This window comes from Bacillus sp. 16GRE42 (genome assembly GCF_019837435.1).
GTDB lineage: Bacteria > Bacillota > Bacilli > Bacillales > Bacillaceae_G > Bacillus_A > Bacillus_A wiedmannii.
In genome coordinates, this window is sequence record NZ_JADAXF010000001.1 from 115,343 (window position 1) to 230,685 (window position 115,343).

Here is a 115,343-nt window from a genome sequence, read left to right on the forward strand (position 1 = left end):
GCCTTTTAATAACAGCGGTGGTTAGCGTGTCAGTCGTGGGTGGTGCAGCGTTATTTAATTCATTTGAAAAGCTTATCAGCGAGAACGAACAATTAAAGCAAGAAAATAAACAGTTACGGAAGGTGAAAAGAATATGAGCATTACAGCACCAGTTCTACCAAAAGACATGCAAAAGAAACAAGTACTAGATGAGTTCTTACAACATTGCAATCAAAAGCAAATTGAAGCACTAAGAAAACATGATGCACATTCATTATGTGAATGGATTAAGGAAGCACGTCTGGCAAGGAGAGAGCTTGCAGCACTGTATCGAGCGAAAGAAAAATATGATGAAGAACATGAAAGAGATCGTAAAAACATTTTAGGGATCATTCAGCGGTTAAGAAGTCAAGGTGTTGATGCAAGTGCGGTGGTAAGAGCTCATTACATTACGCTTTGCGAGGAGGTGAGCTAAGTGAGAAATAAGTATGAAGGCTACTGTTATCGATGTGGAAAGAAAGTCGGAGTAAGAGAAGGTCACTTCGAACGATTCCAAGGCAGATGGAGAACACAACATGCAACGTGTGCCATTGAACATCGGAAGTTGAGAGAAAACATTAAAAAACGTTCTTCTTTAGAAGGAGGTGAACAAGATGTTAGATAACCCGATGTCGATGCACAACGGCTACGGTAAAGCGGATCCACAAGAACAGATGATAGACCATCCAGTTGAAGATGCATTAGGTAATGAAATTCTACCAGGTGACGAGTTTTTAATCGCACCAGATGGTGAAGTGGTTTTAAAGGATAACATCATGGATTACATGATTACACAGCTTGGATTTGAGAAGAAAACCGCAGGGGAATAAAAAAGAACCCACGGCAATGGGTTCCCTTTAAAAGATAAGTTATAGCTAGTATATCACGGAAAGCGAGTGAATAGAACATGCAAGCAAAAGTATTGGTAAACACACTCAATATGGACCACGATCAGTGGTTGCAAGCACGTACACAAGGTATTGGCGGCTCAGATGTTTCTGCAATTGCAGGTTTAAATAAATGGAAATCAGCGGTTCAAGTGTTCCTTGAAAAAACACAAGCGATTGAAAAAGAAGATATACAAAGTGAAGCGGCATACTTCGGTAATGTTCTGGAAGAAGTAGTTGCAAAGGAATTTTCTAAGCGTACGGATTTGAAAGTACAACGTAGAAATGCAATCCTTCAACATCCTGAATATCCTTGGATGTTAGCAAACGTAGACCGTTTAATTATTGGTGAGAAGATTGGACTCGAATGCAAAACAGCGTCGGAATATTTGAAAAAAGAGTGGGAAGACGAAGAAGTTCCAGCTGCTTATCTCTTACAGTGTCAACATTATATGGCCGTAACTGGCTATGAAGCATGGTGGATTGCGGTACTCATCGGTGGTAACAAATTTGTTCATAAAAAAATTGAACGTGATGAGGAACTGATTCAATACCTTATCGATATTGAAAAAGACTTTTGGCTCAACAACGTTGAGAAGAACGAGCCACCGATGTTTGACGGTTCGGATGCATCAACAGAATTACTTAAACATTTATATCCAGAATCCATTACAGATAGCTTTGTAAGTTTAGGCAAGCAAGAAGAAATTCTCATTGAAGCTCGTGATCAAGTGGATAGAGAGATTAAAGTGCTGCAAGAGCAAAAGGCAGAGTACGAAAACAAAATTAAAGCAAAACTCGGTACCAATGAAGCTGGCGGAACTGAGAACTACAAAGTTTTTTGGAAGTCATACATTACAAATCGTTTTGATAGCAAGCGGTTTAAAGCGGAACACCCTGATTTGTTTGAACAATATGTTAAAGACTCTAAATCAAGAAAATTCACGGTTAAATAAGGGAGGAAATAAATAATGGCAACTAATGAAAAAGTTAAAAATCAATTAGCAGGTCGTAAAGCAAGCGCTCCAGTAACGCCTGAACAAACAGTAGAAGCGTACATGAAAAAGATGGCTCCACGTTTTGCGGAAGTATTACCAAAGCATATGAGTATGGATCGTATGAGCCGAATTGCATTAACAACGATTCGAACAAATCCAAAGTTACTTGAATGCAAAGTACCATCGCTTATGGGAGCTGTTATGCAAGCCGTACAGTTAGGACTTGAACCTGGGTTACTAGGACATTGCTACATCTTACCGTATAAGAGTGAAGCGACTTTCATTATCGGATATAAAGGAATGATTGATTTAGCAAGACGTTCAGGCCATATTCAAAGCATTTACGCTCATGCAGTGTACGAAAATGATGAGTTTGAATACGAGTTAGGTTTGCACCCTCAACTGAAGCACAAACCATCATTTTGTGATCGTGGTGAGTTTATCGGGGCGTATGCAGTCGCACATTTCAAAGATGGTGGGCATCAAATGGAATTTATGCCAAAGAGTGAAATTGAAAAACGTAGAGGGCGTTCAGCTTCAGTGAATTCCAACTATAGCCCTTGGAAAACAGATTATGAGGAAATGGCAAAGAAAACAGTGGTTCGTTACATGTTTAAATACTTACCAATTAGCATTGAAGTTCAGTCACAAGCGCAGCATGATGAAGTTGTTCGTAAAGATATTACAGAAGAACCAGAATTCATCGAAGCTGATTCAATTGAAGCAGATCAATCAGCCGAAGGGAATGGCCAGGCAGAATTCGTGATTGAAGGTGAATAACAAGTCAAAGGTGCTACTCTCTCGCAAATTGTGGGAGAGGGCACAATCAAAAGATGATTTAAAACAGTCTATTGCACGCTATATACAAACTGGATATCCAGGTTATCGAATAGAGAAAGTTATTAAGGAAAATGGGTGTTACATCGCGATTTGCACAAGGGGGTAAGTGAATGAGTAAGCTTCTGTTAGATGATGAACCTTTAGTTATTTTACCGAAGTTAGCTGCAGCTATTGGTTTAAATGAAGCGATCATTCTTCAGCAACTTCATTATTGGCTTGAAAAAAGTAAAAACGTGAGAGATGGGTTTCGGTGGGTCTATAACACTTATGAAGAGTGGCAAAAGCAATTTCCGTTTTGGTCTGAAAGTACGATAAAAAGAACGATAAAAAAGCTAGAAGGTCAGCACTTAATTATAGTTGGGAAATACAACAAGCTTAAAATCGATAACACCAAATGGTATCGCATTGATTATGAAGTGCTTCAAAATATCGAAAATAACACGACAGGTCAAAATGACCAGACGTGTGATCATTTTGACCAGACCACCAGAGCAAAATGGTCTGGTGGACGGGGCAATATGGACAGGCCATTACCAGAGATTACTACAGAGACTACTACAGATAAAAATGATGATGTAGATAAGCATCCTTTGATTGATGAAGAATTTCAAAAAAGTTACAACTACCTTTTACAGAACAACATTCCATTAAGTGAAACGGCAATGCAGGATTTGGGAGAGTTTAGTGATGTATTAGGTAGCCAAATCATTATGGAAGCTGTTGATAGAGCAGTTGATCAGAACGCAAAACGATGGAAATACATTAGCGGTATTTTATTCAACTGGCAAAAAAGTAACGTGAAAACATTGGCAGATGTAATCAAGCTTGATGAGGATTATAAAAACCAAAGAGGTGGTGTAGGAAATGCGACACGTCGGAAACGAACTGGCAGCGGTTATGGTACGAGCAGAAGCTATGAGGAAGAAAATGCAAGCCGAGAGCGCAACATGCCAAGCTTCATTAAACGAGTATAGATGTGTAAAGTGTCAGGATTCAGAAGTAGTTTTTTACGAAGAAGTGAATGAATTCGGTATGCGAGTATCTATGCAAAAAGATTGTGAGTGCAAAGCGCAACGAGTAATGGAACGCAGGTTGAAGAACGCGATGATTCCAGAAGAATTTACAGATGCTCGGTTTGATTCGTACAAAAGAGAAACAGAAGAACAAAAGCTTTTGTATAGCACGATGGGTAAATACCTACAGAACTTCAAAGAGATCAAGGATACAAAACAAAATAGCCTGGGCTTCATCGCAACATTTGGAGAGTTACGAATTAAGCAATTAGAAGCAGCAAAGCGAGCGCAAGCGAAGAGAGAACATAATAGTTTTGGACTCGGTAAAACACATCTTCAAGTAGCGGCAGCAAAGTATCTTATGAAGCGAGGGTATAGCGTACTACTTATATCAGACGGAACTTTCATGGATGATCTGATTGCAGCGAAGATGATGAACGATGACAAAAAGGAATCTAATCGATTGTTAAACCACGCAAAAAAAGTAGAGGTTCTCATCTGGGATGACTTAGGAAAATCGAAATGGTCGGAAGCGAAGGAGAACCTCTACTATCAAATCATTGATTATCGGTATCGTCATAATTTAGCGATTTTATACAGCTCGAATGAAGATGATGAAACATTACCTGAAAAGATTGGTTATGCAGCAAAGAGTCGATTGTTTGGAATGAGTAAACATTATTTAATCGCTGTAGAAGGCGAAGATTATCGTGAGAAGGAGTGAAGAAAATGTGCATGTCATGCAGTAACACTGGCGTAGTTCAAAAAGAAATTTATCCTGGGATGATAACGATTGAAGGTTGTACTTGTGAGGTAGCAGAGCAACAAGCAGCAAAGCAAAAAGAAAATTGGGATGCTTGGATAGAAAAATTTGAAGGATGGAAAAGGGGGTTACTGCATGAGCAGCGTGTCGGTTGAGAAAAAGCGTGAGTTTATTGAATGGTTTAAAGAGCATTACAAAATGAAATGGAGAGAGTGCCTTTGGATTCTGGAGTATTTACTGAAAAATGAAGGGGCATTAAAAAGAGTGCATTTTGTAGAACGGGTTAAATTCGATAAACCGATTTCGTTGTTTATGTCTACACAATGCACAAAAACAGTACCATTTAAATTTTATAAAAACAATTTAGTTTCTGATGATCCAGACAAAGCTTTTGATCAGATCCGTTTTAATCTAAAAGAAGCAATTTTTATTGAATTAAACTTCGCTGATAAATTCAGATATCCGTTATTCATTGAGGTATTAGAAGGTGAAGTATCTGATGAAACAGATCTACCTTTTACTGAAAGATTGGAACTAGCACAGGTAGTTAATGATTTAGAAAAACTCGCTAAAGCACAACTTATTGATCATGCACTGGACACAAGAAACGAAGAACTTTTCCGTAAGTTGATTGCAAATTAAGGGGGAGGTGGAAGAATGGTGGTTCTATACAAATTCAAACTCACAACCATTTTCGAACATTGGCCAAACGAAGAGTTTGTAGTAGCAGAAACCGAGGGAAAGGCAAGATTCCTGTACTGGCAGAAGTTCAGAACAAAGTTTCTAACGATGCCGATGGTTGAATTCATGAAGTTTGTAAAGTGCGAGAACGAAGGTGTTTTTGATATTAGGCGTATGTATAGCGCAGCGAAAGCGTTTAAGAAAATGCAGAATTACCGCAATCTCCATTTCGCTTACATAGGTATGCGAGTAAACGTAGCTGGCATGTGGGGTACGATCGTTGGAAACTGGAAAACTAATTTGTTCGTTTTGTTCGATGGGGAAATTGAGAAGCATAACTGCCACCCCTATTGGGAAATTGCTTACTACGATGATGAGGGAAATGTGGTTCGAAACTACCAGAAGGGAGAGTATGCGGTATAAGTAAAAAAGGACGAGCAGTCGTACCTGCCGTCCTTTATAGGAGAAAAATTATTCTGGATTAGAACTACGAATAACCAGAAAACGCGCTTTAAAACAGTGTTGTCAAAGATGTAATAATCTATGCAACAAAAAAGCTTAGTCGGAATTCAAAACACCAAATGGCTTACATTGGTAACAGGCTCAAAAGTAGTATATGTAAAATAAAAAATTCCATACAAAAAGCAGACAACATTTTCGTTTGTCTGCCAGTTAGTCGAATGAGTTAGCTAATTGTGATATATTGCATTCCCATTACGAGAAGAGTGAAGCTGCTAGTTCAAACAGCTTGTTGGTATTATTTTCGATATTTTTAAAAATATACAGTAAGAATTAGAAAAGTTATGAACCAATCTGCCTCTTACTGTAAAGAGAAGGAAGTACCAGCCGTGGATTAAGCGGCTTGAAAATAGTATGTATTGATTTTTGAAAAATATTCAAGGGGTGAAGAAACATGGAATGTTTGATAAATGTTGTTTATGAAATCACTTTACTGATCAGTGAAGCGAAAGAGAAAAACAATGAGTAAATATAACAACAAGAAAGTTAAACTAGACGGCCATGTATTCGATAGTAAAGCAGAAGCCGATTATTACTCTGGATTAAAAATACGTCAAGCTGCAGGTGAAATTACAAGCTTTGAATTACAACCAAGATTTACATTGCAACCAGCATTTACAAAGAACGGTAAAAAGTTTGTGGCAATTACATATATCGCTGACTTCATGATCTATTTGCCAAATGGTGAAGTGGAAGTTGTAGACATAAAGGGTATGGTTACGGAAACATTCGCGGTGAAAAAGAAGATGTTTGAATATAAATACCCACATTTACAACTCATTCTTTTAAAGCATGTTATCAAATATGGCGGATTCATCACACTAGATGAGTACAACAAATTAAAACGTGAAGAGAAAAAACTTAAAAAAGCGAAATAAAGGGAGCGGATCATATGTCATATATCGAATTCAAACCAACTGTAAAGAAAGTAAACCTAAAAGCTGATGGTAAAAAGGAAATCGTTTTGGAAGTAGTAGGGCAGCCAAAGGCAGAAGAGAAACCGAAGGAAGATAATGCTGAAGAATAAGATGAGCTTAGCACGACTCTGCTAAGCTCATAAAAGAATTAGGATGCTTTGTCATAGGTCCTTTTCTTAGAAGAGGAATCGTCTGCAAATTGTGATAATGCCATTATGCCGAAGAATGATACGCAAAATCCCATGTAATAACTAATTGAAGCTTTAAAGAATAGAAGTTTGTAGAAAAATACTATTAGTGCTGCGAACATTGCAAGAAATGCTATTACAAAGCTAGCAATAATTACTACAAGATGTAGAACTAGTTTAAGCAAAAAATTGGTATTAAGCATGGATACGTATAAGCGTAAGGAATCATATAAATCCCAACCACCTACAAATAGACTCTTAATAGATTTACCCCATAAGGTAGTTCCATTTTGAAGGCCATCGACGAAGCTTAGGTTATCTTTTATTATGACATCCTTGGAATCTTCAAATTTGTATTCTACCCAAAAAATTTTGTAGCTTTCGTCAGTATTAGGGCTCAAATGGTATTCGGAAAAAAACATGCCATAAATAATTATTACGCCTACAAATAAAGAAATGAAATTTTTCATAAAGTTATACCTCCTTAAATTTAAATATAACTATTTTTGGATGTTATTACTAGTTTTTTATTAGGTTGGTAGTATGACAATTGCGTTGTACTACCTGCCTTTCAATCTCATATGGGGTGATGGATTGAGCAAAGCTGAGAAACGTCAAATCCGACTCAAGATTCTAAATTTACAAGATGAACATTGCAAAGGGTGTAAAACCGTTCCGAAATCGATTGGGAACAATTATGCACTAGCACGGTGGTGTTCAGAGAACTGTGAAGTTGGTAAAAATATAAAAAGCTTAGGTGAAAGCCTACTCGAGGGGAGAACGGAACATATGGCTGAACAAAGAAATTGGGATCAAATTTGTACAACGGCAAATAAATTACGTGAATCAGATTCAGTAAAGTGGACTTGGGTAAAAATCGCTAGTTATCTTGGGGTAAGCGAAAAAAACTTGTATTATCATATTTCAAAAAGACGTGAAGCAAACGGAACACCTAGTAAGCGTGTAGGAGAATCAAAGAAACCTCAGAACACAAAACCATCACCACAACCTCAAAACGTTGAGAAAACGAAATCTGAACCGTCAGAATTAAAATCTGTAGCTACTGAACATGTCGAGAAAACAGAATCGTTAGATGCTTTCTGGAAAGGCCGATTAAATGGGATTCTCGATGAAAAAGATGCGATGCAAAAAGAATTACGTGAAGTATCGAAACTGTATGAGGACCTCAAAAAAGCAAATGACATACTAGCAAAAGAACATATCGCAGAAACAAAATTACGCTTGAAAGCGGAAGATGCACTCAAACTCATGCAAGATCAGTTACAATCTCGTGATGAGGATTACAACACATTACTTAACGAATTCAATGCAATTACGGAAAAGAATCATGAAATAGAGCATGACCTACGGAAAATGCATATCCAAGTTGGCGCTGCAAATGAAACGGCTGCGAAAGAACGTGAGCATCGTTTAGAACTACAAGGTAGAGCGCAAGCGCTTGGTTTGGCGCTCAAAGTAGTCTTGTAGGTGGATGGTATGAAACTGACAAAGGAAGAACGAAAAGAGCTCACATACCAAATTGGTGACATTATCGAACAGAAATGCAGACGTTGTTATTACAATCGTACATCAAACGAATGTTTCAGTGTCAATGAATGTAAAGCATGCCCGACTGGTGAAGAATTACGCCAGTTGGGTAGATATTTGGATACACAGCCTAAAAAGAATGGTGGGCCAAGAAGGGAAGCGCCGAGTGGTTTAACACCTGAGGTTGTTAGGAATTTAAATATACAAGGTATACCGGATAAGGATATTGGTATTATGTATGATCTTAGCCCCTCGTATGTCGAAAAAAAGAAAAAACAATGGAAACAACTAGGTCTTTGGAAAGGGCCCACTGATATGAGAGAAATCAAAAAAGGCTAGGATTTCTCCTAGCAAAAGAGTTATGTCGTACAGAAAGGTACTTATGTGCAAACCAGGTGTTTGCAAATTCATTATATAACGTTTCTGGGGTGGATAGGCTGAGTCATAGCAATCTTTACGAAAATTTTACATGTGTTGAAGATTTTGATAAATATCAAATTTGAATTTTATAAAAATAAATATTGAGGATAAACCTTATAAATAAAGGCTCCACTCTCAAAAGGGTGAGAGTGGAGCCTTTGGATGAAATTACTGAGTTCTTGGGATGGTGAACACCAGCACATAAATAATAGCATGAGTATTCAGAAAAAACATTGAGTAAATGTTTCCGATTTTTCAAATTATAGTTAATTGGTTTTTATTAAACAAAAGCGTTATTTTATAGAAATGTGAAAAGAGCACACAGAAAATGTGTACTCATAACAATCTAAATTATTTTAAGCACCATGATATATCATCAAGGGCTTTATAAATATAGCTATACATGCGGTAAAAGAGATACTTTGGATTGTATTTTTGTTTCCAGTTCATAATAATCACCTCTCATACAAATAGTTTAATTATATTATACAGTCATTAATTCGAATGTTAAGAAAACTCAATGTGAATTAAGGTAAATTTAAACAAAATAGTTATTTGAAACTATTCATGAAAAAAGAGCACTAACGAAAGTGCTCTTAGAAAATACATTTTATATTCTGTTTTGAGCGACGATCTTAATATTCTCTGGTGGAATGATATCTTGAATTTTTTCTTTTAAATCTACTTGAACCATTTCTTCAAGGTGTTCAAGTGAAACTTCAAAGTTTATGCATTCCATAGTTTCGATGTTTAATAAAGAATAATTTTCATTCTTCTTAACAACAAGATATTGCGATTGATCTGTTATAACTATACATCCTTGTTGAATTCCTAATTGACGGTTATCTTCAAAAGTCATAAGTAAATCTCCTAACATTTTTCTGATAGGAATTGTACTACATAAAAATGTTAGTGTCTAGTCGGTCTTATGTAAGACCTGAAGTCAAATAAAATCCTTATTTACTAATAAATAAAAGAGCACATATAAAAATGCGCTCTCAATAAGGTAGGTGAATATCTCATGAAAAAGAAAAATCTAAAAAATTGTAATCAGATTTTTTATGTGTAAATTTTTAATATTGTATGCCTTACTTGGAGTTATGGAGCATGTCATTAAAGAAAAGAGGCAAGTGGGGATTTTAATAAAATCGTTATTTGAAAAGAGATCAGCCCCTAACGGTACGCGTCTAGGGGCTGAAAGTTGAGAACTCTTCTTTAAATAGATAAATATGATTATCGATCTCTATCATTATAACACTAAGTTATTCAAATTTAAAACTATTCATTCGAATTTTATGATGAAAAGAAATTGCGAAAATGGGATATCAAACACATCTTTTTGAAGATGATGGAACGGTTAAGATTAAAGAAACAAGTGAAGTTGTTACAGTAGTGGTATGCAATTGGGGAATTTAAAAAAGGAGGAGTACTGTATAATATCGTGGAGCATCCTAGCACATTATATGCGGAATATGAGTTGAAAAATTCAATAAAATAGTTATTTGGGATAGATTAGTAGCTGAAATGCTAGATATCTAGCATTTCAGCGGGATGTTTATCCATTTTTATTACGGAAGTTTTTCAACTTGCTATTAGAAGAAATAACTCCGCAAAATATAGCAATAAAAATTGCAGCCCAAGTTCCCATGGACATAGAGATCCCTCCTAGTAATAAAATGAACTACTTCTATATTTTAACATTATTAAATGTCCTATTGTTAATAAATTGAAATATTACGCAAGTGAGATGTTATAAAACTAAACAAAATCCTTATTTAAAAACAAAAAGACCCTAGAGTTAGGGCTCTAGGGCTTCTTGTTTTGGTATTCTCACATGGTTCTTCAAAAAGAATAGAACATAATGAAGATAACATGTGAATGTTTCATAAATGTATCGAAAAAGTGAACAAAATTGCTGTTGCAGAAGATGCAGATATGAAGTTTCTAATACGTAAGTACGTGAAAGGTATTATTTCCAATGGATAAAATGCGAATGGGACACCTAATCATTATTTTATCGGAGGAAAAGAATATGTTATGAACTCGGTTGAATGAAAAAATGACAATTTACTTCTAGAGTGAAACTGAACAAAATTCTTATTTTGCTGAATAAAAAATAGAATCTCTCAAAGAGAGATTCATGGGAATATTTATATTTTTAACTACTCTAAAAATCTTTTTTTGATATCCGGATTAGGGATAAGACATTGTTTTTGTTTGCCAAACCAGTTGTATCTATTTTCTGCAATTTTTTTGTAATAAAGGTTCCGAATAGGTTTTGGGATTATAAAAAGGATGAAAAATAATTTGCAACTTCCTTTTAAGTGCCTACAAATATTCAGTATGGCATCTGATTCTGTATAAGCTTTATTATTATCAATTAATACCACGCTATCTATTGTTTCGCTAATGTTGTATTGATTTAATAACTGAATACCTATGTTACTTTGGCGTGATGCAAATTTAAAATATCCTTTAGAATCTCTTTTAATAATAAATTGAACACTTTGATTACATAAGTTGCAGTCTCCGTCAAAGAGTATAATTTGTGTCATTTATAATCCTTTCTAAAACGTTTATTTGAATGCTTTTTATTTTAACTGAAAAGAGAATATAAATACACTCATTGTGAATTATTGAACTACGAAGAGTTTTTAATAAAAACGCTATTTGAGTAGAAAACATAAAAAAAGCCCCGATTAGAGGTGCGGGTCCTCTTAATGGAACAATAGAACTTTACGAGATTACCAAAAAGAGCACTAAATAAAGTGCTCTTTAAGGGAAAAGTGAGATGTTAAAAAGAAAATTAGGGTTTTTGCTTCGAGATAATATATGAACATTTCATCATAATGTGACGATGAATCACAAAAGAGCAGCTAGCAAAGGCTAACTGCTCTAATCATGGAATATGGATCGAAATGGGTTGTCTACAGTATTGAAGTAATATTGAGTTTTATTCAGAAGGAGATTTAAAGGTTTTCATTTGAACTTATTCTATATGCCACAAACAAAATAAGTGCTAAAAACAAAGACAATGAAAAATGCTAGTAGGATCATCGCTTTCCAATTATTTATCTTAGAGAATCTTACCAAAATAACAAAAAAAGTTCCTATTGTTAAGGCTAGTAAAGTAAATAAAAGAGGAAAAGATACTGAATTTATAGGTATATTCATTTTAGGTGACCATACTTCAAGATATAAAAAGAATAAGCCGATACAAATGAGTGAAAAAATAAAGTACCGTAGAGTTATATTATGCTTCATAGGTTGCTCCTTTGTTATCGAAATATTTCTATTAAATTTTAATGGTAAATAGAAGAAAAAGCTAGTGTTTATAAATTAGAATGGATTTTTTAACAAAATAATCCTTCTAATAGAAAGCGAGGTTAGGAGAATGGAGAACAACATAAAGCTTTTAGGCGATGATGGGATGTTAGGTATAGAGTTAAAGGAAAGAACGATCCGTATATATAACACAGAAGGAAATGTGATGGAATTACTTTCAACGAGAGCACAGACTCAAGAAGTAATCGATTTTCTTGAAGAATGTAAAAAGGAAATGAAGTAAAAGTTTAGCAGAGTAGATCGAACGGAGGGGAACCGTATCGTATGAATCAATTGTCTTTTTTTGAAGACATCGATGAAAAGGAGATGCGTAGACTTGTGGTGAAGGAGCTGAAAAACTACAAAGCATTGTGCGTCCGGATGAAAAATCAAGAAGAACAGAAGCAAGCTGGATACGTTGTTCTTTTTCCTAAAATGAAAGGTGATGATAAGAATCATGAGATACGCTTTAAACAAATGGAACGGACGTTAAAATATGCTCTTGATAATGATCAACGTCAGATAATTGAATTGAAGTATTTGGGGAATGAGAAAGTGAAAGATTCATATGTTTATAACGAGTTAATGATGAGACGCGATAATTTTTATCAGAATAAAAAAGTAGCTATCCGTTTGATAGCTACTGCTTTAGGGATTATATAAACGCGGTTTTATTCTAGTGAAAATGAAGTTATGGCTTTTTGTGCTGTTGAGATAGATTGTTATATGATACATGTAAACCATCTTACTCGCTCTGCCTAATGGCAGGGCTTATTTGTTAAGGATAAATAATTTTGTTTGTTTTTGCACATTTAAGACAGTATTTATATTTTAGCGAAATAACACCAAAATTTGATTTGGTCCTGTACGTTTCATTACTCTGTATCCATTATTTGCAACTGTTGCAACTCCTTCGTTATTTGGATGACAATATCCATTTACTTGACATGTACCATCATCTCTTACTAGAATCTTTCCAATTAATCCTATTGGCACCCATTCAGGTCGTTTTTTTCTTGGGATGTACTCATGTTTTGAATTCCATTCTGGGTTTATAACCGGTTGTATTTCCGAGTGCTCAGGGGTAATTTCAGTCCCATCCTGATTTTTTTTTGCTGGGATTGTCACTTCATGATAGATTCTACGTCCCCATTCATCAAGTATATAACGACCATGCCAGCTTAAACCCGCACTATTCCCAAGTAAGCTAGGAGTTGCACTGCTTATTCCTAAAATAAAGTCATCTGTTGAAGTAGCTACTCTAATTTTCTCTCCTTCTAATGTGACAAAGTAACCGACATCTATGATATTTCCATCGATTGTTTCAAACATCTCGGCAACATCTGCTCCACCTGTGTTATAAGTAGCACCGTCAATATACATCTCACCATCGCTTGCCAACCATTTGGCTCCTAAACCTCTTAAAATACTCGTTGTGCCGTTTCCGATAAACCATGAATTGGGCTCTGTCGCATCACCAAAGCGTCCCATTATATGGGCATTTTGAAATCCTGCAGTGGTAGTATTTTCTCCTTCTGCATGCGAGCTAGTGCCACTAGCAGTTGTTTGAATTCCTTCTGCATGCGAGAAAAATCCCGTTGCATTTGTACCGCCTCCTTCTGAATGGGAAGCAAAGCCACTGGCAGTTGTTTGACTTCCTTCCGCATGTGAGATATGCCCAATTGCTACGGTATTCTGACCTTCTGCATGAGAAGCGATTCCACTAGCAGTTGTAACATTTCCTTCCGCATGTGAAAGGGCCCCGCTAGCAGTTGTAGCACTTCCTTCTGCATGAGAACCACCTCCACTTGCTATTGTAGAAAATCCTTCTGCATGAGAACCATCTCCACTTGCTATTGTATTCTGACCTTGGGCATGAGAACCATTTCCACTGGCAGCTGTAAAGATACCTTCTGCATGAGAAGCACTTCCACTAGCAGTTGTACCATTTCCTTGGGCATGAGAACCATTTCCATTGGCAGTTGTTTGAATTCCCTCTGCATGTGAGAAAAATCCCGTTGCATTTGTATTAATCCCTTCCGCATGCGAGCTAGTGCCACTAGCAGTTGTAGCATTTCCTTCCGCATGTGAGAAATTTCCACTTGCTATTGTATTTTGACCTTCTGCATGAGAAGTAGTGCCACTAGCAGTTGTAGCATTTCCTTCCGCATGTGAAAAATCTCCACTAGCATTTGTAAGAACACCTTCTGAATGGGAAGCAAATCCACCGGCAATTGTGTTTATCCCTTCCGCATGTGATACAACCCCACTAGCAATTGTATCTTGACCTTGGGCATGAGAACCCTGCCCACTGGCAGTTGTTTGAATTCCTTCTGCATGGGAAGCAAATACACTAGCAGTTGTGTTTACACCTTCCGCATGCGAATCATCTCCACTGGCAGTTGTGTGGAATCCTTCCGCATGGGAAACAAATCCACTGGCTATTGTACTTACACCTTCTGCATGAGAGAAATCTCCTAATGCTTGTGAACCTGGCATGATAGTAATATCAGAGGTTCCACCTTCAGCATGAGAAGCAAATCCACTGGCTATTGTTCCAACTCCTTCAGCATGAGCACTAGAACCACTAGCTAGATTGGGAGCATCGTTACCAGCTGGATCTTGAGCGCCACCCTCTACATGAGAAGCAGTTCCGCTTGCTATATTTCCAAAACCTTCTGCATGAGAAGCCTCTCCGTTTGCTTGAGTGAGTAAACCTTCAGCATGCGCTGCGACAGAACTTGCTAGAGTGCCACGTCCTTCTGCATGCGAGGCAACACCATTTGCTCTAGTTAATTGTCCTTCCGAGTGAGAGGCATCGCCAGTTGCTACAGTTTCACCTCCTTCAGCGTGAGAGCAATCTCCATTAGCAATCGAGCAACAACCTTCCGCATGAGAACAAACTCCGTTTGCTTCAGTACCACATCCTTCCGCGTGAGAGCAATCTCCATTAGCAGTCGTACCACATCCTTCTGCGAATGAACAATCACCATTCTCTACAGGGCTTCCTTCAAAGTTGCATTCTCCAATGCTGCCAGCTACATCACAAATTAGTGGTGGAGCGGTCGGTCCGGTTGGTCCAGTAATACCAGTCGGCCCAGTATCACCAGTCGGCCCAGTATCACCAGTCGGCCCAGTATCACCAGTCGACCCAGTATCACCAGTTGGCCCAGTATCACCAGTCGGTCCGGTATCACCAGTCGACCCAGTATCACCAGTCGGCCCAGTATCACCAGTCGGCCCAGTATCACCAATCGGCCCAGTATCACCAGTCGGCCCAGTATTACCAATCGGCCCAGTATCACCAGTCGGTCCGATATCACCAGTCGGCCCAGTATCACCAGTCGGTCCGATATCACCAGTCGGCCCAGTATCACCAGTCGGTCCGATATCACCAGTCGGCCCGGTATCACCAGTCGGTCCGATATCACCAGTCGGCCCGGTATCACCAGTCGGTCCGATATCACCAGTCGGTCCGATATCACCAGTCGGTCCATCGGGTGGACCAGTGGGTCCGGTCGGCCCAGTGACACCAGTCGGTCCAGTATTTCCGGTCGGCCCAGTTGGAAATGTGAATGGTGGGACAGCTGGTAACGTGGGTCCAATTAAACTTGGGTCTAGTGCAGCTCCTTGTAAGCTTTCATGCGAATTAAATGGACTTTCATTTGACATAATCCACCTCCAATATTTCAACCCTTTACTAATAAATGTGAATTGTGAATGGAATATGAAAATACAAGGTTAATAGAGCTTGTAGTATTTTTGTTAATAAAATTAAATAAAAACGCTATTTTATTAGTAAGCAGTTCGAAAGGAAGGGTATAAGAAGTGGTGATCTCCGATAAAAAAGGGATATTATTGGGGGTTTTTCAAAACAGAATCAATATTACGCTATACCTATACAGTTCTTTGAAAAAAGAATAGTGCGGGGATAACGTATCTATGCGCTCATAATCAATGATCATAGCCCCTTTATCAAAACGTTACCGGAGAACGGGCGAGGGCGGTAAGAATCCGCGAAAAGGACGAAAAGACCAATTATATTATAGATTCAGCCGCGATGCGTTAGTATCGTGGCTTTTGTGTTTCTTATTGAGCATGGTATTTTTATAGTTGGTTCAATAAGAAATATAAACACCTCTCATTTAATAATTATTTAGTACTATATAATGATTTCGTGATGCGTTATAATTATGTGTATCAAAAACAATGAAGGATGAGAGGAAGCATGGATATACAATCAAGTATAGAAGTTATTAGTAAAATTATAGAGATTGTTAGTGAAATTCAAAAGATTTTAAGTGGAATTGATGTTAAATTATGGGTAGGTGTTCTTTCTTTAGTAGGCGTTTTATATACTGTCCATAATACACGTAAAAATGTGAATAATACTAATGATTTAAAAAAAGAAATGGATGAACAAACACGTAAACTTACAAAAGAATTAGGCGAGAAAAATCTTAAAGCTTTAGAGCAAAGAAGGTATATAGATGCCATTAGCACCGAGAGAGTAAAATGGATAAATACAATGAGGGATAAATTTAGCGAGTACGTCAAGATTTCAAACATTCAAATGAACGATATGAACAAATTGAAACATGGTAAAGGTGATGTTGATGATAGCTTAATGAGAGAGAGATATTACGAACTTACATATATAGGTAATAATGTTTATTTTTTATTAAATCCAACAGAACCTGTTAGTAAAGAAATAAGGAAATTGCAGGGAACAATTAATCGTCAATTACGTAGAGGTAATATTTCTGAGTTTAATTCTGTTCAGATGAAAGAATTAGCTCAAGACTTAGGTTATTTATTTCAAGTAGTACTTAAGTCAGAATGGAAAAGAGTAAAAGAAGAGAATAAAAAAGGTGAAGAGATTGATGATGAGAAAATGGAGCAAATTTACAAAAAAGCAGCTCAAAAGATAGATAATAAAAAATATAATAAATACTTTAATAAGTAAGAAAGGTAAAGTGCTCATTTAGAGTGCTTTTTCTTTTGCGCAAAACAAATTCGAACGTGAGGTGGTATTATTGGAGGACGGATGTATGGAAGAATTTCAAACTACAAACTAATAACCTTTGTAAAATAATTTTAATAGGTATTAACAATCTGAACTTGTATATGATATTATATTTATAATCAGATATAAGAGAAGGATGATTAGATGTATGTTAGAAAAGATCCTAAATTCACAAATGTTACTCATTATATGGATGGGAAATTAAAAGAATATTGTGGTGAAAAGAGTACTGTTAAAAACATTACTTTTAAACAATGTGAAGAATTTATTGAAAAAGCAACGCAAGATCATTCGGAAGAAGAGTTATTTCTTTTAGAGGATAGTCTAGAAATAGAGACAGATATGTATAAGCAATCTGGCTTTAAACAAACGACATTGAGTATATGGAGTTCAATTCTTGTGGGTACAACAGTAGCTATTTTTACTTTCTATAATACATATGTTCAGACTTTGTTTAATGTATTTGGGAAATCTGTTATTGATATTAGTGAGAACAAAGAAAATGCAATTAATGAAATGCAAAAGGTATATAATGAATCCTTTGATATTTCATTAAATCAGGTTGCAACATTTATTTTTTACCCATTGTTGTTTGTTATTAGTGCTATGTGTATGTATACCGTTTGGAGCCATAATAGAGCCATGAAAAAAAGATTTTTTTATTACAAAATAATCAAAAGATGTATAGAATTAAAGAAAAAACAGGATATAGGACAGGAAATTAAAGAAGTGAATAATAATGTTGTAAGCGCCTAAAAATAGGTGCTTTTTATTTTGTACAAAACAAACGAACTCAGTGAACGAAAAAACTGTGATGTATGAGATTTGTATTTTATTACATTTAATTTTAAATAAAATATGAAACTTTTCAAAAGTAGCTTTTTTATTCTATATTATAGATAAAAAGTGAATTGAAAAGGGGGATGTTGATGTGAGAAAAATAGAAGAGTCAAAAAGACCTTTTTTTGAAACGCATGGAGAAAGTGGGACAACTTACTTTGTAAATGGCTATGCGGTAGGAATAAATCAAAAAACATACTTTGGAGAATTTAACTCATTAAAAGAAGCTAGACAATTTATTTACCGCTATGTCCACAGAAATAAAGAATGGTTCAATAGTAATGGCGATGTCAATGAATACAATAACAAAACATCAAGACCAGATACGAAAGATGATTGGCATGAAGATGTTATTAGGAAAGAGTATAGTAAATACCCTGATTTTAAAGATTGGAACAAATAAAAGTAGCGAATTCGCTGCTTTTTATTTTATAAAGAAAAAAGCCCGATTCGGGGCTAGATACTTTTCTTCATGCCGCATTTACGGCATTCTCTTAAATAGATGAAATCTTTAATGGGTGAAAGGTGGGGAGAAGATAATGAATAAGATTATTTATAGTGATGAGAATCTAACGGTTTGTGAGTACCCTAGATTAGGGAGTTATGACGCAATTAGCTTCACTAAAGATAAAGAATTGATTCTTGTGTTAGGAGTATCAACTACTGCACAAGTTGCTGCAGATTGTGGTTTGATAGGCGTTGATATTAACCAATGGCTATTGGATATAGGAAATGATTTTATTCATGAAATTAGTGAAGAGCAAAAGTTGATGATTGTTTCCGATGATGTATCTAACGGGAAACTAAATACCCATTGGTTACAGTTAAAGAAAATGGAAGAAAGTTATTTATAGTAGTAGAGAAAACATCCTGAATGGATGTTTTTTTTATTTTATAAAAGAGATTATCGTGAGGTGGGTGAATGGCAAAAGAATACGCAAAGAAATTCTATAAGTCTACAGCATGGGAGAAGTGCAGAGAATCATACATTGCTACAACGTTAGCTGGTTTGTGTGAGCATTGTAAAGAAGGACCTGGATATATCGTTGACCATATTGTTGAGATAACACCTGACAGTATAGACAATCCAAATATCACATTGAACCATGAGAACCTACAATACTTATGCTTACCTTGCCATAACACTAAGACGTTTGGTAAAGCTGTATTAATTAGAGAAGATGTAATGTTTGATCAGCATGGTGATTTGATTAGGAGGGAATAGGATACAGTGTAATGGCAAACCGTTAACTAAAGGATAAATAGTAGAAAAGAATCAAAAACAAAAAGAACCAATCCCCCCTTTTCAAAAATAAACAAAGGGTTCATAGGGGGACCGAATGGGGAGATTCGTGTAACACACAGGTTATTTCACGTGACCCCCCTACCCAAAAACAAAAAAGTGAGGTGTAGTCGATGGCGATAAAGAAGGAGCTAAAAAAAGAAGAACGAGTTAAAAAAGAAGTAAACAGACTTAAAAGGATTTATAAAGAGATGCCAAAAGATACTCTCATGGTTGTAGAAGGGTTAATTGTTGAAGCGGCAGATTTACGTGTTCGACTAGAAGATATCCGTAAAGATCTTGATGAGAATGGGTATGATGAAATGTTCTCGCAATCTGAAAATCAAGAACCTTATGAAAGAGAAAGACCAGTAGCAAGAAGATACATAGCGATGAACAAAAGTTATCAAACTATCATGAAACAATTAGGCGATTATATTCCTAAAAAAATACCTGAACCCAAAGAACAAGATGACGGATTTGATGGGTTTGTAAATAAGTGTGATTGAGTATCCTTTATCGTATAATCCAATTCTAGATTACTGGTACAAAATAAAAACAGGACAGGAAATTGTGTCGGATAAAGTTAGACGAGTTTATAAAAAACTCGTCACAGATATTAGCAGTACAAAAATTGAATGGGAATATAACGCCAAACGTGCAAATCATGCAATTGAATTTGTTGAGAACTTTTGCAAACACAGTAAAGGTAAAATGGGTGGCAAACCATTCTTATTAGAACTGTGGCAAAAAGCTATGACGGCTGCTTTATTTGGGTTTGTTCATAAAATAGATGGTATAAGAAAATACCGTGAGTTTATGTTAATTGTTGCCCGCAAAAACGGAAAATCAGCTTGGGGCTCTGCAATTGCTCTTTATTTAATGGTTGCTGATAATGAACCAGGACCCGAAATTGTATCGGCAGCAACTAAAAAAGACCAGGCTAAAATTATTTGGTCTGAAGCAAAGAGAATGGTGAAAAAATCACCGGTTCTTTCTAAAAGAATTCGTACGTTAGTAGCTGAAATGATTTCAGATTTTAACGATGGTTCTTTCAAACCTCTTTCAAGTGATTCAAATACACTTGATGGACTTAACGTGCATTGTTCATTAATAGATGAACTACATGCTATTGAAGATAAGAATCTTTATGATGTTATTGTTGACGGTATGACGGCTCGTGAACAACCGATATCAATTATTACAACAACTGCTGGTACAGTTCGAGAAGGTATTTTTGATATTAAGTATGAAGAAGCTGAACGCATTATCAACGGTTATGATGATCCTGATGGCTATAAAGATGAACGAGTTCTTCCTATTATTTATGAATTAGATAAACGTGAAGAATGGACAGAAGAGTCATGTTGGAAGAAAGCGAATCCGGGACTTGGTACAATCAAAAACTTAGATCAATTAAGAAGTAAAGTAGAAAAAGCGAAAGCAAATGCTATGCTTGTTAAAAACTTACTCACAAAAGATTTTAATATTAGAGAAACTTCAACAGAAGCATGGTTAACATTCGAACAATTAAATAACACTGCAACGTTTGATATTGCAGAATTAAAACCTTCCTATGGAATTGGTGGTTCCGACTTATCTTCAACTACCGATTTAACAGCAGCGAAGGTTATTTTTATGGTTCCAGATGATCCTCATATTTATGTTAAGCAGATGTACTGGCTCCCTGAAGATTTATTAGAACAAAGAAGTAAAGAAGATAAAATACCTTATGATTTATGGTATGAACAAGGGTTGTTAAGAACTACGCCAGGTAATTCAGTTCATTATAAATATGTGACAGAATGGTTCTTAGAAATCAGGGATGAATACAGAATTTATCTTCCTTGGATTGGCTATGATAGATGGTCAGCAAAATATTGGGTTGAAGAAATGGAAGGATATTTCGGTAAAGAAGCTATGGTTCCAGTTGCACAAGGTAAACAAACTTTATCTAGCCCTATGAAATTATTAGGAGCTGATTTGGAATCGAAATTAGTGAATTACAACAATAATCCAATTGATAAATGGTGTCTTTCTAATACAGCAATTGATATTGATAAGAACTTAAACATACAACCGAATAAAACAAAGAATCAGCGCCGCCGTATTGATGGAACAGCAGCACTTTTAAACGCTTATGTAATCCTTCAAGAAAAGAGAAATGATTATCTCAACATGATTTAAGAAGGAGGTGAGAAATTGGGGTTATTCGATAAGATATTTGGAAAAAAAACAACTTCAGCTACGAAAAGTTATAATCGTTATGAAATGATTAGTGATAATGGCGGTGGTTTCTTTTCTTGGAATGGAGATATTTTTCAGAGTGACATTATTAGAGCTTGTATACGACCTAAGGCAAAAGCTGTTGGGAAGTTAGTTGCCAAGCACATCAGGGATAGTAAAACAGAGTTTAAAGTTAATCCAGATCCATACATTAGATTTTTATTAGAAGAACCTAACCCATTGATGACAGGTCAAATGTTCCAAGAAAAAATGACAAATCAATTAGAACTGAATCATAATGCTTTTGCTTATATTAAACGAGATGACTTAGGTTATGCTTCTGAGATATATCCAATACCTTGCACGACAGTTGAAGTTGTTGAAGGGACATATGGAGATATCTTTTTGAAGTTTTACTTTAAAAATGGAAAACAAATGACTGTTCCATATACTGATGTAATTCATTTGCGTAAAGATTTTAATGAAAATGATTTTTTTGGAGAACATCCTGGTAAAGCTTTGTCACAATTGATGGAGATTGTAACGACTACTGATCAAGGTATTGTTAAAGCGATTAAAAACAGCGCTGTAGTAAAGTGGATTTTAAAATTCAAATCAGTATTGAAGCAAGAAGATATCGACATGCAGGTTAAAAACTTTGTTAATAACTATTTAAATATCGCAAATGATGGCGGTGCGGCTTCTTCTGATCCACGTTATGATTTAGAACAAGTAAAACCGGAAGCGTTTGTCCCAGATTCAAAGCAAATGCAAGAAACTGTACAGCGTATTTATAATTTCTTCAATACAAACGATAAGATTATACAAAGTAAATACAATGAAGACGAGTGGAATGCCTATTATGAATCAGAAATAGAACCATTTGCGATGCAGCTTGCTGGAGAATACACCAGGAAGCTTTTTTCACGTAAAGAAAGAGGATTTGGGAACAAAATCATCTTTGAATCTTCTTCTCTTCAATACGCTTCTATGAGTACAAAAATGAATCTTGTTCAAATGGTAGACAGAGGTTCGTTAACGCCGAACGAATGGAGAGCGATTCTTTCACTTGGCCCAATTGAGGGTGGAGATAAACCAATCAGAAGGTTAGATACAGCCTTAGTTAAGGAAGGTAAGGTCACCGATGAAGGAGGTGATAATAATGAACCAAACGGAAAAGAGGGAACTACTGAGTAGTGAAATGGAAATCAGAGAAATTGAAGGGGGGCTTCGAACAATAATTGGTTATGCAGTTAAATGGGAAATGAAGTCTGTGACAATGGGTTATTGGAGAAGATTTAAAGAACAATTCAAGCGCGGATCTTTTACAGATTCTTTAACACAAGATGACCAATTAGCGTTATGGAGCCATGATTACTCTCAAGTTTTAGGTAGAACTAAGAATGGAACTCTTCGATTGTTTGAAGATGAAATTGGACTTCGATTTGAATTAGATTTGGCAGATACAACACTTGGTGATGATACGTATAAAACGATTAAACGCGGTGATGTTGACGGCGTTTCTTTCGGCTTCCAAATGGTGAAAGAAGAGTGGGATGAGTCTAATCCGGATAATATTGTGCGTAGTGTTACGAAAGCGAAATTAGTTGAAATTAGCCCTGTTGCATTTCCGGCCTATCCAGACTCACAAGTAATAGTTAGAAGTCATGATCCATATAAACAATTTGTAGATGCACGTAATCAAAAAGACTTACGACAAAAACTAATTTTAAAAACTTACTTATAAGGGAGAGATTCATTTGAAAACATTACAAGAAATTTTAACTAGAAAAACAGAAATTCGCACTTTACTACAAAGTGATCAAGAGGTAGATTTAGCAGCATTGGAAACTGAATTACGTGAACTTGACGAAGCGCAAAAACAAATTGAAACTCGTCAGCGCTTATTGAAAGAAGCAGAGGTTATTAATAACAATGCTGATTCAGAAACACGTACAGTAGTTGAAACGTTTAACAATGAGCCACCACAACAAGATTTAGAGTTAGAAACATCAGAAAAACGCGGACAAGCATTGATGGAAAATCGTGCTGTTACTGTAGGGAGTGGAAATGTAGTACTTCCGAAACATACAGCTTCAGATATCCGACCTACTTTCAATGAAGTTTCTACACTGATTGATCGTGTATCTACAAAAACATTAAAAGGCGGAGAAAGCTACCAACAACCGTATCTTGAAAGCTATGGTGAAGGTGATTATACAACTGAAGGAAATGATTACGCTAATGCTGAGACGAAGTTTGGATATGCTGATATTACTAAAGCGAAAATCACTGCTTATTCCGAAGACACTGAAGAACTTCAAAAATTACCTGCAGCTGATTATGATGGTGAAGTAATGAAAGGTATCATAGTTGCGACACGCAAGAAAATCACTCGTGAAATCCTAATCGGAACAGGTGCAACGAATCGACTTATTGGTATTTTCTCGACTGCGGCAAAAGCAATCGACCCAACAACAGACTTAGAAATTTCTAAAATTGATGCTTCTACATTAGACGACATCATCTATAGCTATGGTGGCGATGAAGATGTTGAAGATGCAGCCGTATTAATTTTGAATAAAAAGGATTTAAAATCGTTTGCTAAACTTCGTACATCTGATGGTAAAAAGGTATATAACGTTGTATCAAGCGGTAACTCCGGAACAATTGATGGTGTACCATTTATTATCAATAGTGCATGTAAAGCAGTATCCGATGCAGCAACAACAGCTGGTCAGTTCAACATGGCTTATGGTCCGTTATCAAACTACCAACTTACTATCTTTTCTGATATGGATGTACAACGTTCAACTGACTTCAAATTCAAGCAAGGTATGATTGCTCATAGAGGTTCAGTATTTGCAGGTGGTAACGTAATTTCTAAAAATGGATTCTTACGTGTTAAGAAAGCGGCGACTGTTTAATAGCCGCTTTTTCATTTGAAATAAGGAGGTATTTTTTATGTCTGAAAAGAAAATGCAAGAATTCAAAGTAATTATAGCATTTCGTGATAAGTTCTCCTATGTGCATTATAGTGTTGGAGAATCATATAAAACGGATGATCAAGAAAGAGTAGAGTTCTTACAGAAAGAAGGGTTCTTAGAAACTGAACCAGTTGGTGACTATAAACCAGTTGTTCCTGAAATTGTCCATGTTGGCGGAGGATATTACGAACTCCCTAATGGAGGAAAGGTTAAAGGGAAAGAAGCAGCACTTAAAGCGTTAGAAGAACTTGAACCAGTTGGTGAATAATCATGATGCTTAAAGTAGTAAAAAAGGCATTACGTGTTTCGCATAATGCTTTAGATGATGAAATTGATGATTTGATTGAAGCGGCCCGAACTGATTTAAAGTTATCTGGTGTTTCTGGTTTCAAAACAAATGATGATACAGATCCGTTAATCAAACGAGCAATAATCATGTATGCAAAAGCTAATTTTATTCCAGATGCTAAGGAAGCAGAGCGATTTCGATTATCATATAACATGCTTAAGAATCATCTTACTTTAGCGGGTGATTATAAATGAACGATATTTTATATTTTCCAATTGTAATAACTAACAAAGATGAGTTGAACCAGGTAGAGGTTTCAGAAGATTTTACGAGACAAGTATTTTGCGAGAAAAAAAGTATTTCTCAAGATGAGTTTTTCAAGGCTGGTCAAAATGGGTTTAAGCCAAAATGTCTATTAATTGTTTATACATTGGATTACCGTGAGGAACAAAAAGTGAAGTATTGTGAAAAAGAGTATAGCATTTACCGCACATATGAACGGGATGACGAAAGGATCGAACTATATTGCGAGGTGAGATCTGGTGGCTAGTGTAGATGATTGGGCGAGTGAAATCGCTAGAGAATTACAAAGATATGCCCATATTGTAGAAGAAGATATGGAAGAAGCAAAAGAAAAAGTAGCTAATGATCTAGTAAGTGAACTGAAACAGAAAAGTCCTAAAAGTACACGTAAAGATACACGTAAATATGCCAAAGGATGGAGAAAAAAGAAGGAAGGCAATGCAATTATTGTTCATAATGCATTGAAACCGCAATTAACACACCTATTAGAAAAAGGGCATGCGAAGGTTGGTGGTGGACGGGTACCAGCTAAAGTTCATATCGCTCCAGCAGAAGAAAAAGCGATAAATGAATTTACAGAACTTGTTGAAAGGGCGATCCAACAATGACATTAGGTGAATTAACAAAGATTCTTGAAGCTACAGGTTATCCTGTGGCTTATTCGAATTTCACAGTAACGCCAGGTAATCCTATACCAAGTCCGCCGTATATTTGTTTTCTTGCGGATGGCTCAGCAAACCTAATGGCAGATAACAAGGTATATCACAAAATAAATGATGTAAATATTGAACTTTACACAACTAGAAAAAATTTAGTTGCAGAAGCCAAACTTGAAAAAGTCCTAGACAATCATGAGATTCCTTATGACACACCGATTGAAGGGATTATTGAATCTGAAAATATGTATCAGAAAATATATGAAACGAGGTTGATATAAATGACTAAAGAAAATAAAGTGACGTTTGGTTTGAAGAATGTACATTATGTCCCAATTGATATTCAAGATTTTTTAGTGAAGTTTGGTACGCCAATCCCATTACCTGGTGGGGTGGAACTAACATTTGAGCCGCGCGGTGATTTAATTGAATTCTATGCGGATGACATGCTTTATTACGCAGCAAGTAATAACCAAGGCTACGATGGAACATTGAACATCGCTACTATCCCAGAACAATTCGCTATTGATGCATTAGGAGAGCAATTAGATGAAACTGACGGTGTATTAAATGAATTAGCTGATGCTAAAGGGAAACCATTTGCATTACTATTTGAATTCGATGGCGATGTAAATGCGACTCGACATGTTATGTATAACTGTGCAGCGAGTCGTCCAACAATTGCATCTAAAACAAAGACAAATTCTGCTGAACCAAATACAAATGAATTGAAGTTTGTTTCTAGTCCAATGGTGTTAGCACCTGGTGGAAGACCAATGGTTAAAACAAAAACAACTTCTAAAACAACTCAAGAAATTTATAACAACTGGTACAAAGAAGTGTATGTAAAAAAAGCAGCAGCACCAAAAGGAGCGTAATAGTAAATGGAAAAGACAATTACAATAGACGGGAAACAAGTCAGATTAAAAAGTACAGCGGCAACGGTTAAAAAGTATAAAGCACAATTTAGACGTGATTTATTTGCGGATATGCTCAAATTAGGTGTTATTGCTCCTTCAAATCCTCAAGCTGGCGCCACTATTAATTTAGCGAATGCAGATTTAAGTAAAGTAGATTTTGAGGTTGTTTATGATCTAGTTTGGTTATACGCGAAAGCAGCAAACTCAGAAATTGCTGATCCAATTACGTGGTTAGATGGTTTTGACGAGTTCCCTATTTCTGAGATTCTTCCGGAAATTATGGACATGATTCAAAGTACGATGGGTGCAAAAAAAAAATAAGGAAAAGTAATGGAGAGCAAGGAGCTTTCAGTGATGAAGAATTAACCACTGATACGTTCCTTGCTCTTTGTTATAAAGCGAAACTAACAAGTTGGGATTTAGAAGATATGACAATCGGTGATTGTTTTGATTACATTGCTGAATTTGCTGAAATGGAGAATCCAGACAAAGAAAAAGTTAGAAAAGCAAATCAAAAAGACTTCGATTCATTCTAAGAAAGGGGTGAGAAAATGGCAGGGAAAATTAAAGGAATTACGATTGAAATTGGCGGAGAAACCACAGGAATTCAGAATGCTTTAAAAGATGTAAATAAACGAAGTAATGATTTAACAAAAGAATTGAAAGATGTTGAACGTTTACTAAAGTTTGACCCTGGGAATATTGAGGCACTTTCTCAAAAACAACAGTTACTTACACAACAAATAGAAAATACAACCCAGAAATTAGATAAATTAAAAGCAGCTGAACAACAAGTCCAAGCTCAATTTCAAAACGGTAAAATTTCTGAAGAACAATATCGTGCTTTTAGGCGTGAGATTGAATTTACAGAAGGGTCTCTTAATGGTCTGAAAAATAAGCTCGGAAATATGAAGGCTGAACAAGATAATGTAGCGAGTTCCACAAGACAATTAGAAACATTGTTTAGCGCAACTGGGAAAAGTGTTGATGATTTTGCAGGAGCATTAGGGAATCGTCTTGTGAATGCAATTCGAAATGGAACGGCTACAAGTAAGCAGTTAGAGCAAGCGATTGGGATTATCGGACGAGAAGCATTAGGAACAGAAGCAGATATTGAAAAATTGCAACGTGCGCTTCGATCTGTGGATGCTGGTAATTCAATTCAACAAGTACAAAATGAACTAAGGGAATTACAACAAGAAGCTGGAAGAACTGAGAAGAAATTTGAAGGGTTAAAAATAGGATTAGAAAATGTTATTGGCGGATTAGCAGCAGGTGGGGGAATTGCAACCGCAATTGAAAAAGCGATGGATATGTCAAAGTTACAAACAAAAATTGATATATCTTTTGATGTCCCTGAATCCTCGAAAAAATCAGTAGAAGAAGCTGTAAGAGGAATTTCAGCTTATGGAGTGGATGCCGAAGCATCTTTAGAAGGTGTACGCCGACAATGGGCTTTAAATAAAGGCGTAAGTGATGAAGCAAATGCAGCTATCGTAAAAGGAGCGGCGGCAGTTGCACAATCCTATGAAGGTATAGATTTTACTGAGTTAATTCAAGAAGTGAACGAAATAGGTAATGAATTAGGGATTTCGCAAGAAGGCGCCCTTGGTATGACAGACGCGTTACTTAAAATAGGATTTCCACCTGAACAATTAGATATCATTGCAGAATATGGAGGACAGCTAACGCGAGCGGGATACAGTGCTGAAGAAGTCCAAGCAATAATGGAAGCTGGGGTTGAAACAGGAACCTGGAATTAGATTATAGTTCCCTTGTATGGCGACATACAATGAAAAACTCCTTTAATTCAGTGAAACTCTCAAATGAGACAATACTGAGCGAAGCCTTTTAATTAAGGAACGTGCAACGACTAGTCGAAAGACGTAGGGTGTAAGCAAATGACACTCGAAACGGGGAGCAACTCAAGTAGTTGAAGATATAGTCTAATCTATGCGGTGACGTATAGCAGTTCATGAGAGAACGGGCGTGATGTTGCGAGTCGCGTTGAATATAAATGATCGATAATCTCTTAGATGGTTTAAAAGAAGGACGTATCAAAGCAGCTGAGTTTGGTCAAGGTGTCGATAAAGCTATGAAAGAATCCCTTGAAGGCACAAAAATTTCAGCGGAACAAGTTGAAAAATGGGGTCAGGCAGTAGCTAAAGGTGGTAAAGATGGATCGGCAGCTATGACTGAAATTGCACAGGCTTTATCAGAAGTTGAGGATGAAACAAAGCGTAATGAATTAGGTGTTAAATTTTTCGGTAGATGATAAATTGTGCCGAAGTAAAATTGCGGTATTAAGCAAGAAGGGTGAGATTCCTAACTTGAACCGAAGGCTATGCAAAGTGTAGTCAGGGGCAGAGCATAGAGGGTGAAAAGATATAATCCCTCCACGAGACCGCGACACTTTAATAGTGAAAACCTATGCCGAGCTTACACTAATATGAAGTGTAAGAGGTAAGGGATAAAAAGCCTTTACGATAACAAAATGACAATGTATGAAGATCAAGGGCAAAACATTATTAATACTTTACTAGGTGCGAAAGAAAAGACTATTGATTTTAAAAAGAATCAAGATCAATTAAATGATTCTGTTAAGAAAATGGATGCAAATCCAGCAGTTAAGTTTCAAAAAGCAATGCAAGATTTACAAATGGCTCTCAAACCTGTTCTCAGTGTTATAGCTGATGTTGTTGCTAAAATAGCTGATTGGATTTCTAATAATCCGAAATTAGCAGCTACTTTGGCAGCTATCGCAGTAGCTATTGGAGTAATAGCAGGGGCGTTTTTGGCTTTAGCGCCAATAGTTGTCGTCATATCGGGTATAGGGGCTGTAATGATGGCATGGGTCGCACTAATTGCCGTAGTTTTAGCCGCTGTAGTAGCTTTGGGCGTTCTAATTTATCAAAATTGGGATTCTATAAGGCAATGGACCATTGATGCTTGGAATGCAATTGGAGAGTTCTTAGTAGGAATATGGGACGGGATTGTACAATGGGCAAGTGATACTTGGAATAGTATTAGTGAAACTACATCGGAAGTCTGGAACTCAATTAAGGAGTTCTTATTAGGCTTATGGAATGGAATAGTTGAGTTTGTCGTAACCTGGGGAACCGCTATTTTAGAAGCATACATTGGTATTTGGACTTCTATTTTTAATTTCTGTATGGAAATTTGGAATGGAATTGTGGAATACCTTACTTCTGTCTTACAGGGAATAGCAACCTTCTTCACTGAGGTATGGACTTCAATTTCAACGTTCTTCCAAGAGACATGGAATGGATTAGTTGCCTTTCTAACACCAATTTTACAAGGGATTGCTGATTTCTTCTCTATGATTTGGAATGGTATTTCCACAGTGATTCAAACTGTATGGAATTTCATTACCCAATATTTACAAGCGATTTGGACAGCGATTTTATATTTTGCTACACCAATATTTGAAGGTATAAAGAATTTCATTTCTGAGTGCTGGAATACTATTAGTTCTACTACAAGTTTTGTATGGGAAACAATTAAGAATTTCTTAGTTTCCTGTTGGAATGGGCTTGTAGCATTCGTTATGCCGATTTTTGAGCAAATCAAGTCTTGGATCATTACCGTGTGGGATACAATTAGTTCAGCAACAATGACTGTATGGAATGCTGTTAAGAATTTCTTACAATCATGTTGGAACGGTTTAGTTACTTTTGTAACGCCAATATATAATTCAATAAAAGACTGGATTGTAAACACCTGGAACACAATTAGTTCCACTACAAGTGCGGTATGGAATACGATCAAAAACTATCTTACTAGTTTATGGAACTCAATTGTTTCCACAGCAAGTTCGGTATTTAATAACATCAAGCAAGCTATCTCTACTGTTTGGAATATGATCAGTAGTACAAGTAGTAGTATCTGGAATGGTATTAAATCAACGCTTTCAAACATTTGGGAAGGTATTAAATCGACCGCATCTTCTGTATGGAATGGATTGAAAGACGCTATTATGACTCCTGTTCGTTGGGTCACAAATGCAGTTAGCGGAGCATTTGAAGGTATGCAATCAGCAGTATTAGGCGTTTGGGATGGTATTAAAAGCGGCATTCGTACAGCTATCAATGGAATTATTCATATCATTAATAAATTCATAGATGGATTTAATACACCAGCGGAATTATTAAATAATATACCAGGTGTTAGTGCTCCAACTATTCCACATGTTCCAATGCTCGCTAAAGGCGGGAAACCTGTAGGTGATGGTTCATTCATTACAGGTGAAGCTGGACCAGAGTTATTTACAAAGAAGGGTAATTCAATCATAGTTACACCTTTATCATCAAAAGAAAAATCACTAGGTATCACCGGAACTATGAATCAATTAATGGGTGATATGAGCCGTATGATGGCTAGTTCTATGAATCAATTATCAGGCTTGAAAACTGTTATGAGTGGTGTCTATGGAAATATGTCGAATAGCAGACAAGCCATGACAAACAGTGTATCGAATCAAGTATTTAATCAAACGTCCGGATCATCTGGTGGTGGAGTAATTCCGATGCTTGGTGGCGATTTAGTTGTTGAAGTTCCTGTAATTTTAGAGGGACGAGATGTGGCGCGCGGTACTTATCGATATACGAAAGAGTATCAAGAAAGAGAAGACCAAAGAAACTCAGCCTTTTAGGTTCGGTCTTTTTTATTTTAAAAGAAATGAGGTGTCAGCATGAGTTCTTTTACATTTAATAACGAACGAAAAGACCTTGTTCAAATCGCAAAAGGGTGGAAAAGACCGACTTGGGCACCATTGAAACGTAATTTTCTAAATGTTCCAGGATATCCAGGTGCAAGGCTATTAAACACCCAAACGGAAATGCGTGTTTTATCTATACCTGTAGGAATCATTGTTCCTGATGGTGGGAACTTAGAGTTATTAAAAGAAGAAATTGCAAGTTGGTTAATTACCGATCAACCAGCCGAGCTTATTTTCGATGTAGAGCCAGATAGAACATATTTAGCAGTTGTGGATGATAGCTTTGATCCAGATGAATTTGTAACACTCGGAATCGGTACAATTAAATTTGTCTGCCCAACACCTTATAAACTAGGGAAAGTACAGACTCACACTTTCACACAAAGTTGGTCAACTGAGATTACTTCTTATTTCACTAATAAAGGAAGCGTAGAAGCTCCAGCATTAATTGAAATGACTGTAAAAAAACCAAGCCCTTTTTTAGATGTATGGTTTGGTAAATATCCTTTAGAACGAAACTATTTCCGTATCGGTTATCCCCTAACTGTGGAGGAATCAACGGTACAAGAGCGTGAGCGTGTGTTATGGGATGAAATGGCTTCACCTATAGGTTGGACTCCTGTTACTGGGCAATTTGATGACATGAAAGGGACAGGTACTTTTAAATCAAGGGGCGGTTACGCACTATATTGTGAAGAATATGGAGAAGGAAAAGGGTTTTACGGCGCGATAGCTAAGAAGAGCATTCCAGGCGGTCCATTACAAGATTTTGAAATAGAGGCATGGATGACTTTAAAGTCCAAAAATATTGAGGAAATGGGGCGTTGTGAAGTCCTCTTATTGGATGAGGCAAGTAATTTGGTAGCTCGTATTAACATGAATGATTTATACGTAACGGCAGAAATTACAAAAGCACATATGAAAATCGGGAATAGCGGAACACCTAGTAGCATTCGTAAATTAGTAGATACAAGTGGCTATTACTTATCTACTTTCAATCAATTTCGGGGACGCCTGCGTATTGCTAGAAGAGGGACAAAATGGTCTGTATATGTAGCTAAATTTATAGATGGTAAAGAGATAGACGGAGCTTCCCTAGTTGAACAATGGAACGATGTTGACAACAGTAATCCAATGACAAACCGAAAAATCGCACAAGTTATGATTGCGCTTTGTAAGTGGGATAATCACCAGCCTGTTAACGAAATGCAATTTGATGATTTGAAAATTTGGAAGGTAAACAAAGTCCCTTCTAATACAAAACCTTATATTTTCGATGCAGGAGACAAAGTGATTATTGATACAGAAAAAAGTCTTGTTACGATTAACGGGAAAGATGCTATGAATATTAAAGATATTTTTAGTGAGTTTCCTAAGATCATACGTGGAGAGAATCGGATTGATATTATGCCGCCAGACGTTACAGCGACAATCAGTTACAGGGAGAGATACAGATGAGAACGCCAAGTGGTGAATTGCATGTTGTTGATTTTAAAACAGAACAAATTGTAGCATCTATTCAGCCTGCAGATTATTGGGATGATAAAAGACATTGGGAAATCAAAAATAACATTGATACATTAGAGTTTCATGTATTTGATAATACAAGGCATTCATCCACACTTATGCAGCAAAATTTAGTATTAAAAGAGGTGCGCGATGGTCGTATTGTTCCTTATGTAATTACTGAAATTGAAAAGGATTCTGAGGATAGATCAGTAACCGCTTATGCATCTGGTGAATGGATTCAGCTTGCCAAAGCTGGAATAATTCCACCGCAAAAACTAGAAGGTAAGACAGTAATTGAAATGGTTGATATCGCTCTTGCAGGTACGAAGTGGCAAAAAGGAAATTTAGAATATGCTAGTTTCCGTTCCATAACTATCGATGAATTTATTGATCCACTGTCTTTTCTTAAAAAGATTGCTTCTTTATTTGAGTTAGAAATTCAATATCGCGCTGAAGTTGTAGGTTCTCAAGTCGTTGGGCGTTATGTGGATATGGTAAAGAAGCGTGGTCGAGAAACAGGAAAAGAAATAACCCTTGGTAAAGATTTAATGGGGATTAAACGTATTGAAAACTCCCAAAACATTTGTACAGCCTTATTAGGTTTCGTAAAAAAAGAAGGCGGAGAATTCATAACCATTACAGAAATAAATAAAGGTGTTCCTTATCTTGTGGACAATGATGCTTTCAAAAGATGGAACGAAAAAGGACAACATAAATTTGGTTTTTACAGTCCAGAAACAGAAAACGATGACATGGATGCCAAACGTTTAATGACTCTTATGAATACAGAGTTAAAAAAACGTGTGAATTCTTCTGTTTCTTATGAAGTTGAAGCACAATCAATTGGTCGTGTGTTTGGATTAGCTCACGAATTAATTAATGATGGAGATACAATCCGAATAAAAGATACAGGGTTTACACCTAAATTGTATCTAGAAGCAAGGGCGATTGCTGGTGATGAATCATTTGAAAATCCATTACAAGATAAATATTTATTTGGAGATTACCATGAAATTGTTGATCCAAATGAAGAATTACGAAAGATTTATAATCGTATCCTTAGTTCGCTTGGCAATAAACAAGAAATGATAGATCAACTTGATAAATTAGTAAAAGAAGCTAATGAAACGGCTAGTGATGCAAAGAAAGAATCAGAAGCAGCGAAAACACTTGCTGAAAAGGTACAAGAAAATATTAAAAATAATACCATTGAAATCATAGAATGGAAGAATCCACCGACAACAGGACTTAAACCTTATAAAACGCTTTGGCGTGATATTAGTAACGGAAAGCCCGGTATTTTAAAAATATGGACAGGTACAGCGTTTGAATCGGTTGTACCCGATGTTGAATCTGTAAAAAAAGAAACATTAGATCAGGTTAATAAAGATATTGAAACCACAAAAACAGAGTTAAATCAAAAGGTTCAAGAGGCACAGAATCAAGCTACAGGACAATTTAACAAAGCTCAGGAAGGGTTACAAGGTGTCAGCCGTACAATTTCTGATGTACAAAACGAACAAGGTAATATTAATAAAAAAGTGACTCAAATAGAGCAAACTTCAGATGGATTTAAAACTTCTATTGAATCGTTAACGAAAAAAGATACTGAAATCGGCAGTAAATTAAATACAGTCGAACAAACTGTAGAAGGTACAAAAAAGACTATTTCTGAGGTGCAGCAAACAACGAATGATCTAAAGAAAACAACTACTGATATCACAGAAAAAGCTGGGGGAATTAGTGAGAAGTTAGAGAGCATAGAACAGAAAAATAATGATGCTAAGGTGGCGGAGCGGAATGTAATTACCAACTCAAATTTTTATACAGGTAATACGTCAGGATGGACAGTTTGGGATCAACAGAGTGGCAATGGAATTGTAGAGAAAGCAGTAGATATACCAGAGTTTGAATACATGGCAAAATTAACAAGAAAAAATAACGTAGCTGACCTTTGGTTTTTGCGAGATATTAAAGTTAGTCCTGGTAAGTATATTTTATCAGCATTCTTAAAATCGAGTAATGTAACAATGGCGCTAGGAGTTCGTGATGGTAGCACTTCACCTACTTATAAGATTGTTGATTTACCGAAAAGTTTATCCGATGGGAAATGGCACCATTTTAAACTAGAAGTAGAATTTAAAACTAATGAAGCTCGTATTTATTTTGGAACTGCAAAAAAGAAAGAGAATGAAGGAGAAGTATTCATTACAGGTACGAAATTAGCTGAAGGTACTGTATTTTCTACTTGGTCACCAGCGCCAGAAGACCAAGTTTCCACTGTAGATTTCACTAAGAAAACAACCGATATTGAAAAAAGTGTGGATGGTGTAAAAACCACTGTAACAAATGTCCAAAATAGCCAAGCTGGATTTGAAAAACGCATGAGCAATGCGGAGCAAACAGCAGATGGGTTATCTTCCACAGTTAGTAATTTAAACAATGTAGTATCAGATCAAGGAAAGAAACTAACTGAAGCAAATACAAAACTTGAACAACAAGCAACCGCAATCGGAGCAAAAGTTGAACTTAAACAAGTAGAGGATTATGTTGCTGGGTTTAAGATTCCTGAGTTGAAGCAAACAGTTAATCAGAATAAACAAGATTTATTAGATGAATTAGCTAATAAGCTTGCAACTGAACAATTTAACCAGAAGATGACTCTGATTGATAACCGTTTCACTATTAATGAACAGGGTATCAATGCCGCAGCAAAAAAGACAGAAGTATATACAAAGACACAAGCAGATGGACAATTTGCTACAGATTCTTATGTAAGAGATATGGAGTCACGCCTCCAGTTAACAGAAAAGGGCGTTAGTATATCTGTAAAAGAAAACGATGTAATAGCAGCCATTAACATGAGTAAAGAAACCATTAAATTAAATGCTGCACGAATAGACTTAGTTGGCAAAGTTAATGCTGAGTGGATTAAAGCTGGATTGCTGAGCGGTTGCCAAATTAGAACATCGAATTCGGATAACTACGTTAGCTTAGATGATCAATTTATACGTCTCTATGAAAAGGGTGTTGCTAGAGCGTTTCTGGGGCATTACAGAAGAGCAGATGGTGCAGTGCAACCAACTTTTATTTTAGGGTCAGATGAAAAGACTAGCGCTCCAGCAGGCGCTTTATTTATGTCTCAAGCAGGTGCTGGATGGTCTGGGGCTTACGCGAGCATTGGTATTGGCGATGGCATAGAAAATGGTGAAATCAAAAAATCTGTGTATTGGGAATTGCAAAGAAACGGATTAAGTGTTCTGAACGCTAATGATTACCATGTTTTTTATGCAGGAAATGGGAGTTGGTATTTTAGACGAGGAAAAACTGGATTATATCAAACTTCGTTAGTCGTTGAAGATAATAGTACAGATTCTGATTTAAGATTACCTAATATCACTTTACGTAATAGCCGTGCAGCAGGATATACAGGAATTATCCAACTAAAATCCGCTGTTACTCAAAATGGTTGGGGTGCTATTCAAGGGAATTTTATGACGCCTTCACTACGGGCATATAAATCCAATATTCGTGATGTTTCTTTTTCTGCTTTAGAAAAAATTAGAAACGTTAGAATCAGACAGTTTAATTATAAGAATGCTGTAAACGAACTTTATCGGATGAGAGAAGAGAAAGCTCCTAACGATCCACCCTTAACAACAGAAGATATTAAAACATACTACGGTTTAATTGTAGATGAATCTGATGAAGCGTTTATTGATGAAAGTGGTAAAGGAATTCACTTATATTCATACGCATCCATTGCAATTAAAGCTTTACAGGAAGTTGATACAACAGTACAGGAACAGGAGATAGAAATAGTTAGTCTAAAATCACAAGTAGCTAGTCAAGAAGATCGGATAGCCAGATTGGAAAAATTATTACTACAACAATTAATTGATAAGAAACCAGAGCAGTTATAAACTGGTCTTTTTATTTTGGACAAAATACGGCTTTTATAACAAAGAAAAGCGTCTAAATCTGATGGAGTATATAGACGCTTGTTTGGAATAGAAAGGATTCCACTGCTTATAGTTTTTGGTATATAGCTAAATTAGCGGAATTCTTTTTCAAAAACTTCACCTGTGATTTTAAATCATTTAAATTTTTTTCTATTTTTTGGTAAAATAATCTTCCTGTTGAGATACGACTACCAGGTTTGAAATTATTCCATTCGTTATCGGTAAATAAGCTCGGCAAAGTAAATTCTTCCCCAGGTTTTAAAGAAGTTAATCGATCCAATACCATCTCTACAGTAAGTAAATCATCTAGATAATCTGGAATTGAATTGGATAACAAATAGTCAGTTAATGTTAAATTCTTAGATTTAGCTTCATCGTTTAGTTTTTTATAAATTTTTTCAGATACTCGCATAGTAATTTGCGGCATAATTATACCTCCTAATAGTTATAAATGAATGCGCATAGTATGTAAAGTCATATTATGTACATTTATAATATTATTTTTCTGACCTCGAGTCAAGTGATTACGTATATTTTTGTTTTTCGAGAGGAAAACGTCGCCTCTCTTTTTATTTTGAAAGGAGCTGAACCAATGCAAGAAATTCAAGATTTAAAGCAAGAGATCCAACAAATTAAATCAGACCAAAAAGATATGCAGCGAGACATTCGTAATCTAGAAACACGTACCACTGTCAATGAAAAGGATATTGTAAATATAAATAAACTTCTTGATAAAATTAATGCCAATACCACATGGATCTTGCGTCTTATTGTAGGTGGTCTAATAGGAGCAGCTATTACTTTTTTATTGAAGGGAGGTGGCATGTAATATGCCAAAAGAGAATATCAAAAAACGATTCCGCAACTGGAAAACATGGGTTGCGGTTTTTTCTTTGCTTGGATTTTTGTTTACAAAGTTTGGTGTTCCAGAAGCGAAAAGTTTTTTGGATGAATTAGCACCTTATTTGCTTTCAGTTGGTATCGCATTAGGTATTTGGTCTGATCATGAAGTAAATAGCGAAGGGGACGATAAATAATGGGACATATTATTGATATTTCAAAATGGAACGGAAATATTAACTGGCCAGTAGCAAAACAGTATTTGGATTTCGTAATTGCTCGTGTGCAGGATGGCTCAAATTACGTTGATCCATTATACAAAGGGTATATACAAGAAATGAAGCAGCATAACATCCCTTTTGGCAATTATGCATTTTGCCGCTTTGTTTCCATTGTTGATGCAAAGAAAGAAGCACAAGACTTCTGGAGCCGTGGTGACAAGAGCGCAACTGTATGGGTTGCTGATGTAGAAGTAAAAACAATGAATGATATGAGAGCAGGAACACAGGCGTTTATCGATGAATTATACCGTTTAGGAGCAAAGAAAGTTGGTTTATATGTTGGCCATCATATGTATGCATCTTTCGGTATGGCGAACGTGAAAAGTGATTTTGTATGGATTCCGCGTTATGGCGGCAATAAACCAGCGTATCCTTGTGATATTTGGCAGTACACGGAAACAGGAAATGTACCTGGTATCGGTAAGTGTGACCTGAATTCACTTATTGGAAGCAAGTCATTATCTTGGTTTACCAGATTGGCACAGGAACAAGTACAAGCAATTAAACAAAATATCATTCAATCAGGAGCTTTTGGAAGAGAGCATACAGCTGATGTTATGGGAGCATTAACGTCACTAAATATGACAGCCAAATTTATTTTACAACCAGATGGATTAGCATACTTCATTTCTGAGCCAACATCGGATACACAATTAAATGCAATGAAGGAATGGCTTGATCGTAAAGAATGGTGGTATGAAGAGAAATAAAAAAGAGCCGTCCTGTTGGACGGCTTTTTTAATATCTATCAATTATTTTCTTTTAATACCTATGAATAATGAATCATAGCCTTTTGTTTGAGGACTTGTGCCTAACTGGATTTGGTATTTACCTTTATCTAAGTAAGTGTGATAATCTCGCCCCCTCCCTTTTTGGGAAGGCATTGCTATAATATCATTAATTTCTTTATCTAGATTAAGATCTGAATTTATTAAAGTAATCCAATTTTTTGCTAATTCAACAGTTGCGTTATCAATTATGAACATAATATAGAAATCATGTTCATTTTCACCTTCTACAAAGAACTGTCCTTGTCCTAAATCATAAATCCTTCCCAAATTAGGGTTAGAAGTACGTAACTGTACACTTTCAGGAAGGCCCATATTGCTGACAGATGCGCTTTCATATTTATAATCTTCATTATATTTCTTGTTTATTTTTGTAATTAGATTTTGCGCTTCATTAGATACAGATTTTTTTAGCACCGGTGAAGCATTTTTCCAATTGTTACTGTTGTAATAAAAATCATTTGTAATCATAGAGCTAGGTATACCGAAAGGTGTTAATTCAGGTTTAACTTCTACCTTATTCATTGCATTGTATAGAAATTGTGCATACTGCTCACGAGTTACAATATTCTTAGGTTCAAATAGATTATCCCCTGTGCCAGCAGCAATTTTATTTTCTTGTAATGCACTAATAGCATTTGTCGCCCAGTAATTTTTATCTACATCTTTGAAAGTGGTAGTAGATGTCGCTTTGAAGTTAAAAGCCTTTGTTAATACAACAGCTAATTGTTCACGTGTTAAAACATTATCTGGACCAAATTTTCCATCGCCAAAACCATTCATAATACCTGCTTTACTAAGACTTAAAATTTCTTTTTCAAACATATGTCCTTTGACATCAGTGAAAGGATTTGGTGCATTATGTTCTTCTGCTGGTTTCAAGTAGGCATATATCAGTCTAGCTACTTGACCTCGTGTGATATTATCCCCAAAACCAAACATTCCGTTTCCATAGCCAGCCACAATATTTTTCTCTTTTAAATCCATAATTGCATTATAAGACCAATGATCTGAAGGAACATCGCGAAATCCAGTCTCAGCTTGTGCATTTGTTAAAGAGGTAAACGTTGATGTAGCAAGAACAGCGCCTGCTAAAATAATTTGTTTGAATTTCATTAGTGAGCTCCTTTTAATTATTAAATTTAAATATAATAATTAATAGTATATTAGTGTTTGTAAATTAAATCAATATTTAGTTGTAAATGGATATTGAGATAGATTACAAAAATTTTCGATTACTATCCATAACTACTAGAAAAGGCATACTATGTAAGTTTGATTAAGTGCAGAAACTTGAATGAAATCAGTGTCAGCATTACGGAATAAAGGACCTGATGTTAACGTTCGGTAGCGAGGTTCACAATGACAATCACAGTCGCATTTTTTATGTTTCTTCCGGTAGCATTTATGTGAACGGTCGTAATAATAGTTTGACATAAAAATCACGTACCTCCTTTTTAGTACATGTTATGCGAAGAGTGAGAGGGAGGTTTGGACAAAAGAGTATAGTTGTTTAAGTGTAAGGTAAGACGTAAATAGAAAAAACATCCCATTTAGGGACGGTCTCTTTAATTTATATTCACTAATTCATCAAACTTAAAATTAGCACTCAAATCGAATCTAGTCGTACAAAACACCAAATGAATTAACAATAAACCTTGCAAGCTCTCAACTTGAAATTTTATTAGATGGTTAGATGTGCATAAGTGATACTATAAATATTTGAATTGAAACAAAAAAACAAGGTCTCCAATGAGAACCTTGTTTTTTATCTATTAATTATTTTCTTTTAACATTTATAGATATTGATTCATAACCATTTGATGCAGGCATTGTGCTTAACTCCATTTTGTAGTTACCCTTATCTAAGTTTGTGTGATAATCTCGCTCGCCTGAATTTTTGAAAGGTAATGCAACAATATCGTTAATTTCTTTATCTAGATTTAAATCTGGATTTATTAAAGTAATCCAATTTTTTGCTAACTCTACAGTAGCTTTATCAATTATAAATGTAATCATGAAATCATTTTCATTCTCACCTACTAAATAGAGTTGCCCTTGTCCATAATCATAAATCTTTCCTAAATTAGGATTAGAGGAAAGTATTTCTACCCTTTCACCATCGCCCATCTGGCCGCCGCTGATATATACACTTTCGTATTTGAAATCTTCATTATAATTCTTGTTTATTTTAGTAATTAGATTTTGAGCTTCTTTAGATACAGATTTTAGTAGCAACGGTGAACTGTTTATCCAGCTACTACTGTCGTAATGAAATTCACTTGTAATCATAGAGCTTGGGAGATCAAACGGTGGTAATTCAGGTTTTGCTTCTACAAAATTAATTGCATTATATAGAAACTGTGCATATTGCTCACGAGTTACAATTTTTTTAGGTTCAAACATATTATTTCCTGTTCCAACTACAATTTTATTTTCTTGAAGTGCACTGATTGCGTCAGTAGCCCAATAATTTTTTTCAACATCTTCAAATGTAGTTATAGATGATGTTCTTAATCTGAAAGCCTTTTTTAATACAGCAGCCAACTGTTCACGAGTTAAAGTATCATCTGGGCCAAATTTACCATTACCATATCCATTCATAATTCCAGCTCTAGCAATCGCTAAAATTTCTTTTTCAAACATAGTACCTTTCACATCATTGAATGGATTTTTGAAAGGAGGGGCAGTAGGATCAGTCACTGGTTGTATATAATTATATAACAATCTAGCAACTTGACCTCGTGTGATGGGATCACCAAAACCAAATATACCATTTCCATAACCAGCAAAGATCTGTTTCTCTTTTAAATCCATAATTGCATTATAAGACCAGTGATCTGAAGGAACATCGCGAAATCCAGTCTCAGCTTGTGCATTTGTTAAAGAGGTAAATGTTGATGTAGCAAGAACAGCGCCTGCTAAAATAATTTGTTTGAATTTCATTAGTAAGCTCCTTTTAATTAATTTTTAACAAATTAATTAACTTATTTTATTAATAAATAAAAATATAACAATTAACATTATAGTTAGGTGTGTAAATTAAATCAATATTTAGTTGTAAATGGATATTGAGATAGATTACAAATAAATTTCGATAACTATCCATAACTACTAGGAAAGGCATACTATGTAAGTTTGATTAAATGCAGAAACTTGAATAAAGTCCATGTCCGCATTACGGAGTAAAGGGCCTAACGTTAATGTTTGATAGCGAGGTTCACAATGACAATCGCAGTCGCACTTTTTACGCTTCTTACGATAGCGCTTATACGAACGGTCGTAATAATAGTTTGACATATTTAAGCACGTACCTCCTTTTTAGTACATGCTATGCGCAGAGTAGGAGGAAAGCTTGGACCAAATAGTATGGTTGTTTAAGTTTAAGGTAAGACATAAATAGAAAAAATCATCCCATGTAGAGACGTTCTTTATAATTTATATTCACTAGATCAATAAACTTTAATTCGATATTCAAACAAAATACATCTCTAAAACATAGAATATATCAAAATAACAGAAAATAAATATAATATTATCTTTTAAAATATTGATATAATGTTAATAGAATACAAAATGCATATAGCTATAAATTAGGAGGAGTGTTCAATGTCAACATCAACAAGTGAATCCGTTCAAACATCACTAAGTGAATCTGAGAAGTATACAGTTAATAGTATATTGAATTATATAGAAAGTGATAAAACAGATTATGCCATTTTATTAAATGGCAAATGGGGGAGTGGTAAAACTTATTTTTGGAAGAATGTTTTAAAAAAGGAGATTAAGGATAGGGAGAAAAATATAATTTATGTATCGTTATATGGTGTTAGCAGTATAGAAGAAATTGATAAAAAAATTGTATTAGGAAAGTTGGAATTTGTTGAAAAGATTTCTGATAGCAAAATAGGAGGAGGAATTACTGAGATAGGAAAAGCGGTTTTTGGTGTGGTGAAAAAATTTGATATTACGGGTTTGAGTGATGAACTTAGTAATATTAATTTTAAGGACTTTTTTAATTACTCTGATACAGTTTTATGTTTTGATGATTTAGAAAGAGTAAACATGAGTGTTGACGAGGTATTAGGTTATATAAATAACTTTGTAGAACATGATGGGATAAAAGTTATAATTATTGGGAATGAAGATGAAATAGCCGATAAATTAAATGAGAAAAATCGTGAACTTAAGATGTTGACTACATATTTTTACTTGAAAAATACAGAAGATGGTAATCGTACTACTTCAAAAACACAAGGAGAGAAAATATTAGAAAATGATTTAATTAAAAATAAATTAAATGATTTATTTCATAAACAAAATGAATATAAAAGAATTAAAGAAAAGTTAATAGGTAAAACATTAACAATTCAATTGGATGAAGAGAATCTTATAGGGAATATCATTAACCAAACTTCGAATACAAAACTACATAGTTTTCTCGAACATAATATAGAAATAATTGATACAACGTTTAAAGAAAGTGGTAATAGAAATATTAGGATTTTAAAACAGGCATTAGAGGATTTTGAACTAATATATGAGCAGTGTGAACAAAATGCTTATGAGTTAAACGAAATGCCTCAATCAATATTGAAATTCGTGTTGGCAGCCTCGTTTGAAATCAAAAATGATGAACCAGGTAATGAGGAATTAAAGGAAATCAATTCAAATGACGATTTTAAAGAACAGATTGGTATAACAAGAATAGAAAAAAAGAATGATAAAGCATTTCCCGAAAAATTTATAAGTAAATATTACGGTGCCCAAGGTAGTTCCTACCATAAAAGATACTTTTTTAAATTTGCAGAAATATTAATTCGTGATGGAATACTTGATTTGGAATTATTCAAAGAGGAGCTAAATAATTTTCAATTAGAATTAAAAAATAATAATTATAAGCCTGAAGATTTATTCTTCACTAATTATTGGGATTTAATGGATGAAGAGTTTATTAGATATGAGGAACTTATGTACAATAAACTTATAAATGGTGAAGCAAGGATTGATTTGTATCTTAAGGCATATAAAACATATCGATACTTTGTTGAGAAAAAAATGGTTCAAAAGGATATTGTTAAAATAAAAAAGGATTTAATGAGTGGTTTAAAAAAAGTTGGTGAAAAAGGAAAGTCCATCGAGAATTTTCATACATTTTTTTTAAGTAAGGGAAATGAAGATGATAGCGATCTTCTAGAATTTATAGATATGATTATTAGAGTAAATAACCAATTAAAATTAGACAAAGAAAAAGAGGATATACAGTTATTACTTGTAGAAATGCAAACAAATTTCCATAAATTTTTTACAGTTATAAGTAGACAATACATATCTAAGCCTTTTTTTGTACATTGTAATTTAAATGAATTATATAATAATGTAATAAACCTCTTACCAACGAATATTAACAGTATAGAAGGTTTTGTGAAAAAGAGAATTGTAACGATGGAGGATTCACCTTTAATTCAAGAGGAAATACAAATGATAAGTTTATTAGGGAAAATGTTATTAAATGAAATAGATGTGGAAAGAATGACACCTAGACGTCTTGCAATACAAGAATTAGCAGAATCTATTCAGGAATATGAAAGAAAAGCGTTAGAAATACAAGCTAGTGATACAAGCAATACAGAAGGCTAGGAATACGAAAAGAAAACCGACTTAAAAAAGTCGGTTTTCTTTTAAATTAACAAATTCATCAAATTTTAATTTTATTTGCTCATCAATACTGACAACATTTATGTAACTATCATTAATAAATTTATCTTGATAGTATGTAATCAAAAGTTCTTCCTTTTCATGAAGTAATTATATTTTGTGTTTATTGTACATGAGCCAGAATTCTTTTTGGAGTTAGGAATTGACTACAATTAATTTTGGGTATTGTTTGTGATATGATTTTGTTTGAGTTTACTAATTTGTAAGAAGGAGAATATTTATGGAAATTGTTTTGAATTCAGAACTATTTACAGAAGAGCAAAAAGAATATTTGAAACCACAAATATTACAATTAATTAGCAATTTGTCGGTTGACTTAGATGTGTCTACACTTAAAAAAGTAATCATACCTAAAGAGTTTACTAAAGAGATAATCTTGTTTCAAAAAGAGCACAATAAACAAGAAAAAGGACATACTAAAAATGAACACGAAGAAGCGAAAGCAAAAGTAATGTACTATATGGAAGATGGAAACTATTATCAAACTGTTTTTCTTCATGAGATGTTTATAACTGGAGTTATGTTTGGTGATGATAAGGTAGTAAATAACTGTTATTCATTTATTCGTCATGAATTGGGGCATGTGCATGATGAATTTAACAAAAGGAAAATATATTCAGATGATTTAAGGAAGGGCATTGGGCTAACTCAATCAGATTTTATTCTGACCATACCTTCGGATATTGTATGGTCAGAATACTTTGCTAATCGAACGGCAGGGAAATACCTTACAACAGACTTGTTTTTAGAGCAAGCTTCTTATACTTTTGATTTAATTGATCGTGCGAAAGAACAATGTACGAAGTATGTAAAAGAGTATAGAAAACATGCAGATGTTAATCTGTTATTAGAGCAAATTATGAATTCTACCCACATGCTATTTTATTTTTCTGCCCTATCTCTTGGGAATTTGCATTATTATAAAGAAACATTAGATGAACCAAACTATAAGATTATTAAAGAATCAATGGAAAAAAATATCGCTGGTACTTACTATGAGGAAAGCTGGAATTTAATTGATAAAGCATTAATTAATTTATACTCTAAATACCCCCAGTGGAATGATATATATCAGCTTGAAGAATTAAATCAAGCAATACATAAATGCTGGAATCACTTAGGGATATACTTAGAGGATTATGGTGAGAACATGTTTATTAATGTACCTCTTTAAATCATAAAATAGATATGCATATAAAAAGAATCGGCGTAAAAGTACCGATTCTTTTTAATTTACGTTAATTCGGTTCTAATAGAATAGTGAAAATCAGAAAATTTATTTAGGAAAAAGATCAATCCAATTCTATTACAGAATCAGCTTGCTTTATAATTATGCTTTCATCATGGTAATAAGAGTATCACCATCAATTAACTCGATATTTTTATTTGCTGCATATTGCCGCGCGTTCTTATTGAAAGGACTTAGTGTAACGAAATATCCTCCAACAGCATCAGCATCCACAATGGCGCTATGAAGCTTCTGAATAAACGGTCTGCCGATGGAGCTTTTTGTATAGCGCTTTACCTCAACGAATTTCATTTCATTCCCTTTATAAAGGATAATATCTTTTCCACCATCATTAGAACCAGAAGTCACCTGAACTTTATAACCAAGTGTACGAAATACATCAGCTACAAAATATTCGAATTCTCTTGGATCCATTATTTCTAAACTACTGCGAGTAGCAGCTTGTTGCACTCGGTGTGTCCTAATTTCTTCAGGTGTTACGTGTGGACCTCTCATGACAAAACCGATGAGAAAAACAAGTAAAAGCAATACTATTGCCCAAATCATGCAATTCACCTCAGTATGAGTATGTCCAATTGATGCTTATTCTACTTCTTCCTCAATCCAAATGTCTTCTAATTTCATTTCCAGTGCACGAGCAATGCGATAGGCAACTGGTAAGGTTGGAAGTCCACCTTTTATTAAATTCGTCATTGTGGATGTTGCAATCCCGGCTTTTTTAGCAATAAAACTGTATTTAATTCCACGATCATCCAAAATTTCCTTCAAACGACTTTCCATATCATCACCCTTTTTTATTTGTCCTACGAATTTTTTCTCGAAGGACAAGCAAAATCCTTCTTTCTAGGTCATATACCTATATCAAGACCACGAGGAATACCAAGTGGAATCAAGGACATCAAGAGGGGAGAGGGCGCGTATGCGTTGGCAATATTCACATTTGAATGAAACACCTTACCTGTATCCATCAAAAGAATTGAGAAATATGTATAGAGGTGCTAATGGCAAGAAAGAGACGAATGCAGTTGTGAACCACATGGAAAGGCATGAGGTTTTTGATAATCGTGATTACAAAGGATATTATCGTTTATCAAAAGATATAATAGAGGATTTATATGAAGATGAGGATGAAGTGCTTGAGTGGGGAGATGTCCTTAATGAGTATCAATCGGTTATGACAGCGAAGGGATTACAACTCATTCGAAAAGAGGGATTCAAATGACAATCGTAGGAGAAGCGGTAGTGGTATGGACGGCAACTGGCTTGTCAGTGATTACGATGAAGGTCGCAGAAAAAATGGGGCAGAGTGTTCCACATTGGCTTCCACGTATGACCATGTACACAACGCTCACAGGCTCGTTCTTGTATCTTCTACGTTATGTGCTTTTCGCATTTCTATAAGGGAATACCAATGTGGAATTGTAGGACATTTACTGGGCGTTGATATAGAACATGTACGGGAGTCTTCCAAAAATAAGGGATATATACCCTTATAAAGGGTATATGGGGAGTGGAGAAAATGATTGAATTATTACTCGTTCCAGTTGCAGGTTTAACAGTGGCATTATTCGGTGAAAAGTTCAAAAGTAAAAATGATGATAAGCGAAAGATACAGGTGTTTTTTGAGGTAGCTGGTATTGCGATCAAAAGAAATAATGAAGAGAAATTGCAATATCCAAAGTTCCAAAAACAAATCGATGATGATCGTAGTACGACTTATGTATATACCTTACCGCTTGGCATGCCGAGTAAAATCGTACAGAAGGTTGAGGACGTTGTTTCTGAAGGATTAAATAAACCAGTACGTATTCAGTACGATAATTATAAATTGAACATTCGTGTATTCCATCGGGAGATACCGAATAAGTGGAATTGGTCAACGGGATTAGTGAAGAAAGGGAAATGGCGTGTTCCAATGGGGCAAAGTCTAGAGAGAATAATTTACCATGACTTTGATAAAACTCCACACATGGTGCTAGGTGGCCTTACACGAATGGGGAAAACAGTGTTTTTGAAAGTATTGCTTACCACTTTGATTGAAGCGAACCCTGAAAATGCTCATGTATATTTAATTGATTTAAAGGAAAAAGGACTGGAATTTAGCGAGTTTAGTAATTTGAAACAAGTCGTAGAAGTCGCTGATTCTGTAGAAAAGGCACATCGCGTACTAGGGAGCATTATGGAGAAGATTGAAGAACGAGGAAAACTCATGAAGGAAAACGGCTACAAAAATATAGTTGAGACAAAAGAAAAAGATAGGTATTTCATCATTGTTGATGAGGGTGCCGTACTTGCTCCAGTAAAAGGATTACCACGTCCTGTTAATAAAATACGAGAAGAGTGTCAGTACATGCTCAGTTATATAGCGACGGTATCCGGCGGTTTAGGATTTCGTTTAATATTGGCTACACAGTACCCTACAGTTACTTCAATTCCATCAGTAGTAAAGCAAATGTCTGATGCAAAGTTAGGGTTTCGATTACCGACAAGAGTAGCATCTGAGGTTGTTCTTGATGAATCCGGACTAGAAGTATTACCATCCTTACCTGGTAGAGCGATTTATAAAAGTGATCGGCTTACTGAAATTCAAGTTCCTTATATTAGTGATGAAATGATGTGGAAACATCTAAAAGAATATGAGGTGGAAAAACATGAACATCCAGAGCCACATGAAAATCAACCGTCAGATGGCGATACTTGCGACGATTAGAAAGCTTCAGTTTGCAACGAGAAGACATTTGATGAGTGTGCATGATATGGGTGGTATTCGAAATGCAAACCGTATTATGGGAGATTTAAAATCATACGTGAGTAAAACGATACAAGGTAAGGAGTATGTGTATTATCTCAATAAAGAAGGGCATGCCATGTTTGGTGATGATGGGAAGGTTGTGTCGAGAGGGAAACTAGCTCATGCACTATTACGTAATGAAGCGTGGTTACATTTATTTTGTCCGGACGATTGGCAGATTGAAACGGATATACGTTATATAAAGAATAAAGAGAAAAAGAAGATAATTCCTGATGTGAAGTTTCGCGATGAAGAAGGCATACTTCATGCAGTTGAAATAGATCGCTCGCAGAAAATGAAAGTGAATGAAGAGAAGTTAAAAAAATATGAAGAACTCACACAAATTTATAAACAAAAGTATAACGGGAAAATGCCAATCATTCATTTCTTTACAGTTACAAAATATAGGGGAAAGAAATTGGAGCAGTTAGCAGCAAAATATGATGTATATGTGAAGGTCTATGTGATTGCAAGTATATAAGAGCGAAATAAAAAATAAAAGTCCTTCTAAGGTGACATATAGCGTTACAACTCTTTAGAAAACAATTCTAATTCATCAGAAATCTATAAATCCATATTAAAAACGCCATCCTTTCTGTATGTTTCTACAAAAAGAATAGCGTATCTTTGCATTTTGAAGAAGTTTAGTTTTGTTAGCTTGATAGCGATGGAGCGAGACCTCTAATATTGATGAAAAAAGACCGAACAACCTATAATTATTATGGGTGAAACTAAAATAATTATAAATCCAACTATTCTATATTTTGAAAAGAACTGAACAATATATCCTATTAAAAGTAAAAAAATTAATACCCATATTAAATAGTAATCAAAGTTAGCCGGTTGACCAAAGGCTCTTGCACCGAGATTTATTATAGCAAAAATTAATAGAAATACCGGAAATACTATCAGTAAAATACGGTAAAGTACTTTTAATATTTTCAAACTACCCCTCCATATATATAATTAATTTCGAATGGTATATTCCACTTTCTTTAAATTACCGCCTTTTTCATAACCTAAGATATATTGGTATATTTTAACATATTCCAAGTTGAATGATTACTAAAAACAATCGGATATAAAAACATTATCATTTAACCATTCTGTGAATTGTAGAACGATATCTTTTAAACATATTCAGCAACAAGAAATATTAATACGTATATTACAACCTCTTTAATTGATGACTTTGGTCATAGTAGTAGTATGATTGATGTGTAAAAGAAAAAATACAATAAAGGTTTTTTAGTAGAAGAAAATAAAAAAGTGCTAACAAGTTTGCAAACGAACTTGCTAACACCTATACAAAATAGACATAATTTATCGCTGATATGTCGTCTTTGAAAATAGCTTTAATCAGTTAAATCACACTTATACGAAATGCTCATAAAAATAGCCTTAATATCAAGAATATAATCATCCAGATATTCCTTTGCTATTAAGACGAAAACGGGGCATGATATTGGTTTCTACTCCAGAATTTTCATCAAATAATACAAAATTACGATTTGTAAAACTAAAAGTACAACAAGCTACAAACGGCATAAAATGGATTAAAATATTTAGAAGTTTAAAAGATGATTTTCATATAGGTGGAGAAGTTGAATTAGAGCATATTCTTCAATATCCGAAAGATTATATGCTAGGAGCAAACATTAGGGTGTTGCTTCCATACAATGAGAGAATATATAAAGTTCAAGGTACAAAAATAAAACCTGGTATAAAAGTAAAGGAAAGTGAGTATCTTTTTAAATGGTTTCAGCAAAAATTCTCTCATTTCACATTACTACCAGAATGTAATAAGCTAGCAACAAATAATGAAAATGAATTATTCCCTTTAATTGCACCAAAAGGATTAGAGACTATAACGTTAGAACTATGGTCTGAAAAAATATCGTTGGAAGTTGAACAAGCGTTATTTGAAAATGAAATTGTGTTAGCTCAAATTGGCGAGTCATCATATGTATTAAATGCAGATTCTCCAGTATTATTAAAAATAGTAAGATATAATATTGAAAAAGTATTGCAAAATCCATATAAAATGCAATATTGTCAGAAATACAAAACAAATTTAGTAGAGGATGTTATGAAAGCCGTTTATGCTACTGCAGGTGAGCGCAATGATGCGACGTTGGCGTTAATCGCAATGAAAAATTGTGATGGGCGTGAAAAAATTGATCCAAAGCAAATCGTTAGAGAAGGGTTTGCACGAACTAACCGTATTTCAGCATTTATTAATTTATTTATTGGCCAAAGTGTATCTCGTAAAACAATTATTAATTGTATCCTTAGTTTATTAGAACAAAAAGGATTTTTGAAACGTAGTTGGAATAAAATAAATTTACCTTGTACATATGTTAATTTATCAATTGAGCGAATCTCGAAATTTGATTTCTTACCTATTTTTTCACAAATAAAAGGAAAAGAAATTTCATATAAACTATATGGGAATACAGAGTGGCAAACGATTGATCGTTTATTATTAAATATAAATAAACATAATGCCTTTTTACCGCAGCCTTCAAAAAGAAATGATATGGAGATTCTATTTAAACAATTTGTTTCTGAAACATTATCAGGAATTTTACAACATGTAAAAGAGCAAAATGAACAAGTGTATTTCATTATAGATGCGAATTTAAGAAAACATTGGATAAAAGAGTTACAAAATAAAAAAATTGATATAGATACTTTCCCTGAGATTGTTCCTGATGTGCTAAAGGTTCCAAACTTAAATATTATAAGAATAAATAAAGCTTTTGATACACCAAAATACGGTGTGATAGAACGTGATGATGTTCCGGATGGCACAAGTTTATATACAGATCAAAAGGGGATGTATTATAGCGCTGGTGAATATTCTTTGAATGATAGTGAAACATTGCAGCGATACATACTTGAAATTTTACCTTTAGGTGTAAAATCTGTAGAAAGGAATTATATCGCCAAAATGATACATTACATGTGCTGTAATTCAAGTATGCTGTTAGAAAAGGATGTACACATGCCGTATTCCATGCATATGGCGAAAGTAGTAAAGGGCTATATGACGGATATAGATGCAAGAGAGTTTAAAGAGTTTGATGATGAACTGGATGTAGATATTATGAAAATAGAAAAGAAAGATTCAATATTCTGCTCTAAATAATAGTAGACAAATCCTGCTCATTATATCGGTCAGGATTTGTCATTTTTCCATGTAAATAAGGATATCTTTTGTCATGTATCTTCTCTTTTACGTATTTACTTTATTTACATACAGGATTAAGATGTTTTTTAGAAATAAAAAACTACATCATTTGGGAAAGCAATATGAATTGATTCAAAAGAAATTTGAAAGGAATGAGGAATTGTGAAGAAATTAGATGTGTTATTAATGCTATTGAGCGGCCTCTTTCCGGTTGCAGGAATTATAAAGAAAATCCCACTAGAACAATCTTTATATATCGGGGGCCTTTTATTTTTTACTAGTTTTGGTAGCTATTTTGCGAAAAAAATATATTCACGTATATGTAGTTGGATAGCGTATGCGCCATTTATAACACTACTGTTAGTCATTTGGCATCAAGATATTTCAACAAGTTCAATAATAGGGAATGCGAAAATCGCCGCTTGTATCGCTTTAATTCCATGTTTATTCCGTTTTCGTACATATGGACTTACTTTCGGTTTATTCTCATTATGGGCCGCTTTACTTTGGGATATTAAAGAAGTACAGTCTTTAGTCATACTTGAACGTATGTCGAGTTTAATGACAAGTCATTACTTATATCTTCTACTGTTAGTTGGAGGACTTATATTAGGTGGATTACTTGCGATGTTATTACATCGTAAAGAGCAGGATGATAATAAAGAAAATATAAATCTATTTCAACAAAAAAAGAAGCGCAAAAAATTATCATTTAAGATTCCACTTCCTAGATTACCGAAATTAAAGATCAAATTATTTAAGTTTGGTGGAAAAGCATCAAAACGAAAAACGCCAGAAAAAATACGTGAGCATAATTACGAAGAACCAGCTTCAGCTGCAACATATGAAATGGCAGAGCAAATACAACAAGGTACTGCTCAAGGACAAACGAGGATGGAACGTCGTAGAAATAGGTATAATGTATAAGAAATTTCAGTAAACCCTTTAATGATGTATCATTAAAGGGTTTTTTTATGTAATTAAATATAGATTGCCAATACGGAATTCATAGCATACTCTAAAGATGAGCAATTAAATAAAATAATGGGAGGACAAAATGTTGATTATTACATATATTTCTGTCTGTATATTATTTTTAGTTAGCTTTTTACATGTTTACTGGGCTTTCGGAGGTAAGTGGGCGACAAATAGTGTCATTCCAACAAAATCTGGAGAAAAGGCATTTATACCAGGTGTAGGGATGACATTGTTCATTGCGTTATTATTAAGTATGGCAGCAATGATTTTATTACAACAAACAAATGTTGTTCATTTCGAAGTTCCTAATAGTATTGTTCAATTGGGCTCCTGGATTTGTATGATTGTTTTTTTTATAAGAGTAATTGGTGAGTTTCATTATTTTGGCATCTTTAAGCGAAAAAAAGATACGCGTTTTGCTAAAATGGATACTGTTTTATATATACCACTTTGTGCATTTTTATCTTTATCGTTCTTACTAGCAATTATAACGTGAACATAAAATAGTAGCTGCTTTTTCTAAAATAAATAAACGTGAATTAGCAAGGAGTAAAAGTGAGAAATCTAGTAGTAAATAAAAAGGATGTAAGCGTCTTCTTATCGAAATATAGATTATTATGAAAGGCGGTGACACTATGAAGTATGTAAAAGTCTGTATGAATGGCGGAAGTGAACACAAATTCTCGATGACTTTAGATCGGTTTGAAGAACTTATTACTACAGAGAATGGACTATTAGAAAATAAATTAGTTAGTATTGAAAATGTAATGATTAATCCTACTAATATATCTTCTGTAGTTGAAAAAATTGGTGTACCGGCTAAGTTTATGGAAGCTTAAAAATCGATACATAAAAAAACATCCATAAGGATGTTTTTTTATGTGTAAATATAATAATTACACAATTAATAAATGAGCAGAATTTTTAGCAATACGTATACATTTGATGTTTAATAGATGCACAATAAAATAAGTACAAGCATATATTATATTGTAGGACAAGACCTTCGTGTCCTACTTAATACTCAGAAAAAACCTCTATCACATGAGAGCATCCAATTGCAGGGTGCTCTTTTTTTATCCCGTTCTTTAACTTTCAATTTTAAACATATCTTTGATGTTAATAAATATTAAAAATAATATAATAGCAAAAATTAAGTTTGATAAATAGAAATCTTGATGAAATAGTAGTTCAAAGATGACATCGAAAACATATAATATGGCGATAGTAGGTAATATACAAATAAATATAAATCTCCAATTTTTTAAATAATGTTTATAAGTAGTAATCGCTTTCTCCATGCATATAGCTCCTATATTTTTTATTTTCTATATAATTATACATTTAAATAAAAGGATTTACAAAAGAATATTTAGTAATTAAGAATTGTAGGAGAGATTTTGTTGAAAATGTGGATAGCTGTAGCAATCTGAATAATAAATGCTTTTACTTAAAAAAACTTTAAAAGAATGATACTAAAATGATACACTATAATATACGTTATTTATGAAATGAATAGAGGGATTTGTATGATAGACAAAATCAAAAATGTTGTAGAGGATATGTATGAAGATGAAGCAAAACATTTACTTCAAAATATTCTAATTCAGTTAAATTTGTTAGAAGAAAACTATAGTGAAGATGCAATTAAAAATTTGATGGATATTCCTAAGCAACTAACGAGTAATACATCATATATAAGAAATGTAAAAGAAAGCACACACGTACATATTGCGTTTGATGATTCAACAGCTGGATGTTTAAAATATATGCTTAGTCAAGAAGAACAATTGGAAGAGAGGGTTGTCGCTTTTTCTGAATTTTTTTCAATTGGGCCGATAAACAAGTTACATATGTATGAGGGACAACTTGCAAGACAGAAATGGTTAGTAAACAATTTAACTGCTTATGATAATTATTTTGAAGTAGAGTATTTACCAAGGTTTTTAGAAACTATGGAAGAACTACACACTATTCCTATTGAAACACCTATTACAATTTGGAAAGCTAATAACGCACATGAACATGTAGGCCTATGTTTTGTAATGGCGCAATTAAAAGATAAGAAAAACATTCGCGTTATTAATACGTCTGAAGCAAGTAAAGAAATATTAAAAAAAGAGTATGCTATTCGTGGAACAGGAGAATTATCGCCTGACAGTTTAGCTCTATTGCAAAAAAGTTTTGCAGCATTTCCGTATGTAACGAAAGAAAAGCGAATGGAGTATGAATATGAATGGGATAAATTATCGAATAGTACGGAGTTTTTAAGAGTTTGGAATGAAAATGAAGTGTATTTGGTACAAGAAGATTATTTTGATCAATTTATTATTGAATGCGCGAAAAGTGTAGGTGCTGATTGTGAGTTCCTAAAAGCTCCTAGAGTAATTGGTGAGGCACTTGGTCTTGCTGATCAGTTGGTTGGCGATACATTTTTAGAATATCGTTTAAAGCAATTAATTAAAAAAGAAGTTTTTGAATTTGAAGGTTCGTTAAATGAAATGCGTTTTTATAGTGTGAAGTTGAAATAGCAATTAAACAAAAATCCTCTTCTAATAAAGAATTAGAAGGGGATTTTTTGGGGAATAAAAGAGAAGTTTTTCCTTTATGGAAGTTTTATATAAAAAGAAAATTCATATATCATATAGAATTTATTAATAATTAGGAGGAGTAGCTCATTGAACAATCAGTTTTGTTCATGTCAATTAGATGATGCACCAAAGTTACTACCTCCATCGAACCTCCCCAGTTTACCTTCTGCATTTGCTACTCCTGTACCAACATCTCAAATGAGATCATGGATGTGCAATTGTTTAGGAAGATGGGGCTATTTAAGGTTAAATATACCTGCTACTTTTGGAAGAGATTTATGGTTTTTCCCAACAGAAGTTAGCCGGTTTGATGTATCAGGATATACTTGGCAAGATGGTCATCGTTTTAAGGAAACTTACCAATATAAACAAATTAGTAATTATATGTGCTTTGCATAGTGGCAAATAGGAGAGATTTATTTTTGATCTCTTCTATTTGTAGTTTGCAACATTTTTTATGAATTTAGGCTATACATAAGCTTCCTATAGGGGGCATATCACATATGAATGTTAAAGGTACTAAATGAAAAGTAGGTGATTTGTTAATATGTATAACCAGCAAAATTATCCATATGATCAAGGGATGTATTATAATCCGCAAAACTACGGGTATGAATCTGTAAATGAAATGAGAGAATTGGAACAAGAAGATTATAGACCAGATGATGCGGAAGATGCTCCAACGTCACCACCACCGTCACAAGCGCCGTCGTTACCGTCTACATTTGCTTCTCCAGCTCAAGCAGGGAATATGAAATCATGGATGTGTAACTGTCTAGGAAGATGGGGCTATTTACGTTTGCATCGTCCTGGACCTTTCGGAAGAGACTTATGGTTCTTCCCGACTGAAGTGAGGAGAAATGGGGTTTCAGGTTACACTTGGCAAGGTGGTCGCCGTCGTAAAGTAAGTTATCGCTATCAACAAATTAGTAATTTCATGTGCTTTGCGTAAAGAAAAGTGAGAGAGTAAAAGCATTTTACTCTCTCACTTTTTATTTTTCAATATAAGAAGTAAGATTTCGAATGAAAATTTACAATTTTCTCGTTTTTATTAGAGTATAATGCATATGTTGGTTGGTTTTCAAAAACAAATGAGAGTGAGGGAATACAATGTCAATGAAAAACAAAGTTGGGCTAAGAATAGAAGATGGTATTAATTTAGCTTCAGCTCAGTTTAAAGAAGATGCGTATGAAATTTATAAAGAATCTAGAAAAGTGCAACCTATCTTATTTGTGAATAAAACTGAATTAGGTGCAGAGTGGCTTATTACAAGATATGAAGATGCTTTGCCACTATTAAAAGATAATCGCTTAAAAAAAGATCCGGCCAATGTATTTTCTCAAGATACATTGAATGTCTTTCTTACTGTTGATAATAGTGATTATTTAACGACGCACATGCTAAATTCAGATCCACCTAACCACAATCGTTTACGATCACTCGTACAAAAAGCTTTTACACCGAAGATGATCACGCAATTGGAAGGAAGAATACAGGATATTGCAGATGATTTGTTAAATGAAGTCGAGCGAAAAAGTTCATTAAATCTTGTTGATGATTACTCGTTTCCTTTACCGATTATTGTAATAAGTGAAATGCTAGGCATTCCAAAAGAAGATCAAGCGAAATTTAGAATTTGGTCTCATGCTGTCATTGCTTCCCCAGAAACACCAGAAGAAATAAGAGAAACTGAAAAGCAACTATCTGAGTTTATTACATATCTTCAATATTTAGTTGATAATAAACGAAAAGAGCCAAAAGAAGACTTGGTGAGTGCATTAATACTTGCGGAAAATGAAGGGCATAAACTTAGCGCCCGAGAACTATATTCAATGATCATGTTACTAATTGTGGCGGGACATGAGACAACGGTAAATTTAATAACAAATACGGTATTAGCACTTCTCGAAAATCCGGATCAATTACAGTTATTAAAAGAAAATCCAAAATTAATTGATGCAGCTATTGAGGAAGTATTACGATATTATTCTCCAGTTGAGGTTACAACTTCAAGATGGGCAGATGAACCTTTTCAAATTCACGACCGAACAATCGAAAGAGGAGATATGGTTGTCATTGCATTAGCTTCTGCAAACCGTGATGAAACGGTATTTGAAAATCCGGAAGTATTCGATATTACTCGGGAGAATAATCGTCATATTGCTTTTGGCCATGGTAGCCATTTCTGCTTAGGTGCTCCGCTTGCTAGGTTAGAAGCAAGGATTGCCATTACTACTTTATTTAATCGAATGCCTGAACTACAAATAAAAGGGAAACGTGAAGACATTAAATGGCAGGGTAATTATTTAATGCGTTCTTTAGAGGAATTACCATTAACATTCTAGAATATTTATTGTAGACATGCATACATAGAAAATGATTTACATAGAGTATGTATGTGTTATTTAAATTCGAAACGGAAGGGTGAAAACATCCCAATGATCAACTAATTCTATTTGTAAGAGATCTTCGTTAAAAAACGAAATATTCTTCTGAATAGGATTAGTCTGTGCATTTATAGAAAAGGGATGTATTTCGCTCTGCGAAAATATAGTCTTTTTATATGATTTGTGCTGCCTCCTGTTCAGAACATGAAATAGGGGGCTTTTTTATGTCGACAAATGTAGTAACGAAACAAAACAATGGGGTATCACAAGTATTAAAAAATCGGTTTGTGCAAGGAATTCTTGCATCAGCATTATTTTTACAAATTGGAATATGGGTTCGGAACTTTGCGGTATTACTATATGTAATGGAAATGACGAAAGGTGATGCTTTTGCTATTTCGATGATTTCGGTTGCTGAGTTTGCTCCAATCTTCATCTTTTCCTTTATAGGTGGAACCTTTGCTGATAGGTGGAAACCAAAGAAGACAATGATATGGTGTGAAACGTTAAGTTCCATTTCAGTATTCGCTGTATTAATTACACTTATGTTTGGAACATGGAAAATCGTGTTTTTTGTTACACTTATTTCTGCAATCCTTTCGCAGTTTTCTCAACCATCAGGTATGAAATTGTTTAAACAGCATTTATCAACGGAACAAATCCAATTAGCGATGTCTATATATCAAACAATATTTGCGATTTTTATGGTGTTAGGACCGATTCTTGGAACATTTATCTTTCATAGTTTTGGAATTTATATTTCAATTATCATAACAGGTATCGCTTTTTTACTGGCAGCAGCTGTGTTGTTATTTCTCCCGAAAGATCTTGAGAATAAAAATGAGAAAAAAGAAATCACGTTGTTACAGGAAATGCTAGACGGTATTAAATACGTAAAAAAGAAAAAAGCATTAACTTTGCTAGGGCTTTGTTTTATGGCAGCAGGACTCGGTATTGGTTTAATTCAGCCACTTGGTATATTTATTGTAACTGAGCAGTTAGGACTATCAAAAGAGAGTTTACAATGGTTACTAACAGTAAATGGTGCAGGAATGATTGTTGGCGGCGCTTTAGCGATGGTATTTGCGAAAAATGTTGCTCCGCAAAAGATGTTAATTGTAGGGATGTTCGGTCAGGCGATCGGCATTGGTATTATAGGTTATTCGACGAATTTATGGGTGACACTTACAGCACAACTTTTTAGTGGGTTAGCTCTTCCATGTATCCAAATAGGTATTAATACGCTCATTATTCAAAACAGCGATACAGATTTTATTGGTCGTGTAAATGGCATTTTAAGTCCACTATTCACCGGTTCAATGGTAGTAACAATGAGTATTGCTGGTTCATTAAAAGAGGTGTTCTCATTAAGTACGATGTATGAGGGCACAGCTTTACTATTTATAATTGGATTATTATTTATTTTACCTATATACAATTTAAAACCAGTAATAGCTGTAGAAAGTGAAATAAATGGTAAAGGAAGTGCTGTACAACATGAATCCTAATCCAAATGTTAAATATCCTATTGAAGGAAATCAAAATGTCCATTTTATAAAAAATACAATAACGAAAGCTAATATACTTGTTGGTGACTATTCTTATTATGATGCGAAAGATGGAGAAACATTTGAAGATCGAGTATTACATCATTATGAATTTCTTGGAGATCATCTTACTATTGGAAAGTTTTGTTGTATTGCAAATGGAGTTACCTTTATTATGAACGGAGCGAATCATCGGATGGATGGATTTTCGGCATATCCATTTAATATATTTGGAAATGGGTGGGAGAAGTATACACCTAATTTGTCTGATTTACCTTACAAAGGTGATACAGTTATAGGAAATGACGTTTGGATTGGTATGGATACAACTATTATGCCAGGAATAAAAGTAGGGGATGGTGCAATTATTGCAGCTAAATCTGTTGTGACTAGAGACGTAGCACCATATACAATTGTTGGCGGAAACCCTGCAAATAAAATAAAGGAACGATTTACAAATACAATAATAGAAGAATTATTGCAAATTCAATGGTGGCATTTTGACATTGAAAAAATAACAGAAAATATAGATGCTATTGTACGAGGAGATATTGAACCATTAAGAAAGCTAAAAAGGTAATAAAAAATGCATGACAAAGAGTATCATACCTCCGAATTTTGTTAATGATAATAGAACAAGGAGGTGTGATACTATGGCACAAGACGTTTTATGTGAAGTAAACAACTGTAAATTTTGGGCTAACGGCAATAAATGTAGTGCAGATGCAATTTATGTAGTAAGTAATAAAGGGAAACAAGCATCAACTACGGAAGAAACAGATTGCAAAACTTTCGATCCAGAAATATAAACTTTTAAAGGGTAGCCAAATCGTGGTTGCCCTTTTATTAATTATAGTATTGATAATAAATATCATTTTCATTCATTGTTTTTAACTTTTCTTGTTATTTTTTCATATTTTGTTCATAAGTGATGTAATCCAGAGCAATTCATGTTCAATACGTGATTTACTAAATGCAATGACTTCTGTAATAAAAGATGAGCTAACATCTAAAGATTGAATAGCAGTAAGCTGTTTATGTAGTACGTCTTGGCGTATTGTTAAAATTTCTTTTCTACCTTCGTAATCAAGTTTTTCAAATAGAGCGATACGTACAAGGAACTCAGCGTTATTTGTCGCAATTTTTTCAGGAAACTCTCTTAACATTTCTGAAAAAATTTCTTCACCTGTTTCAGTTATATCGTACATATTTCGGTTTGGCTTTCCGACTTGTTTATGTATTTTTTTCGTTATAGCACCCATATTTTCGAAGCGCCGAAGAGCGGGATAAAGTGTGTTATGATTTAATTCGAAATTCTCACCTAACCGGTTTTGAACATTTTTCTTTATTTCATATCCATGTTTTGGTCCAGTTGTTAATTCTGCTAATAGTAAAATGTCAACGTACATAAAAATCCCCCTTATATATTTCTCAAGTTCCCCAATGAAAAATCTCCTTTTGTATATGTTAAAATAACATATGTTAGATTATACAACTTTGAACTGCCGACCTATCACTTTTATTGTAAAAGAAAAGGGAGGAAAGAACTATGGCTTCGCCGGAAAATGTGATTTTAGTTCATGAAATTTCAAAGCTGAAAACAAAAGAAGAATTGTGGAATCCGTATGAATGGTATCAATTTATGAGGGATAATCATCCGGTTCATTATGATGAGGAGCAGGATGTATGGAATGTTTTTTTATACGATGATGTAAATCGAGTTTTATCGGATTATCGCTTATTTTCAAGTAGAAGGGAGCGAAGGCAATTCTCAATCCCTCCTTTAGAAACTAGGATAAATATAAACTCTACTGATCCACCAGAACATCGCAATGTACGTTCTATCGTTTCTAAAGCATTTACTCCAAGAAGTTTAGAACAATGGAAACCTCGAATACAGGCTATCGCAAATGAACTTGTACAACATATTGGAAAATATAGTGAGGTTAATATCGTTGAAGAGTTTGCTGCATCTTTACCTGTTACTGTCATATCCGATTTATTAGGAGTACCAATAACTGACCGTAAAAAAATTAAAGAATGGTCTGATATTTTATTTATGCCATATAGTAAAGAAAAATTTAACGATTTGGATGTAGAAAAAGGAGTTGCGTTAAATGAATTTAAAGCATATCTTCTTCCAATTGTTCAAAATAAAAGATATCATTTAACCGACGATATTATCTCAGATTTAATACGAGCTGAATATGAAGGTGAAAGATTAACCGATGAAGAAATTGTTACTTTTTCTTTAGGTTTATTAGCGGCTGGTAATGAAACAACTACAAATTTAATTATTAATAGCTTCTATTGTTTTTTAGTGGACTCGCCTGGAACATATAAAGAATTAAGGGAATCACCTAAATTAATTTCAAAAGCGATTGAGGAAGTATTACGCTATCGCTTTCCCGTTACATTAGCTAGGAGGATTACAGAGGACACAAATATATTTGGACCTTTTATGAAAAAGGATCAAATGATTGTTGCATGGGTAAGTGCAGCAAATGTAGATGAGAAAAAATTCTTACAAGCTTCTGAATTTAATTTACACAGAATAGGAAATGAAAAGCATTTAACCTTTGGTAAAGGACCTCACTTTTGCTTAGGGGCACCACTTGCACGTTTAGAAGCTGAAATTGCATTAACTACCTTTATAAATGTCTTTGAAAAAATAGAGTTATCTCCATCGTTCAATTTAGAAAAATGTATATTGGAAAATGAACAAACATTAAAATACTTACCTATTCTTTTGAAAACTAGGTAAGACGTTGAGCAAGGTGCAATGTATTGTACCTTGTTTTTTATTTCTCAATTGTAAAATTTTAGTGTGTTTTATAGTATGGAAGTGTGTGAAAGAAGAGTAGAGGAGGATACTTATGTTAACGTGTAATGGAAGCAAAACGTTTCAAGTATTTATTAAAGCTGTAACCGATTTAATAGATAGTAATTTATCCGAAGAGAAAATGGTTTGTGCAATTGAAAAATTACTAGGAAAACTATTAGAAAAGAAAAGATGGCTTCCGTTAGAGAAACAGAAGGTGAATTCGACTCAATATGCACGACACTTGCTATATGAAGATCCTTTAAAGCGTTTTGAAGTATTAGCTCTTGTATGGAAAGATGGTCAATCTACACCTTTACATGATCACGATGGCACATGGGGAGTAGAAGGCGTTTTTACAGGAAGAATAATGGTGCAGAACTTTATACAAACTAAGCAGCTTGAAAATTCACTTGTTTATTTAAGGCATACAGGAAATCTTTATTTGGGAGAAGGTGAAACAGATAAAGTCATTCCACCAACTGATTGTCATATTCTTGAAATAGAAGAAAATGAAAGCGTCATCACTATACATATTTACGGAAAACGTTTAGAAAAGTTTAAAGTATATGTTCCAACTGAAGAAAAAAATGTGTATATGTGTGAGACAAAATATATTAGTTATAGTTCATAGTTTAAAATCAAAAGCTTTTCTTTAAAAAGAAAAGCTTTTGATTTTATTTTTAATTATTTCTTGACCTGAAACGCTTTTCATAAATTATAAATAAAGGGTACTTCACGAAATCAGTATGAAAACGATACCTTTCGTTCAATATAAATTCGTGTATATATAGAAAGTGGTGAAGAAATAATGAAATTAATCGCAATTGATTTAGATGGAACTCTTCTTTCGGGGAATAAAATGATTAGTAAAGAGAATGCAGAAGCAATTCGAAAATGTCAGGAAGCGGGTCATGTTGTAGCAATTTGTACAGGACGTTCTATCGTTGACATTGAAAGATTGTTGTTAGAAGTTAATTTAGAGTGTCCAATTATTGCGGAAAATGGTGCGCTTATATATAAAGATAATAAAATGATGAAGAGATATCCAATTCAAAATATGCAAGCACTTGAGATTGTGAATTATCTTGAAGAGAATGGCTTATATTATCAGCTTTATACTAATAAAGGTGTGTACGTACCGGATTATGGAGTAGAGAGTGTACGTAATGAAATCGAGTATGTGAAAAATTCAAAAGAAAATTTCGACTTGAAAGAATTAGAAACTATCGCAGCTTTATACCTGGAGCATACAGCGTTTCATAGTGCAGAAAGTTGTAAACCGATTGTAGAAACAGATATACATGTGCATAAACTTTTACCATTTTCTTATGACATAGAAAAATTAAAAAAATTAAAAGAAACGTTTCTGCATAATACTGATTTAGCAATTACATCTTCATATTGGCATAATTTAGAGATTAATCATCGAGATGCTCAAAAAGGAAATGGATTATATACTTTAGCAGAACACCTGAATATTCCAGTCGAAAATACTGTAGCGATTGGTGATGGGCTAAACGATGTTTCCATGATGGAAAAAGCGAACATATCAATTGCAATGGGGAATGCTGTGGAAGAAATAAAAGCGATGTGTCAATACGAAACCTTATCAAATGAAGAACACGGTGTTGCACATGCTTTATATAAATATGTAATGTAATATAAAAAGAAAAAAAGAATCCAAATAGATTCTTTTTTTCTTTTTATTAGGGGTAAGGTATTCTATGAGATTCATAGAAGCCTTATTACATTTTATTATATAGAATATATTGGAATAAATGTTTATATTTTTCATATTAATTGTGAAAATTTTATGAACTTTATATTTTTTGTATTTTTATACTACTACAAGCGATATGAATAATGCTATTGTCATAGTTAAATCTATGCATGAGGGCGCGTTATCGGTTGCTTGTCAAATTAAAATTGGTGTTTGATGGAATACATAATGATTAAAGTTTCATTTTATACGTAAATTCTTCTCTTTTTTAATTGAAAAATAAAATTTGTTCGAATAATTATTCTGCAGCTATATACCTAAAGGCACATTCTTCGTATAATGGAGAAGTATAAATTTTGAATTTGTATTAATTTTACATATTGAGGTGAAAAAGGAATGAATGCGCGGCTAATGGAACTTATTGATGTGAGTACAATAGAAACCATGGCAGAACAGTTTTATAAATTAACCAACATATCACATCAACTTCTTGATGCTGAAAAAGAATGTATATTTTCTTTTGGAATAAATGAGATGAAAATATGTAAACTTCCCAAAATTGAAATCCCCATTTTTTTATACAATCAACATTTAGGATCTTTTGTAGTATGGTCAAACAAAATTGACATTTTCAATTGTCAAAAATACTTTGAAATGCTTTCAAATCTAATTATAGATGGGGCGACAAAAGTATTTCAAAGTAAAAATACAACGTTACTTTCTCGAAAAGAGGAGGAACTGCATACGATTTTACAAAACATGCCTGTTATGGTTGATGCGCTTGATTATAATGGAGATTTTGTTTTGTGGAATCGGGAGTGTGAAATTGTAACAGGTTATACCGCTGAAGAAATAATAGGAAATCCAAATGCCCTTCAATTATTGTACCCAGATCATAATTATCGTCACCAAATACAAACGAAATTTTTAACTTGCGGAAAAAATTTCAGGGATTGGGAAATGCACTTAACATGTAAAAATGGTGAAATCAAAACAATCATGTGGTCCAATATATCAGAACAGTTTCCTGTAACAGGATATAGCTACTGGGCTGTCGGAGTAGATATTACACATTTAAAAGCGATAGAAGAGCAGTTAAAACAACAAACGTCTGAATTGGAATTAATTTTTAAGGCTTTACCAGATTTATGTTTCTTAACAGAAGATGATGGCACAATTATAGATTATAAAGCAGGATCCCCTTCGAAATTTTATGTACCGGCACAAGCTTTTATGGGAAAAAAGTTTTTCGAAGTATTACCATCTCCAGTAGCACAGCAGTTTCAGGAAGCAATTCATCAAGTGAAGGAAAAAGGAACGAATGTAATTGTTGAATATCCACTTACAATTAATAGGAGTATCGATTTCTTTGAAGCTAGATGCTTACCATTATTACAAGATAAATTTATGATCATTGTACGCGATATTACAGAACGGAAAAAGACAGAAGAATTGCTAAATAAATCAGATACACTTGCAGCAATTGGTCAATTAGCAGCTGGTGTGGCTCATGAAGTGAGGAACCCATTAACTGTCATTAAAGGGTTTATACAGTTATTTCAAATTAATAAAGAAGATCAAGAAAAATATTTTGATTTAATGCTTTCTGAAATTGAAAGAATAGAAGCGATTCTTCAAGAGTTTTTATCAATTGCTAAAACAGATGAGATAAATACAGAACAAAAAAATATTTATCAAATTTATAATAATGTCGTATCGTTAATGAATACAAAAGCAATTATGACGAATATTCAAGTGGAACTATATGCAGACACCAAAGACATAAGCATTGAATGCTCAGAAAATCAATTGAAACAAGTGTTTATTAATATTTTGCAAAATTCAATCGAAGCTATGCCAAATGGTGGGAAAATTACAATTCATATTAAAGAGATAAACGATGAAGGTGTTATTATTCATGTAATTGATGAAGGAATAGGGATACCTGAAGATAGAATTAAGAGATTAGGTGAGCCTTTTTATAGTACAAAAGAAAAAGGTACCGGTATCGGATTAATGTTAAGTTATAAAATCATTGAAAGTCATCAAGGGAATATAAGTATTATGAGTGAAGTTGGAGTCGGGACAACAGTAACGATTTACTTGCCGAAAGCTCAGAGTGAAAAATCTCTATCAAATTATGATGATAGATTCGAATCAATACGTCCAATTATTAACTCTTAAATTACTAAATCCCCAATAACCAAAAGTTAAGCTTTCGGTTATTGGGGATTTTTATATTTAATTTAGTAAACTTTACCTTTTCTTAACCTTTGTTTTAATTTTTATTAAGTTTTTATCAGTATATTAATATTTGTGCAAAGTACTGTATAGAAAATGTGCATTACTTTTAATATATAGATTCAATTATTATTAGGAATTCTGTAAGGAGGAGATTATGACAAGGTGACAAAGCATGAGAAAAAAAGTGGTAGAGCAATACCGACGCGGTTAAATATTTTATTTCTTTGTGTATTTTTATTATTTTCTGCAATGATTATACAGTTAGGTAAAGTGCAAATTTTCGATGGAGAGACTTATAAAAATGAAGTAGAAAAGAGAGAAAATGCAACTGTGAGTCTATCTGTCCCACGTGGAAAAATATTTGATCGAGAAGGGAATCCAGTTGTTGATAATACATCTTTACGCACGATCACGTACACAAAGATGAAAGGTGTAAAATCAGAAGATATATTAAAAACCGCAAGACAACTTGTAGACATAATTGAAATGCCGCAAGAAGATATAGATAAGTTAAATGAGACAGATAAGAAAGATTTTTGGATGCAATTAAATCCGAAACTGGCTGAAAATCTAGTATCGAAAAAAGAAATAGATACATTTAGAGAAAAGGATATTAGCGGCAAGAAGCTAGATAAAAAAATAGAAGAGTTAAAAAGAAAACGGGTTACAGATAAAAATCTTCAGGAATTAACAGAGAAAGATATAAAAGTGTTAGCTATTAAAAGTAAGATGACTTCTGGTTATCAAATGGCCCCTCAAATTATTAAAAAAGATGTTAGTGAAAAGGAATTTACTATAATTAGTGAAGGTTTAGCGAATCTCCCAGGTGTAGACGTATCGGTGGATTGGGAGAGAGTGTACGTAAATGATGGATTATTCCGATCTGTTCTTGGAAATGTTTCTAATTCCGATGAAGGATTACCAAGCGAACGATTAGATTACTACTTGGTACGTGATTATAGCCGAAATGATAGGGTTGGAAAAAGTTATATCGAGCAGCAATATGAAGATGTACTTCATGGTACAAAAAAAGAAGTAAGAAGCGTTGCAGATAAACAAGGTAATACAATTAGAACGGAAACCGTTTCTGAGGGAAAAAGCGGTAAGAATTTAACTTTAACAATAGATATGGAATTACAGAAGGAAGTAGAAGAAAGTATTGAAAAAATATTAAAGGCATATAAAGGGTCAGAATCCATGTTGGACCGTGCTTTCGTTGTGATGATGAATCCGAAAAACGGACAAGTATTATCCATGGCCGGGAAAAGACTTGTAGAAAAAGACGGAAAAACAGAAGTTGAAGACTATGCATTAGGCACAATGACTAGTTCTTATGAGCTTGGATCAACAGTTAAAGGTGCGACAGTTTTAACTGGATTTGAAACGAACGCTATAACACCAGGTACTTATTTTTATGATGCACCTATGAAGTTTAAAGGAACTAAGGAAAAAAAGTCTTGGAAAGAGTTTGGAAATATTGATGATTTAAGAGCGTTACAAGTCTCTTCAAACGTTTATATGTTTAATACAGCATTAAAAATTGCAGGTGTAGATTATGTGAAAAATAGTTCATTGAATATTAAACAGAAGTACTTTGATAAAATGAGGTATTATTTCAGGCAATTTGGATTAGGTGTTCCAACGGGTATTGATTTACCGAATGAAACAGCTGGACAAATTGGTAAAAAAGATAATCAACCTGGTTTCTTACTAGACTACTCAATTGGTCAGTATGACACCTATACACCACTTCAGCTTGTACAGTATATTTCAACAATCGCAAACGGTGGATATCGAATGAAGCCACAAATTGTTCAAGAGGTAAGAGAGCAAACGTCGCAAAAAGATGAGATTGGTAAAGTGGTGCATGCAGTAGAACCAATCGTTTTAAATAAGATAGATATGAAAGAGGAATATATAAATCAAGTAAAAGAAGGATTTAGAAGGGTATTCCAGGAAGGTGATGGAACAGGAGTAAGGGCGTTCCAAAAAGCATCTTATAAGCCAGCAGGTAAAACAGGGACAGCACAGACAGTATACGGTGGAGAAAGTGATATTGGAAGAAATGAAAAAGGTGAGCGAAGAGAATGTTATAATTTAACGTTAGCAGGATATGCGCCGTATGATAATCCTGAAGTAGCATTCTCTGTAGTTGTGCCGTGGGTTATTAATGATAAATCTGGTATTAACTCTGATATTGGAAAAGAAGTTTTAGATGCTTATTTTGAATTAAAAAATAAGCGATTGACTGGAGAAACTACAAAAATAGATAGCTCTCAAGAAGGTTAAAACATATGAAATGTTATAGAAACTAGAGTCGTCTTATTTATGAATAGATTCAAAATGGATGATAGAGAAGGATAAAATCATTCTATCAACTATGCACACTTTATAAAATAAAACATATATTGATAGCATAGGACAAGCTGAAAAGCTTATTCTAACCTCACAGAACACTCCTTATCACGGTTAGGCATCTACTTATGTAGATGCCTTTTTTAATTTATTAACTGACAATTATTTATCAATCTAAAGTAGTAAGTATATTAGGACTATTAGGGGAAGATGGACGGTAATAATTACAGTATGATTAATAAGAGTATTGAAATGTAAGGAGTGAGAAATAAGTGCTAAATATTTTAGTGGTTAATTTTCCAGCAGAGGGACATGTAAATCCTACATTACGTTTAGTCAAAGCTTTTACTGAACGGGGTGATCACGTACATTATATTACAACAGAACACTTTAAAAGCAGAATTGAAGATTTGGGAGCAACTGTATATACTCATCCAGATTTATTAAAGGAGATTTCTATTGATACTGAAACCTCACATGGGCGGAATTCTTTCTTTCATGTACATGTTCAAACTTCTTTATATATATTAGAAATTACGAAACAATTATGTGAGAGCATCAATTTTGATTTCGTAATTTACGATATATTTGGTGCTGGAGAGTTAGTAAAGGAGTATTTACAAATTCCAGGCGTACTTTCTTCTCCTATATTTTTAATTCCTCCAGAATTTTTGGAGACTTTACCTTTTCATCCAAATGCAGAAATACAATTCCGACCCGATGAGTTTTCTGGAAATTTACTACGTCAAATGGAACATGAATTTGGAGTAAAGCTTAAAAATAATCTTCAATTTATGCATAACAAGGGAGATATTACTCTTGTGTACACAAGTCGCTATTTTCAACCTAATAGCGATTTATTTGGAAGAAATAACATTTTTATTGGTCCTAGTATTTCAAAGCGTAAAACAAATGTAGAGTTTCCATTTGAATTGCTTAAAGGTAAGAAAGTTATATATATTTCAATGGGAACACTGCTTGAGGGGCTCGAACCATTCTTTAATACGTGCATTGATACTTTCTCTGATTTTGATGGAATAGTTGTAATGGCAATTGGTGATAGAAATGATCGTTCTAAAATTAAGAAAGCGCCAGACAATTTTATAATTGCTTCATACGTACCCCAATCAGAAATATTAAGTGAAGCAGATGTTTTTATTACACATGGTGGCATGAACAGCGTACACGATGCTATTTATTTTAATGTCCCATTTGTTATAATTCCACACGATAAAGACCAGCCAATGATAGCACAAAGATTAACAGAACTTGAAGCAGCACATCGATTATTGAAAGAACATGTTAATGTGCAAACTTTAAATGAAGCGGTAACAGACGTTCTTTCAAATGAAAAGTATAAACATGGTATACGAAAACTGAATGATAGTTTTTTAGAATGTGGTGGTACTAAAGAAGCAATTGCAGTTATAAAATCTCTTTTAAATAAATAGTGTGGACAATATAAAAGCATAGAGGATTAACCTTTATGCTTTTATATTATTATACTGCAAACTGCACAGCAGTATTTGCATGTAAAAGCGCGGTATCAAAAACAGGTACAGTAAGGTCGTTTTGGGAAATGAGCAATGGTATTTCAGTGCATCCTAGCAATATACCTTCTGCGCCGTTTTGAATTAATGAGTTTGTAATTTGTAAAAGTTTTTCTTTTGATGTTTCTGAAATAATTCCTTTACTTAATTCATTTAAAATAACATGATGAATAAAATTTCTTTCCTCTTCATTTGGGATGATTGTCTCAATATTAAAATTTGCTAGACGTGATTTATAGAAGTCTTGTTCCATCGTTTGTTTCGTACCCAATAGTCCGATACGCTTTATATTCTGTTCTACCATTTCTTTAGCACTTACATCACCAATGTGAAGAAGTGGAATAGATATTGCATTTTCTACTTCTTCAGCAAATAAATGGACCGTATTGGAACACATTAATAAACAATCAGCTCCGGATTTTTCAACCTTTTTTGCAACTGTGACTAATTCGTTTTTCACTTCTTCGTATTGATGATTTTGTAATAAAGTAGTTACTTCACCAAAGTCCATGCTATATAAAACAAGCTTTGCATTTTGATCATGTTGAGAGAGTGTAAGTGTATTAATATGTTTATAGTATAACGATGTAGATTCCCAACTTAGTCCACCAATTAAACCGATTACTTTCATCGTACATTCCTCCCGTAACTATTTTGAATTTATTATTTCATAATTCCGATAAGAATACAATGATTTAAATGTACCGTTAAACAAAAAATAAAAATAATTAGAAAAGTGTTGAAATTTATACTTGTTAGTGCCATAATACGAATTACAAATTAATACTTATCCAGAGAGGTGGAGGGAACGGCCCTATGAAACCTCAGCAACCCCTATATAACTTTATAGGAAGGTGCTAATTCCGCAGAGGACACAATGTGTTTTTTGGAAGATAAGAGGATTCTTGAACGTGAAAGAAAATGACCTCTTATGTAAGAGGTCATTTTTTGTTGTATAGAAAGGGAGTGTTGATGCATAATTCATTTTCAAAATAAATATAGAGTAATAAAAGTTGACTAATATAGGAGGGGAATTGTAATGAACAAATTATCAACAAAGTTAGTAGTAGCAATCGGAATTGGAGCAGCATTATACGGGATATTAGGACTTTGGGGATTTTCTATTGCACCAAATACATTTATTAAACCTGCATTAGCTATTTTAACCGTTTTTGGAGCGTTATTTGGTCCAGTGGCAGGACTTTTAATAGGACTTATCGGTCATACCGTAACAGATACAATCGCTGGATGGGGTATTTGGTGGGGGTGGGTTATTAGTTCAGGCATTATCGGCTTTGCAATGGGACTCATTCAAAAAAGAGTTAGCTTTAGTGTGAAAAACGGGACGTATAATAAGCGGGATATTTCTTATTTAGCCATTACTGGGTTAATTGGTATTGTCATCGCTATTATATTTGCTGGGGCATTTGATGTTATTGTGATGGGAGAACCATTTGACAAAATTGTTATACAAGTATTAGGAGCAACAATTGCTGATGTTATTGTATTTCTAGTTCTTGGATTGCCAATTACAATAGGCCTAGCTAAATCTAATAAGAAACACACACATTTAAAAATTGAAAAGTAGGGATGTTAACATGAAACCAATCATTTCTTTTGAACAATTCAGCTTTCAATATGAACATGCTGCGCAGCCTACTGTAAAAAACATTACATTTCATATATACCCTGGAGAAAAAGTACTAATTGCTGGACGAAGTGGTTCAGGGAAGTCAACGTTAGCTCATTGTATAAATGGGCTAATCCCGTTTTCTTATGAAGGGATTAGTACTGGTAATATTTTAATTGCCGGAAAAGACCCGAGGAAAGAGAGTGTTTTTGAACAGAGTAAACAGGTAGGAACAATTTTGCAAGATCAAGATGCTCAATTTATTGGTCTTACAGTAGAAGAGGATGTAGCTTTTTATTTAGAAAATGAATGTGTGGTTCAAGATGATATGAAAAAGATTGTTTCGGACTCATTAAAAAAAGTAAAGATGCATGATTTTCATAAACAAAGTCCACATGAATTATCGGGAGGGCAAAAACAAACTGTTTCTTTAGCAGGTTTGTTAACAACAAATGCTGATATATTATTGTTCGATGAACCGTTAGCAAATTTAGATTCAGCAAGTAGTTTACATACGATAGAACTTATTAAAGGTATACATAAACAATATAATAAAACAATTGTAATTATTGAACATCGAATAGAAGAAATGTTAAACCTGGATTTAGATAAAATCATTTTAATGGATGAAGGAGAAATTGTTGCAATAGGGACACCAGAAGAAATTTTAGCGTCAAATATTTTACCATCTATCGGCTTAAGAGAGCCTATGTACATAGAAGTATTAAAGAAATTACAGTTTGATAGCAATCAGGACGTAATATACTACCCACTTCAAAATCTTCAAAGGGAAAGTGTTCGTAGCATAATAAATGAGTGGATGGAGAAGCAAGTTTCTTGTAAAGGTACTCTTACAAAAAAAGAATTATTGAAAGTAGAGAATTTGTCATTCTCCTATCCTAATAAACAAAAAGTATTGGACAATGTAAATTTCTCCATATATGAAGGCGAAATTGTAGCACTTTTGGGCCATAATGGAGCCGGTAAATCAACATTAGCTCATAGTCTTATAGGCATAAACAAAACAAAAAATGATAGGATTGTATTTGATGAAGTAAATATCAATTCTTGGTCTATTCGTAAACGTGGAGAGATTATATCTTATGTGATGCAAAATCCAAATCATATGATTACACAACCTACTGTTATAGAAGAGGTTTCATTTTCATTAAAATTAAAAAAGGTTTCAAAGGAAGAAATTAAGCTTAGAGCAGAAGAAACATTAAAACTTTGTGGTTTGTATCCACTTCGAAATTGGCCAATTCAGGCATTAAGTTATGGACAAAAGAAGAGAGTAACGATTGCATCTGTACTAATAGCAAATCCGAAACTTATCATATTAGATGAACCGACAGCGGGACAAGATTATTATCATTATAAACAGTTTATGTCGTTTATTAGAAAACTAGCTGTAAAGGGAATATCTTTTATTTTTATTACACATGATATGAATCTCGCTTTAGAATATGCAGACAGAGCGATTGTTCTAGATGAAGGGGAAATTATTGCGAATAATTCCGCGCCCATTGTATTAGGGGATACAGAAACGCTACAAAGGGCGAACCTAAGGGAAAGTTCTTTATTCAAACTAGTTAAATTTAGTGGAATTTCATATTCTGAAAGGTTTATGGAACATTATTTTGAGGATATTAGGAGGGAGGAAGGTGTATAGTACATATTTTCATCGCATGGATGGAGCAGTGAAATTGTTGTTATTTATTTTTTGTATGACACTTACTTTTTTGTTTTTCGATTTTCGTATATTGCTATTTATATTTATAATTGGATGTATCGGACTATTTATTGCTAAAATTCCATTTCGTAAAATTTGCATTGTTTTTACTGTTATATTTACATTTAGTTTATTAAATTCTGTCATGATTTTATTTATTACACCAACTCATGGATCTGAATTAACCGAATCATATACTTCGTTTTTACATATCGGATATGCAACAATTACATATGAAACATTATTTTATGCAGCTACACTTTCATTAAAATATTTTACGTTATTACCATTTACACTTATTTTTATATATACGACTGATCCAAGCAAATTTGTGAGTAGCTTAAGTAAATTTCGAATTCATTATAAGATTACATATGCAATAAATATTGCATTACGTTACATACCTGATATTCAGTCCGAATATAAAGTTATTAAACATGCGCAAGAGGCGAGAGGAGTAGCTTTTGAAAAAGGAGAAGCAAGTTTATGGATTCGTATGAAAAACCGTGTCTTAATTTTTTGGCCTTTAATTATTCATTCACTAGATAGAATCGATACAGTTTCAAATGCAATGGATTTAAGAGGATTTGGAAAGAAGAATACACGAACTTGGTTTTATACAAATAAAGCGAAAAGCGGGGATTTCATTGCTTTATTTGTAGGTGTTTTTATTTTAATTGTTGCAGTGTATTTAAAGTTACATGTATTTCAAAACTTTTGGTATCCATTTTAAAGCGCTCTTAAATGAGTGCTTTTACTTATTTTTATGTGGACATGCTCAAAAAAGGGATATTTACATAATGTATAATACGAACCAGTTAAAATGATCAACTACCTATTAGTTTTCAAACCAAAAGGAGGAGAAAATATGAGTTACGGTGGTTCTTGTGGTTTTGGTGGAGGTTTCGCGTTATTAGTTGTGTTATTTATTTTATTAATTATCGTTGGATGCAGCTGCTGGGGCGGAGGGTACTAATTTCTAATTAGTCTCCACAAATGTAAACTTAAAAAACATAGAAGATACTTATGTATCGAAACAAATAAAAAAGGAGCAATTATGCTCCTTTTTTATTTGTTTTCAGATGAGTTCATATTACATTTCGGCAATGTAATTGTCAAAGTTGTACCTTTATTAATAACGCTTCGGATTTTCAAACTACCTTGCATCGTTTCAATGATCTTAACAGCAACCATTGTACCTAAACCTGTACCTTTTGTTTTTGTACTAAAATATGGTTCACCAAATCGATTTACTTGCTCTTGTGACATACCAATTCCGCTATCCTCAATTAGAATAATAACTTTATTATTACTAATAGATGAGGAGATATGTAAAGTACCACCATTAGGCATTGCTTCAATCCCATTTTTTATTAAGTTTAAAAAACATTGTTGAAAGTGCTGTTTATTGCCTACAATTGTTGCCGTGGAAAAATCTTTTGTAATATGTATTGTATTCATATTACATAATGGTAAGATCATATTAATAACTCGGTTCAATTCTTGTTCTACTGAAATATGATCTGATTTTTCTGAAGCAGGTTTGGCAAACGTTAAATAATCATCAATAATTCCTTGTGCACGATGTAATTCTTCAAGTATATGTTCAATATACTCGTCTCTTGATTCTGGAGTTAAATTAGGTGTTTTTAAAAGTTGAGTAAATCCTTTTACGACAGTTAAGGGATTTCTTACTTCGTGCGATATACTAGCAGCAAGTTGGCTGACAATCTCCATTTTTTCCATTTTAATGATCTTCGATCGCATACATACTGCATCTTTTAAAACTTCATTAAAATAAATGACAAACAACATCAAAATGGTTGGTAATATTATGAAATAAATAATGTATAAATTATTCACTTCAAAATCTGATAAAGTTAATACAATTACAGTTGTAAATATTGCTAGAAAAAATGTTAAAAACATTCCATAAGCTACTTTAATTTTTCTATTATACTTATTAAATTTTGCGGATGCGAATGCTGTAACGATAAACATTGTGCCATAAACTATTATTGTTAACATACTAAATCCATAAAATGAAAATCTTGTAATTAATAAAATAGCAAACAAAATGATACCAACAGGGAAGCCACCATAAAGTGTGCCTATTATAACTGGTATTTGTCTTAAATCATGAATACAATTTTCATCCATATAGATTGGATAGCGCATACATAAAATAAGAGGGATACTCGTACAAAGGATAATAAGTAGTTTTTTATATTTCTTTAAATAGCGTCCGCTATCATATATAAAATAAAAAATAAATATACTACTTAAAATGTAAAGAAGATTATTTAATACGTTTTGATTAATATAAACAAAGTTCATAATATTTTCCTCGTTATTTTGAATTTCCATTTTATATGTATTATACATGATAACATGTATTAAGCTGAACGAACCTTGATAATAAAGGTTTTGTTTGGATTTTTATTGCAAATTGCAAACATTAGCTAACCAAAGATACTTTTACCAAAATTTTTTACTGCTTCTTCTTGCATATTCGGTAAAACATGAGAATAAATTCTAAGCGTTAATGAAATATCTGTATGACCTAATCTCTCACTGATAATTTTAGGATTAACTCCTTGTTTCAATAATAAAGTTGCGTGTGTATGTCTTAAATCATGAATTTTAAATTTTTTCACTGCTGCATTTTTTATTTCTTTATAAAATTTTAACCTGAAAGTATTTCTGTATAAAACCTCACCAGATTTATTACAATTAATTAAATTAAAATCTTGATAAGCAGAACCCATTCGTAATTTCTCTTTATTAATTTGAATTCGATGTTTTTTTGCTGCTTCTATTGTTTCTACAGGAACAGGGATTGTACGGTTTGATGCACTTGTTTTCGCGGTGTTTTTAATTTTATCATCACCACCAACAGTTTGATTGATGGTAACTGTATGATTTTCAAAATCAACATCCTGCCAACGTAAACCTAAAACTTCTCCAAGACGCATCCCTGTAGTAATTACTAATAAGTAAGCAATGTGATATCGTGAGTCTTGTGAATGTAATAGAAATCTTTTTACTTCTTCCTCCGTCCAAGTCTGGATGGGGCTTTTTTCTTTTTTTGGGTAACTCAACAAATTGAGCGGGATTTCTAGAAATAATATTTTGTTTTACTGCTAGATTCAAAGCTGTTTTTAGTACTCGATGCAATTGGATTAAGGAATTATTTGAAATACCAGTATCTAATGCTGATTTATAGCATTTTTGAATGTCCATAACATTTAATTTATGAAGTGCAATCATTCCTATACTCGGTATAACATGATGGGTTACATTGTTATAATAAGAAACGTAGCTATTTCTTTCTAAACTCATCCTTTTAATTTCTAACCACTGAACCAGATAGTCTTTTAAAGTAAGCTTAGACGGCTCCACAAAAATCCCTTCATTTAACTCCGTAATCTTTTTCGCCACATCTTTTTCGGCTTCTTTTTTTGTCTTATAACCAGAAAACCACTTCTGTCTTCTTTTTCCTGCCTCTGGATCAGGATCGATATCAATAATGATACAGTAATTATTTCCTCTTTTTCGAATATGTCCTTTCACTTAATACACTCCTTCATTTTGTTTTGAATCATGTTGTATAAGTCTAGTTGTAATTTTGCTGCTATGAAAATTACATGTTTGGACATATCAGCGATAGATACATTTTACCATATATGAACAAATTCAGTTATAGGGTATGATTGTCAGATAATACTAATTTCATCTTTACAATATACAGAAAATTCGGTAATATAATCGATGGAATTATAAAGCGATTCAAGGGGGAGGAAGAAAGATGAAAAAGTTATTAGCAGTATTTTTCGCACTAGCATTAGCATTTACGGCTATTGGTTCTACACCAGCTATGGCAGCGGGGAATTCTGATGCAAGAATTGTAACTTATGTCGGAGTACTACAGAACTATATTTATGGTAAAAAGCCACTATTCAATAGTCCAAGTGATCCAACAGTAGTAGGGTATGTAGCTAATCAATATGTAACAATAAAGCAACCATGGTTTATTGTTAATACATCTTTAGGGGAAAAATGGATGGGATTCAATCAATGGGAAGTTTCACTATGGCGTGATTTTGATGCAGGTGTGGGACGTTTATATGTAGACGGAAAAGTGGCAATACGTAATGATCCAGGCTCTCAACCAGTAGGTTATGTTGCTAATCAAAACGTTACAGTAAAACAAGCTTGGTATTTAATTAATACATCTTTAGGACAAAAATGGATAGGTTATAATTTGTAAAAAAGCGCTCATTATGAGTGCTTTTTTATTTGTATATATTGAGATTTCAGCAGGATTTTCAGGAGGCAACACGTTCGCATTTTATAAACCGAATCTAACTGGTACGGAAGGAATAGCTGCATATAACCATTTCAATGCGAACGATGTTCCAATTTATATTCAAATCAATTTCAAAGGTAAATACAAGGAGCCTTTATACATGGAAGTACTTGAAGATGGTGACTGTTCACTTGAAACACATATCGACGGGGAAGATCATGATGAAATTGATCAGTTAATTAAATATAACCTCATCGACCATGCATTAGACACAAGAAACGAAGAATTGTTCCATAAGTTAATTGCAAATTAAGGGGAAGGTGGAAGGATGGCGGTCCTTTACAAATTCAAACTCACAACCATTTTCGAACACTGGCCAAATGAAGAATTTGTAGTAGCAGAAACCGAAGGAAAAGCAAGATTCCTATATTGGCAAAAGTTCAGAACAAAGTTTCTAACAATGCCGATGGTTGAATTTATGAAGTTTGTAAAGTGTGAGAACGAGGGTGTATTTGATATCAAGCGCATGTACAGCGCGGAGAAAGCTTTTAAGAAAATGCAGAATTTCCGCAACCTCCATTTTGCTTATATGGGTATGCGAGTAAACGTAGCTGGCATGTGGGGTACGATCGTTGGAAACTGGAAAACTAATTTGTTTGTTTTGTTCGATGGGGAAATTGAGAGGCATAACTGCCATCCTCATTGGGAAATTGCTTACTATGATGATGAGGGCAATGTGGTTCGAAACTACCAGAAGGGAGAGTATGCGGTATAAGTAAAAAAGGACGAGCAGTCGTACCTGCCGTCCTTTATAGGAGAAAAATTATTCTGGATTAGAACTACGAATAACCAGAAAACGCGCTTTAAAACAGTGTTGTCAAAGATGTAATAATCTATGCAACAAAAAAGCTTAGTCGGAATTCAAAACACCAAATGGCTTACATTGGTAACAGGCTCAAAAGTAGTATATGTAAAATAAAAAATTCCATACAAAAAGCAGACAACATTTTCGTTTGTCTGCCAGTTAGTCGAATGAGTTAGCTAATTGTGATATATTGCATTCCCATTACGAGAAGAGTGAAGCTGCTAGTTCAAACAGCTTGTTGGTATTATTTTCGATATTTTTAAAAATATACAGTAAGAATTAGAAAAGTTATGAACCAATCTGCCTCTTACTGTAAAGAGAAGGAAGTACCAGCCGTGGATTAAGCGGCTTGAAAATAGTATGTATTGATTTTTGAAAAATATTCAAGGGGTGAAGAAACATGGAATATTTAATAAATGGTGTTTATGAAATTACATTATTGATCAGTGAAGCGAAAGGGAGAAGAGAATAATGAATATCGTAAAATTACGTGGATTACAAAGGATACTTGATAATCGAATTATTAAACAACACGGTTTAGAAGGTCAAAACTTAGTTAGTAATTTAATTTTGGCGCTACAGGTTGAAATCGCTGAATTAGCGAACGAGACACGTTGTTTTAAACATTGGAGTAATCATATGAGGTTCAAGATGCTATGCAAGCTTTAACAACTGTTAAAATGACAGCGAACTTCAAATTACAATCTGATGGCTTAACGTATTTTGTTTCTGAGCCAACGTCAGATACACAACTTAATGCGATGAAAAGATACCTTGACCGTAAATTAATAATTACGGTTTCATCATGTTAATAAGAGCGTCACCATCTATTAACTCAATATTTTTATTCGCAGCGTATTGCCTTGCGTTCTTATTAAATTTACTAAGTGTAACAAAGTATCCTCCAACTGCATCACCATCAATAATAGCGCTATGTAACTTTTGAATGTACGGTCTTCCAATAGATTCCTTTGTATATCTTTTCACTTCAACAAAATTCACTTCATCGTCTTTCCAAAGGATAATGTCTTTTCCGCCATCATTTGAGCCAGGTGTAACTTGTGCTCGATACCCAAGAGAATTAAATAAGTCAGCGATTAAGTATTCAAATTTTCGTGGATCCATTTGCTCTAGATATTCACGATTAGCCTGCTCTCTCAATTGGTTTATACGAATCTCCTCTTCTGAGACTTGTGGTGCTTTAAGGATTATTCCTAATGCAAAAACGATGACTAATGAAAGGATAGCCCAAATCATAGAATTCACCTCAGTATGAGTATGTCCTAAATGAGATTAATTAAAATTCTTGTAGTCACTAATTTTGTTTTATGCTAAAATCCATTGGGTATTTATTATTAATAATTATTTTGGAGGATTTATGAGCAATCAGAACGACAACAAGACAAGCAGTGTTAAAGCAGTCCCAGTAATAATTTTGGGATTATTCTTACCAATCTTTCTTCCGGCTTTATTAATGTTGGGGCTAGGGAAATGGATGCCGAATGAAATTCAATATTCAGGAATAATGTCATTATTCATTTTATCTATTGAAATGTTTATAATAGCGGCTCTTTTTACGAAGATTTTAAGTTTGGTTGGCTTGTCTGAAAAGAAGTTAGATGAGTTAGGCTTTTTAGGGTTTACAATATCAATGGTTACTTCATTTTTAGCAATATACGTAGGGTATTTTTGGATGACCAAAAGTGGTTTATCATCAGTTGAATTAACGTCGAAAGGTATCTTAGTTATTGCTATTGTTGCAACTATTATTTTAGCAATTTTATTAAAAGTTTTAGAAAGAATGGAAAAAAATGAAGTGAAACAGTGAAAAAGACGGTGTATACCGTCTTTTTTTATTTTATATCTTCTTCGATCCAAATTTCTTCTAATTTCATTTCCAGTGCACGAGCAATACGATATGCAACAGGCAAGGTTGGAAGTCCCCCTTTTATTAAATTCGTCATTGCCGAATTACTTATATTCGCTTTCTTTGCGATATATCCATATTTGATGCCTTTTTCATCAAGAATTTGTTTTAATTGACTTCGCATAATTTCCACATCCATTTTAAATTTTTGCTTGTCCATTTAAATATTTTGAGAATGGACAGGCAAAATCCTTCTTTCTAGGTCATATACCTATATCAAAACCACGAGGAATACCGAGTGAAATCAAGGACATCAAGAGGGGAGAGGGCGCGTATGCGTTGGCAATATTCACATTTGAACGAAACGCCTTACCTGTATCCATCAAAAGAATTAAGAGGTATGTATAGGGATTCAAATGGCAAAAAAGAAACAAATGCAATTGTGGACCACATGGCAAGACAGGAGGTTTTTGATAATCGTGAGTACAAGGCTATTACCGTTTATCAAACGATATTATAGATGATTTATATGAAGATGAGGATGAAGTGCTTGAGTGGGGAGATGTCATTAATGAGTATCAGCCGGTTATGACAGCGAAGGGATTACAACTCATTCAAAAAGAGGGATTTAAATGACAATCGTAGGAGAAGCATAACGGGAAAATGTCAGTTATTCATTTCTTTACAGTAACCAAATACAGAGAAAAGAAACTCGAAGAGTTGGCAGCTAAATATGATGTTTTTGTGAAGGTTTATGTAATAGAAGATATATATAAAGTAATAACATGTTTTAAAACGAACTGGTTAACACTTGAGGTAAGAGTTCTATTGCATTTGTAAAAGCAAATTAAGCCTATGTGTATGTGAAGAAAAAACAAAAACCGCCCTTGATGAGACGGCTTTTTAACTAATAAACCTATTAAAAAAATTTAGGATTTGAATTTTCAATGTTTCTAAAGGGTGCGGTGCATTAGCACCATATTCTTTTGTTTTTGGGGTGAGTAATTTCTTAGATTAGTGAAGAAAAGAACGTTGTTCTTTCTTTTTATGTAAAATATTCTAACTTGGCATTAGGAAAGAACTGTTTCATATAGGAATACAGATAATTTTTTATATCCTCTTCTTCTTCTTTTTGATAAATGTATTTTCCGATGCCATATTTCCCCCATTTATATCTTCTTTTCTCTTCATCTAATTCTAATTTTGTCATCGGGTAGTTTTTTTCAATCACCCTCTTAGCTGGCTTTGTAAAACGATGTTGAATAAATTCAAATGTAATATCATCCCGAGCATCAAGAGGTAATTCAGCATTTAGGCGTTCAAACATATGATAGTATCCACCCTGCCAGCCTTCATGAAGGTAAATAGGGGCTACAATGAAACCAAGAGGATAGCCTGCTCTAGCTACTTTTCCTGCTGCTTCAATTCGTTTGGCTAAGGGAGAAGTTCCTGGTTCAAAGTTTTTAATTACATAATCAGCGTTTACACTAAAGCGAAATCTTGTCTTTCCATTATGTTTAGCATCAAGTAAATGATCTACATGGTGGAATTTCGTAACAAACCTCAATTTACCATATTCCGATTCTCCAAAATGCTCGATGGCCCGTTTAAGAGTATGCGTTAAATAATCGATTCCTACAATATCTGAAGTACACGACGCTTCAAATCTTGTTAATTCAGGTGCACGCTCCTCCATATATTTGTCAGCAGCATCTAAAATTTCTTCAACATTTACATACGTTCGTATATATGGCTTACTTCCCATCGTTGTTTGTAAATAACAATAATGACAATGTCCCATACATCCTGTTGCAAAAGGAATTGCATACTCCGCTGAAGGTTTGGAAGTATCAAATTTCAGCGTTTTTCTAACACCAACAACAAGTGTAGATTTTGCTACTCGATACTTTTGAAAATCGTTATCGCCTGGTAAATCTCTTACTTGATTATGGGAAGTAGTATGTCGAATTTCAACATCCATCTTTGAAAACTTCTCAAACAGCTCTTTCCCCAAAGGATAATCTAAAGCTTTAGGTTCAAAATATACAAGCTTAGGCATAAATGGTTTATTCATTCCAACATCCCCTCTGAAATATCACCATAATAGTAAGTGTACGCTTGGTTTGCCTCATCTTCGGTAGCATATACAGCCATTTCATTTGTTAGTGGATAATACGTTTCATAAAGAAATAATGCTAATTCATTAGGTCTTTCAGGGTTATTTACAACTGCCGCAGCTTGTATATTAGCTACGTCTTGAGTATGGGGATTTCGGTAAAAAATATAGACAATGTCACCAGCATGATATGTTTTACTTTCAGAAGAAAATTCCATTCTATCACCTTTTCATTTTGTATAATTCAATGTACAAATTTTTACTTTCTAATTTTCCTGTAGTGTAACCATTTAATTTCATTAATAAGATTACGTCATACAAACACAATTAATAATTGCACTACCAAAAAGGCAAGCATATATCAATGCTTGCCTTTCGTTCTAACGACGATGTTCAACAAGATCAATTACACCTAAAACCACGTGAGCTAAACCAAAACCAAATACTGTATTTGCAATCATTTTATTAGTTCCACGAGTTTGTTTAAGAGCATAACCTGCTGCTGTCACTGCTGTACCTAGAGCTGTTGGAATTAATCCTTCACGAATGTCCACAGTGATGCCTCCTTGTATCGTAGTTAGTAATAAATTTGTTTCAATCCTTTGAAGTAAAGCGTTGAAACAAGTATTAGTATTTTTCTTTTTAGTAAAATTATGTGGAGTTTTTATGAATAAGTATTTCGGATTCATTACAGCAATAGAGAGTGAAGAAAATATAACCTGTTTTCTATTACCAATTATGAGTAATCAAAACTGTTTAGGCCCATACTAATCTGTGTTTAATACATGATAGATATGAAGTTGAATATAAAATGGAACATAAAGGTAAAAATTCAATAGAAGATGCATTACTTCAGTACAAATATGGTTTGGGAGTATTTGCTGAGAAGATGCCGAAACCTACTGAACAATTTAATTCATTTACGGAAGAGTGCTTTAAAGATGGTGCGCTATCAAAAAAGCAAAAACAATTGATTGCATTAGGTATTAGTCTTTATTCACAGGATGAGTATTGTATTATTTATCATACAAAGGGATGTTTTGATCAAGGAGCTTCTGAACAAGAAATACTAGAAAGCATTGGTGTAACGGCAGCATTTGGCTGTGGCCCTACTATGAGTCAAGCAGTCACACTTGTTCAAAAATGTATAGAAGAACTAAAGAATATGAATTAATTAGAATAGAATTGATTGCATGAAAGTTTAGCTTTTTTATTTCTAAAATGTTTTTTTATTAATTGGCAAACATGAAAAAACTTGAGCATTTTTGGTTATGCTCAAGTTTTTATAAGATATTAATTCATACTAAAAATCGTCCAGGATAAGTATGTAGCAAATGCAGACCATAAAAAATATGGGATGAATAAGTAAGTTGATATCTTAGATAATTTCAAAGAAAAGACAATTAGTAACAATGTGGTAATTGTGATTAAAAAACAATCTATTGTTGCTAAAAATAAATTCTTTTGGCTAAATTGAAAATAACTGAACGCTTGATTGCAGATATAATTTAAAAGAAATAGGAACCAATATAGTTTTTGATGAAGCCCATACCTGTTATAAATAATTGTAATTGATAATGCAATAAGCCCATATAAAAAAAACCAAACAATTCCGATTATCATACCAGAAGGAGTCCAAGGTGGTTTTTGCAGGGCATCATACCAAACACGATCGATAGGGAATAAAATACTGGAAAGATAAAATAAACCATATGTGAGTAAGAATATCATGATACTAGATTTTTTCATAAACATTCTCCTTATTATATAGAAGATTACAGAACTCTATACAATAGTATGTCCTTCCAACAAATACAATTATTATATTCAATATGTACATAGGTATTTTTGTTGAAATTATTTAGCATTAGGATCTACAGAGAAAAGAGGCTGGAGGATATAATTGCAAAGGATGTTGTATTTAAAAGGTTTAGTAATAGAAGAAATAAAAAAGTGCTAACAAGTTTGCAAACGAACTTGCTAACACCTATACAAAATAGACTTAACCAAGTAGACAGTACTAATATGCAATATTCATGAAAGCATCTATGTTATACATGATTATAGTAGAAACTTTATGTTTTTAATAATATTGGTTATATATTTTCAGCATTTGCCACGTTTATCCACTCTTCATAAAATACTTTAACTGATTCATATCGTTCAGCTCGGCTTTCATTTACAGCACGATACGCTATTTCATATAAATCCCTACTTGCTTCCCATTTTGTAAAGGAACGATCTTTTCCACCTCCTAAAATTTCGAAAGCCATCGCCCCCATATTAAATACATTTGTTCTTGCATCAATCATAGCGTTTAGCTCAAATTCTTCAGGAGACATAAAACGCGAGGAACCCCATAATCTTCCCATTTTATTCACGTATGGTTTTTTAGAATATAAATCAATATCACAAATCTTCGTCTTATTTGTATGAAAATTATATAAAATACTACCGTCATAAAAATCTATTGCTACATAGTTTTCCTTTTCGACATATGTATGGAAAGAAAACATAGAATTTAAGGATTGAATTCGCTCCAAAACAGATAAATGCTTATATTTATAATAAGGAGAGTTTGGATTTTTATATTTCTCAGGAGGCGGGAAACTCCAATGTGAATGAAGACATTCGCCATCAAACCAATCAAAAATTAAGACATATCCAGATTGAACGGGAAAATGTTCAATTAATTGTATAAGTGATTCATGCTTTAATTCTTCATATAAGGAAACTGAATTTTTTAATCTATCAATTGCATCGCCGGTCTTTCCGTTATATGCAATTGTATGTGCCCCTGCATATTTAATAAATTTCTTATGCCCATCTTTTACTACACCAAAAGATAGATTTCCTGAATCTTGCTGGTCAAAAACCGCAAATACGGTTCCTAATTTCATAAGCCAATCAAAATTATGATATTTTTTTAATTGGAATGTTACTTGATTTAATTGAATTTCAACTGGAATATCTTTCATAATATACCTCACATTTATTATAATTAAGTTGTATATTTCAGTATTCGACATATTTTGTAAAAATCCTATGTTAATTACATTAAATTTTACAAATATAATAATAAATACTTATAAAAGGGTGAACAATATGGAACAACAAATCGTTATTAAACCATATCAAAAAGATTGGTATGAAGAGTATTTAATAGAAAAGGAGAAATTTATTTCATTATTTGGAGGAGAATGTATTGCTATTGAACACATAGGGAGCACATCTGTACAAGGATTAGGAGCGAAACCTCTAATTGATATGATGATTGGCGTAACGGATTTACAAATTACTGAAAAGAGGATTGAAGATTTATTAAAAATTGGATATGAGTATGTTCCAAAAGAAACACCTAATCGACGTTTTTTTAGAAAAGGAAAATGGAGAGCTGGTACCCATCATTTGCATGTTTATATTTATAATAGTGACGAATGGAAAAACAATCTTTTATTTCGAGACTTTCTAATAAAACATGAATGGGCACGTAAAGAATATAGAGAATTAAAAGAGAAACTTGCAGCTACATATCCTTTTGATCGTGTTTCATATACAAAGGAAAAGGCACCGTTTATTCAAAGAATTTTAGAATTGGCCAAAACTCAAAAAAACTAAAATTACAGATTCTTATCTAAAAAATTTTAAAAACCCCTTCCTACGTTATTTATAGGGAGGAATTTTTTCTTTTGTCATAACGATATACATTATTTCTAATTATTGGAGACGGATTATTTTATTTATTTCGATATTTCTAGTACATTGAAAATATTAAGGGGGAATTAAACAATGAAAGCTATTGTACATCAATATAAAAAAGGGATAGAAGGATTAGAATATAAATTTTCATCTGAAACAAATCCTAATGCTGGTGAAGTAAAAGTAAAGTTAAAAGCTGCAGGATTAAATCATAGGGATTTATTTATTATAAACAATAGAAAAGAAATGGAGCTGCCGTTAGTAATAGGGTCAGATGGTTCAGGAATTGTTATAGAAATCGGAGAAGGTGTTTCAAATAATTTATTAAATAGCGAGGTTATTATAAATCCTAGCATTGGATGGGATAATATTGCTGAAATACCTGAGTTACCAGAGGTGTTAGGTGGACCGAAAGATGGTACGTTTGCTGAATATGTGATTGTACCAGCTGAAAATGTAGTGGCAAAACCGTCATATCTTACTTGGGATGAGGCTGGAGTTTTATCTTTATCGGCATTAACAGCATATAGAGCGCTTTTTACAAAAGGTAGATTGAAGTGTGGAGAACATGTTTTAATTCCGGGAATAGGCGGCGGTGTAGCGACATTTTCCATGTTATTTGCGAAAGCAATTGGTGCAAAAGTGATTGTTACTTCAAGGGTAGCGACTAAAAGACAGCTTGCTGAAAAATATGGCGCAGACATTTCTTTTAATAGTTCTGGAAATTGGGAAGAGAGTTTACGCGGAGAGAAAGTAGATTTAATAATTGATAGTATAGGTCCAGCAACATTTTTACAATATTTTGATGTATTAAAACCAAATGGGAGAATTGTTAATTTTGGTGCTAGCTCAGGAGATAAAATTGAATTACCTTTACGAGCATTATTTTATAATCAAATCGATATTATGGGGACATCTATGGGTAGCCGTGAGGAATTTAATGAAATGATTAAGTTTATAGAGAAATATAAAATTAAACCAATTATTGATAAAGTTTATTCGTTAGAAGAAGCCATTCAAGCGTTAAGCCGTATGGAACAGGGCGAACAGTTCGGTAATATCGCTCTACGTATGGAATAAAAATATGATTTAATAACCTATGTTTTTATATGAATATGTTATGTAATATATACACTTATAGTTTGTGAATCATTTGATTTAAAAGGTTTTTCCACCCTATATATTTTTAATACATGTAAATAGTTACATAATTGTCAAATGAAAAATAGTAAAATGAATAAATTGAAAATCTAAATGTGTGTAAATATTGTATACTGTGTAAATCAAGTAAACTTGTAACTTAATTTCAAGTAAAACAAGAAATTGTAAGGAGAGAGTAATGTGAATTACACAGTATTTCAATGGATAAACAATTTAGCAGGTACATCTGCGCTCTTAGATAAGGCAATGATTGCTATTACAAATAGCGCTGCATATGTGGCTATTCTATTCATGTTTATCTTATGGTTTCATAACGGAAAGAAAGAGAATGCGATAAGAAAACAATATACAGTGTTGTATACGACACTTTCAGTAATAATTGCATTACTAGTAAATGTTTTTATTCATGTAGTATATTATCATCCACGTCCTTTTGTATCATATGAAGTGAATCAATTAGTACCTCATGCAGAAAACTCATCATTTGTTAGTGATCATTCTGTACTTGTATTATCGATTGCATTCACTTTTATGCTTAGAGGAGAAAAGTTAAGATATATTGCATTTTTATGGGCGGTTTTAGTTTGTATATCTCGTTTGTATGTAGGTGTTCATTTTCCTTTAGATGTAATGGGTGCAGCTGTAATAACGATTATAACAAGCAGTTTATTATTGCAGAAAAAACGTATATTTGAACCAATCGCAAAACTTGTTTTCAAAATGTATGCACTCGTAGCGAAACGAATTCCTTTTCTAAAGAAATATAACCATGTAGCTTAAATTTCATAATTAATCTTATAGATTAGGCAAAAAATCCTCCTTTGGAAATCCAGAGGAGGATTTTTTGTTGTATACAAGTGAATAGATTACTTCCAACAAAATTAAAAGAATGAATATTCTTAAATTTCACGTACTGTATTTTAAGTATGTAAATAAAATTACAATAACAACAACTAGTTTTGCATTGTTTTAAAGGAATTAAAAAGAAAACTTCGAAACATATAGTATCGAAAACAAAAATCACATATTTTAAAGCGCATCTTTGTATGTATCAATTAATAGAGAAAGGAGATAAACATGCATAAACTTCAAACGAATAAAGGCGCGCGGTATTTTATGGTTGCTTTTATTGTTTTGTTTCTTATTATGCTTTTGCGTTTTTTCTATATTCAGGCAGTAGGAGTCCTGCATAATGTGGATGTAAAGGATCTAGCAAATGAACAACATAATAAAAATGGTGTATTGGAAGCAAATCGTGGCACGATTTATGATCAAACTGGAAAAGTGCTAGTCCAAGATTCCACAACGTATCGTGTTGTTGTGAATTTAAAAGGAAAAGAAAACGTGAAAAATAAAGATGAAACCGCAGAACAATTAGCTGCCGCGCTTGAAATTGATAAAGAGGACGTACTAAAAAATTTTCACGAGGGACGTACGCAAGTTGAAATTGGAAAAGTTGGTCGGAATTTATCTAGAGAAGTGAAGGAAAAAATAAAACAATTAAAAATCCCTGGTGTATCCTTTATGTCAGAGAAAGCCAGAGTATATCCAAATGAAGATTTTGCATCCTATATACTTGGTTTTGCTAGACCAGATGATAAAGGAAATACAGAAGGAAAATTTGGACTTGAAAAAAGTCTAGATAAATATTTGCGCTCTACAAATGGGAAAATAGAATATGTGGGCACGCAAGGGGGGATTCCGCTTACGAATGATATAGGAAAAGTAGAAGCCGCTAAAAATGGAAATAACGTATACCTTACGCTTGATAAACAAATTAATGGTTTTTTAGAAGAAGCAATGAACAAGGCACAAGAACACTATGATCCTTCTATGTTAGTAGGAATCATAGCGGATCCAAAGACAGGCAAAGTTTTAGCGATGTCTAGTAAACCTAGTTTTAACCCCAATAAAGGTGATATCGAGTACTTTTTAAATGATCCAATCGCAAATGCATACGAACCCGGTTCAACAATGAAAATATTTACGTTAGCTGCTGCAATAAATGAAGGGGTATATAACGGGAAAGAATATTTCCAATCTGGAAAATATTCAGTTGGTTCATCTGATATAAAAGATCATAACGGTGGGTTTGGATGGGGATCTATTACATTTGATGAAGGCTTCGAAAGATCATCCAACGTAGCTTTTTCTATTTTAGAAGATCAGTTATTGAAACCGGATAAATTTAAGCAATATATGAATAAATTTGGATTCAACCAAAAAACCGGAATAGATTTACCTGGCGAAAGTAAAAACACATTATTATTAAATACACAAATTCAACAAGTCACAACTTCTTTCGGACAAGGTTCTACAGTAACTCCCATCCAATTAATCCAAGCAGCTACTGCTATAGCAAATGACGGAAAAATGATGCAACCATATATCGTTGACAAAGTTGTAAATCCAACAAACAAACAAGTTATTATGGAAAATCAACCGAAAGAAATTGGGAATCCGATAAAAAAAGAGACAGCGGACAAAGTAAGAGACTTAATGGAGCGTGTTATTACGTCTTCAAAAGGTACTGGTACAATGTATAAAGTGGATGATTATCCAATAGGAGGTAAGACCGGAACAGCGCAAATTCCGAATCCTGAAAATGGACGATATATGGAAGGGAAAGAAAATTATATTTTTTCATTTTTAGGTATGGCTCCGATTGATGACCCAGAGTTAATTGTATACTTAGCTATTAAACAACCAAAGTTAAAGGGAGACGAGTATGGAGCTCAGCCGCTTGCTGAAATATTTAAACCAGTTGTGAAAAATAGCCTTGAATATTTAAAGGTGAAACCATATACAGAAAAACAAATGGTAGATGCAACGAAACGATCCCAATTAAAAGTACAAAACTATGTCAATCAATCAATGGATACAGTAGAGAATAGTGTAAAAAAAGAGAAGCTTCAACCGATAATTTTAGGCGAAGGAAAAATAATAAAACAATATCCGCAATCTGGTGAAGTAATGAGTGAAGGGGATCGTATATTTTTATTAGGGAAGAACGCAATAATGCCAAATTTACAAGGTTGGTCAATGCGTGATGTTATGTATTTCTCTAAATTATTAAAATTAGATTTAAAAACTACAGGTACGGGCTATGTAACGAGTCAGAGCATTGAAAAGGGAGAAGATATACAAGAAGGCGATGCATTAATCCTAGAATTGGAACCACCGTTACAACCGTTAGCAGGGGCGAATACAAACTGATTCGGACAAAGTGAAGGGTCTATATACAATAGGCTCTTTTTTTTATAGATTTAAGTAATTTCACGCACCGTAATTTTTTTAAAAAATAATAAATGAGAGAATCAACAGTGACACTTCGTAAATATCTGATTATTTTATATTTACAGTTAACGTAACTTGTGATATTATGGAAAAAATTAAATGTAGTGAAGAGAAGAGTAAATAAAATGAATTTTTCACAGAGAGCTCTATTTAGCTGAAAAGGAGCAAAAATTCTTTATTGAACCAAGCCTCTGAGCAGCACATCGGAACCTTTTATTAGGGGATAGTGTGACGGGAGCTCCCGTTATAGGGCTATGGTATAAGCATGTAATAGAATGCAGTACCTGATAAGGTTAATATGGCGACGTATTAACAAACTAGGGTGGCACCGCGATGATAAATCTCGTCCCTAAGACTAAAAGTCTTGGGGGTGGGATTTTTTTATTGTTTTAAAACAATTTGGAAAGCGGGGGCCTAAAATGAAAAACACACTTAAAGATTGGAAATATCCTTTATTACTACTGTCTGGAGTTGGTATTGCGAATTTAGGGGCATGGATTTACTTAATAGCACTAAATGTACTTGTCTATAATATGGGGGGATCAGCCTTAGCTGTTGCTACTTTATATGTAATTAAACCATTAGCCGCTTTATTTACAAACGCTTGGTCAGGAAGTATGATTGATCGTTTAAATAAACGGAAGTTAATGATTCATCTCGATATATATCGTGCGGTATTTATCGCTATTTTACCTCTACTTCCATCACTTTGGTTTGTTTATGTATTCGTATTCTTTATAAGTATGGCCAGTGCGATTTATGAGCCAACTGCTATGACGTATATGACAAAATTAATTCCCGTGGAGCAAAGACAACGTTTTAACTCATTACGTAGTTTAATAGGGTCTGGTGCATTTTTAATTGGTCCAGCGATAGCGGGAGTATTGTTAATAGCAAGTACACCGGAGTTTGCTATATATATAAATGCTATAGCATTTCTCATATCAGGAGTAATTACATTGCTGTTACCTAATCTTGATAAAAAATCCGATATTCATACGTCAAATGACAAGCTATCTCTAGCTGTACTAAAAAAAGATTGGAACATCGTTTTAAATTTTAGTAAAAAATCTTTATATATCGTTTTTGTCTACTTCTTATTTCAAGGAATGATGGTTTTAGTTGCCGCAAATGATTCACTTGAATTATCATTTGCGAAAGAAGTTTTATTGTTAACAGATAGTGAATATGGCTTTTTAGTTAGTATCGCTGGAGCTGGGTTTATTTTAGGAGCCATAACAAATACAATTTTATCAAAAAAATTAACACCATCATTTTTAATTGGAATAGGATCATTATTCATTGCAATCGGTTATTTAATTTATGCTTTTTCAAATGAATTTTTAATAGCGACTATCGGATTCTTTATTTTATCTTTCTCTATGGCATATGCAAATACGGGATTTTATACTTTTTATCAAAATAATATACCTGTCCATATCATGGGACGGATTGGGAGTATATATGGACTTGTGATTGCGGGCATCACCATTTTAATTACGATATTGTTCGGAGTTGCCACTCAATTTATTTCTATACAACTTGTGGTTATTGTAGGCTCATTAGTAATGTTACTTATAACTATCATATTGTGTGTGTTTACTTTATTGCCATCACAGTCTAAGATGTATTCCTCTGAGTCAATCAATTCGAAATAGTTCTCTTGGTTTTGATTTATGGTATTCAATAGGAGGGTTCACCCTCCTATATATGAAAATATAAGAAAGGTGAACAATATTGATAAACAAGGGTGGTTTTTGTAATGAAAACAAAAGATCAAATTTGCACCTGGAAGTAAGTTTCACTACAACAATGCAGGTTTTATCATACTGGGATTAATAATCGAAGAACAGACAGACAGGACTTGAATTTACGGAATATATAGAAAAAACATATTCAATCCAATTAGTATGAAAAGAACGGATTTGTAAACGTAGATTCATATTTACACGTATACTCGGATCATAAAGACGAGATAAAAGGTGTCATGAAAAGTAATATAGATCAGCTATATCCAGTTCAAACATTTGCTCATTATACAGGTGAAAATAAAGAAGACATAAGAAAACAATTTAAACGAGTTCATGATTGTTTTTGTTTCGAAAAGTATTTTAACTAACAGTTCATACAGGTTAATAGATATGTTTGTTTTGAATAAAGATGCTAACAGATGTACGAGTCAAACGTACGTCTGTTTATTTTTATTAATAATGCTTACGACTATTACATTGTGTACCGTAATAAATAGATGATAGTATAATCGAAAAATATATAATGAATTAACAAAAAAATTGTAAATACATTCATCCTTTGTTTATCAATGCTGTGAACGGTAATACTAAATAACATTGAACTTTTACAACAAGGAATGATAATATGATATTTATTTACACAGATTTCGGCGGAACACATTCAACTTCACTTGCTGCAGCTTATCATTTAAATAAATTACCAACGGATCGTAAGTTAACGAAAGAAGAAATTTTGAATGTAGATTACTTTAATAAATTGAAAACAGAGGATATGGGGAAAATTATTTTTCATGGAATAGACGAGAATGGTAATCCGGTTTATACAATTGGATGCGGCGCATCAAAAGTTGTTGTACCTGCGATGAAGCATTTAGGAGAGATTCTGCAAAAACATTATCAAAGTCATGAAAAGATTATTTTTTCTAATACATCACCAACAGTACCTATACCAATGACTTTCGGTGGTCTGTTTTCTAGAAGGTTCCACATTGACTTTATCGGTGTACCGTTACTTGTATGGGGAGCAAAACTTTGCTGTGATAACATACAAAGACTTGTTAGTTATACGAAAGAAGCTGGCCAATTGACGAACGATTATGTTGTAATTTTAGATAATGAAACTTTTAAATAATGTATGATAAGAAGAAAATCGGGCAAATACTTCGATTTTCTTCTTTTTTTGGTGAAAATGACAAAAAATATTCACATTTAATATCCATCTACTATAGCCAAAACAATAAAGTCCTGTTACTATTACAGGGATATTCTCTTTTCGTAACGTAAATATATAGAAAAGTCAGAAAAGAGGAATTGAATTAAGGGAGGAACAACATGAAGCGTGTTGCTTGGATTACTGATAGTACAACTGCGAGTTTTAAAACAGAAGGAGATAACTTTGTTATCCCAATTGAAGTTATTATTGATGGTGTGTCGTACAAAGATTGTGAAGAAGGTGTGCGTGAGCGCGTTTATAATGCTTTGAACGAAGGTAAAACTGTCACTACATCACAGCCTAACATAGGGGAAATGGTAGATTTATTTTCGAAATGCAAAGAAGAATATGAAGAGGGATTTGCAGTTGCTATTAGCGGAAAAGTAAGTGGAACTTATCAAAACATGAAGTTAGCTGCAGACATGGCAGGTTTCCCATTAACGGTATTGGATAGTGAAACAACAAGTTATCCAATGGATGAACTAATTAGAAAAGCGAAATCGTTATACAATGATGGTATGACGTTACAAGATATACACAAAACATTAGTAAATGAAAAAAGAAGACCTTTCCACGTATTCCCGAAAAGTTTAAAAGGCCTTTACGCAAGTGGACGTGTAAAGGGAGTTCAATTTTTACTTGGAAGTTTATTAAGTGTTAACTTAATATTAGAAGTAAAAGGTGGAGAACTTTTACTTGAAAAGAAAGTTCGCAAAATCCAAAAATGTCGAGAATACATTAAAAATGAGCTTGAAAAAGAATTACCAAAAGTACTTCATATGTTCCATGCTAACGATAAAGATGGAGCTGAAGAATGGATTTCAGATATTAGACAAGCATTCCCTGAAATGGACTTTAAATTATATCCATTACCAATTTCATTTGCGGTTCATGCAGGTGAAGGTACAATAGCAATTAGTTATTAAGATGAAAACCCGTGAATGATTCGCGGGTTTTTTATTTAATTAAATTGAAATTGGAGGCATATTACATCGCTATCAAGCAAAAAAGATCATTTTATCATTTTTGGGAGCAACCAATCCCTCAATTTGATTTGAAATTAAAAATATAAACCTTTGCCTACTGGCTGAACAGTTTCTAGCACAGTATTGACCATTTCTTCATTGATTAGGTTCCTTATAATCCAAGCTGAGAGATCTTGAGCTGCAAAACAGCCTGCAGCAGTCGAAATATTTCCTTCGTTCACGAAACTTTGTTCAATAACGTCCACATCAAATTCTTTAAGCTGTTCTACTGCGGATGGATATGTAGTGGCTTTTTTACCTGTTAGCAATTTTTTAGCTCCTAGTAGTAATGAACCAGAACACATAGATCCTATTAATTGTCTTTGAGGATTTACATGAATACTATTAAGATACTCTTGATTTGTATATAAATTTTGTACACCCTTACCACTTGCAAATATTACAGCGTCAGCAGACGGAATATCAGATATGCTTCCTGTCATGGGAATACGTAAGCCAGACATGGATATATGAGTTTTTCCCGTTCCTAATAGTTGAACGTCCCAATCAGAAATACCGCCAACTAAACGTACACGATTTAATAAATCCCATGGTAGAAAAACATCTATATCAGTAAAGTTATCAAAACAGACTATTGCAATTTTCATTTTTTAATTCCCATTCTATATGTATGTCCCCTTATTTAAAATATAAACTTCTCCTTATTATGTTCTATATTAAGTTGTAAATCCCTGTATATTCCATGCGTTTGAAAGAGATGTTAGCGGTTTTTTAACTTCTCTAAACATAAAAAGCAATAAAAATTTTTCTTGGTTTCTATCAATTTGTTGTGCTCAACTAAGGTTTGTAGCAATAACTCGTAAGGTATTTGGAAATGAGGATCTTTAAAATTATCAAGGAAATAGATGTAATTCATCATACACACAAATAGAAATAAAAACATTATCCTTTCTTATACATTCACAGATATAAACACGTTTTTTCGTTTTTAGGGGATATAATATAAATAGCCAGCAATCAATAAATCCTATAATTTTTGTAAAATAATTTTGACGTTTTTATTTTTTCACTATAAAATACTATTCGTTCATCCAAATTTAACCAATAGTATATAAAAGATATATCTTTTTAAATGCTTAGGTATGTATTTTTTAGTTTTAAGGGGGAAGAGTTAATATGAAAGTAAAAAAACTAGTTACGCTTGCAGTACCATTTATGCTATTAGTAGGTTGTGGATCGGAGAAAACAGATGCAAAACCGAAAGGAAAAGTGGAATCAAAAGCAGAAACAAAAGAGAAGTTATCGAAAGACAAGTATCCTGAGCGTATAACGGCTATATCTACCGAATTCTTGCAGAAAGTCACTGAAATGTCTGAAATAGCAAAAGATAGAACAACCAGTAATAAAGAAGTATCTATGAAAATATTAGCACAATTAAAGGATATACAGAAAACCATTAAGAAGTTTGATACTATTGAACCGCCAGTAGAGTATCAAGAAGCCCATAAATACATATTAAAAGCAGTAGATTGTTATAAAGAATCATATTCGATTCAAGAAGAAATTTTAACATCGGACAAGAAAGCAGACGAGAAAGCACTTATGGATAAAGCAGATAAGTCAAAAGAGTTACTAAAAAAAGGTTCTGAACTTTGGGCATCTGGTTACAAACCGATTCAAGATACGATAGTAGGTAAATCGAATGAAAGTAAGAACAACTTTGAATCTAAAACTGATAGTCCTTCAACCTCTGATACTTCTACTTTTAGTAATAAAGATGTGCAACTATCAATAACTGGAAAAGAGTTAGTAGGAGAATGGGGTAGCTATGAAGGTTCTGAATTTATCAAAGCAGTTGAGTTCCGAAAGGATGGTACATATATCGCTTATGATGACAAAGGTAAAACGCCTTATGAGCAAAACCACATGGAAGGAAGTTGGTACTATACTCAAGAAAAAAAACAAGTTTTTTTAACGGCGAAAGAAGTTGTAAAAGGTGGGAATAAGATTGATACAAGTCAGTTAAAGGTAGCAATAGACTACAATGTTGAGTCATTTAAAGATGGTTCGTTCAAGATGACAGACGTAAAGGGAAACAGTCTACAAGCAGTAAAACGTAAGTAATTTATGCTATTTGATTATAATTAATTCAAAAAAGACATTTACTTTTTCAGTAAGTGTCTTTTTTATATTTAAGATATGAATCCGCTTTCTCTTTAATTCATAAAGCTAAAATAACTATGAACAGTATATTGTCCTATCCCTTTTAATAATTTTAACCTTACTATTTTAACACCTCGCGTACATTTTGTTTAAGACATATTATAAGTAACAAACCGTAAATAATGTTGTTTAGAAAGTTTAAAGGGTTTTTTAATATAAAAATAGAAATCTATATAAAAAAATATATAAATGGTAGTGATACTATGAAAATAGGTAAATTTGGAGAAGTAAATAACATAAGTATTGATACAATTAGACATTATATGGATCTTGGCCTCATTATTCCTGAAAAAAAGGGCGGTCACAATTTTTTTGACGAGTATTGTCAAACAGATTTAGAGCTTATATTACATTACAAAGAGCTAGGTTTTAGCTTGAATGAAATTAAAGAACTATTTTTTTATAAAAATTTAGCGAAATCTATGAATTACAAAAAAGATACTTTTTACCAATCTATATTTAAATTGAAATATGACCAGATGGAACAGGAAATAGAACTTTTGGAGAAGAGACGGGATAAATTAAAGGAAGTGTTACATGATTTATTATTAACAAATGAAACTTCGAATTCAATTATAGGGATAGATTTAAGCGTACTTCATTTGCTTACATGTTCTAAGTGTAGCAAAAAACTAATTCTTCAAGATGGAATTATTACTAACAATCAAATTACTGAGGGGAAGCTAATTTGTAATTGTGGTGAAGAATATATTATTACTTCAGGAATTATAACTGCGGGTAAATCATTTAAAGCAAATGAGCGAACGTCACTTGAAGATACTATTTCGGATTATATTCATGAAACTGATAATGCGTATTTGGAAAATATGCATAGAGAAGGACAATGGGCGAAAAAGAAACTAATACATTTAGATTTAAATAATAAATTAATACTGGATATAGGATCGGGACTTGGGTTCTTTTTGAGAAACATTTATGAAGAACTACCAGAAGATTGCCTATACATTGCAGTGGATCGAGATTTAAATAAACTTTTATTTTTAAAAGATGTATTAGCGAGAAAAAATCCGAAAAGAAACATTCTCTTTATCTGTGCTGATTTTTTGAATATCCCTATTCAGAATCGGTCTGTTGATATTGTAATTGATCATTCTGGTACGAGCAATTATAGTTTTGAGCATGAGGATTTTTTACTTCACGAATTAAATCCACTTTTTAAAACGGATTGTTATTTATTAAGTTTATTTATTTTATTTAAAAATTTCAGCTCAAATAGTCAAATTACAAATAACTTTCGAGCAAATTTTACACTTTCAAAAGTAACGAAAGAAATCCAAGATTTACAGTTTCAATCCATAGATGAAAGTACTTCAAACTATTTGAAACGAGGTGGAAAATACGAGGATTTCTTTGTTCAAGGAGAAGAAATTTATACATATTCATTTTTCGGAAAAAGATGGGGTTAACCCCATCTTTTATTTATTTTCCCTTAAAACTTTTCAAATAGTACATATTGCTATTGGGTTGACCCAAGAACTTACAATGTACGTAACACAAAGTTAGGCAGGGGGAAAAGTGATGGGAAGTTTACGATTACATATAGAAAATAAAAAAAGAAATCAAGAACTAAGAAATATTTGTTTATATTCAATTGCAAAAACAGTATCAATATTCGGTAGCTCTATGTATAGTTTCGCACTAGGATTATATGTTTTACACATAACTGGATCTGCGTTAAATTTCGCAATTACGCTCATATTAGGAACGATTCCAATGATTGTTATGAATCCATTTGCTGGTGTAATCGCTGATAAGGTTGATAAAAAGAAACTAGTTGTTTGTATGGATTTACTAAGTGGGTGCTTATTAGTAACTGTTTATATATTAAGCAGCTATTATGGATTAAACTTATTCATCATTTATACTACTACCTTTCTAATGACGGTCTTTACAACCTTTTTTGGAATAGGATTAGAGGCTGCAAAACCAAATATCGTCTCTAAAGAGAGGCTTATGAGTATTAATTCAATAAGTAAAATTATCGATTCTGTATCTTTAATACTAGGCCCTATGCTAGGGGGGATTGTTTTTGCAGTCTTTGATATTAAAACATTTATCATTATAAACGGTATTTCATTTATTCTTTCGGGTATATCCATATTATTTATTAACTTTAAATTGTTCGAGCAAAACATAAACGAGGAATGTTCTATGGGAGAAATTAATTTTATTAAAGATATAAAAGAGGGATACTCTTACTTAATTGAGAGGAAAAGCTTAAAGAATACGTTTAATATATTAATTTCCCTTAATTTTTTCTTAGGTTTTGCTGTAACTGTTCCATTACCATACATTATTAATACAGTTCTCAATCTGAGTCCTAAACAATTTGGTATAATTCAAGGGACTTTTCCAATAGGTATGATAGTGGGTGCAATATTAGTAAAAAAGATAACTGATCGTTTTTCTTATTCCTATCTATTGAAAAAAATAAGTTTTATGTTGGCGATTTTTATGATAGTTTCAGGTATCCCTGTTTTATTCAAAAGTATTGAAGTAAATAATATTGTATTTGTTACTATGTATTGCGCTATTATGTTCTTTGTAGGGCTAACGATAGCATTAATCGATATCCCTTTAATTTATTTTATGCAAAAAGAGATTCCAGATGAATATAGGGGTAGAGTGCTTAGTATTGGATTAAGTATAGGTAAAATGATGCAGCCGATAGCGCTGGTATTATCAGGTCTATTATTAAATCATATTCCAGCCTACACGATTCCAATTGGAGGGGGCATCGTATTTCTTATTTTGAATAAAGTTTATTCAAATAAGTTGAATTTAGAAATTCATTCAAAAGAGTATAGTGTTGAACGTAATTAAATAATATCGAAAAAGCGCTGGATCATCATCTTGCGCTTTTCTATCGTAATTCCGTTGTTATTCCACTCATACACTTATCAATATTATCTTCTTCAATACCAATAAATAATCCTCATACTTTTAAATCGAGATTGTAGAAATATTGTTAGTTGTAGCATGTCTCTTCACTGAATACTTAGACAAAAAGGATCTTAAACGTTGAAAAATACATTAGGGAGAGTATTGAGAAAGCATACGGTGGGGGGGATTATCTACAACTATAATACATGTTATCATATGTTCATATTATTAAAAACCTAAATTTTCCATTAGAGAACAGGAAAGGAACTATTATTTACTTTATGCTAGTCAAATACAACACCTTTAAATAAGTTATAAATAAGAAAAGATGCCACTCTAATTTATATAACGTCTTAAGGTGCAATAAACAATATTCATAGAGTGAATAAATTAGGAAGACTAAAGAAAGAGTTGGAAGAAACGTAGATATAGTTTAAACAAAGGGGTAAATATTAATGAAACGTAAAATATTAACAGTAGTTTTACCAATTACATTAGCATTAGGAGTAGGTTGCAGTAAGGATGTCTCCGAAACAAAGAAAACTGATAGTATAAAAGTAGCAGAAGAAAAGCAAGATGATGGTAGATTAAAAAACGCACATGATTACAAAGAAAAGGTTAATGATGTAGCAAAAGAGTGGGTAAACCAGTATCAAGTTATATCAGATGTAATAGCAAAAGACCCTTCATTTGCTACTACAGAAAATGAGTTTAAAACAGAAATAGGTAATTTTAAGGTTGTAACACAGAAAATGAAAGAGATAAAACCACCTAAGAAATATGATGATTTACAAAAAGAGTTGTCTGATGCAATGTTAATGTACGAAGACTCTTTAACAGAAATGGTAGAAGGTTTAGATAAAGGTAACCCCGAAACAGTCACACAGTCTTCTAAACATATGGATGATGCTTTAAAGAAGATAAAGAAAACAATACAGACAATAAAAGAACTAAACGATAAATAGTAGTAATTAGGATATAGATTTCTATGAGATACAAAATTCTAACTATATCTACAAGGGATTCTTTTGCATAGTGATCAAGATTTCCGGGATAGTCCAAGCTAATATAATGATTCCCTAAAAAAAATAAGACAGTACACAATATTGATTTAAAGTAAAACTCAAATTATAAAAAGCGCAGGATAATCATCCTGCGCTTATCTATCGTAGTTCAGCTGTTTTTCTAATAACAATCTTATCAATATCATCTTCTTCATCACCGATAAATAAACCGCGTTCTTGTAAATACGCCTCAAAATATAAATCCGCTTCTGCACGTTCATCATATGGTTTTACAGATAGAACGAAACCTAATTTGTTTTGTTCCTCTAAATGAGAAGTGGAGATGTAGGCCGGTACATTGTGGCGTAAAAAAAGTTCTTTAACCGGAATAATCATATCTTTCATTAATTTCGTTAACATACCCATTTCAAACTCGAAATTAAAGCGATCTATGCTATATAAATCAGCGAATACTACACCGATAAAACCTGTATTAAATACTTCTTGATATTCTACTTCTTCGTTACCGTAAAAATTCTTTTCGATTAAATAATTTATAAAGTAAGAAACACCGTCACTTTGTTCAAATGGTTTCGTTGAAAGAACAAAGCCGATTTTCTTTTGTTTATGTAAATACACACATGACATGTATGCTGAAATGTTATGTTCTTTAAATAGAGAACTTGTTGCTCCAGAGAGGCCATCAAGTACGTGATGAACAATTTGAAGTTTTTTACGAGCGAAATAATAGGATTTCTTTTGTAACTCCAATGTATCAATAAAGACAGAGCCGATAAAGCCTGTATTTGAAATAATAGGTGTTTGCTTTTTTCTTCCTCTGCGCTTTGCTTGAGTCATTGTAAAAATCATCCCTTCATGTACAATTAAAATAAAAAAGAACGTTTGTTCGTATATTTATATTTTACTATTAAAACACACTAAAGTAAAGGGTTTTTGATGAAAAAATAACAAAAAAGACACCTGTAAAAGGTGCCTTAAACGCTGTAGGGAAGAGGGTTCATCCCAACTATTTATATTATGATACAGAAACGATCTCTTCTGTATCTTCTACATCTAAATGACAGTCCATAGTACGAACATCTTGATCTTCATGACTTCCGAAATAAATAGTAATTTTCATATGTATCGCTCCTTTATTCTAGGAATACCTAAAATAATTACTAGTAATGTTACTGTTTATTATATACCACTTTTTTCATTCCGACAACGTTATATCATTTTTAATTCTTTTAGAGGAAAAAAGAGTAATGTATAGAGATATTTTTATAGAAATAGATACATTTCTTATGTGTTATATTTAATACTGAAGAATTCGAAAACGAATTTTTATGAAAGGAGAAAAATGAATGAATTATAAACAGTTACTAATAGATAACTTCACATATAAAACCTCATATATTGCGCGGCAGTTACATGGAATGAATGTAAAAGAAACGAAGGACTACATTGCTGTCGAATGTGGTTTACCGGCAGATACATTTAATATCATTACTATACTAAACAATAATTTAACGGAAGGTATTGAGAAACTATATAAAGTGGTAAACAACTATAATCAAAAGAAACTTCCAATGAGTGTTTGGTTTTGGGATGATAGGCATGAGCAGACTATAAAAAGCGTATTAATAAAACTTGGCTTAAAAGAAGCAGAACAAAATATCGCGATGGTAGCAGACTTAAAAACAATTCATCCAACAATAAACATGCCAGAAGGTTTTACGATACAAAAATCATCTTCGTCAGGACAAATTAAAAAGTTTGGGGAAACATTAGCTAATCTATTTGGTACATCAGAGGAAGGTACACATGTTCAAGCGTTCTACAATCAAACTGCTTCTTTCGATTTATGGAATAGTGAACAAATGAAACTGTACTTAGGATTTTATAAAGAAGAAGTCGTATCGGTTGGTTCATTAGTATGTACAAAAGATAGTATTGGTATTTATGATATAGCAACTAAAGAAGAATTGAGAGGGAAAGGGTTCGGCTCTGCTATGTTTAATTACTTGCTGCAAGAAGCAAAGGAATTGAAAGTTGCTCAATGCGTATTACAAGCTTCACCTGATGGCATTAATATTTATAAAAAGACTGGTTTTCAATCTGTAGGACAAATGACTGTTTTTGAAAATCGACATTTAATGGAATAAATCATCCAAGTCAAATTGCTTTCATGTAGGAGTTAAAACATCATTATGAAGAAGATATATATCGTTACAATCATTTGCACCTTTATGGTAATAGGTACTTTTGTTTTTCATAAAGCAAATGAACTTAAGTACACGAAAGCTATTAATCAATTAAATCATATAAAAAACATTGCACATAGAGGCGCTTCTGCGTATGCGCCGGAACATACAATAGCAGCGTATAAATTAGGGCAACAATTGAGAGGAGATTATATAGAAATTGATCTCCAAATGACAAAAGACGGACATTTAGTAGCTATGCATGATGAAACAGTAAACCGCACTACAAACGGTACGGGGCTAGTTAAGGAACATACATTAGAAGAAATAAAGCAACTTAATGCAGGTTCTTTTTTTAATGAAAAGCATCTAAGTTTAGCGAAGAAAGAATTTGAAGATGTTAAAGTTCCAACACTAGAAGAAATTATTGAAACGTTTGGGCATAATGCTAATTATTACATTGAAACAAAATCGCCAGATGAATATCCTGGTATGGAAGAAAAGCTATTAGAAATTATAAAGCACTACGAAATAAGTGATAAAATTATTATTCAATCATTTAGTGAAGAAAGTCTGCAAAAGATTCATAGTTTAGATGTTAATATACCGCTAGTACAATTACTATCTTACAAAAAGGCAGCTCATTTAACTGAATTAGAGATAAAAAAGTATAAAACATACTGTATCGGTCTTGGGATGAACTATAAATATATTGATTCAGCTTATGTAAAGAGTATAAAGAAAAACGGATTAGAAGTTCATCCATTTACTGTAGATAATGAAACAGATATGAAAAAGTTACTTTTATGGGGAGTTGACGGGATGTTTACGAATTACCCGGATCGTTTACATTCGTTAGTTAAACTATAATAGTGTAATTATCACTGAACCAATAAAACAAGTACCCACAAGTATACAAAGATAGTTTATGGTTCAAATGGTAACATCATTGAATACATAGCGCCGATATTGAAATGAAATCCGAAAAAGAATCCAATATTTTTATTGGATTCTTTTTATTTAGCTCTAAGTGACGAACTTAAAGCAATATGAATTTGTTAATAAAATATTACATTGGGTATGATTTTTTGTAATTACCATCAGAAAGTAACGGAATTGTAATGAATTTTAACTACGCTTTTTATATTTTTTTGATACACTGGCTACGAGAGGAATACCGATTAATGTAGGTAAAAACCAAAACCATATAGGTGGCAGTAAATTTATTAAGGGAATATGAATACCGACGTTTACTAAAAGTGCAGTTACCGCACCTATATAAGAACCTAACATACCTCTAATATGGTGATGCAGCCAATTTTTCCAACGTTTTTTTCGTGCCAGGTAGCCATAAATCGCAAATGAATAAGAGAAAATTGCTACATAAAATAAATATGCGATTTGATCCCAGTTTATAATGGATAATATAATTGCAGTAAGGGTGATGACAACGTAGGATGCATGATATATTTCACCCCATTCCGTATGTTTTCCTTTCTTCTTTTGGGCAACCATCGCTACAATACCAGTGATTAAGCATATTGTTCCAAATAATATATGGATGGTTAAAAGAATGTTGAAAATGCTCATAATAATTCCTCCTTTTTTATTTTTATAGTATTGCAGTATAGGAGAAAAGTTGAAACATATTTTTTATCGACCTTAATATATTGAAATAAAGGTACTCCTAGAACAAATTTAAACGGACAAATTTTTCTTGGATATAGTGAGACACGTACTACGTGAAATGAAGGAGAGACTTCCATGTTTACATCTATTACATATTTACAATCAGGGAATGAAAAGCAACAAAAAGTGTATGATGTTTTGAATAAACTTAACATTATGGAGGATTTAACTTTGTATAGTCCGGTTCTTTGCGGGACAATTCCTATTAGAATTGATACTCTTCAATCTGACTTAGATATAGTAATGGAAGTACATAACTTTGATGTTTTTGAACAGGAAATGAGATCTTTATACGGTTCTTATAAAGGATTCAAAATAAAAAAGAAAAAAATTAAAACTACAGAATCGATAAAGGTAAATTTTGAGTTTGAAGGTTTTGAATTTGAATTATTTGCTCAGCCTAAGCCAGTACGTAACCAAAATGCATATAGACATATGATAGTAGAGCACATGTTATTAATGCAGCATCCCCATATAAGTGAAGAAATACTTCACTTAAAAGAGAGCGGTTTAAAAACAGAACCTGCTTTTGCTCAAGTATTAAATATTGACGGAGACCCTTATGACGAACTTATTTTATTGGGACAGGAAATGAGATTGTGGTAAATAAGATACATAAAAACTCCTCTATAGTAAAGAGGAGTTTTTGTTATGACATTAGCTTACGGATTAATTCACTCAACAATTTAATCCCGTTAGTCATTTGCTCTGGTGAAGCATATCCATATGATAAGCGAATGTACCGATCTGATTCTTCTTCATAAATACGTCCTGGGTTTAAAAGAATTCCATTTGATAGTGCCTCTGAAAATAATTTCTTCATCGGAATGCTAGGTACAATCTTTAGCCATATAAATAATCCGCCACTAGGAATATCCCACGATGCAATATCTGCGCAGTACTTATTTAAAGCTCGTATCATGATTTGTCTTCGTTCTTTTAGTTTAATTCTTACGTTTGCAACATGTTCTTCATAAAAACCTTTATTTATCCATTCAGCAGCAACTCTTTGAGATAATGAACTCGATCCATAGTCTGTTTGCATTTTTATATCTGACAATCTATCAATCACTGGTTCGGTTCCAATGATCCATCCAATTCTAAGTCCTGGGCTAAGTGTTTTAGAAAGACTACCAACATATATTACATGTCCATGTTTATCTATCGACTTTAAAGGAGCTGGAGGTGGTTCATCAATCCATAATTCTCGGTAAATATCATCTTCAATTATAGGTAACTGTTCCTTTTCACATATTTTTATTATTTCTTTTCTTCGTTCTTGAGACATTAATGCCCCTGTTGGGTTTTGAAAACTAGGGATAGAATATAAAATGTTTTTCTTTTGACTGTATTTAATGCGTTGTAATAATTCGTTAGGTAAAATACCGTGATGATCCATACATATACCAGATAGATTTATATTTGCTGATTGAAATACATGAAGTGAATATAAGTAAGAAGGTTGTTCAAGTAAAACGGTTGATTCTCTATGCAAAAGACCAATTGATATTAATTGGAGTGCTTGTAATGCACCAGAGACGATTAATATAGAACTGGCTGATGCATATATTCCGAATGATTTTACGTATTTACTAATTGCTTCACGTAACGGCAAAAAACCTTTTTGTTCTTCGTATCCAAAATAATCTATTTCGTCACTTACGCTTTTCATAATGGACTGCATAGTTTCTAACGGGAAAAGTTGAGGCGCAAGTTCACCTTTACTAAGATGGATAAGTTTTTTATTTGCTTCTGCTTCATTTATTTCTCGTACCATTAACTTGCTAGGCTTGTGAATACCAGCTTTTACATATTCACTCCAATCAGGCGGGGGATTCGTCGCTAATAATGACCATGTATTATTCGTTACAATTGTTCCTGCTCCAATTTTCCCTTGAATCAATCCATCTGCCATAAGTTCATCTAGCGCAGTTATTACAGTACTTCGATTTATATGAAATAATTTGGCTAACTGCCGTTGACTAGGAATCTTACTTCCGATAGGCCATTCTCCGTTTTCGATTTTTTCTTTCATATAATTTACTATCATTGTGGATGGTTATCAATTAAACGGATCCAATATTGGTAGTTATCCAACTGCTGTATTTGTTTCACCGTTTATTGCTGCAAGTATAACGGATAGCAATAATCAAAAGTGGGTAAATAGGGGTTGGGATTGGATGAAGAATAAGAGAGAAAGCTATTTTAGTGATAGTTATAATTTATTAACTATGTTATTTATTACAGGAAATTGGTGGAAACCTGTACCTGAAGATAAAAAGACACAAAATCAAATAAATGCTGCAATTTATGAAGGATACGATAATTAATTAAATTTGAGAATGGTTACTTAAGAAAGGAATTAGCATACGCTAGTTCCTTTTTAATATTTTGTAAAACATTATCCGTTCTAAAATTTGCATAGATATACTTACTTTTTTCATATACATAGTTATTAATGACTCAATTTTTTATGAGGGGAGGGTATTTCTTGGAAAAAGTATTATTTTTCGGAGACCCAGGTATTGATGACTCATTTGCTATTATGTATGGTTTATTGCATCCCGAAATTGAAATTGTCGGTATTGTAACCGGATACGGAAATGTTGAGCATATACATGCTGCACATAATGCAGCGTATATTTTACAGTTAGCAAATAGACAAGACATTCCTGTCATTAGTGGTGCAACAAAACCACTTACAGAAGAAATTACTATGTACTACCCTGAAATTCACGGAGCAGAAGGATTAGGGCCCATCCATGTTCCAGAAAGCGTATTATCTATTCCGATATACAATTTTGGCAGTATTGCTGCGATTCTTGTAAAGTACGGGAAAGATTTAACAATTGTCGATGTAGGAAGATCTACCTCGTTAGCGATTGCTTTTAATTTATGGAATGATTTAATGCTGAATGTAAAAGGAATCTATTTCATGGGTGGTGTTTTTTTAGAAGTAGGAAACGTTACGCCATTAGCAGAGGCAAACGTGTATGGAGATCCTATAGCAAGTAAAATTATTTTTCAGCAAGCAAAGAATTTATTTATATTCCCTTTAAATGTAACAAATAAAGCTGTGTTAACTCCAAATGTATTTAACTATATCCAAGCTAATGCAAAAAATCCATTTCATACGATAATGAAACCGATGTATGATTACTATTTATCTGCATACCAAAAACTTAATCCATCTATCGAAGGGCCTTTGCTACATGATGTGGTTGCTATAAGTGGATTAGTTAACCCAAGTTTTTTAAAATTTGCGCTTCGTACAGTGAATGTAGATACATACGGAGATACGAAAGGACAAACATTCGCTGATTTTCGCCCTAGCTCTATATCTAAAGGTTCCCGTATAGCGTTAGAAATTGATGAACAACAATTCATTCAAGATTTTATAAAAATCATGTTATAAGTTGTTGTCGAAAAAGGGATATATTTCACTACGTTGAATATATAAATACATTCTTTTTATAAAGGAGCTTACAATATTGAATGTCCAGTTAAAAGTTGTTACGAGAGAGAATTGGGAAGATGCATTAAAGTTACAAGTTAAAGAAGAGCAAATAAAATTTGTTCCATCTGTAGCAGTTTCACTTGCTAAAGTGTATATAAAACCAGATGGAGACAATGTAGAGTATATACCATTTGCGATATATGACGGCAATCTAATGGTTGGTTTTATTATGCATGCTGTTGTAAGAGAAACAACTGATATGTATTGGATAAATGGATTTATTATTGATCAAATGCAGCAAGGTAATGGGTATGGTAAAGCGGCATTACAAGAAAGTATTTACTTAATAAAAAATACATGTAAGGCGTGTAAAGAAATTAGATTAACAGTACATAAAGATAATGTCTTTGCAAAGAAACTGTATGAACTTTACGGTTTTCAACCATTGGGACATGAATATGATGGTGAGCAAGTATATCGTTTGTTCGTTTAAGTAATACGAAGTAAAGATGTGAAATGAAAGATGAAATTAAATAACTGGGAGGAATAGCAATTGAAAAATAAATTTCACCATATTGTACGCGCTGTTATGATAAAGGATAAAAAATTGTTAATGTCTGAATATATTGGCCATCATTATTTTTTACCAGGTGGTCATGTTGAAGTTGGCGAATCAGCTGAGAATGCATTAATAAGAGAACTACGAGAAGAACTCGGAGTAAACTGTAGTATAAAAAACTTTTTAGGAGTCATAGAAAACCAATGGGAAGACCGAGAAGTTATTCATCATGAAATCAATCACATTTTTGAAGTAGATTCGCAAGAGTTACATATTAGAAAGAAAATTAAGTGATGAACTACTCAACTGTTGGATTAGTAATTTTTAAGCACCTCTATTAATAGTAAATACGTCCACTGAAAGGAGATTAAGAAAATAGGCTATAAAACAAGGTACATCACCTAGTGTAAGTTCATATTTTGTTGATGTACGCATTTAGTCTATAGTCTTATTTCTACTTTGTTTGCAAAAATAGATAAACTGTAACATTTGGACGGAATTTATTTGTATAAATGGAGGGTTTCGTAATGAATCAGTTTCAACAAGAATTACAATCATTAAACCTTAATGATTATCAATCTGGTAATGTTGTGTATTGGGATCAACTACAACAAAATCAATATCCATACTATTACATTCAAGACGAAGCGCGTCGTTGTGGCGGATGTGGAGGTTGTGGTGGACGCTGTGGTGGATGTGGCGGCGGAAGATGCGGAGGTTGTGCAGGACGTTGTGGCGGATGCGTAGGTTGCGCTGGATGTTTCAGCTGCTTTAATTGCTGGAACTGGTGGATCATTTAAGTATAGAACATCAATAATATTTCACATGAAAGAAAGGTGTAAATACTATTTTATACTTTTCTTTCATGTTGTAATTTTTTATTCATGGTAAGGGGGATTTATTTGTATACGTACGATAAATTGATTTCTTGGGTTGAGAATATAAAAGAAGAAAATCATAGTTCTGCAACAGCACTGTGCATTATAAAAGATAATAAAATTGTACTAGAGCATTATAGTGGTCATCATTCAAATATATCTACAAGTAAAAAAATAACAGCATCTTCACAATTTAATGTTGCTTCTGCGAGAAAAAGTTATTTAGGATTAATGGTAGCATATGCGCTTTACGAGGGGAAAATAAATTCTATTGATGACGAGGCGATAAAGTACTTTAATGATTTCGACCCTGTATTACTTGGTAAAACAACGATAAGACATTTAGTAACCCATTCGCACGGTTTAGGAGAAACGAATGACGGGACAATTTTTCGTGAATTTGAACCTGGACAAGCATGGGCGTATAGAGATATTAATGTAAGAATGGTAACACGTCTTATTTATCAGCTATATAACAAAAGTTTTCCTGAATTGTTAAAGGAGCGTGTTTTTGATCTAGCTAACTTCAAAGAAACAGGTTGGAGAATTCAGCAAGATGAAAACTTAGTTAAAGTTGTTGATAATCCAAATGAAGACGCAATTAGTGAAATTGGTACGGTAGATGATGGTACTGAAAAAAATCTGTTTGTCTCAGCTAGAGAATTTGCTTATTGGGGCAATCTTCATTTAAAGCAAGGTGTGATAAATGGTAAGAAAATTATTCCAAAAGAAGTGATAGAAATTGCAACAGGTTTGCAGAGTCCAACATTTACAAACAATGAACTACCACAAAACGGGTTGTTTTGGTATGTTCAAAATGAACCTGCGCTTTCAAGTGAACTTGGTGAACGAGTGCCGAAAGGATCGTATCAAATATTAGGAATTACAGGACCGACTCTTTTAGTAATACCTGAATGTAATGTAGTTGTTGCGAAAATGTACAATAAAAGATATAACTACGGCGGTGATAATTATTTATATTATTTACGTGAATTTAGCAATTTAGTCGCTGATACATTTCGTAACGGTAATAGGGCATAATTACACCTATAATGAAAAGGAGTGAAAGAAAATGAAAGATAAAATGAATAAAAACAAAAAACAAAATATTAAAGATGTGAATACAGAACAAAATGCAATTTATAGCGATCCTAAAGATGCTGCTAATATGCAAACGGTACCGCAGCCGAAGGATTTTGATGAAATTGAATACTAATTTTTCGTTCATCGGACTATATGATGAATGAAAAATACATCTTAAGTCCCATCACATAACAAAAATCTTTTGGTATCCTATATACATAAGCATTCGAAAATGTCTTATCTTAACAAAGCTTTCTTTAAGTAAATCTAATATAACCTGCAAAAAGACACTTCATTATGAAGTGTCTTTTTGTGTATATGAACTTAATTTCCATTTTCCACACAGTATCTTGCATTTTATGATGGTTATACTAACTGTGAAAAATCATGTCAAAATAAAAGAAGGGGACAGTTAGTATGAAACAAACTTCTATAAATCCGTTACTAATTGTTCTAGGTACAATTATTGTTCAAATTGGCCTTGGAACAATTTATACATGGAGTTTATTTAATCAACCCCTTGTTAGTAAGTTTGGATGGAACCTCAATTCCGTAGCGATAACTTTCTCCATAACAAGTTTTTCATTATCATTCTCAACCTTATTTGCAGGAAAGTTGCAGCAAAAATTAGGACTTCGTAAACTCATCGCTACTGCAGGGATTGTTTTGGGGCTCGGTTTAATACTTAGTTCACAAGTTTCTTCCTTACCATTACTATATTTATTAGCTGGTGTCGTTGTTGGTTATGCAGATGGAACTGCTTATATTACATCACTATCTAATTTAATTAAATGGTTTCCAAATCGAAAAGGACTTATTTCTGGTATATCTGTTTCGGCATATGGAATGGGCAGCTTAATCTTTAGATATATAAACGGAAGTCTTATCGATAGTCTTGGTGTATCACAAGCATTTTTATATTGGGGTATCATCGTTTTACTTTTAGTATTAACCGGATCGTTCTTCTTACGTGAAGCAATAGTGAGTAATACTGTAACTGAGACATTACACAATGATTATACGCCTCGTGAAATGATGCGAACGAAACAAGTATATCTTTTGTTTTTTATGCTATTCACATCGTGTATGGGCGGTCTATATTTAATCGGTATGGTGAAAGATATTGGGGTACAGCTCGTTGGACTTAGTGCAGCAACCGCCGCTAACGCCGTTGCAATGATTGCAATTTTTAATACGGTAGGTAGAATCGTTCTTGGAACGTTATCAGATAAAATTGGCCGAATGAAAATTGTCTCTGCAACGTTTATTATTATTGGATTGTCAGTCTTTACTTTAAGTTTCATTCCACTAAATTACGGTATTTATTTCGCTTGTGTAGCAAGTGTTGCCTTTTGCTTTGGTGGTAATATCACAATCTTCCCAGCAATTGTTGGAGATTTCTTCGGATTAAAAAACCATAGTACAAATTACGGGATTGTATATCAAGGTTTCGGGTTTGGTGCACTTGCAGGAGCGTTCATTGGAGCATTACTTGGTGGATTTCAACCGACCTTTATTATAATCGGTGTTTTAAGTGTTATTTCCTTCATTATTTCGATTTTAATTCGTCCACCAAAAGCAGAAAAGAATAAAGAAACACAACATTTGTATCGGAAGATAGCTTAATTATAAAAAGAGTCCTTATATAGGGCTCTTTTTATATTGCAAAATATTTGATTTTCCGTTTTTACTACTCGTGTAGGAAGAAAAGAATTACTTAATTCTAAGTAAAATGATTTGAAAAGTAATAAAATGATTTATTTCTCAACGAACTAAGTAGCAGATTAGTAAAATATTCATATGGTTTTATAAAAGGAACTGAAATGTTATTTTAAACCTACATTAACCAATTTTTTTATTAGACATGAAATTCATTTATATACCAGTATTTTATTATAAAGGTAGTTGGCTTATATTGGTTACAACCATAATTTCTTCTTTTATGGCATTCACTTCAACAAATATTGATGACATTTTTATACTCCTTGTTTTATTTTCACAAGTAAAGACAGGAGTAATTAAGAAAGAAGGTAGAGCTGTCCGGGAAAAAACTAAGATGAAAGAACTTTATATTGTTGTTGGACAATATTTAGGGTTTAGTGTAATTATTTTCCTAAGTATCATTGGTTCTTTAAGCTCTTTTTTCATTCCTATATCGTGGATTGGGTTATTAGGATTCGTGCCAATGTATATGGGGGTAAAAGTACTATTGTCACTTCGTTCTTATAAAAGGAATGAAGTCATTGATAACGCTTCTAGCTCATTATTTAAAGTAGCCTCGATTACATTAGCTAATGGAGCTGATAATATTTCAATTTATATACCCATGTTCGCTAGTCAAAATCTTAAAACTAATATTGTTACATTAGTTATCTTTTTTTGTATGATAGCAATATGGTGTTTTATTAGCTACACATTGTTAAGAGCTCCTATTTTAGCTAAAGTACTTGAGAGAAATTGTCATATTATCGTTCCAATTGTTCTAATTGGCTTAGGAATGTTCATTCTTTTTCGCAGTAATACAATTGAATTATTGTACTAATATGTTAAAACTAACGGAAGTTTTAATTAAAAAGAATCAAACGCCGTATAAAGCCGTACTACAGATAAAATGTAGTACGGCTTTTCTTTATTTTAGTGAAATGAAACAGTGCTCTACGACTATTAAGTTAGACAGGATATTACGATTATTAAATTGAATATATACTTTAAAAGGAGTGTGCTACTTAAAATGAAAATAGTAAAACAATGGGTCCAAGAAGATAGTGATTACATAAGAGAAAAAGTAATTGAATATAACCAAAAACATATTTCGGATGAAGAGAAAAAGCCTTCAGAAAAAATTAGTTTTATAGTGAGAAATGAAAAGGAAGAAATTGTAGGCGGAATAACTGCAATTACATTTTGGCACCACGTACATGTCGATTTCCTTTGGGTTTCTGATGAGTATAGACACGAAGGCTACGGAAGCAAGTTATTAAAACTTATTGAAGAATTTGCAATTGAAAATGAATGTAGGCTAATCAATTTAGATACTTTTAGCTTTCAAGCTCCTGATTTTTATAAAAAGCATGGATATAAGGTGATTGGAGTAAGTGAAGACCACCCTAAAGGGCACAATCGATATTATTTAGAAAAAAGATTAGAAAATATATAGAATCCCAAAATAAAGCATAAAGAGCGTACGTTGAATATTTACTTTCAAAATACGTTCTTTTTTATTTAGTAATGAAGGTTTATCGATTATTACTTTTACTAAGAGCAGATAAATGAACTACTCTATTAACTTTTTTATATTTTAAAACGATTAAATGGTAGAATGTAACAAAGGCAGAAAATTCTCGTTATTAAAGGTGGACTTAGATGAAAAAAGTAAATGTTACATATGCACTTTTATACGATAATACAAACGAAAAGATCTTAATGGTAAAAAACAAAGGAAAGAACGGTTCTTATTACACGCTACCAGGTGGCGCAGTTAAATTGGGAGAAACGTTAGAAGAGGCAGTAACTCGGGAAGTGAAAGAAGAAACAGGGTTACATATAACTGTAAACGGTATTTGTTCTATCAGCGAAGCTTTTTTCGAAGAGAGAGGTCACCATGCAATTTTCTTTAATTTTTTAGGCGAAATAATTGGCGGAGAGACATATATATCAAGGCCAAAAGAAATTGAAGAGATTACTTGGATGGAATTACATAGAGCAGCACCGCATTTACGTATACCAGAACACTTATTAAATACATTACAAAGGAAAGAAACAGTACCTTACTTCTTTAACGGAACAATCATTCATCAATCTTCATAAAATTATCATTTCATGTAAGGCGGGGAAAAAATGGAGTTTATCGTTAATCATAAACATTTCACTCAAGCACTTTCAGAAGTAAGTAAAGCTATATCTACCAAAGCTATAATCCCTATACTATCCGGTATAAAAATAATTGCAGATCAATCTGGAATTACTTTAATCGCAAGTAATTCAAATATTTTCATCGAAAAATTCATCCCTAGTTCTAACGAAGACGACCAAATTACAACTATATTAAAAGTAGGGACTATTGTAGTACCTGCAAAATATTTCATTGAAATTATAAAGAAAATGCCAAGCAATGTAACAATAAAAAGTAAGGATGAGCAAATCATTGCGATACAGTCAGAAGAAATTACATTAAACTTAAATGGACTTCCAACATATGAGTTTCCGAATGTACCACTTATAGACGATCATGCAAAAGTACAAGTAGAAACGGAACAATTGATTGAAGTGTTTAAACAAACAGCCTTTGCAGTAGCTAAAAATGAATCTAGACCTGTTCTTACTGGTGTTCATTTAGAGTTAGATTATACTAAGTTAATTTGCGTAGCAACTGATTCACATAGACTTGCTATACGCGAAACGAAAATATCTACAGATGTGAAAGCAAGTTGTATCGTACCAAGTGCAACTATTAGTGAACTGCTAAAATTAATGAATAGTAATTCAGAATTCGTATACATCTATCTTTCAGAAAGTCACATTATTTTTACATTCGGTACAACTACATTATATTCAAGATTAATTGAAGGAAAATATCCTAATATATCTAGTTTAATTCCAAATGAATTTCAAACAGTCATTAACGTAGATAGAAACAGGATTTTACAAGGTGTAGATCGATCAAACTTATTAGCAAGCGAATGGGCAAATAACAATGTCAACTTAGAAATCATAAACGAATCAACAATTAAAATTTCTTCTAATGCTTCTCAGATTGGAAAAATATCCGAGACACAACAGATAGATAAGATTCAAGGTGAAAA

Annotated in this window: 122 protein-coding genes, 13 pseudogenes, 1 riboswitch and 1 other annotated feature (2 of these 137 running past the window's edge); of the genes and pseudogenes, 108 read left to right on the forward strand and 27 right to left on the reverse strand. The window is 33.3% G+C overall.

What is annotated here, in order from left to right; all coding sequences use genetic code 11:
- From ILS93_RS00580 to ILS93_RS00640, 13 genes and pseudogenes are all read left to right on the forward strand, one after another.
- A protein-coding gene (locus tag ILS93_RS00580; RefSeq protein WP_222660557.1) for a hypothetical protein crosses the window boundary here: on the forward strand, window positions 1–137 show its 3' portion. The gene continues 31 nt to the left of window position 1, outside the view; only the last 137 of its 168 coding nucleotides appear in the window; its start codon lies beyond the left edge, outside the window; the stop codon is at window positions 135–137.
- Window positions 134–454, forward strand: coding sequence for a 4-alpha-glucanotransferase (locus tag ILS93_RS00585; protein WP_088046588.1), 321 nt, complete (start codon window positions 134–136; stop codon window positions 452–454). The genes ILS93_RS00580 and ILS93_RS00585 overlap by 4 nt, the downstream gene beginning before the upstream one ends.
- Window positions 455–643 carry a hypothetical protein gene (locus tag ILS93_RS00590; protein WP_088046589.1) on the forward strand — a complete coding sequence of 63 codons (189 nt, stop codon included), beginning with the start codon at window positions 455–457 and terminating at the stop codon, window positions 641–643.
- On the forward strand, window positions 633–848 hold the full coding sequence (locus tag ILS93_RS00595; RefSeq protein ID WP_088046590.1) for a YqaI family protein: 216 nt from the start codon (window positions 633–635) through the stop codon (window positions 846–848). Before ILS93_RS00590 ends, ILS93_RS00595 begins: the two co-directional genes overlap by 11 nt.
- 77 nt (window positions 849–925) lie before the next feature.
- A complete protein-coding gene (locus tag ILS93_RS00600) occupies window positions 926–1,861 on the forward strand; it encodes a YqaJ viral recombinase family nuclease (RefSeq protein WP_088046591.1) in 936 nt (311 codons plus the stop codon).
- 15 nt (window positions 1,862–1,876) lie between these two features.
- Window positions 1,877–2,683: a recombination protein RecT gene (gene recT / locus ILS93_RS00605; protein WP_222659612.1), complete on the forward strand. Its 807-nt coding sequence runs from the start codon at window positions 1,877–1,879 to the stop codon at window positions 2,681–2,683.
- Between the two features lie 170 nt (window positions 2,684–2,853).
- Window positions 2,854–3,717: a DnaD domain-containing protein gene (locus ILS93_RS00610; protein WP_222659615.1), complete on the forward strand. Its 864-nt coding sequence runs from the start codon at window positions 2,854–2,856 to the stop codon at window positions 3,715–3,717.
- On the forward strand, window positions 3,671–4,480 hold the full coding sequence (locus ILS93_RS00615; protein ID WP_261784049.1) for an ATP-binding protein: 810 nt from the start codon (window positions 3,671–3,673) through the stop codon (window positions 4,478–4,480). Before ILS93_RS00610 ends, ILS93_RS00615 begins: the two co-directional genes overlap by 47 nt.
- A 5-nt stretch (window positions 4,481–4,485) precedes the next feature.
- On the forward strand, window positions 4,486–4,674 hold the full coding sequence (locus ILS93_RS00620; protein ID WP_222659617.1) for a hypothetical protein: 189 nt from the start codon (window positions 4,486–4,488) through the stop codon (window positions 4,672–4,674).
- Window positions 4,655–5,161 (forward strand): YpiB family protein, encoded by a 507-nt coding sequence (locus tag ILS93_RS00625; protein ID WP_222660539.1) that lies wholly within the window; start codon window positions 4,655–4,657, stop codon window positions 5,159–5,161. The genes ILS93_RS00620 and ILS93_RS00625 overlap by 20 nt, the downstream gene beginning before the upstream one ends.
- 153 nt (window positions 5,162–5,314) lie before the next feature.
- On the forward strand, window positions 5,315–5,623 hold the full coding sequence (locus tag ILS93_RS00630) for a hypothetical protein (RefSeq protein WP_261783843.1): 309 nt from the start codon (window positions 5,315–5,317) through the stop codon (window positions 5,621–5,623).
- A 557-nt stretch (window positions 5,624–6,180) separates the two neighbouring features.
- Window positions 6,181–6,597, forward strand: coding sequence for a DUF1064 domain-containing protein (locus tag ILS93_RS00635; RefSeq protein ID WP_222659622.1), 417 nt, complete (start codon window positions 6,181–6,183; stop codon window positions 6,595–6,597).
- A 14-nt stretch (window positions 6,598–6,611) separates the two neighbouring features.
- Window positions 6,612–6,692, forward strand: a pseudogene (locus tag ILS93_RS00640) (2-methylcitrate dehydratase); the annotation flags it as partial.
- 92 nt (window positions 6,693–6,784) lie between these two features.
- Here the strand turns inward: ILS93_RS00640 and ILS93_RS00645 are convergent.
- Window positions 6,785–7,294, reverse strand: coding sequence for a hypothetical protein (locus tag ILS93_RS00645; RefSeq protein ID WP_222659624.1), 510 nt, complete (start codon window positions 7,292–7,294; stop codon window positions 6,785–6,787).
- A 124-nt stretch (window positions 7,295–7,418) separates the two neighbouring features.
- On the opposite strand from ILS93_RS00645, the gene ILS93_RS00650 reads away from it, so the two are divergent.
- Window positions 7,419–8,312 carry a zinc-finger domain-containing protein gene (locus tag ILS93_RS00650; RefSeq protein ID WP_261783847.1) on the forward strand — a complete coding sequence of 298 codons (894 nt, stop codon included), beginning with the start codon at window positions 7,419–7,421 and terminating at the stop codon, window positions 8,310–8,312.
- A 9-nt stretch (window positions 8,313–8,321) separates the two neighbouring features.
- Window positions 8,322–8,711, forward strand: a complete 390-nt coding sequence (locus tag ILS93_RS00655) for a hypothetical protein (protein WP_222659628.1) — start codon at window positions 8,322–8,324, stop codon at window positions 8,709–8,711.
- A 691-nt stretch (window positions 8,712–9,402) separates the two neighbouring features.
- Here ILS93_RS00655 and ILS93_RS00660 read toward each other — a convergent pair.
- Complete coding sequence (locus ILS93_RS00660; RefSeq protein WP_097819119.1) at window positions 9,403–9,651, reverse strand: hypothetical protein; 249 nt, start codon at window positions 9,649–9,651, stop codon at window positions 9,403–9,405.
- A 202-nt stretch (window positions 9,652–9,853) separates the two neighbouring features.
- Here ILS93_RS00660 and ILS93_RS00665 point away from each other — a divergent pair, with 202 nt between their 5' ends.
- Complete coding sequence (locus ILS93_RS00665) at window positions 9,854–9,997, forward strand: hypothetical protein (RefSeq protein ID WP_222659630.1); 144 nt, start codon at window positions 9,854–9,856, stop codon at window positions 9,995–9,997.
- Window positions 9,998–10,954: 957 nt separating this feature from the next.
- Here the strand turns inward: ILS93_RS00665 and ILS93_RS00675 are convergent.
- Window positions 10,955–11,347 carry a thiol-disulfide oxidoreductase DCC family protein gene (locus ILS93_RS00675; RefSeq protein ID WP_222659632.1) on the reverse strand — a complete coding sequence of 131 codons (393 nt, stop codon included), beginning with the start codon at window positions 11,345–11,347 and terminating at the stop codon, window positions 10,955–10,957.
- Between the two features lie 479 nt (window positions 11,348–11,826).
- On the opposite strand from ILS93_RS00675, the gene ILS93_RS29030 reads away from it, so the two are divergent.
- The 3 genes from ILS93_RS29030 (at window position 11,827) to ILS93_RS00690 (ending at window position 12,779) form a co-directional block, all read left to right on the forward strand.
- On the forward strand, window positions 11,827–12,108 hold the full coding sequence (locus ILS93_RS29030; RefSeq protein WP_222659634.1) for a hypothetical protein: 282 nt from the start codon (window positions 11,827–11,829) through the stop codon (window positions 12,106–12,108).
- A 78-nt stretch (window positions 12,109–12,186) separates the two neighbouring features.
- Window positions 12,187–12,360, forward strand: a complete 174-nt coding sequence (locus ILS93_RS00685) for a hypothetical protein (RefSeq protein ID WP_222659636.1) — start codon at window positions 12,187–12,189, stop codon at window positions 12,358–12,360.
- Between the two features lie 41 nt (window positions 12,361–12,401).
- Window positions 12,402–12,779 carry an ArpU family phage packaging/lysis transcriptional regulator gene (locus ILS93_RS00690; protein ID WP_222659638.1) on the forward strand — a complete coding sequence of 126 codons (378 nt, stop codon included), beginning with the start codon at window positions 12,402–12,404 and terminating at the stop codon, window positions 12,777–12,779.
- 168 nt (window positions 12,780–12,947) lie between these two features.
- On the opposite strand, the gene ILS93_RS00695 is transcribed toward ILS93_RS00690, so the two are convergent.
- Window positions 12,948–15,788, reverse strand: coding sequence for a peptidase G2 autoproteolytic cleavage domain-containing protein (locus ILS93_RS00695; protein ID WP_222659640.1), 2,841 nt, complete (start codon window positions 15,786–15,788; stop codon window positions 12,948–12,950).
- Between the two features lie 556 nt (window positions 15,789–16,344).
- On the opposite strand from ILS93_RS00695, the gene ILS93_RS00700 reads away from it, so the two are divergent.
- The 3 genes from ILS93_RS00700 to ILS93_RS00710 all read left to right on the forward strand — a co-directional run bounded on the left by ILS93_RS00700 (window position 16,345) and on the right by ILS93_RS00710 (window position 18,385).
- Window positions 16,345–17,082: a hypothetical protein gene (locus tag ILS93_RS00700; protein WP_222659642.1), complete on the forward strand. Its 738-nt coding sequence runs from the start codon at window positions 16,345–16,347 to the stop codon at window positions 17,080–17,082.
- A gap of 204 nt (window positions 17,083–17,286) precedes the next feature.
- Window positions 17,287–17,898 carry a hypothetical protein gene (locus tag ILS93_RS00705; RefSeq protein ID WP_222659644.1) on the forward strand — a complete coding sequence of 204 codons (612 nt, stop codon included), beginning with the start codon at window positions 17,287–17,289 and terminating at the stop codon, window positions 17,896–17,898.
- Between the two features lie 175 nt (window positions 17,899–18,073).
- On the forward strand, window positions 18,074–18,385 hold the full coding sequence (locus ILS93_RS00710; RefSeq protein ID WP_222659646.1) for a hypothetical protein: 312 nt from the start codon (window positions 18,074–18,076) through the stop codon (window positions 18,383–18,385).
- A 53-nt stretch (window positions 18,386–18,438) separates the two neighbouring features.
- On the opposite strand, the pseudogene ILS93_RS29170 reads toward ILS93_RS00710, so the two are convergent.
- Window positions 18,439–18,504 (reverse strand): annotated as a pseudogene (locus tag ILS93_RS29170) (DUF8096 family protein); the annotation flags it as partial.
- Between the two features lie 17 nt (window positions 18,505–18,521).
- Here ILS93_RS29170 and ILS93_RS00715 point away from each other — a divergent pair.
- The 19 genes and pseudogenes from ILS93_RS00715 to ILS93_RS00805 all read left to right on the forward strand — a co-directional run bounded on the left by ILS93_RS00715 (window position 18,522) and on the right by ILS93_RS00805 (window position 36,815).
- Window positions 18,522–18,836 carry a hypothetical protein gene (locus tag ILS93_RS00715; protein ID WP_222659648.1) on the forward strand — a complete coding sequence of 105 codons (315 nt, stop codon included), beginning with the start codon at window positions 18,522–18,524 and terminating at the stop codon, window positions 18,834–18,836.
- 68 nt (window positions 18,837–18,904) lie between these two features.
- Window positions 18,905–19,207: an HNH endonuclease signature motif containing protein gene (locus ILS93_RS00720; RefSeq protein ID WP_222659650.1), complete on the forward strand. Its 303-nt coding sequence runs from the start codon at window positions 18,905–18,907 to the stop codon at window positions 19,205–19,207.
- A 191-nt stretch (window positions 19,208–19,398) separates the two neighbouring features.
- A complete protein-coding gene (locus ILS93_RS00725; protein ID WP_222659653.1) occupies window positions 19,399–19,773 on the forward strand; it encodes a hypothetical protein in 375 nt (124 codons plus the stop codon).
- Entirely contained in the window at window positions 19,766–21,451 is a 1,686-nt protein-coding gene (locus ILS93_RS00730; protein ID WP_222659655.1) for a terminase large subunit, read from the forward strand. The genes ILS93_RS00725 and ILS93_RS00730 overlap by 8 nt, the downstream gene beginning before the upstream one ends.
- Window positions 21,452–21,466: 15 nt before the next feature.
- Window positions 21,467–22,687 carry a phage portal protein gene (locus ILS93_RS00735; RefSeq protein WP_222659657.1) on the forward strand — a complete coding sequence of 407 codons (1,221 nt, stop codon included), beginning with the start codon at window positions 21,467–21,469 and terminating at the stop codon, window positions 22,685–22,687.
- Window positions 22,653–23,237 carry an HK97 family phage prohead protease gene (locus ILS93_RS00740; protein WP_222659659.1) on the forward strand — a complete coding sequence of 195 codons (585 nt, stop codon included), beginning with the start codon at window positions 22,653–22,655 and terminating at the stop codon, window positions 23,235–23,237. The genes ILS93_RS00735 and ILS93_RS00740 overlap by 35 nt, the downstream gene beginning before the upstream one ends.
- A 13-nt stretch (window positions 23,238–23,250) precedes the next feature.
- Window positions 23,251–24,417, forward strand: a complete 1,167-nt coding sequence (locus ILS93_RS00745; RefSeq protein ID WP_222659661.1) for a phage major capsid protein — start codon at window positions 23,251–23,253, stop codon at window positions 24,415–24,417.
- Between the two features lie 37 nt (window positions 24,418–24,454).
- On the forward strand, window positions 24,455–24,745 hold the full coding sequence (locus ILS93_RS00750) for a hypothetical protein (RefSeq protein ID WP_222659663.1): 291 nt from the start codon (window positions 24,455–24,457) through the stop codon (window positions 24,743–24,745).
- Between the two features lie 2 nt (window positions 24,746–24,747).
- Window positions 24,748–25,020 carry a head-tail connector protein gene (locus ILS93_RS00755; RefSeq protein ID WP_222659666.1) on the forward strand — a complete coding sequence of 91 codons (273 nt, stop codon included), beginning with the start codon at window positions 24,748–24,750 and terminating at the stop codon, window positions 25,018–25,020.
- Window positions 25,017–25,316 (forward strand): phage head closure protein, encoded by a 300-nt coding sequence (locus tag ILS93_RS00760; RefSeq protein WP_000997909.1) that lies wholly within the window; start codon window positions 25,017–25,019, stop codon window positions 25,314–25,316. The genes ILS93_RS00755 and ILS93_RS00760 overlap by 4 nt, the downstream gene beginning before the upstream one ends.
- Entirely contained in the window at window positions 25,309–25,677 is a 369-nt protein-coding gene (locus tag ILS93_RS00765; RefSeq protein WP_000179017.1) for an HK97 gp10 family phage protein, read from the forward strand. The genes ILS93_RS00760 and ILS93_RS00765 overlap by 8 nt, the downstream gene beginning before the upstream one ends.
- On the forward strand, window positions 25,674–26,006 hold the full coding sequence (locus ILS93_RS00770) for a hypothetical protein (protein ID WP_222659668.1): 333 nt from the start codon (window positions 25,674–25,676) through the stop codon (window positions 26,004–26,006). The genes ILS93_RS00765 and ILS93_RS00770 overlap by 4 nt, the downstream gene beginning before the upstream one ends.
- Complete coding sequence (locus tag ILS93_RS00775; RefSeq protein WP_222659670.1) at window positions 26,007–26,603, forward strand: major tail protein; 597 nt, start codon at window positions 26,007–26,009, stop codon at window positions 26,601–26,603. It abuts the gene before it with no gap.
- Between the two features lie 6 nt (window positions 26,604–26,609).
- Window positions 26,610–26,966 carry a hypothetical protein gene (locus ILS93_RS00780; RefSeq protein WP_222659672.1) on the forward strand — a complete coding sequence of 119 codons (357 nt, stop codon included), beginning with the start codon at window positions 26,610–26,612 and terminating at the stop codon, window positions 26,964–26,966.
- Between the two features lie 230 nt (window positions 26,967–27,196).
- Window positions 27,197–28,405, forward strand: a pseudogene (locus ILS93_RS00785) (DUF2207 domain-containing protein); the annotation flags it as partial.
- Between the two features lie 296 nt (window positions 28,406–28,701).
- Window positions 28,702–28,911: pseudogene (locus tag ILS93_RS00790) on the forward strand (hypothetical protein); the annotation flags it as partial.
- Between the two features lie 228 nt (window positions 28,912–29,139).
- Window positions 29,140–31,317, forward strand: a complete 2,178-nt coding sequence (locus ILS93_RS00795; protein WP_222659674.1) for a hypothetical protein — start codon at window positions 29,140–29,142, stop codon at window positions 31,315–31,317.
- Between the two features lie 39 nt (window positions 31,318–31,356).
- On the forward strand, window positions 31,357–32,841 hold the full coding sequence (locus ILS93_RS00800; RefSeq protein WP_222659677.1) for a distal tail protein Dit: 1,485 nt from the start codon (window positions 31,357–31,359) through the stop codon (window positions 32,839–32,841).
- Window positions 32,838–36,815 (forward strand): phage tail spike protein, encoded by a 3,978-nt coding sequence (locus ILS93_RS00805; protein WP_222659679.1) that lies wholly within the window; start codon window positions 32,838–32,840, stop codon window positions 36,813–36,815. Before ILS93_RS00800 ends, ILS93_RS00805 begins: the two co-directional genes overlap by 4 nt.
- 106 nt (window positions 36,816–36,921) lie before the next feature.
- Here ILS93_RS00805 and ILS93_RS00810 read toward each other — a convergent pair whose 3' ends face one another.
- Window positions 36,922–37,281, reverse strand: coding sequence for a DUF1413 domain-containing protein (locus tag ILS93_RS00810; RefSeq protein ID WP_222659681.1), 360 nt, complete (start codon window positions 37,279–37,281; stop codon window positions 36,922–36,924).
- Between the two features lie 165 nt (window positions 37,282–37,446).
- On the opposite strand from ILS93_RS00810, the gene ILS93_RS00815 reads away from it, so the two are divergent.
- The 3 genes from ILS93_RS00815 to ILS93_RS00825 are packed head-to-tail and all read left to right on the forward strand — an operon-like array spanning window position 37,447 to window position 38,685.
- The gene (locus ILS93_RS00815) at window positions 37,447–37,683 is read left to right on the forward strand and encodes a hemolysin XhlA family protein (RefSeq protein WP_222659684.1); all 237 of its coding nucleotides are present in this window, start codon (window positions 37,447–37,449) and stop codon (window positions 37,681–37,683) included.
- A 1-nt stretch (window position 37,684) separates the two neighbouring features.
- Complete coding sequence (locus ILS93_RS00820) at window positions 37,685–37,891, forward strand: hypothetical protein (protein WP_222659686.1); 207 nt, start codon at window positions 37,685–37,687, stop codon at window positions 37,889–37,891.
- The gene (locus ILS93_RS00825; protein ID WP_222659688.1) at window positions 37,891–38,685 is read left to right on the forward strand and encodes a GH25 family lysozyme; all 795 of its coding nucleotides are present in this window, start codon (window positions 37,891–37,893) and stop codon (window positions 38,683–38,685) included. The genes ILS93_RS00820 and ILS93_RS00825 overlap by 1 nt, the downstream gene beginning before the upstream one ends.
- Before the next feature lie 42 nt (window positions 38,686–38,727).
- Here ILS93_RS00825 and ILS93_RS00830 read toward each other — a convergent pair whose 3' ends face one another.
- Window positions 38,728–39,879, reverse strand: coding sequence for an S-layer homology domain-containing protein (locus tag ILS93_RS00830; RefSeq protein ID WP_098102627.1), 1,152 nt, complete (start codon window positions 39,877–39,879; stop codon window positions 38,728–38,730).
- A gap of 663 nt (window positions 39,880–40,542) precedes the next feature.
- Window positions 40,543–41,709: an S-layer homology domain-containing protein gene (locus ILS93_RS00835; RefSeq protein ID WP_222659690.1), complete on the reverse strand. Its 1,167-nt coding sequence runs from the start codon at window positions 41,707–41,709 to the stop codon at window positions 40,543–40,545.
- 663 nt (window positions 41,710–42,372) lie between these two features.
- Between ILS93_RS00835 and ILS93_RS00840 the strand changes: the two genes are divergently transcribed.
- A complete protein-coding gene (locus tag ILS93_RS00840) occupies window positions 42,373–44,403 on the forward strand; it encodes a P-loop NTPase fold protein (RefSeq protein ID WP_222659692.1) in 2,031 nt (676 codons plus the stop codon).
- 298 nt (window positions 44,404–44,701) lie between these two features.
- Window positions 44,702–45,655: a hypothetical protein gene (locus ILS93_RS00845; protein ID WP_222659694.1), complete on the forward strand. Its 954-nt coding sequence runs from the start codon at window positions 44,702–44,704 to the stop codon at window positions 45,653–45,655.
- Between the two features lie 156 nt (window positions 45,656–45,811).
- On the opposite strand, the gene ILS93_RS00850 is transcribed toward ILS93_RS00845, so the two are convergent.
- Together ILS93_RS00850 and ILS93_RS00855 are read right to left on the reverse strand one after the other, a co-directional pair.
- The gene (locus ILS93_RS00850) at window positions 45,812–46,276 is read right to left on the reverse strand and encodes a restriction endonuclease (RefSeq protein WP_222659696.1); all 465 of its coding nucleotides are present in this window, start codon (window positions 46,274–46,276) and stop codon (window positions 45,812–45,814) included.
- Between the two features lie 36 nt (window positions 46,277–46,312).
- Window positions 46,313–46,510, reverse strand: a complete 198-nt coding sequence (locus ILS93_RS00855; protein ID WP_222660541.1) for a helix-turn-helix transcriptional regulator — start codon at window positions 46,508–46,510, stop codon at window positions 46,313–46,315.
- A 139-nt stretch (window positions 46,511–46,649) separates the two neighbouring features.
- On the opposite strand from ILS93_RS00855, the gene ILS93_RS00860 reads away from it, so the two are divergent.
- The 8 genes and pseudogenes from ILS93_RS00860 to ILS93_RS00895 all read left to right on the forward strand — a co-directional run bounded on the left by ILS93_RS00860 (window position 46,650) and on the right by ILS93_RS00895 (window position 53,531).
- Complete coding sequence (locus ILS93_RS00860; protein WP_222659699.1) at window positions 46,650–46,952, forward strand: hypothetical protein; 303 nt, start codon at window positions 46,650–46,652, stop codon at window positions 46,950–46,952.
- Window positions 46,949–47,131: a hypothetical protein gene (locus ILS93_RS00865; RefSeq protein ID WP_000156984.1), complete on the forward strand. Its 183-nt coding sequence runs from the start codon at window positions 46,949–46,951 to the stop codon at window positions 47,129–47,131. Before ILS93_RS00860 ends, ILS93_RS00865 begins: the two co-directional genes overlap by 4 nt.
- A gap of 118 nt (window positions 47,132–47,249) precedes the next feature.
- Window positions 47,250–48,440, forward strand: a complete 1,191-nt coding sequence (locus ILS93_RS00870; protein ID WP_222659701.1) for an FtsK/SpoIIIE domain-containing protein — start codon at window positions 47,250–47,252, stop codon at window positions 48,438–48,440.
- On the forward strand, window positions 48,382–49,002 hold the full coding sequence (locus ILS93_RS00875; RefSeq protein ID WP_222659703.1) for a replication-relaxation family protein: 621 nt from the start codon (window positions 48,382–48,384) through the stop codon (window positions 49,000–49,002). The genes ILS93_RS00870 and ILS93_RS00875 overlap by 59 nt, the downstream gene beginning before the upstream one ends.
- A gap of 924 nt (window positions 49,003–49,926) precedes the next feature.
- Window positions 49,927–51,672 (forward strand): annotated as a pseudogene (locus ILS93_RS00880) (RNaseH domain-containing protein); the annotation flags it as partial.
- Between the two features lie 204 nt (window positions 51,673–51,876).
- Window positions 51,877–52,641: a DUF3959 family protein gene (locus ILS93_RS00885; RefSeq protein WP_064475350.1), complete on the forward strand. Its 765-nt coding sequence runs from the start codon at window positions 51,877–51,879 to the stop codon at window positions 52,639–52,641.
- 130 nt (window positions 52,642–52,771) lie between these two features.
- Window positions 52,772–53,188, forward strand: a complete 417-nt coding sequence (locus ILS93_RS00890) for a DUF3995 domain-containing protein (protein WP_098102616.1) — start codon at window positions 52,772–52,774, stop codon at window positions 53,186–53,188.
- A 139-nt stretch (window positions 53,189–53,327) separates the two neighbouring features.
- Entirely contained in the window at window positions 53,328–53,531 is a 204-nt protein-coding gene (locus tag ILS93_RS00895; RefSeq protein ID WP_000878362.1) for a hypothetical protein, read from the forward strand.
- Window positions 53,532–53,780: 249 nt separating this feature from the next.
- Here ILS93_RS00895 and ILS93_RS00900 read toward each other — a convergent pair whose 3' ends face one another.
- The gene (locus ILS93_RS00900) at window positions 53,781–53,993 is read right to left on the reverse strand and encodes a hypothetical protein (protein ID WP_000409414.1); all 213 of its coding nucleotides are present in this window, start codon (window positions 53,991–53,993) and stop codon (window positions 53,781–53,783) included.
- A 228-nt stretch (window positions 53,994–54,221) separates the two neighbouring features.
- Here ILS93_RS00900 and ILS93_RS00905 point away from each other — a divergent pair, with 228 nt between their 5' ends.
- From ILS93_RS00905 to ILS93_RS00935, 7 genes are all read left to right on the forward strand, one after another.
- Entirely contained in the window at window positions 54,222–55,223 is a 1,002-nt protein-coding gene (locus ILS93_RS00905; RefSeq protein ID WP_222659705.1) for a DUF1835 domain-containing protein, read from the forward strand.
- 147 nt (window positions 55,224–55,370) lie between these two features.
- Entirely contained in the window at window positions 55,371–55,682 is a 312-nt protein-coding gene (locus ILS93_RS00910) for a hypothetical protein (RefSeq protein WP_064475353.1), read from the forward strand.
- 148 nt (window positions 55,683–55,830) lie between these two features.
- Window positions 55,831–56,235 (forward strand): hypothetical protein, encoded by a 405-nt coding sequence (locus ILS93_RS00915; RefSeq protein ID WP_064475354.1) that lies wholly within the window; start codon window positions 55,831–55,833, stop codon window positions 56,233–56,235.
- Window positions 56,236–56,393: 158 nt separating this feature from the next.
- Window positions 56,394–57,629 (forward strand): cytochrome P450, encoded by a 1,236-nt coding sequence (gene cypA / locus ILS93_RS00920; protein WP_064475355.1) that lies wholly within the window; start codon window positions 56,394–56,396, stop codon window positions 57,627–57,629.
- A gap of 266 nt (window positions 57,630–57,895) precedes the next feature.
- Window positions 57,896–59,179 carry an MFS transporter gene (locus ILS93_RS00925; RefSeq protein WP_064475356.1) on the forward strand — a complete coding sequence of 428 codons (1,284 nt, stop codon included), beginning with the start codon at window positions 57,896–57,898 and terminating at the stop codon, window positions 59,177–59,179.
- Complete coding sequence (locus tag ILS93_RS00930) at window positions 59,169–59,798, forward strand: Vat family streptogramin A O-acetyltransferase (RefSeq protein WP_064475357.1); 630 nt, start codon at window positions 59,169–59,171, stop codon at window positions 59,796–59,798. The genes ILS93_RS00925 and ILS93_RS00930 overlap by 11 nt, the downstream gene beginning before the upstream one ends.
- Window positions 59,799–59,871: 73 nt before the next feature.
- Window positions 59,872–60,027, forward strand: coding sequence for a DUF1540 domain-containing protein (locus ILS93_RS00935; protein WP_000046093.1), 156 nt, complete (start codon window positions 59,872–59,874; stop codon window positions 60,025–60,027).
- A gap of 102 nt (window positions 60,028–60,129) precedes the next feature.
- Here ILS93_RS00935 and ILS93_RS00940 read toward each other — a convergent pair whose 3' ends face one another.
- Window positions 60,130–60,627 carry a PadR family transcriptional regulator gene (locus ILS93_RS00940; RefSeq protein WP_064475358.1) on the reverse strand — a complete coding sequence of 166 codons (498 nt, stop codon included), beginning with the start codon at window positions 60,625–60,627 and terminating at the stop codon, window positions 60,130–60,132.
- A 140-nt stretch (window positions 60,628–60,767) separates the two neighbouring features.
- Between ILS93_RS00940 and ILS93_RS00945 the strand changes: the two genes are divergently transcribed.
- The 6 genes from ILS93_RS00945 (at window position 60,768) to ILS93_RS00970 (ending at window position 69,812) form a co-directional block, all read left to right on the forward strand.
- A complete protein-coding gene (locus ILS93_RS00945) occupies window positions 60,768–61,982 on the forward strand; it encodes a cytochrome P450 (protein ID WP_103654918.1) in 1,215 nt (404 codons plus the stop codon).
- Window positions 61,983–62,094: 112 nt separating this feature from the next.
- The gene (locus ILS93_RS00950; protein WP_064475360.1) at window positions 62,095–62,673 is read left to right on the forward strand and encodes a cysteine dioxygenase family protein; all 579 of its coding nucleotides are present in this window, start codon (window positions 62,095–62,097) and stop codon (window positions 62,671–62,673) included.
- A gap of 177 nt (window positions 62,674–62,850) precedes the next feature.
- Window positions 62,851–63,702 carry a Cof-type HAD-IIB family hydrolase gene (locus tag ILS93_RS00955; RefSeq protein WP_064475361.1) on the forward strand — a complete coding sequence of 284 codons (852 nt, stop codon included), beginning with the start codon at window positions 62,851–62,853 and terminating at the stop codon, window positions 63,700–63,702.
- 456 nt (window positions 63,703–64,158) lie between these two features.
- Entirely contained in the window at window positions 64,159–65,946 is a 1,788-nt protein-coding gene (locus tag ILS93_RS00960; protein ID WP_222659707.1) for a PAS domain-containing sensor histidine kinase, read from the forward strand.
- A 222-nt stretch (window positions 65,947–66,168) separates the two neighbouring features.
- Window positions 66,169–68,295 (forward strand): peptidoglycan D,D-transpeptidase FtsI family protein, encoded by a 2,127-nt coding sequence (locus tag ILS93_RS00965; protein WP_222659709.1) that lies wholly within the window; start codon window positions 66,169–66,171, stop codon window positions 68,293–68,295.
- 338 nt (window positions 68,296–68,633) lie between these two features.
- A complete protein-coding gene (locus ILS93_RS00970; RefSeq protein ID WP_064475364.1) occupies window positions 68,634–69,812 on the forward strand; it encodes a macrolide family glycosyltransferase in 1,179 nt (392 codons plus the stop codon).
- 49 nt (window positions 69,813–69,861) lie between these two features.
- Here the strand turns inward: ILS93_RS00970 and ILS93_RS00975 are convergent, their stop codons facing one another.
- Window positions 69,862–70,542: an aspartate/glutamate racemase family protein gene (locus ILS93_RS00975; RefSeq protein ID WP_064475365.1), complete on the reverse strand. Its 681-nt coding sequence runs from the start codon at window positions 70,540–70,542 to the stop codon at window positions 69,862–69,864.
- A gap of 153 nt (window positions 70,543–70,695) precedes the next feature.
- Window positions 70,696–70,811, forward strand: a riboswitch (SAM riboswitch).
- A gap of 139 nt (window positions 70,812–70,950) precedes the next feature.
- On the opposite strand from ILS93_RS00975, the gene ILS93_RS00980 reads away from it, so the two are divergent.
- The 4 genes from ILS93_RS00980 to ILS93_RS00995 all read left to right on the forward strand — a co-directional run bounded on the left by ILS93_RS00980 (window position 70,951) and on the right by ILS93_RS00995 (window position 74,249).
- Window positions 70,951–71,499, forward strand: coding sequence for an ECF-type riboflavin transporter substrate-binding protein (locus tag ILS93_RS00980; RefSeq protein WP_001038206.1), 549 nt, complete (start codon window positions 70,951–70,953; stop codon window positions 71,497–71,499).
- 10 nt (window positions 71,500–71,509) lie between these two features.
- Complete coding sequence (locus tag ILS93_RS00985) at window positions 71,510–73,213, forward strand: ABC transporter ATP-binding protein (protein ID WP_098101530.1); 1,704 nt, start codon at window positions 71,510–71,512, stop codon at window positions 73,211–73,213.
- On the forward strand, window positions 73,206–74,006 hold the full coding sequence (locus tag ILS93_RS00990) for an energy-coupling factor transporter transmembrane component T family protein (protein ID WP_064475367.1): 801 nt from the start codon (window positions 73,206–73,208) through the stop codon (window positions 74,004–74,006). The genes ILS93_RS00985 and ILS93_RS00990 overlap by 8 nt, the downstream gene beginning before the upstream one ends.
- Before the next feature lie 135 nt (window positions 74,007–74,141).
- Window positions 74,142–74,249, forward strand: a complete 108-nt coding sequence (locus tag ILS93_RS00995) for a YjcZ family sporulation protein (protein ID WP_000120182.1) — start codon at window positions 74,142–74,144, stop codon at window positions 74,247–74,249.
- 92 nt (window positions 74,250–74,341) lie between these two features.
- On the opposite strand, the gene ILS93_RS01000 is transcribed toward ILS93_RS00995, so the two are convergent.
- The 3 genes from ILS93_RS01000 to ILS93_RS29040 form a co-directional block, all read right to left on the reverse strand.
- Window positions 74,342–75,610 carry a sensor histidine kinase gene (locus tag ILS93_RS01000; RefSeq protein ID WP_064475368.1) on the reverse strand — a complete coding sequence of 423 codons (1,269 nt, stop codon included), beginning with the start codon at window positions 75,608–75,610 and terminating at the stop codon, window positions 74,342–74,344.
- A 125-nt stretch (window positions 75,611–75,735) separates the two neighbouring features.
- A complete protein-coding gene (locus ILS93_RS29035; protein ID WP_374453487.1) occupies window positions 75,736–76,278 on the reverse strand; it encodes a site-specific integrase in 543 nt (180 codons plus the stop codon).
- Complete coding sequence (locus tag ILS93_RS29040; protein WP_371410186.1) at window positions 76,205–76,846, reverse strand: Arm DNA-binding domain-containing protein; 642 nt, start codon at window positions 76,844–76,846, stop codon at window positions 76,205–76,207. Before ILS93_RS29040 ends, ILS93_RS29035 begins: the two co-directional genes overlap by 74 nt.
- Before the next feature lie 235 nt (window positions 76,847–77,081).
- Between ILS93_RS29040 and ILS93_RS01010 the strand changes: the two genes are divergently transcribed.
- From ILS93_RS01010 to ILS93_RS01030, 5 genes and pseudogenes are all read left to right on the forward strand, one after another.
- Window positions 77,082–77,543 (forward strand): hypothetical protein, encoded by a 462-nt coding sequence (locus tag ILS93_RS01010; protein WP_064475369.1) that lies wholly within the window; start codon window positions 77,082–77,084, stop codon window positions 77,541–77,543.
- 13 nt (window positions 77,544–77,556) lie between these two features.
- The gene (locus ILS93_RS01015) at window positions 77,557–77,895 is read left to right on the forward strand and encodes an IDEAL domain-containing protein (protein ID WP_222655596.1); all 339 of its coding nucleotides are present in this window, start codon (window positions 77,557–77,559) and stop codon (window positions 77,893–77,895) included.
- A 15-nt stretch (window positions 77,896–77,910) separates the two neighbouring features.
- Window positions 77,911–78,357 (forward strand): hypothetical protein, encoded by a 447-nt coding sequence (locus tag ILS93_RS01020; RefSeq protein ID WP_064475370.1) that lies wholly within the window; start codon window positions 77,911–77,913, stop codon window positions 78,355–78,357.
- Window positions 78,358–78,918: 561 nt separating this feature from the next.
- Window positions 78,919–79,083 (forward strand): annotated as a pseudogene (locus ILS93_RS01025) (dUTP diphosphatase); the annotation flags it as partial.
- Between the two features lie 2 nt (window positions 79,084–79,085).
- Window positions 79,086–79,259, forward strand: a pseudogene (locus tag ILS93_RS01030) (N-acetylmuramoyl-L-alanine amidase C-terminal domain-containing protein); the annotation flags it as partial.
- Here the strand turns inward: ILS93_RS01030 and ILS93_RS01035 are convergent.
- On the reverse strand, window positions 79,240–79,704 hold the full coding sequence (locus ILS93_RS01035) for a restriction endonuclease (protein WP_222659711.1): 465 nt from the start codon (window positions 79,702–79,704) through the stop codon (window positions 79,240–79,242). The pseudogene ILS93_RS01030 and the gene ILS93_RS01035 sit on opposite strands and share 20 nt — an antisense overlap.
- Before the next feature lie 121 nt (window positions 79,705–79,825).
- On the opposite strand from ILS93_RS01035, the gene ILS93_RS01040 reads away from it, so the two are divergent.
- Window positions 79,826–80,275, forward strand: coding sequence for a hypothetical protein (locus ILS93_RS01040; protein WP_064475373.1), 450 nt, complete (start codon window positions 79,826–79,828; stop codon window positions 80,273–80,275).
- 25 nt (window positions 80,276–80,300) lie between these two features.
- Here the strand turns inward: ILS93_RS01040 and ILS93_RS01045 are convergent, their stop codons facing one another.
- Window positions 80,301–80,498, reverse strand: a complete 198-nt coding sequence (locus tag ILS93_RS01045) for a helix-turn-helix transcriptional regulator (RefSeq protein ID WP_064475970.1) — start codon at window positions 80,496–80,498, stop codon at window positions 80,301–80,303.
- Window positions 80,499–80,648: 150 nt separating this feature from the next.
- On the opposite strand from ILS93_RS01045, the pseudogene ILS93_RS01050 reads away from it, so the two are divergent.
- Both ILS93_RS01050 and ILS93_RS29175 read left to right on the forward strand, forming a co-directional pair.
- Window positions 80,649–80,950, forward strand: a pseudogene (locus ILS93_RS01050) (hypothetical protein).
- Window positions 80,951–80,959: 9 nt separating this feature from the next.
- Window positions 80,960–81,085, forward strand: a pseudogene (locus ILS93_RS29175) (replication-relaxation family protein); the annotation flags it as partial.
- A gap of 274 nt (window positions 81,086–81,359) precedes the next feature.
- Here ILS93_RS29175 and splB read toward each other — a convergent pair.
- The 3 genes from splB to ILS93_RS01065 form a co-directional block, all read right to left on the reverse strand.
- Window positions 81,360–82,388: a spore photoproduct lyase gene (gene splB, locus ILS93_RS01055; protein ID WP_088046699.1), complete on the reverse strand. Its 1,029-nt coding sequence runs from the start codon at window positions 82,386–82,388 to the stop codon at window positions 81,360–81,362.
- Window positions 82,385–82,648, reverse strand: a complete 264-nt coding sequence (locus ILS93_RS01060) for a transcriptional regulator SplA domain-containing protein (RefSeq protein WP_064475375.1) — start codon at window positions 82,646–82,648, stop codon at window positions 82,385–82,387. The genes splB and ILS93_RS01060 overlap by 4 nt, the downstream gene beginning before the upstream one ends.
- A 162-nt stretch (window positions 82,649–82,810) precedes the next feature.
- Window positions 82,811–82,984, reverse strand: coding sequence for a hypothetical protein (locus ILS93_RS01065; protein WP_000354585.1), 174 nt, complete (start codon window positions 82,982–82,984; stop codon window positions 82,811–82,813).
- Window positions 82,985–83,241: 257 nt separating this feature from the next.
- Between ILS93_RS01065 and ILS93_RS01070 the strand changes: the two genes are divergently transcribed.
- Window positions 83,242–83,604 (forward strand): carboxymuconolactone decarboxylase family protein, encoded by a 363-nt coding sequence (locus ILS93_RS01070; RefSeq protein ID WP_064475376.1) that lies wholly within the window; start codon window positions 83,242–83,244, stop codon window positions 83,602–83,604.
- Between the two features lie 119 nt (window positions 83,605–83,723).
- Here ILS93_RS01070 and ILS93_RS01075 read toward each other — a convergent pair whose 3' ends face one another.
- Together ILS93_RS01075 and ILS93_RS01080 are read right to left on the reverse strand one after the other, a co-directional pair.
- Window positions 83,724–84,179, reverse strand: a complete 456-nt coding sequence (locus ILS93_RS01075) for a TspO/MBR family protein (RefSeq protein ID WP_088046698.1) — start codon at window positions 84,177–84,179, stop codon at window positions 83,724–83,726.
- Window positions 84,180–84,526: 347 nt separating this feature from the next.
- Window positions 84,527–85,408 (reverse strand): protein kinase domain-containing protein, encoded by an 882-nt coding sequence (locus ILS93_RS01080; protein ID WP_064475378.1) that lies wholly within the window; start codon window positions 85,406–85,408, stop codon window positions 84,527–84,529.
- 127 nt (window positions 85,409–85,535) lie between these two features.
- Between ILS93_RS01080 and ILS93_RS01085 the strand changes: the two genes are divergently transcribed.
- From ILS93_RS01085 to ILS93_RS01125, 9 genes and pseudogenes are all read left to right on the forward strand, one after another.
- Window positions 85,536–86,048, forward strand: coding sequence for a GrpB family protein (locus tag ILS93_RS01085; protein WP_098101539.1), 513 nt, complete (start codon window positions 85,536–85,538; stop codon window positions 86,046–86,048).
- A gap of 171 nt (window positions 86,049–86,219) precedes the next feature.
- Window positions 86,220–87,209 carry a zinc-binding dehydrogenase gene (locus ILS93_RS01090; protein ID WP_098101541.1) on the forward strand — a complete coding sequence of 330 codons (990 nt, stop codon included), beginning with the start codon at window positions 86,220–86,222 and terminating at the stop codon, window positions 87,207–87,209.
- A 261-nt stretch (window positions 87,210–87,470) separates the two neighbouring features.
- Window positions 87,471–88,070, forward strand: a complete 600-nt coding sequence (locus ILS93_RS01095) for an undecaprenyl-diphosphatase (RefSeq protein WP_064475381.1) — start codon at window positions 87,471–87,473, stop codon at window positions 88,068–88,070.
- A 297-nt stretch (window positions 88,071–88,367) separates the two neighbouring features.
- A complete protein-coding gene (locus ILS93_RS01100; RefSeq protein WP_222659714.1) occupies window positions 88,368–90,506 on the forward strand; it encodes a penicillin-binding protein in 2,139 nt (712 codons plus the stop codon).
- A 176-nt stretch (window positions 90,507–90,682) separates the two neighbouring features.
- Window positions 90,683–90,941 (forward strand) — a binding site (T-box leader).
- Window positions 90,942–91,006: 65 nt separating this feature from the next.
- Window positions 91,007–92,245, forward strand: coding sequence for an MFS transporter (locus tag ILS93_RS01105; RefSeq protein ID WP_064475383.1), 1,239 nt, complete (start codon window positions 91,007–91,009; stop codon window positions 92,243–92,245).
- Between the two features lie 123 nt (window positions 92,246–92,368).
- Window positions 92,369–92,474, forward strand: a pseudogene (locus ILS93_RS29045) (penicillin-binding protein); the annotation flags it as partial.
- A gap of 22 nt (window positions 92,475–92,496) precedes the next feature.
- A pseudogene (locus tag ILS93_RS01115) lies at window positions 92,497–92,706 on the forward strand (GNAT family N-acetyltransferase); the annotation flags it as partial.
- A gap of 257 nt (window positions 92,707–92,963) precedes the next feature.
- Window positions 92,964–93,470, forward strand: coding sequence for a DUF3189 family protein (locus tag ILS93_RS01120; RefSeq protein WP_064475384.1), 507 nt, complete (start codon window positions 92,964–92,966; stop codon window positions 93,468–93,470).
- Between the two features lie 200 nt (window positions 93,471–93,670).
- Window positions 93,671–94,477: a DegV family protein gene (locus ILS93_RS01125; protein ID WP_064475385.1), complete on the forward strand. Its 807-nt coding sequence runs from the start codon at window positions 93,671–93,673 to the stop codon at window positions 94,475–94,477.
- Between the two features lie 134 nt (window positions 94,478–94,611).
- On the opposite strand, the gene ILS93_RS01130 is transcribed toward ILS93_RS01125, so the two are convergent.
- On the reverse strand, window positions 94,612–95,184 hold the full coding sequence (locus ILS93_RS01130) for a DJ-1/PfpI family protein (protein ID WP_064475386.1): 573 nt from the start codon (window positions 95,182–95,184) through the stop codon (window positions 94,612–94,614).
- A 529-nt stretch (window positions 95,185–95,713) separates the two neighbouring features.
- Between ILS93_RS01130 and ILS93_RS01135 the strand changes: the two genes are divergently transcribed.
- The 4 genes from ILS93_RS01135 (at window position 95,714) to ILS93_RS01150 (ending at window position 100,629) form a co-directional block, all read left to right on the forward strand.
- Window positions 95,714–96,661, forward strand: coding sequence for a DUF7018 domain-containing (lipo)protein (locus ILS93_RS01135; protein ID WP_222659716.1), 948 nt, complete (start codon window positions 95,714–95,716; stop codon window positions 96,659–96,661).
- A 302-nt stretch (window positions 96,662–96,963) separates the two neighbouring features.
- On the forward strand, window positions 96,964–98,187 hold the full coding sequence (locus ILS93_RS01140; protein WP_222659718.1) for a methyltransferase domain-containing protein: 1,224 nt from the start codon (window positions 96,964–96,966) through the stop codon (window positions 98,185–98,187).
- A gap of 112 nt (window positions 98,188–98,299) precedes the next feature.
- Window positions 98,300–99,604: an MFS transporter gene (locus tag ILS93_RS01145; protein ID WP_098720416.1), complete on the forward strand. Its 1,305-nt coding sequence runs from the start codon at window positions 98,300–98,302 to the stop codon at window positions 99,602–99,604.
- A 515-nt stretch (window positions 99,605–100,119) separates the two neighbouring features.
- On the forward strand, window positions 100,120–100,629 hold the full coding sequence (locus ILS93_RS01150; protein WP_064475389.1) for a DUF7018 domain-containing (lipo)protein: 510 nt from the start codon (window positions 100,120–100,122) through the stop codon (window positions 100,627–100,629).
- Window positions 100,630–100,827: 198 nt separating this feature from the next.
- On the opposite strand, the gene ILS93_RS01155 is transcribed toward ILS93_RS01150, so the two are convergent.
- Window positions 100,828–101,538, reverse strand: a complete 711-nt coding sequence (locus ILS93_RS01155) for a hypothetical protein (RefSeq protein WP_222659720.1) — start codon at window positions 101,536–101,538, stop codon at window positions 100,828–100,830.
- Between the two features lie 497 nt (window positions 101,539–102,035).
- On the opposite strand from ILS93_RS01155, the gene ILS93_RS01160 reads away from it, so the two are divergent.
- Together ILS93_RS01160 and ILS93_RS01165 are read left to right on the forward strand one after the other, a co-directional pair.
- Complete coding sequence (locus ILS93_RS01160; protein WP_064475391.1) at window positions 102,036–102,836, forward strand: GNAT family N-acetyltransferase; 801 nt, start codon at window positions 102,036–102,038, stop codon at window positions 102,834–102,836.
- Between the two features lie 45 nt (window positions 102,837–102,881).
- The gene (locus ILS93_RS01165; protein WP_222655603.1) at window positions 102,882–103,745 is read left to right on the forward strand and encodes a glycerophosphodiester phosphodiesterase; all 864 of its coding nucleotides are present in this window, start codon (window positions 102,882–102,884) and stop codon (window positions 103,743–103,745) included.
- Between the two features lie 258 nt (window positions 103,746–104,003).
- Here ILS93_RS01165 and ILS93_RS01170 read toward each other — a convergent pair whose 3' ends face one another.
- The gene (locus tag ILS93_RS01170; RefSeq protein ID WP_222659722.1) at window positions 104,004–104,465 is read right to left on the reverse strand and encodes a DUF2306 domain-containing protein; all 462 of its coding nucleotides are present in this window, start codon (window positions 104,463–104,465) and stop codon (window positions 104,004–104,006) included.
- Window positions 104,466–104,639: 174 nt separating this feature from the next.
- On the opposite strand from ILS93_RS01170, the gene ILS93_RS01175 reads away from it, so the two are divergent.
- Window positions 104,640–105,170: a DUF4269 domain-containing protein gene (locus ILS93_RS01175; RefSeq protein WP_222659724.1), complete on the forward strand. Its 531-nt coding sequence runs from the start codon at window positions 104,640–104,642 to the stop codon at window positions 105,168–105,170.
- A gap of 43 nt (window positions 105,171–105,213) precedes the next feature.
- On the opposite strand, the gene norG is transcribed toward ILS93_RS01175, so the two are convergent.
- Complete coding sequence (gene norG, locus ILS93_RS01180; RefSeq protein ID WP_222659726.1) at window positions 105,214–106,614, reverse strand: efflux pump transcription regulator NorG; 1,401 nt, start codon at window positions 106,612–106,614, stop codon at window positions 105,214–105,216.
- On the opposite strand from norG, the pseudogene ILS93_RS01185 reads away from it, so the two are divergent.
- The 12 genes and pseudogenes from ILS93_RS01185 to dnaN form a co-directional block, all read left to right on the forward strand.
- A pseudogene (locus ILS93_RS01185) lies at window positions 106,613–106,894 on the forward strand (glycosyl hydrolase family 8); the annotation flags it as partial. The gene norG and the pseudogene ILS93_RS01185 sit on opposite strands and share 2 nt — an antisense overlap.
- A gap of 161 nt (window positions 106,895–107,055) precedes the next feature.
- A complete protein-coding gene (locus ILS93_RS01190) occupies window positions 107,056–107,979 on the forward strand; it encodes a nucleoside hydrolase (protein WP_064475397.1) in 924 nt (307 codons plus the stop codon).
- Between the two features lie 76 nt (window positions 107,980–108,055).
- Window positions 108,056–108,514, forward strand: a complete 459-nt coding sequence (locus tag ILS93_RS01195) for a GNAT family N-acetyltransferase (protein ID WP_098101551.1) — start codon at window positions 108,056–108,058, stop codon at window positions 108,512–108,514.
- 60 nt (window positions 108,515–108,574) lie between these two features.
- A pseudogene (locus ILS93_RS01200) lies at window positions 108,575–108,908 on the forward strand (NUDIX domain-containing protein).
- A 199-nt stretch (window positions 108,909–109,107) separates the two neighbouring features.
- Window positions 109,108–109,380: a heterocycloanthracin/sonorensin family bacteriocin gene (locus ILS93_RS01205; protein ID WP_064475399.1), complete on the forward strand. Its 273-nt coding sequence runs from the start codon at window positions 109,108–109,110 to the stop codon at window positions 109,378–109,380.
- 102 nt (window positions 109,381–109,482) lie between these two features.
- Window positions 109,483–110,499, forward strand: a complete 1,017-nt coding sequence (locus ILS93_RS01210) for a serine hydrolase domain-containing protein (protein WP_222659728.1) — start codon at window positions 109,483–109,485, stop codon at window positions 110,497–110,499.
- Window positions 110,500–110,530: 31 nt separating this feature from the next.
- Window positions 110,531–110,674 (forward strand): hypothetical protein, encoded by a 144-nt coding sequence (locus ILS93_RS01215; protein WP_000653369.1) that lies wholly within the window; start codon window positions 110,531–110,533, stop codon window positions 110,672–110,674.
- A gap of 284 nt (window positions 110,675–110,958) precedes the next feature.
- Window positions 110,959–112,167 (forward strand): L-lactate MFS transporter, encoded by a 1,209-nt coding sequence (locus ILS93_RS01220; protein ID WP_064475401.1) that lies wholly within the window; start codon window positions 110,959–110,961, stop codon window positions 112,165–112,167.
- Window positions 112,168–112,456: 289 nt separating this feature from the next.
- A complete protein-coding gene (locus ILS93_RS01225) occupies window positions 112,457–113,083 on the forward strand; it encodes a cadmium resistance transporter (protein WP_064475402.1) in 627 nt (208 codons plus the stop codon).
- 189 nt (window positions 113,084–113,272) lie between these two features.
- Window positions 113,273–113,698 carry a GNAT family N-acetyltransferase gene (locus tag ILS93_RS01230; protein ID WP_064475403.1) on the forward strand — a complete coding sequence of 142 codons (426 nt, stop codon included), beginning with the start codon at window positions 113,273–113,275 and terminating at the stop codon, window positions 113,696–113,698.
- Between the two features lie 206 nt (window positions 113,699–113,904).
- Entirely contained in the window at window positions 113,905–114,348 is a 444-nt protein-coding gene (locus ILS93_RS01235; protein ID WP_000757647.1) for an NUDIX hydrolase, read from the forward strand.
- A 30-nt stretch (window positions 114,349–114,378) separates the two neighbouring features.
- Window positions 114,379–115,343: the 5' portion of a DNA polymerase III subunit beta gene (dnaN, locus tag ILS93_RS01240; RefSeq protein ID WP_222659730.1), read on the forward strand. 166 nt of this gene lie beyond the right edge of the window; 965 of the gene's 1,131 nt are visible here — the first part of the coding sequence; it begins with the start codon at window positions 114,379–114,381; its stop codon lies beyond the right edge, outside the window.

Coding starts and splice junctions, on each gene's coding strand:
- ILS93_RS01100 (WP_222659714.1), top strand. CDS start 88,368: ATGCATAAACTTCAAACGAATAAAGGCGCGCGGTATTTTATGGTTGCT.
- ILS93_RS00840 (WP_222659692.1), top strand. CDS start 42,373: ATGTCAACATCAACAAGTGAATCCGTTCAAACATCACTAAGTGAATCT.
- ILS93_RS00770 (WP_222659668.1), top strand. CDS start 25,674: ATGACATTAGGTGAATTAACAAAGATTCTTGAAGCTACAGGTTATCCT.
- ILS93_RS00685 (WP_222659636.1), top strand. CDS start 12,187: ATGGAGAACAACATAAAGCTTTTAGGCGATGATGGGATGTTAGGTATA.
- ILS93_RS01085 (WP_098101539.1), top strand. CDS start 85,536: ATGGAACAACAAATCGTTATTAAACCATATCAAAAAGATTGGTATGAA.
- ILS93_RS00630 (WP_261783843.1), top strand. CDS start 5,315: ATGGTTGAATTCATGAAGTTTGTAAAGTGCGAGAACGAAGGTGTTTTT.
- ILS93_RS01070 (WP_064475376.1), top strand. CDS start 83,242: ATGGAACATAAAGGTAAAAATTCAATAGAAGATGCATTACTTCAGTAC.
- ILS93_RS01135 (WP_222659716.1), top strand. CDS start 95,714: ATGAAAGTAAAAAAACTAGTTACGCTTGCAGTACCATTTATGCTATTA.
- ILS93_RS01000 (WP_064475368.1), bottom strand. CDS start 75,610: ATGAACTTTGTTTATATTAATCAAAACGTATTAAATAATCTTCTTTAC.
- ILS93_RS00955 (WP_064475361.1), top strand. CDS start 62,851: ATGAAATTAATCGCAATTGATTTAGATGGAACTCTTCTTTCGGGGAAT.
- ILS93_RS00625 (WP_222660539.1), top strand. CDS start 4,655: ATGAGCAGCGTGTCGGTTGAGAAAAAGCGTGAGTTTATTGAATGGTTT.
- ILS93_RS01090 (WP_098101541.1), top strand. CDS start 86,220: ATGAAAGCTATTGTACATCAATATAAAAAAGGGATAGAAGGATTAGAA.
- ILS93_RS01045 (WP_064475970.1), bottom strand. CDS start 80,498: ATGCGAAGTCAATTAAAACAAATTCTTGATGAAAAAGGCATCAAATAT.
- ILS93_RS01125 (WP_064475385.1), top strand. CDS start 93,671: ATGAAGCGTGTTGCTTGGATTACTGATAGTACAACTGCGAGTTTTAAA.
- ILS93_RS01120 (WP_064475384.1), top strand. CDS start 92,964: ATGATATTTATTTACACAGATTTCGGCGGAACACATTCAACTTCACTT.
- ILS93_RS00655 (WP_222659628.1), top strand. CDS start 8,322: ATGAAACTGACAAAGGAAGAACGAAAAGAGCTCACATACCAAATTGGT.
- recT (WP_222659612.1), top strand. CDS start 1,877: ATGGCAACTAATGAAAAAGTTAAAAATCAATTAGCAGGTCGTAAAGCA.
- ILS93_RS00945 (WP_103654918.1), top strand. CDS start 60,768: ATGGCTTCGCCGGAAAATGTGATTTTAGTTCATGAAATTTCAAAGCTG.
- splB (WP_088046699.1), bottom strand. CDS start 82,388: ATGAATAAACCATTTATGCCTAAGCTTGTATATTTTGAACCTAAAGCT.
- ILS93_RS00905 (WP_222659705.1), top strand. CDS start 54,222: ATGATAGACAAAATCAAAAATGTTGTAGAGGATATGTATGAAGATGAA.
- ILS93_RS01170 (WP_222659722.1), bottom strand. CDS start 104,465: ATGAGCATTTTCAACATTCTTTTAACCATCCATATATTATTTGGAACA.
- ILS93_RS00865 (WP_000156984.1), top strand. CDS start 46,949: ATGACAATCGTAGGAGAAGCGGTAGTGGTATGGACGGCAACTGGCTTG.
- ILS93_RS00725 (WP_222659653.1), top strand. CDS start 19,399: ATGGCGATAAAGAAGGAGCTAAAAAAAGAAGAACGAGTTAAAAAAGAA.
- ILS93_RS01015 (WP_222655596.1), top strand. CDS start 77,557: ATGAGTGCTTTTTTATTTGTATATATTGAGATTTCAGCAGGATTTTCA.
- ILS93_RS00825 (WP_222659688.1), top strand. CDS start 37,891: ATGGGACATATTATTGATATTTCAAAATGGAACGGAAATATTAACTGG.
- ILS93_RS00755 (WP_222659666.1), top strand. CDS start 24,748: ATGATGCTTAAAGTAGTAAAAAAGGCATTACGTGTTTCGCATAATGCT.
- ILS93_RS00620 (WP_222659617.1), top strand. CDS start 4,486: ATGTGCATGTCATGCAGTAACACTGGCGTAGTTCAAAAAGAAATTTAT.
- ILS93_RS00835 (WP_222659690.1), bottom strand. CDS start 41,709: ATGAAATTCAAACAAATTATTTTAGCAGGCGCTGTTCTTGCTACATCA.
- ILS93_RS00800 (WP_222659677.1), top strand. CDS start 31,357: ATGAGTTCTTTTACATTTAATAACGAACGAAAAGACCTTGTTCAAATC.
- ILS93_RS00925 (WP_064475356.1), top strand. CDS start 57,896: ATGTCGACAAATGTAGTAACGAAACAAAACAATGGGGTATCACAAGTA.
- ILS93_RS00675 (WP_222659632.1), bottom strand. CDS start 11,347: ATGACACAAATTATACTCTTTGACGGAGACTGCAACTTATGTAATCAA.
- ILS93_RS00815 (WP_222659684.1), top strand. CDS start 37,447: ATGCAAGAAATTCAAGATTTAAAGCAAGAGATCCAACAAATTAAATCA.
- ILS93_RS00855 (WP_222660541.1), bottom strand. CDS start 46,510: ATGGAAAGTCGTTTGAAGGAAATTTTGGATGATCGTGGAATTAAATAC.
- ILS93_RS01105 (WP_064475383.1), top strand. CDS start 91,007: ATGAAAAACACACTTAAAGATTGGAAATATCCTTTATTACTACTGTCT.
- ILS93_RS00585 (WP_088046588.1), top strand. CDS start 134: ATGAGCATTACAGCACCAGTTCTACCAAAAGACATGCAAAAGAAACAA.
- ILS93_RS00820 (WP_222659686.1), top strand. CDS start 37,685: ATGCCAAAAGAGAATATCAAAAAACGATTCCGCAACTGGAAAACATGG.
- ILS93_RS00645 (WP_222659624.1), bottom strand. CDS start 7,294: ATGAAAAATTTCATTTCTTTATTTGTAGGCGTAATAATTATTTATGGC.
- ILS93_RS00940 (WP_064475358.1), bottom strand. CDS start 60,627: ATGTACGTTGACATTTTACTATTAGCAGAATTAACAACTGGACCAAAA.
- ILS93_RS00860 (WP_222659699.1), top strand. CDS start 46,650: ATGCGTTGGCAATATTCACATTTGAATGAAACACCTTACCTGTATCCA.
- ILS93_RS01220 (WP_064475401.1), top strand. CDS start 110,959: ATGAAACAAACTTCTATAAATCCGTTACTAATTGTTCTAGGTACAATT.
- ILS93_RS00695 (WP_222659640.1), bottom strand. CDS start 15,788: ATGTCAAATGAAAGTCCATTTAATTCGCATGAAAGCTTACAAGGAGCT.
- ILS93_RS00720 (WP_222659650.1), top strand. CDS start 18,905: ATGGCAAAAGAATACGCAAAGAAATTCTATAAGTCTACAGCATGGGAG.
- ILS93_RS00890 (WP_098102616.1), top strand. CDS start 52,772: ATGTTGATTATTACATATATTTCTGTCTGTATATTATTTTTAGTTAGC.
- ILS93_RS01145 (WP_098720416.1), top strand. CDS start 98,300: ATGGGAAGTTTACGATTACATATAGAAAATAAAAAAAGAAATCAAGAA.
- ILS93_RS01155 (WP_222659720.1), bottom strand. CDS start 101,538: ATGATTTTTACAATGACTCAAGCAAAGCGCAGAGGAAGAAAAAAGCAA.
- ILS93_RS01010 (WP_064475369.1), top strand. CDS start 77,082: ATGAAAAAGTTATTAGCAGTATTTTTCGCACTAGCATTAGCATTTACG.
- ILS93_RS01175 (WP_222659724.1), top strand. CDS start 104,640: ATGTTTACATCTATTACATATTTACAATCAGGGAATGAAAAGCAACAA.
- ILS93_RS01130 (WP_064475386.1), bottom strand. CDS start 95,184: ATGAAAATTGCAATAGTCTGTTTTGATAACTTTACTGATATAGATGTT.
- ILS93_RS00810 (WP_222659681.1), bottom strand. CDS start 37,281: ATGCCGCAAATTACTATGCGAGTATCTGAAAAAATTTATAAAAAACTA.
- ILS93_RS00795 (WP_222659674.1), top strand. CDS start 29,140: ATGACAATGTATGAAGATCAAGGGCAAAACATTATTAATACTTTACTA.
- ILS93_RS00660 (WP_097819119.1), bottom strand. CDS start 9,651: ATGACTTTTGAAGATAACCGTCAATTAGGAATTCAACAAGGATGTATA.
- ILS93_RS00595 (WP_088046590.1), top strand. CDS start 633: ATGTTAGATAACCCGATGTCGATGCACAACGGCTACGGTAAAGCGGAT.
- cypA (WP_064475355.1), top strand. CDS start 56,394: ATGTCAATGAAAAACAAAGTTGGGCTAAGAATAGAAGATGGTATTAAT.
- ILS93_RS01140 (WP_222659718.1), top strand. CDS start 96,964: ATGAAAATAGGTAAATTTGGAGAAGTAAATAACATAAGTATTGATACA.
- ILS93_RS00805 (WP_222659679.1), top strand. CDS start 32,838: ATGAGAACGCCAAGTGGTGAATTGCATGTTGTTGATTTTAAAACAGAA.
- ILS93_RS01230 (WP_064475403.1), top strand. CDS start 113,273: ATGAAAATAGTAAAACAATGGGTCCAAGAAGATAGTGATTACATAAGA.
- ILS93_RS00715 (WP_222659648.1), top strand. CDS start 18,522: ATGAATAAGATTATTTATAGTGATGAGAATCTAACGGTTTGTGAGTAC.
- ILS93_RS00850 (WP_222659696.1), bottom strand. CDS start 46,276: ATGATTTGGGCAATAGTATTGCTTTTACTTGTTTTTCTCATCGGTTTT.
- ILS93_RS01215 (WP_000653369.1), top strand. CDS start 110,531: ATGAAAGATAAAATGAATAAAAACAAAAAACAAAATATTAAAGATGTG.
- ILS93_RS01160 (WP_064475391.1), top strand. CDS start 102,036: ATGAATTATAAACAGTTACTAATAGATAACTTCACATATAAAACCTCA.
- ILS93_RS01040 (WP_064475373.1), top strand. CDS start 79,826: ATGAGCAATCAGAACGACAACAAGACAAGCAGTGTTAAAGCAGTCCCA.
- ILS93_RS00930 (WP_064475357.1), top strand. CDS start 59,169: ATGAATCCTAATCCAAATGTTAAATATCCTATTGAAGGAAATCAAAAT.
- ILS93_RS00960 (WP_222659707.1), top strand. CDS start 64,159: ATGAATGCGCGGCTAATGGAACTTATTGATGTGAGTACAATAGAAACC.
- ILS93_RS00705 (WP_222659644.1), top strand. CDS start 17,287: ATGTATGTTAGAAAAGATCCTAAATTCACAAATGTTACTCATTATATG.
- ILS93_RS00690 (WP_222659638.1), top strand. CDS start 12,402: ATGAATCAATTGTCTTTTTTTGAAGACATCGATGAAAAGGAGATGCGT.
- ILS93_RS00700 (WP_222659642.1), top strand. CDS start 16,345: ATGGATATACAATCAAGTATAGAAGTTATTAGTAAAATTATAGAGATT.
- ILS93_RS01205 (WP_064475399.1), top strand. CDS start 109,108: ATGAATCAGTTTCAACAAGAATTACAATCATTAAACCTTAATGATTAT.
- ILS93_RS00610 (WP_222659615.1), top strand. CDS start 2,854: ATGAGTAAGCTTCTGTTAGATGATGAACCTTTAGTTATTTTACCGAAG.
- ILS93_RS01035 (WP_222659711.1), bottom strand. CDS start 79,704: ATGATTTGGGCTATCCTTTCATTAGTCATCGTTTTTGCATTAGGAATA.
- ILS93_RS01235 (WP_000757647.1), top strand. CDS start 113,905: ATGAAAAAAGTAAATGTTACATATGCACTTTTATACGATAATACAAAC.
- ILS93_RS00895 (WP_000878362.1), top strand. CDS start 53,328: ATGAAGTATGTAAAAGTCTGTATGAATGGCGGAAGTGAACACAAATTC.
- ILS93_RS01020 (WP_064475370.1), top strand. CDS start 77,911: ATGGCGGTCCTTTACAAATTCAAACTCACAACCATTTTCGAACACTGG.
- ILS93_RS00780 (WP_222659672.1), top strand. CDS start 26,610: ATGGAAAAGACAATTACAATAGACGGGAAACAAGTCAGATTAAAAAGT.
- ILS93_RS01075 (WP_088046698.1), bottom strand. CDS start 84,179: ATGAAAAAATCTAGTATCATGATATTCTTACTCACATATGGTTTATTT.
- ILS93_RS00870 (WP_222659701.1), top strand. CDS start 47,250: ATGATTGAATTATTACTCGTTCCAGTTGCAGGTTTAACAGTGGCATTA.
- ILS93_RS01165 (WP_222655603.1), top strand. CDS start 102,882: ATGAAGAAGATATATATCGTTACAATCATTTGCACCTTTATGGTAATA.
- ILS93_RS00600 (WP_088046591.1), top strand. CDS start 926: ATGCAAGCAAAAGTATTGGTAAACACACTCAATATGGACCACGATCAG.
- norG (WP_222659726.1), bottom strand. CDS start 106,614: ATGATAGTAAATTATATGAAAGAAAAAATCGAAAACGGAGAATGGCCT.
- ILS93_RS00845 (WP_222659694.1), top strand. CDS start 44,702: ATGGAAATTGTTTTGAATTCAGAACTATTTACAGAAGAGCAAAAAGAA.
- ILS93_RS01080 (WP_064475378.1), bottom strand. CDS start 85,408: ATGAAAGATATTCCAGTTGAAATTCAATTAAATCAAGTAACATTCCAA.
- ILS93_RS00750 (WP_222659663.1), top strand. CDS start 24,455: ATGTCTGAAAAGAAAATGCAAGAATTCAAAGTAATTATAGCATTTCGT.
- ILS93_RS00615 (WP_261784049.1), top strand. CDS start 3,671: ATGCAAGCCGAGAGCGCAACATGCCAAGCTTCATTAAACGAGTATAGA.
- ILS93_RS00665 (WP_222659630.1), top strand. CDS start 9,854: ATGTGTAAATTTTTAATATTGTATGCCTTACTTGGAGTTATGGAGCAT.
- ILS93_RS00775 (WP_222659670.1), top strand. CDS start 26,007: ATGACTAAAGAAAATAAAGTGACGTTTGGTTTGAAGAATGTACATTAT.
- ILS93_RS00935 (WP_000046093.1), top strand. CDS start 59,872: ATGGCACAAGACGTTTTATGTGAAGTAAACAACTGTAAATTTTGGGCT.
- ILS93_RS00915 (WP_064475354.1), top strand. CDS start 55,831: ATGTATAACCAGCAAAATTATCCATATGATCAAGGGATGTATTATAAT.
- ILS93_RS00985 (WP_098101530.1), top strand. CDS start 71,510: ATGAAACCAATCATTTCTTTTGAACAATTCAGCTTTCAATATGAACAT.
- ILS93_RS00635 (WP_222659622.1), top strand. CDS start 6,181: ATGAGTAAATATAACAACAAGAAAGTTAAACTAGACGGCCATGTATTC.
- ILS93_RS00980 (WP_001038206.1), top strand. CDS start 70,951: ATGAACAAATTATCAACAAAGTTAGTAGTAGCAATCGGAATTGGAGCA.
- ILS93_RS00760 (WP_000997909.1), top strand. CDS start 25,017: ATGAACGATATTTTATATTTTCCAATTGTAATAACTAACAAAGATGAG.
- ILS93_RS00900 (WP_000409414.1), bottom strand. CDS start 53,993: ATGGAGAAAGCGATTACTACTTATAAACATTATTTAAAAAATTGGAGA.
- ILS93_RS00975 (WP_064475365.1), bottom strand. CDS start 70,542: ATGAAAGTAATCGGTTTAATTGGTGGACTAAGTTGGGAATCTACATCG.
- ILS93_RS00875 (WP_222659703.1), top strand. CDS start 48,382: ATGAACATCCAGAGCCACATGAAAATCAACCGTCAGATGGCGATACTT.
- ILS93_RS00830 (WP_098102627.1), bottom strand. CDS start 39,879: ATGAAATTCAAACAAATTATTTTAGCAGGCGCTGTTCTTGCTACATCA.
- ILS93_RS00995 (WP_000120182.1), top strand. CDS start 74,142: ATGAGTTACGGTGGTTCTTGTGGTTTTGGTGGAGGTTTCGCGTTATTA.
- ILS93_RS00950 (WP_064475360.1), top strand. CDS start 62,095: ATGTTAACGTGTAATGGAAGCAAAACGTTTCAAGTATTTATTAAAGCT.
- ILS93_RS01150 (WP_064475389.1), top strand. CDS start 100,120: ATGAAACGTAAAATATTAACAGTAGTTTTACCAATTACATTAGCATTA.
- ILS93_RS00740 (WP_222659659.1), top strand. CDS start 22,653: ATGAACCAAACGGAAAAGAGGGAACTACTGAGTAGTGAAATGGAAATC.
- ILS93_RS29030 (WP_222659634.1), top strand. CDS start 11,827: ATGAAAAATGCTAGTAGGATCATCGCTTTCCAATTATTTATCTTAGAG.
- ILS93_RS01060 (WP_064475375.1), bottom strand. CDS start 82,648: ATGGAATTTTCTTCTGAAAGTAAAACATATCATGCTGGTGACATTGTC.